We start from the raw sequence: 111,614 nt of genomic DNA on the forward strand, positions 1-111,614 counted from the left end.
GGCGGCGTCGGATGTGGATAGGAGACAGGTGCCCCACCGCGACCGTCGACGGCGCCGACCGTCCCGGGTGGCGCCAACACGACCGTGACGCCGGTGGCCCAGCCGGAGCCCAGTGTCGCATCCGAGTCGATCCGGTGGTGGTGGCCCACCCGAATTCCTGCGACATCGGTGATCGAACCCATGCCTGTCATCGTCGGGGCCTTCCCATCAGTGCGACCACCAGGAATTCCTGCAGCACGGTGAGCCACTGATACACGTTGAGCTGACCAGCCATGGGATCACCCGCCGGCACCTGAGCGGGACCGTCGGGACCAATCTTGAGCACGGTGCCCAGCGCGAGGCGAATGTCGTTGACCGCGGCAATCCAAGCGTTGGCCTGCTCCTCGGTCAACTCGAAACGACCACCCTGTTCGGGAACCGTAGCCAGCACCTGTTGCGCCGCACCACGTTTGGCATCGATAATCCCCGGTTCGTGCAGACTGCGCAGCGCTGCGTTCAGACCCTCTGCGTCAACCGCAGAGCCGTCCTCGCCACCTTCCGGGCGATAGAAGTCCGGCAGCAGCCGACGCGTCGTGGCGTCAGCGGGCGTCCGGGTGTTGCCGATGCGTATCCCGGTGAGCTGTTCAAGTTCGTCTGGCGGCGACGAGGACTCCCGCGCGTCGAGCATGCCGACGATCGACCCGACCAGATTCCGGAGCAGCGCGGCCTCGTGAAGGGCCAGCGCAGACCGGAAGCGGGGTCCGTCGTCGGTCTCTACCCGCTTCCACTTCTGCACGGTGAAGTCCTGGTTCCCTTCGGTTGAGCCTCAGCGGTCCTGCTGCATGGTCGCCCACAACCCGGCGGCATGCAGCTTGGACACGTCGACCTCCATCGACTCACGGCTTCCCGCCGACACCACGGCCTTGCCCTCGTGGTGCACCTGCAGCATCAGCTTGGTCGCGTGCTGCTCGCTGTAACCGAACAGTTTCTGGAAGATGTACGTCACATAGGTCATCAGGTTGATCGGGTCGTCCCAGACGATGGTCACCCAGGGGGAAGCCGTCTCCTCGACCGGGTCGGCGTGCCGCTGTCCGGTGCCCTGCGGTTTCACCGGGGCGGACGTCGGTGCTGACGTGGCCATACCGGTCAGGATACCGAGCCGAGGTGGGGTGCAGTCCAGTCGATACGGTTGGCGAGTGAACTCTCCGGCCCGGTGCGGCGGGCTACTCACCGACAAGTACGAGCTGACCATGCTCGCCGCGGCGCTGCGCGACGGCACGGCCCATAGACGGACCGGCTTCGAAATGTTCACCCGCCGCCTGCCCGAGGCGCGCCGCTATGGGGTGGTCGCGGGCACCGACCGGTTTCTGGAAGCCCTGATCGGGTTCACCTTCGACGACGCCGCGCTGCGTCTGCTCTCGGGGTTCCTGGATCGCCAAACCGTGAATTTCCTGGCGGATTACCGCTTCCGCGGCGACATCGACGGCTACCCCGAAGGCGAGCTGTATTTCGCCGGGTCGCCGGTGCTCAGCGTTCGGGGCAGCTTCGCCGAGTGCGTCGTGCTGGAGACACTGTTGCTGTCGATCTTCAATCACGACACCGCGATCGCCTCGGCAGCCGCACGCATGGTTAACGCGGCAGGCGGACGGCCCCTGATCGAGATGGGCTCACGCCGCACGCACGAGCAGGCCGCCGTGGCTGCGGCCCGGGCGGCCTACCTGGCGGGGTTCGCCGGAACCTCCAATCTGGAGGCGCACCGCAGGTTCGGTGTGCCAGCGCTGGGCACCAGTGCACACGCCTTCACGCTGCTGCATACCGGAGCCGACGGCGAGGTGGCGGCTTTCCGCGCCCAGGTCGCCGCGCAAGGGGTCGACACCACGCTGCTGGTGGACACCTATGACGTCACCACCGGGGTGGCCAACGCCGTCGCGGCCGCCGGACCCGGACTGGGCGCCGTGCGCATCGACTCCGGGGAGCTGGCGGTGTTGGCCCATCAGGTCCGCGACCAGCTGGACCGGCTGGGTGCCACCAAAACCAGGATCGTGGTCTCCGGCGACCTCGACGAATACGGCATCGCGGCGCTGCGGGCCGCGCCGGTGGACAGCTACGGTGTCGGCACCGCGCTGGTGACCGGCTCAGGAGTGCCCGCGGCCGGTTTCGTCTACAAACTGGTCGAGGTGGACGGCAATCCGGTGCACAAGCGCAGCACCGGCAAAGGATCGCAAGGCGGACTCAAACAGGCGCTGCGAGTCGCCCGGGAGAGCGGCATCGTCACCGAGGAGGTCGTCTACCCGGCCGGGCAGCCACCGGTGGTGGACCTGTGGACCCGGATATTGCCCGTTCCGCTGGTACGGAGCGGCGACGTGGTGACCGAGACTGGGCCGACCGCGCTGGCCGCGGCGCGCGAGCGCGTCATGGCCGGGCTGCACAGCCTGCCGTGGGAGGGGCTCAAACTCGCGCACGGCGAGCCGGCGATCCCGACCCGGCTGGTTTCTCGTAGTGATGAGCTATAGCAGGTCGACCCGACACCGTGGCCCGGGCGCATTCGCCAGCCGAGCGTCGGTGGTGAGCAGTGCCGTGGCGTCGACCAATTCGGCAAGCGCTACATAGGTGGCGTCGTAGGCGCTGAGGTTGTCCCGCAGCTCCCATATCCTCGGCCGCAGCCAATCAGCCGCGAACCTGGTCAGCGTCAACTGCATGAAGCCGTCCATCGCGAGATCGCCTTGTTCGGCACCGAGGACACCGCGCCGAACAAGTCCGCGGAGCACCTGAGTGACTTCGCTGTCGACCAGGTGTGGGGCTGCCAGTTCTTCGTGCCCGAGCCGCTGGGGATCAAGTCCGCCGACGAGCAGTTCCACGACTACTCCGGCGTCGACGATCTTCACTCACCGCGCCCCTCGTGCAGCACCGACAAGATCGTGTCGCGATCGGCCCGGTCCAGGACCGCGCGCTGCGTGCGACGAACCACCGCAGCGTTATGCCGCACTACCTGAGCACGCTTGGCAAGGTGCTCCAATTCGCGCTGGAGGTACCTGGTCAGCGAAAGTCCCTGCGCATCGGCGGCTTCGACCAGTGCAGCGTGGACCTCATCGGGAACGTCCCGGATGTGCATGACCTTCGACATATCTGGCAATCATACCGACCAATGGGTGCAGTCTGCACCCATTCGGTCAGCGTCCGGTGCGTTCCCGGTGTTTGCACCCTGGCCAGCAGCAGGGGCGCCGCTTGCCTTCCTCGAGTTCCTCGCGCGTGCGGCGGATCCGTCGCTCGCGGGTCGCCTGCTGCTTGGCATCTTCGACCCAGCAGATGAACTCGTTGCGCGCCAGGGGGGTAATGCTGTGCCATGCGTCCAGCGCCGTGGGGCTGACCAACAGTCCGTCCCGCAGATCTGCCGGTAGTCCGTGCACTGCGCCGCCTGGCAACCGCTGGCTGCTCATCGCCTCAGGGTAGCGACCGTTGACGGGAAAATGGGTGGGGCGCGGGCGCCGGTGTCGCTACCGTGAGCAACATGGACATCGATGCGGCGACGTTCAGCCAGGAGTGGGCGCAAGCCTGGAACAACCATGACGTAGACGCTGTTCTGGCGCACTTTCATGACGACGCCGCGTTCACCTCCCCGGTGGCCGCACAGTTGTATCCCGAAACGGCCGGAGTGATCCGCGGCAAGGCCGCGTTGCGCCAGTACTGGTCCGGCGCTCTGCAGCGCATCCCGAATCTGCATTTTGTCGTCGAAGACGTGTACCGAGGCATCGACACCCTCGTGATCAACTACCGCAACCAGAACGGCGGACTCGTCAACGAGGTCCTGCGATTCGGTAGTGACGGCTTGGTCATCGAGGGACACGGAACCTATCTGGTGTCCCGCTCCGCCGCCACGGCCTGACGAATGAGCATGCAGATCGGAAAGCGGGCTACCGTGTGCACACCATGGCTGACCCGTCCGTATCCGAGCTGCTCGCCGCCGCGGTAGCCGCACTGGGCGGCAGCGAACGCGAGGGCCAGGTTCGCATGGCCGAGGCGGTGGCGCGCTGCTTCGACACCGGCGAACATCTGGCGGTGCAGGCCGGCACCGGTACCGGCAAGTCGCTGGCCTACCTGGTTCCTGCGATCGCGCGGGCGTTGACCGACGAGAACCCGGTCGTGGTGTCGACCGCGACCATCGCACTGCAGCGCCAGCTCGTCGACCGTGACCTGCCGCGTCTGGCCGGCGCCCTGGAAAAAGTGCTGCCTCGGCGGCCTACCTTTGCTTTGCTCAAGGGCCGGCGAAATTACCTGTGTCTGAACAAGATCCACACCGGCATAGCCGAGGAATCCGACCACGAGCCGCAGGCCGAACTGTTCGATCCGTTCGCGGCCAGCGCCCTGGGCCGCGACGTGCAGCGACTGACCGCCTGGGCTGAAGACACCGACACTGGTGACCGCGACGACCTCAAACCCGGTGTACCGGAACGGTCCTGGTCCCAAGTCAGCGTCTCGGCGCGGGAATGCGTGGGCGCGGTGCGCTGCCAATACGGCACGGAATGCTTCGCCGAGCGGGCCCGCGCCGTCGCTGCCGAGGCCGACGTCGTCGTCACCAACCATGCCCTGTTGGCCATCGACGCCATCTCCGACACCACCGTGCTACCCGAGCATCACCTGCTGGTGATCGACGAGGCGCACGAGCTCGCCGACCGGGTGACCTCGGTGGCCACCGCCGAACTGAGCGCGACCCTGCTCAGCGTCGCGGTGCGCCGCGTCGGCCGGCTGGTCTCCCCCGAGCTGGTCCAGCGCCTCGATGCCGCCTCGCTGACGTTCGGCTCGGCGATCCACGACGGCACGCCCGGCCGGATGGATCACCTCGACGACGAGCTGGCCACCTATCTGGCCGCCCTGCGCGACGCCGCCGGTGCGGCCCGCGCCGCCATCGACACCGCACCGGCCGATCCCAAGGCCGCGGCCGCGCGCAAAGAGTCGGCCGCCGCACTGACCGAGATCGCCGACACCGCATCCCGGATCCTGACCTCGTTCGAGCCGGCCATCCCCGACCGCTACGACGTGGTCTGGCTGAGCCATGAAGACAACCGCGGCTCGGTGCGGGCCGTGCTGCGGGTGGCGCCGCTGTCGGTGGCGGGGCTACTGCGCGAGCGGCTGTTCGCCCGCGCGACGACGGTGCTGACCTCAGCGACCCTGACTGTCGGCGGATCCTTCGACGCCATGGCCGGCGACTGGGGTCTGCGGCGCGGTGAGGATCCCCAGGCGGCGCGCTGGCGCGGCCTTGATGTCGGCTCGCCGTTTGCGCACGCCAAGGCGGGCATCCTCTACGTCGCTGCGCACCTGCCGCCACCCGGGCGCGACGGCACCGGCACCGCCGAACAGCTCGACGAGATCACCGCGCTGATCACCGCGGCCGGCGGCCGGACCCTGGGCCTGTTCTCCTCGATGCGGGCGGCCCGAGCCGCGGCCGAAGCGATGCGCGAGCGCCTCGACACCCCGGTGCTGTGCCAGGGCGACGACACCACCGGCGCGCTGGTGCAGCAGTTCGCCGACGACGCCGAGACGTCGCTGTTCGGCACGCTGTCGCTGTGGCAGGGCGTCGATGTACCGGGGCCGTCACTGTCGCTGGTGCTCATCGACCGCATCCCGTTCCCGCGCCCGGACGATCCGCTGCTGACCGCCCGGCAGCGCGCCATCACCGCCCACGGGGGCAACGGTTTCATGGCGGTCGCCGCCAACCATGCGGCCCTGCTGCTGGCCCAGGGCGCCGGCCGGCTGCTGCGCGGGAACGACGACCGGGGCGTGGTGGCGGTACTCGACTCCCGGATGGCCACCGCCCGCTACGCCGGTTATCTGCGGGCCTCGCTGCCGCCGTTCTGGGGCACCACCGATGCCACGGTGGTCCGCGCCGCGTTGACCCGGCTCAACCAGCCCCGGGTTACCCAGCCCGGGTAGCGCGGGCGGACGTTCGGCCGCGAAACGCAATTTGGCGACGCCAGCCGTGCGTGTCGGGTCGGGTCGTCAGATTCCGACTCGGCGCCGTTTTCATGTCGCACCGCGTGCGCGCCGCACCGCTTATTCTGGGCAACGGCCCGGCACCAACGTCCGAGAGGTAGCACCCGATGCGTCGACGACAGGTGGGGTGTCTAGCTGTCGTGATCGCCTTGCTGCTGTCGGGCTGCGCCCACTGGCCTGCAGGCCGTCGACGGCCCCACCGGGCTGCGTCCGGACGCCCCGCCGCCGACCCGGGAAGTCGACGGCACCGACGGCGGGCGGATCGATCAGCTCGCCGCCCAGTCGGTCAGCGATCTCGAGGCGTTTTGGACCACGAGCTATCCCAACACCTTCGACGGCGAGTTCAAGCCGGCGAAATCACTGCTGTCCTGGGATCCGGGTCGACTACGTGGAACATTCTGTGACAGTAGGACTTTCCTGCTGGTCAACGCTGCCTACTGCTATCTGGACAACACCATCGGCTGGGACCGCCGGCTACTGCTGCCGGCGCTGCGCAGCGCCTACGGCGACATGGCCATCGCCATGGTGCTCGCCCACGAATACGGTCACGCGATCGCCCGCACTGCCGGCATCACCAAGCGGCGCCAGACCCCGACACTGGTGGCTGAGCAGCAGGCCGACTGCCTGGCGGGTGTCTACCTGCGCTGGGTGGCCCAGGGTGATTCCCCCCGCTTCACGCTGAGCACCGGCGACGGGCTCAACGGCGTGCTGGCCGCGATGCTGGCGCTGCGTGATCCATTACTCGGTCCCGACGAAACGATCGGCGGCAACGAGCACGGCTCGGCCTTCGAGCGGATCTCGGCGTTCCAGTTCGGGTTCACCGACGGTGCCGGGTCGTGTAAGGCGATCGATGCCAAGGAGATCGAGCAGCGACGCGGTGAACTGCCCGTTCAGCTACAACAGGACGAAACCGGCGAGGTGCCGGTCAGCGAGGAATCGGTGCGGCTGGTCGTCGACGCGATGAACATCGCCTTCACGCCGGCCCAACCGCCGACACTCACTTTCGACGCCGCGACCGCATCGTCGTGTGCGGACGCCCGGCCTAGTCCGCCAGCCTCGTATTGTCCGGCGACCAACACCATCGCGGTCGACCTGCCGGCCCTGCAGACCATGGGCACCCCGAGCAAGGACCAGAAGTTGGCGACACTGTCCGGCGACAACACCGCCTACTCGGCGCTGATCTCGCGGTACCTGCAGCGGGTGCAGATCGAACACGGCGGGTTGGTGCTCGACAACGCCGCCGCCGCACTGCGCACCGCGTGCCTCACCGGGGTGGCCACCACCCGACTGTCCCAGGGCGTCACCACCTCCAATGGCGGCAGGATCGCATTGACCGCAGGCGATCTGGACGAAGCAGTCGCAGGCCTGCTGACCAACGGTCTGGCCGCCGGCGACGTCAACGGCGAGTCGGTACCGGCCGGGTTCTCGCGCATCGATGCCTACCGCACCGGGGTGCTCGGCGATTTCGATCGCTGCCTGGCCCGCTTCCCCTGACGCCACCGTCTCCCAGGCGCAGCCTCAGGCCAGCGTGACCAGACCCAGTTCAGCATCGCCGGACAGCAACGGATGGCACGGCAGCACCCGCACGGTGTAGCCCACTGCCCCAGCCACCGGTAGCCGACTGGTCGTGGAGAACACTTCGGTTCCGTCGGCGTCGGTGTGGGCGTGCGACATCGCCACGGTGACCGGATCCAGCAGGGTGTCACCGGAATCCACCCGGCCCAGCACGGCCTGCACCACCACCTCGTCCGGCCGCAAACCGGCCAGGCGCACCGCGGCGGTCAGCGTCAGCTCCGATCCCAACCAGGGCGCATCGGGCAGGCCGGTGCTGTCGACGTCGGTGATCTGGATGTGCGGCCAGGCCGCCTCCGCTCGGCTCCGGTAGTCGGCCAGCTGACGTGCCGCCCCGTAAGGCACGCCGTCGATCGGCTCGCAGGTGCGCCGCAACGACTGCGCGGCCGGGGCATAACACTGCTCCACGTAGTCGTGCACCATCCGCGACGCCAGCACTTTGGGTCCCAGCGTCTGCAGCGTGTGGTGCACCATCTCCATCCAGCGCGGCGGCACGCCCCGGTCGTCACGTTCGTAGAACTTCGGCACCACCGACGACGCCAGCAGGTCGTAGAGCGCCGCGGCTTCCAGATCGTCACGCCGGTTCTCGTCGGCGACGCCGTCCGCGGTGGGAATCGCCCAGCCGTTCTGGCCGTCGAACCATTCGTCCCACCAGCCGTCGCGAATCGACAGGTTCAGCCCGCCGTTGAGCGCGCTCTTCATTCCCGAAGTACCGCAGGCCTCCAACGGGCGCAGCGGATTATTCAGCCAGACGTCGCATCCGGCGTAGAGGCGCCGCGCCATCGACATGTCGTAGTCCGGCAGGAACGCAATGCGGTGCCGCACCTCCGGGCGGTCGGCGAACCGCACCACCTGCTGGATCAGCGCCTTGCCGTCGTCGTCGGCCGGATGGGACTTGCCGGCGACGATCAGCTGGACGGGACGCTGCTCATCGAGCAGCAGCTGCTCCAGTCGGTCGGGATCACGCAGCATCAGCGTCAACCGCTTGTACGTCGGCACTCGTCGGGCGAAGCCGATGGTCAGCACGTCGGGGTCGAATGCGGTGGCGATCCAGCCCAACTCGGCTTCCGAGGAGCCGCGTTCCAGCCCGGACTGCAGCAGCCGCAACCGGACCTCGTCGACCAGCAGTGCCCGCAGCTCCGAGCGGATGGACCACAGCGTGACGGGGTCGACCTGTTGCAGGCGTTGCCAGGCTGCGGGCTCGCTAAACGAGTCGGCAGCGGCCACGTCGCGACTGAGCTGCAGCCACGGCGGTGCCGCCCAACTCGGCGCGTGCACGCCGTTGGTGATCGAGCCGATCGGCACCTCGTCGCCGTCGAATCCGGGCCACAGGTCGTTGAACATCGCCCGGCTGACCCGGCCGTGCAGCCGCGAGACACCGTTGGCGCGCTGCGCCAGCCGCAGACCCATGTGGGCCATGTTGAACATGCCGGGATCATGTTCCACACCCAGTTCCATGACCCGCTCAGTAGGCACCCCGGCGACCAGGGCATCACCACCGTCGCCGAAGTAGCGGCGCACCATGTCGGCGGGAAACCGGTCGATTCCGGCCGGGACCGGGGTGTGGGTGGTGAACACCGTCGCCGATCGGACCACGGCCAGCGCGGTGTCAAAATCCAGGCCCTGCTCGGCGATCAGCTCACGGATGCGTTCGACGCCGAGGAAGCCCGCATGTCCCTCGTTCATGTGAAAGACCTCGGGAGCAGGAATGCCCTGCAACCGGGTGAACTCGCGGATCGCCCGCACACCGCCGATCCCGGCCAGGATCTCCTGACGGATCCGGTGCTCCTGGTCGCCACCGTACAGCCGGTCGGTGATACCGCGCAGCTGGTGCGGGTTCTCGCCGATGTCGGAATCCAGCAGCAGCAACGGCACTCGGCCGACCTGCGCGACCCAGATCCGGGCCCGCAACCGGCCGGCCCCGGGCAACGCCACATCGATCAGCACCGGGCGGGCGTCGGTATCGACGAGCAGCCGCAACGGCAGCCCCTGCGGGTCCAGTGCCGGATAGGTTTCGCGTTGCCAGCCGTCGGAGGTCAACGCTTGACGGAAATAGCCGGACCGGTAGTACAACCCCACCGCAATCAAGGGCACGCCCAGATCCGACGCCGACTTCAGGTGGTCCCCGGCCAGGATCCCCAGGCCGCCTGAGTAGTTGGGCAGCGCTTCGGCGACACCGAATTCCATCGAGAAGTAGGCGACCGCCGTCGGCAGCGCCGCCCCGGCGTCCTGCTGGTGCTGGTACCACCGCGGCCTGGTCAGGTACGCCGTGAGGTCGGCAGACAGTGCGTCGAGCCGGGCGGTGAACTCCTGGTCGGCGGCCAGCTCCTCGAGCCGCCCGGGACTGACCGCCCCCAGCAGCGCTACCGGGTCACGCCCACACCCGTCCCACAATTCGGGGTCGATGGCGGCGAACAACTCCTGCGTCGGCTGCTCCCACGACCAGCGCAGGTTCATCGACAGCTGTTCGAGTGCCAGCAGCCTCTCGGGCAGGTGGGCGCGAACGGTGAACCGGCGGAGGGCCTTCACGCTTGCCCACACTACCGGCGACGCCAATCTGCGACTGCCCCCTAGACCTGACAGTTCGGTTGCGAACATGTTGCGTGATGCCAGGCCCCCGGACGACGGCTACCGTGGGCGCAGAGAGCCCAACGACGAACGGAGTGTGGTGGCTGGCCGAGTCGAGGTCGACGATGTCGAACCGGTCGTCTCGTGCGGCCGCTACCCGGCCAAGGCCGTGGTCGGTGAGACCGTGCCGGTCAAGGCCACGGTCTGGCGTGAAGGCCACGATGCCGTCGCAGCGACGTTGGTGGTGCGTTACGTCGGGCGCCGCTATCCGCTGCCGGGTGATCCGCTGCCGACGACCTCGACCGGTTCGGCATGGCATCTGCCGATGCACACCGGGTTCGACGCCTACGTTTTCCACGGCGCCTTCACCCCCGACGCCGTCGGCCTGTGGACTTTCCGCGTCGAGGGCTGGGGAGATCCGTTGCAGAGCTGGCGGCACGCGGTGACCGCCAAGCTGGACGCCGGCCAGGCCGCGGCCGAACTGTCCAATGACCTGTTGATCGGCGCGGACTTGTTCGACCGAGCCGCGGCCGGGGTGCCGAGGGCGCAGCGTAAACGCGTGCTGGCAGCGGCCGCCGCGTTGCGCGCCTCGGGCGACCCGGTGCAACGGGCCGCGCCGGCGTTGTCGGCCGAGCTGGAGGAGCTGTTGGCCCGCTACCCGCTGCGTGAGCTGGTCACCACCGGTGTCGAGCACCAGGTGTGGGTGGATCGCCCGTTGGCACGCCGCGGTGCGTGGTACGAGATGTTTCCGCGCTCGACCGGCGGCTGGGACGCCGAGGGCCGACCGGTGCACGGCACGTTCGCCACCGCAGCCGCAGCATTGCCCCGGATCGCGGCGATGGGTTTCGACGTGGTGTACCTGCCGCCGGTCCATCCCATCGGCCGGGTACACCGCAAGGGCCGCAACAACTCCGCGACCGCCGAACCCGGCGACGTGGGTTCGCCGTGGGCCATCGGCAGCGCCGAGGGCGGCCACGACGCGGTGCATCCGGAGCTGGGCGACATCGGCGACTTCGACGACTTCGTCGCCGCGGCCCACCGGCTCGACCTGGAGGTTGCCCTGGACCTGGCGTTGCAGTGCGCACCGGATCATCCCTGGGCCACCCAGCATCGGGAATGGTTCACCGAGCTGCCCGACGGCACCATCGCCTACGCGGAGAATCCGCCGAAGAAGTACCAGGACATCTACCCGCTGAACTTCGACAACGATCCGGCCGGCCTGTACGCCGAGGTACTGCGGGTGGTCCGGTTCTGGATGGACCACGGGGTGAAGATCTTTCGGGTCGACAACCCGCACACCAAGCCACCGGACTTCTGGCTGTGGTTGATCGCCGCCGTCAAGAACATCGACCCCGATGTGCTGTTTTTGTCCGAGGCGTTCACCCCACCGGCGCGCCAGTACGGCTTGGCCAAGCTGGGGTTCACCCAGTCCTATTCCTACTTCACTTGGCGGACAACGAAATCCGAGATCACCGAATTCGGTCGGGAGATCGCCGAATTCGCCGACTACCGCCGACCGAATCTGTTCGTCAACACCCCCGACATCCTGCACGCCAGCCTGCAGCACGGCGGTCCCGGGATGTTCGCCATCCGCGCGGTACTGGCGGCGACGCTGAGCCCGGCGTGGGGCGTGTACTCCGGTTTCGAGCTGTTCGAAGACCGCGCACTGCATGAAGGCAGCGAGGAGTACCTCGACTCGGAGAAGTACGAACTTCGGCCCCGCGACTTCGCCGGGGCCGTCGCCGAAGGCCGCTCCCTAGAGCCATTCATCGCCCGGCTCAACGAGATTCGCCGCCTGCACCCGGCGCTGCACCAGCTGCGCACGGTGCACTTCCATCATGTCGACAACGACGCACTGCTGGCCTACAGCAAGTTTGACCCGGCTACCGGCGACACCGTGCTGGTGGTCGTGACGCTGAATCCGTTCAGCGCCGAGCAGGCGACGCTGCACCTGGACATGTGGGCGCTGGGAATGCCTGATTATCAACGCTTCTGGGTACGTGACCAGATCAGCGGTGAGGACTACAACTGGGGTCAGGACAACTATGTGCGCTTGGACCCGGCACGCGCGGTTGCTCACATCGTCACCATGCCGCCGATCAATGCCGGTGCCCGCACCGAGATGCTGCGCCGCTGATGAGCACCATGACCCGACACCTGGCGCCCCATCCTGCCGACCTGACCCGGCTACTTGCCGGTGAACACCATGATCCGCACGCCATCCTGGGCGCTCACGAATACGGCAAGACAACGGTTATCCGGGCGCTGCGCCCGCGTGCCCGGCGCATAGTGCTGCTCGTCGGTACCGAACGCGTCACCATGCGCGACCTGGGCTCCGGATTGTTCGCGGCGGCCCTGCCGTTCACCGGCCTCATCGATTACCGACTGGAGGTGCACTATCCGGAAACGGGCGAATTCGCCGAGCCCACCGGCGTGCACACGGTCGCCGACGGATACCGATTTGCGCCGACGCTGGGCGAATTCGACCTGTACCTGTTCGCCGAGGGACGCCACGAACGTCTCTGGCAGGTGATGGGGGCTCAGCATCGGACCTTCACCACGCCCGACGGCGAGGTATCCGGCGTGTCCTTCGCGGTGTGGGCGCCCAACGCCACCGGGGTGAGTCTGATCGGTGATTTCAACGGCTGGGGCGGCGACGACGCCCCGCTGCGATCCTTGGGATCGTCCGGAATCTGGGAGCTGTTCTGGCCCGACTTCCCCACCGGCGGCCTCTACAAGTTCCGCATCCACGGGGCCGACGGCGCCGTCACCGAGCGCGCCGATCCGTTTGCCTACGCCACCGAGGTGCCGCCGCGCACCGCATCGATGGTGACGGTCAGCAACTACACCTGGAACGACGCCGACTGGATGGCACAGCGCTGCAAGCGCGACCCGGTCAGCGAGCCGATGAGCACCTACGAGGTCCACCTGGGTTCGTGGCGCCCGGGGCTGACCTACCGCCAGCTGGCGGTGGAACTGACCGAATACGTTGTCCAGCAGGGCTTCACCCATGTCGAACTGCTGCCGGTGGCGGAGCATCCGTTCGGCGGGTCTTGGGGATACCAGGTGACGTCGTACTACGCGCCGACGGCGCGATTCGGCACCCCCGACGACTTCCGGGCGTTGGTCGACGCACTGCATGCTGCGGGCATCGGCGTCATCGTGGACTGGGTGCCGGCGCATTTTCCCAAGGACGACTGGGCCCTGGGTCGATTCGACGGGACCCCGCTCTACGAGCACTCCGATCCGCGCCGCGGTGAGCAACTCGACTGGGGCACCTACGTGTTCGACTTCGGCCGCCCAGAGGTGCGCAACTTCCTGGTCGCCAATGCGCTGTACTGGCTGACCGAGTTTCATGTGGACGGGCTGCGGGTGGATGCCGTCGCATCGATGCTCTACCTGGACTATTCGCGCCCGCACGGTGGGTGGACCCCCAACATCCACGGCGGCCGAGAGAACCTGGAGGCGGTGCAGTTCCTGCAGGAGTTGAACGCGACCACCCACCGGGTCGCGCCGGGCATCGTGACCATCGCCGAGGAGTCCACCTCCTGGCCGGGAGTCACCCGGGACACCAGCCTGGGCGGACTGGGATTTTCGATGAAATGGAACATGGGCTGGATGCACGACACCCTGGCCTACCTCGGTCACGATCCGGTGCACCGCAGCTATCACCACCACAACATGACGTTCTCCATGCTGTACGCGTTCAGTGAGAACTACGTGCTGCCGATCAGCCACGACGAGGTGGTGCACGGCAAGGGCACGCTGTGGTCGCGGATGCCCGGAGACGACCACCACAAGGCTGCGGGCCTGCGCGCCCTGCTGGCCTACCAGTGGGCGCATCCCGGCAAGCAATTGCTGTTCATGGGCCAGGAATTCGGGCAGCGCGCCGAGTGGTGCAACGAGCGCGGAGTCGACTGGTTCCAGCTCGACCCCCAGATCGAGCCCGACGGCTACTCCCCCGGCATCCTGCGGCTGGTCAGCGACCTCAACGCCCGCTACCGCGCGCTGCCCGCCTTGTGGTCCCAGGACGCCGACCCGCGGGGTTACTCGTGGATCGATGCCAACGACTCGGCCAACAACGTGCTGAGCTTCCTGCGCTACGGCACCGACGGTTCGGTGCTGGCCTGCGTGTTCAATTTCGCCGGCGTCACCCACGCCGATTACCACCTAGGACTGCCCCGGGCGGGCCGCTGGCGTGAGGTGCTCAACACCGATGCGGTCGGCTACCGCGGTTGGGGCGCAGGCAACTTGGGCGGGGTCGAGGCCACCGACGAACCCTGGCACGGCCGGCCGGCCTCGGCGGTGCTGGTACTACCCGCGCTGTCCGCCGTGTGGCTGGCGCCCGAGTAATCCGAGCTGGTCAGTACAGCGCGTTGGCCAGGTTGCGCCGGCCGGCGACGACCTCCGGATCGGCGGCGTCGAACAGCTCGAACAGCTCCACCAGCCGGGTCCGCACTTCGGTCCGCTCGTCACCAGAAGTTCGTCGCACCAGTGCGATCAGCCGGTCGAACGCGGCGGTGACGTCCTGGTTGAGGATCTGCACGTCCGCCGCGGCGAAGGCAGCCTCGATGTTGGCCGGGTCGGCGTCGGCCTGGGCCGGTGCATCGGGTTGCCGGCCGGTCGCGCGTTCCAGGAAGGTGAGCTGGCGCAGCGCCCCCTTGGCTTCGACGTGATTGGGGTCGGTGTCCAGCAACGCCTGGTAAGAGGCGCGTGCCGCGGGGAAGTCGCCGGCGTCGAGTTGGTCACGGGCCTGTGCCAATACCGGGTCCACCTGTTCTGGAGGCTCGGCGTCGCCGCCGCCGGCAAGCTTGCCTGCGGTGGCCGACACCAGCGAGTCCACCCAGCGGCGCAGCTGGTCGGGCGGCTGGGGCCCCTGAAAACTGGTGATCGGTTGGCCGCCGGCCAGCGCTATCACCGTCGGCACGGCGTCCACACCGAAGACCTGCGCCACTCGTGGGGCGACGTCGACATTGATGGTGGCCAGCGACCACTTGGCCTCGCCGCCAGCGTTGTCGGCCTGGGCCAGCCCGGCCAGGTTGTCGGCGAGCTGGATGCAGGCTTCACTGCGCGGCGACCACAGCAGGACTACCACCGGCACCTGGTTGGACCGGACCAGCACCTCGTCTTCGAAGTTGGCCTCGGTGATCTCGGTAGCGCCCGGCGGGGCCGCGGAGTTACCGGCGGCACCGCCGGATGGTGCCGGCTGCTTGAGGCCGGACAAATCCACTGCTCCGGCCAACGCCGGGCCGATCGGGGGTCGAGGACGCGTCACGCCGTCAAGTCTGTCACGCCGCCCACGCGGCGCCTCCAACGGCCATTTCGGAGGCCTACCCCGCAACTATGACCAAGATCACACTTTGACGAGGTCCTGCGGACATTGGCAGCGCCAGCAACCTACGCAACCGTAGGGAGGCTGTTACCCGGCGCGCAGGATGAGCGCGTCGCCCTGACCACCGGCACCGCACAGCGCGGCCACCGCGTAGCCGGAACCGAGCCGCTTGAGCTCGAGGGCGGCATGCAGCGTGATCCGCGCCCCGGACATCCCGATCGGGTGCCCCACCGCGATCGCGCCACCGTGCACATTGACCACGTCAGGATTGAGCCCCAGCTCACGGGTCGAGGCCAGCGACACCGCCGCAAACGCCTCGTTGATCTCCACCACGTCGAGTTGGTCGATCGATATCCCCTCGCGGGCGATCGCCTTCTTGATGGCGTTGGCCGGCTGGGACTGCAGGGTCGAATCCGGTCCGGCCACGACGCCGTGCGCCCCGATCTCGCACAGCCAGTCCAGCCCCAGTTCCTGCGCCTTCGCCTTGCTCATCACGACCACGGCGGCGGCGCCGTCGGAGATCTGCGACGACGAACCGGCGGTGATGGTGCCATCGGAGCGGAATGCCGGCTTGAGCCCGCCCAGCGACTCTGCGGTGGTGTTGGCCCGGATGCCCTCGTCCTCGGTGAACTCCAGCGGATCCCCCTTACGCTGCGGGATCTTCACCGGCACCACCTCGTCGGCGAAAACGCCGTCCTTCCAGGCCGCGGCGGCCTTGCGGTGCGATTCGGCCGCGAACTCGTCCTGCTCTGCGCGGGTGAACTTGTCTTCGTCGTTGCGCTGCTCGGTGAGGGCCCCCATCGGCTGGTCGGTGAAGACGTCGTGCAGACCGTCGTAGGCGAGGTGATCACGCACCGTCACGTCGCCGTACTTGTAGCCCTCACGGCTTTTGATCAGCAGATGCGGCGCCTGGGTCATGGACTCCTGGCCGCCGGCCACCACCACATCGAATTCGCCGGCGCGAATCAGCTGGTCAGCCATGGCGATGGCGTTGATCCCCGACAGACACATCTTGTTGATGGTCAGCGTCGGCACATCCCAGCCGATACCCGCACCTACCGCCGCCTGCCGAGCCGGCATCTGACCGGCCCCCGCGGTGAGCACCTGGCCCATGATCACGTACTGCACCAGCGAGGCCGGTACCTGCGCCTTCTCCAGCGCCCCGGCGATGGCGACGGCCCCCAGGTCGCTGCCGGAGAAATCTTTCAGCGAACCCATCAACCGGCCGATCGGGGTCCGAGCCCCAGCAACGATCACCGATGTCGTCATGACTACCTCCCGGGCGGGTTTGAAGAGCCGATCTTTCCGGTCGGCGCAGCACGATGTTTCCGCTCAGGTTACCGTTACGTTATGACCACCGAATCCGTCACTGACCCTTGTGAGGTACGTCCCGCCCTGGCCTCGGCCTTGGTGACGGCGGTCGACCACGTCGGTATCGCAGTCCCGGACTTGGAAGTGGCCAAGAAGTGGTACCACGACAAGCTCGGGATGATCGTGCTGCACGAAGAGGTCAACGAGGAGCAGGGCATCGTCGAAGCGATGCTCGCGGTGCGCGGCGCCGCGGTCGGCAGCGCGCAGCTTCAGCTGATGGCCCCGATCGACGAGTCGTCGACGATCGCGAAGTTCCTGGACAAACGCGGCCCCGGCCTGCAGCAGCTGGCCTATCGGACCAGCGACATCGACACGCTCTCCGAGCGCCTGCGCGAGCAGGGTGTCCGGTTGCTCTATGACGCACCGCGGCGCGGCACGTCGAACTCGCGGATCAACTTCATCCACCCCAAGGACGCCGGCGGCGTGCTGGTCGAGCTGGTCGAGCCGGCCGCGAACACCGAAGCGCACTGAGCATTTAGGACCAGTTCCTGGTCGGGGCTACTAGGACCACTTTCGGGTCGGGCCCCGGTTGTTGCGGTTAGCCCAGCAGGGCGTATGCCAATGCCGCCGATCGTCACCCGCAGCGTCGCTTGCCCTATGCGGCCATACCACCACATGGGCTATGCCGCAACGGATTTCGTGATCGCACCCCGGGCACCGATAGACCTTCACGGCTCGCGAGCCCGCTACCGGCACGACAATGTATTCGTAGCCGTCGGGGCCGTCCTCCACGCGCTGTTGCAGCGGCGGTAGCGGCGGCGATCAGCCTAGTGACCCAACGATCAGGCCAGTTTGGATAGCGCGGCCGCCGCGTCGTAGCCGCGGAACCCGTCCAGCTCCCCGTCGCGTAGGCGATTCACCCATCCCGGGTCCGCGAGCAACGCGCGCCCGATGGCCACCACGTCGAACTCCCCGGCGTCGAACTGTTCGACCAGACGGTCGACCGGTGCCGGCTGGATCACCTCGCCACGCTTCTCGCTGCGGAACTGCGTCTCCAACCCGACCGATCCGACCGCGATGACTGGCACCCCGGTGACTTTCTTGGTCCACCCGGCGAGGCTCAATTCGCTGTCATAGTCGGGGCTGTCATGAGCGGGGAAGGCGGGGGCATAGTGCCTGCGTGTCGAGGGGTGTAGGGCATCTACGCCGGCGTCGACCAGTGGCGTGAGCAGTTCCTGCAACTGTGTCGGATCCTCGGCAATGGACGCCGCGTAATCAGTGCCCTTCCACTGCGAGAAGCGAAAAATGATCGGATAGTCCGGGCCGACCGCCGCGCGCACCGCCGCCACCACCTCGGCCGGGAAACGCGTGCGAGCCGCTAGCGATCCGCCGTAGCCGTCGGTACGGCGATTCGTGCGCTCCCAGAAGAATTCGTCGAGCAGGTAGCCGTGGGCGCCGTGAATCTCGACCGCGTCGAAGCCGAGGTCTCGCGCGGTGGCGGCGCTGGTCGCGTAGAGCTGCGCGGTCTCGGCGAGTTCGTCGGTTCGTAGCGCGCGGCCCCGCGGTTCCCCGTGTCCGTCGATGCCCGATGGGCCGACGGGTTCGACACCGTCCTCATCGCGGCGCTCAATCCCCTGGTGCCACAGCTGCGCGGCGATCGTCGCACCCTCGGCGTGGACGCTGTCCACGACACGGGTCCATCCGGCGAGTACCTCGTCGCCGGCGAGCGTCGGCACGCTGGCCGGGAATCCCGCTGCCGGGTCGGGCAACCGGATGCCCTCGGTGATGATCAGCCCTACCCCGCCCGCAGCACGGCGGCGGTAGTACTCGGCCACATCACGGCCCGGAATGCCGCCGGGCGAAGCCTGGCGGGTCATCGGCGCCATAGCGAACCGGTTGGGAACGGTCAGCGAACGGACCGTCAGCGGCTGGAAAAGATCATCGAGTGCCATGCGCTTCTCCAACGCACGACCGCGCGCCGCTATTCCGGCAGGCGATCAGAACAGCCGGAATTCGTCGCTGTCCATGCCGCGCATCGCGTCATAATCCAGTGTCAGGCAACGAATACCGCGGTCGGTGGCCAGCGTGCGGGCCTGCGGCTTGATCTGCTGAGCGGCGAATACCCCGCTGACCGGGGCCAGCAGACTGTCGCGGTTGAGCAGTTCGAGGTAGCGAGTGAGCTGTTCCACTCCGTCGATCTCGCCGCGCCGCTTGATCTCCACCGCGACCGCTCGCCCTTGTTCGTCGCGACACAACAGGTCAACCGGGCCGATCGCGGTCATGTATTCGCGGCGCACCAACGAGTAACCCTCGCCGAGCAGTTCGACATGCTCGGCGAGCAGCGCCTGCAGTTGTGCCTCGACGCCGTCTTTCACCAGACCGGGGTCGACACCCAGCTCATGGCTGGAGTCGTGCTCGATCTCCTCGATAGTGATCCGCAACTGGTCGCCGGTTTTCTTGTTAGCCACCACCCATACCGGCAACTCACCGCCGGTCTCCTCGGTGAAGCGGCACGGTGGGCTCATCCAGTTCAGCGGCTTATAGGCACGATCATCGGCATGCACGCTGACCGAACCGTCGGCCTTCAGCAGCAGCAGTCGCCGGGCAGAGGGCAGGTGCGCGGTAAGCCGGCCGACATAGTCCACGGTGCACTGGGCGATCACGAGTCGCATCCGATCCACCTTAAAGGCCCGCGCCGAGCAATTATTCTTACGCCACGATGAAGCAGCCAAAGACGACCGCGCAACGCCTGGGCCGCGCGCTGGAGATGCTCACGCGTCAGAGCGGTCGGCTGCCCGAGACACCCGAATACGGCTCCTGGCTGTTGGGCCAGGTGTCTGAAAGTCAGTATCTGCGCCGGATTCGGATTCAGTTCATCTTGACCATCGTGATGGTGGGGACGAACCTGACCGGTGTCGCCGTGGACGTCCTGCTGGTGGCGGTGGCTTTTCCGGTGCCCAATGTGTTCACCGACGCCCCAAGGTGGCTGACCTATGGGCTGGTGCCGGCCTATGTGGTGGTCGCGGTGATCGGCGGCACCTACGGGATTACCCGGCGCACCATCAAGAAATTGCGTTGGGCCATCAAGGAACAGACACCGACGCGCGACGACGAACGCAATGCCTTCCTGACCCCGTGGCGCGTTGCGCAGGTCGTGCTGGCACTCTGGGGCTTCGCGACGGTGCTGTTCACCGTGCTCTACGGCCTGTACGACAAGATCTTCATCCCGATCATCGGGTTCACGATGAGTGTCTGCGGCATACTGGTGGCCACTGCCTGCTATCTGTTCACCGAGTTCGCGTTGCGGCCGGTGGCCGCCCAGGCGCTGGCAGCTGGTCCGCCGCCGCGGCGAATCCTGTCGGGCATCATGGGCCGGACCATGATGGTCTGGCTGCTCACCTCGGGCGTCCCTATCCTGGGTATCGGCCTGACGGCACTGTTTGCGGTGGTGCTGAAGAACCTGTCGTTGACGCAGTTCGGCATCGCCGTGCTGATCGCATCGGTGACGACGCTGGTTTTCGGGTTCCTGCTGATGCTGATCCTGTCCTGGCTCACCGCAACGCCGGTGCGCGTGGTGCGGGCGGCGCTGAGGCGCGTCGAGCAGGGCAACCTACAAGGCGACCTGGTGGTGTTCGACGGAACCGAACTCGGTGAGCTGCAGAGCGGTTTCAACGCGATGGTGCATGGACTGCGCGAGCGTGAACGCGTACGCGATCTGTTCGGCCGCCACGTCGGACGTGAGGTGGCCGCCGCCGCGGAACGCGATCAGATCCAACTCGGCGGCGAAGAGCGTCATGTCGCAGTCGTTTTCGTCGATATCGTCGGCTCGACGCAGATCGTGACCACCAAGCCGGCGACCGAGGTCGTTACCCTGCTGAACCGGTTCTTCGCCGTCGTCGTCGACGAAGTCGACCGCCATCAAGGGATGATCAACAAGTTTGAGGGCGATGCCACCCTGGCGATCTTCGGCGCCCCGAACCACCTCGACCAGCCCGAGGAGGACGCGCTGGCCGCGGCCCGGGGCATCCTGTACCGGTTGGCCGCCGAGGTGCCGGAGATCCGGGCGGGAATCGGTGTGGCAGCCGGGCAGGTCGTGGCCGGGAACGTCGGCGCCAAAGAACGTTTCGAATACACCGTGATCGGTGAACCGGTCAACGAGGCCGCCCGGCTATGTGAGTTGGCGAAAACCCAACCGCTGTCGCTGTTGACGACGGCCAAGACCATGTACGCCGCCAGCATCAGCGAACAGGCCCATTGGGTCGTCGGCGATTCGATTGTGTTGCGCGGTTACGAAACGCCTACGGTGCTGGCCAGCCCGCTGTAACCCGGGCTACTCCCCCGCCCACGTCGCGGTGGCCGCGAGCGCGTCCTCGACCGTGCCGAACACCAGCCCGGCATAGGCGGCCGGGTCGGGCGTCACCGATCCGTTGGGGTCGACCAGCAGTCCCTGCTTGTCCAGTTCCCGCAACTCGTCGGACAGCCCGGCGAGCAGTGCCCGTGCCGGTTCGCTGATGGTGTGCAGCCGCGATACGTCGAGGATCGCGGTGTCGAACTCGCCACATTCGCGGGTCGCAGTGCGGGCCACCTGTTCGGCCCCGGCGAACAGCAGGTCACCGTGCACCTCGTAGACCCGAACACCCGGGCGTGGGGTGTACACCCCACGAATCGCCGCATGAGCTTCACTGCTCACCGTCAGGAAGTGCAGCCCGAGCTGTTGGGAAAGACTGCGGCACACCAGCATCCCGCGCACGCTGTTGCCCTTGTCGTCGATCCGCGGCGAGTAGACGCCAATGCCGAGCTGCCCGGGCAGCACCGCGACGATGCCACCGGCCACACCACTCTTGGCCGGCATTCCGACCGCACTGACCCACGCGCCGGCGGCGTCGTACATGCCGCAGGTCACCATGACCGACAGGGTGCGCCGCACCACCGCGGCGTCGGTCACCTGCCGCCCGGTCAAGGGGTTGAGGCCGCCGCGGGCCAGCGTGGCCGCCATCCGTGCCAGGTCGGTGCTGGTGACTTTCAGCGAACACTGGCGGATGTAGAGATCCAGGGCATCGTCGGGGTCGGCGCCCAATGCGCCGAAACTATCCAGCAGATAAGCGATCCCGCGATTGCGGCTGCCACTCGCCCGCTCGGACTGGTAGACCGCCTGGTCGAAGTCCAGGCTGCGTCCGGCGCAGGCGCTGAAGAACTCCCGGACGAGATCGAACCGGTCTTCGACGGTCTTGCCGGGGATCAAGGAGCACGCCACGATCGCACCGGCATTGATCATCGGGTTCTTCGGGACATTGGTGACCTGATCGACGCTGATCTTGTTGAAACCCTCACCGGAGGGTTCCACACCGATCCGCGCGTCGACGTCCGCCTGCCCCAGCTGATCGAGGGCAAGCGCGTAGGTGAACGGCTTGGAGATGGACTGCATGGTGAATTGCACGTCGGCGTCACCGGATTCATAGACGTAGCCGTCCGAGGACGACAATGCCAGGCCGAAACCCGTGGGATCGACCTCGGCCAGTTCCGGAATGTAGCTCGCCAAGGCCCCATGGTTCACCCCGGCGTGCTCGGCAAGAATCCCGTCCAAGTATCGCTGTACCAGTGCCGCCACGCACCGATGCTAGCCCGCGCCCACGCCAACGGCCCGGCACTGTCCTGTCGCTTTTCCGCTAGTGTCGCCGGCCGGAGCGTGTCATCGTTGAAGCGTGCATGACGACTTCGACCGCTGCTATCGCGCCGTGAAGTCCAAAGATGCCCGCTTCGACGGCTGGTTCATCACCGCGGTGCTCACCACAGGCATTTATTGCCGGCCCAGTTGCCCGGCGCGCACGCCGCTGCCGCCGAATGTGGAGTTCTATCCCACCGCCGCCGCGGCACAGCGAGCCGGTTTCCGCGCCTGCAAGCGTTGCCGCCCCGATGCCGCGCCGGGCTCTCCGGAATGGAACATCCGCGGCGACATCGTGGGGCGCGCGATGCGCCTGATCGCCGACGGCACGGTCGATCGGGAGGGCGTGATCGGGCTTGCCGGACACCTGGGCTACTCGACCCGCCAGTTGCAGCGGTTGCTGCAGGCCGAAGTCGGCGCCGGCCCGCTGGCCCTGGCTCGCGCACAGCGCACGCAGACCGCCCGCGTCCTGATCGAGACCACGGACCTGCCCTTGGGGGACGTCGCCTTCGCCGCCGGATTCGCCAGCATCCGGCAGTTCAACGACACCATCCGCTCCGTATGCGCCACAACGCCGACTACGTTGCGCAGCAACGCCGCCGCCCGCTCACCAGCCCGCTCCGACCGCGAAGCCCCCGGTCCGGGCGCCCTGTCGCTGCGCCTGCCGGTGCGCACCCCGTTCGCATTCGAGGGCGTGTTCGGCCACCTGGCGGCTTGCGCGGTGCCCGGTTGCGAAGAGGTACGCGACGGCGCCTACCGCCGCACCCTGCGTCTGCCGCACGGCAACGGCGTCGCCAGCCTGCGCCCGGCCCCCGACCATGTCCGATGCCGACTCGTGCTCGACGACTTCCGCGATCTCACCGCCGCGATCACCCGCTGCCGACGACTGCTCGACCTCGACGCTGACCCCGAAGCCGTCGTCGAGGCCCTTTCGGCCGACCCCGACTTGGCGCCGCTGGTGGCCAAGGCGCCGGGACAGCGGATTCCGCGGACCGTCGATGAAGCCGAGCTTGCGGTGCGCGCGGTGCTCAGCCAGCAGGTGTCAATCAAAGCGGCTCGCACCCATACGCAACGGCTGGTGGCGGCACACGGTCAACAACTCGACGATGCTGACGGCGGGCTCACTCGTGTCTTTCCCTCGGTGCAACACCTCGCCGACATCGATCCCGATCAGCTCGCCCTCCCCCACGCCCGCCGGCGAACGCTACTGGCCCTGGTCGCGCAACTGGCCGACGGCACTCTCGGCCTGAATGCGGGCTGCGATTGGGAACGCGCCCGCCACGAGCTGATGGAGTTGCCGGGTATCGGAGCCTGGACGGCCGAGGTCATCGCCATGCGCGGGCTCGGCGACCCCGACGCGTTTCCCGTCACCGACCTCGGGGTGCAGGTGGCCGCCCGCCGGCTCGGCCTACCCCAAGGACCGCAAGAACTGATCCGACACAGCGCTCGCTGGCGGCCGTGGCGCTCCTATGCCACCCAGCATCTCTGGGCCAGCCTCGATCACGCCGTGAACGACTGGCCCCCGGCATCCAAGGAGATCGCATGACCACTCAGCGCATCATCGACAGCCCGATCGGCCCACTCACCCTGGCGGGTACCGACGGCAAACTCAGTCATCTGTTGATGCTGGATCATTCGCACGCCCCCAGTCGAACGGGTTGGGCCCGCGACGACACCGCGTTCCCGGATGTGGTGGAGCAACTGGCGGCATACTTCGCCGGGGATCTCACCGAGTTCCATCTGGCCTACGAAATGGTCGGCACCGAATTCCAGAAACGGGTCTGGACCGCCCTGCTGACCATCCCCTATGGCGAGACCCGTTCCTATGGTGAACTCGCCGACCAGATCGAGGCACCCAAGGCATCACGCGCAGTCGGCTTGGCCAACGGCCGCAACCCGATCTCGATCATCGTGCCGTGCCACCGCGTGATCGGCAGCAACGGAAGCCTGACCGGCTACGGCGGCGGTATCGAGCGCAAGCGGGCTTTGCTGGACCTAGAACAGCAACACAGCCGTGCCACCCTATTCGACTGAATCGCTTTTAGCCCAGCAGTTCTACCGGGTCCGGCATGGGGTACACGGTTTGGTCGGTGAAGGCACCGAGGAAGTTCATCAGCCCTGTCAGGGCTTCATCCAAAGACGGGTGCGGCGAGTCGATGGCGCCGGCGAGGTAGCCCTCGTTCACGAGCCCGAGCAGCGACGGATTGTCCTGCAGCGAGTAGATGTGGTAGGTCTCCGGGTCGAACAAGCTCGCTATCGAGTTGCTGACCCCGTCCCACGCGGCCTTACCCAGGGCGGTCAGGAGGTCACCGAAGTCGATATTGGGCGGGAACAAGCCACCCGATCCGGGTGCCACATCGACGTCTCCGGGCGGCCAGCCGTGGTCGATGCTGCCGTAGCCCAGATTCACCAGGATCCGGGTGACCGGCTCCAGCAGTTCATAGAGCGGCATCCCGAGAATCGGGATCAACTGCAGCGGAGCCAACAGCGGCAGGATCTCGGAGGGCAGCATGTGGAAAGTGGTCAGCGAGTCGGGTTCCGAGGTCGGCAGGTCGATAGCGTTCGCGATCTGTTCTGGCGTCGCACTCAAGTACACCGAGTGCCCGTAGATGAAGCCCAACGCCGAGTTGAGCTGAGCCAGCGGATTGTCGTAGGTCGGCTTGAACGCGACCGGGTCATATTCGTAGCTGTAGACGTCGGTGTGATACAGATCGGTTGGAACGTTGCTGGCGCCCGTGGGTCCGATCAGCACGAACCGGACAAGATCGTTGGACACATCATTGTCGGCAAGCCAGTGCATCAATCCCACGGACATCCCCGCGCTCTGCGAGTAGCCGAACACCACGATCGGGTGGTCGGCGTCTACCTGACCACTGTTGAGCCGCTCAGCGACCGCGTTCTCCAGAATCTGCAGGCCTACCGCGCTCGATGTGGCGCTGACGTTCTCCGGGGTAGCAAGGGACACCAGCTCGCCGGTGAATCCGTGCGGCGCCAGGAACAGATCGTTGACGGCATCGACGTAAGTCTGCGGCGGATCCGGAATGCCGGTTCCGCCCATCAGGAACGCGACCCCGCCCCCGAGTGACGTGCCGTTGCCCGTCAGTGAGAAGGCCGTCGCCTGCGCTTGCGCTACCGGGGACGCCACCGGTGCGGCGGCGAAGAAGCTGGCAGCGGCGAGGCTCGCGGCCAAGGGAAGGCAACTATAAGTACGCACCGGCATACCCCTGTTAGTTAGCTGAGTTATTACTTAACGTTAAGGCTTCGAGGCTCCTCGTGCAACACCCGCAGCATCAGGGCGACGCCACTTGCCGGAGCACCGGCAGGACTCCTAGGCCCCGGTTTAGGGACCTTCTTGCCCACAGTGCGGATGTTCCCGCCCGCCACGGTTGCGGTGTACGGGCACTCAAGCGGCTCGGCCGATGCTCGGGCCGGCCAGAGCGAGGCAAACACAGTTGATAACTGGCTTGCGAAATGGAAACGCCCCCCGACTGAGTCGGGGGGCGTTTCACTATGTTGTGTTCGGCGGTGTCCTACTTTTCCACCCGTGTGGGCAGTATCATCGGCGCTGACAGGCTTAGCTTCCGGGTTCGGGATGGGACCGGGCGTTTCCCTGTCGCTATTTCCGCCGTAACTCTATTTTCTTTTTGTGGTGGACGCCGTGTCCCCGTGTAGGGGGTGGTCCACCTGGTGCCATCATGTTTGTGTTTGATGGTGGGGTGTGGTTATAAGTTTGTGGTGTGGTTGCGGGCAACACAATTGTTGTTTTTTTGTGTTGGTAAGTTTTCGGCCGGTTAGTGCCAGTTCCCTGCACACCTTGCGGTGCTTCTAGGTCTGGTCTATCAATCCCGTGGTCTGCGGGGGGCCTTATCCCTCTAAAAGGGTGAGAATCCTGGTCTTGGAGTAGGTTTCCCGCTTAGATGCTTTCAGCGGTTATCCTGTCCGAACGTAGCCATCCAGCCGTGCTCCTGGTGGAACAACTGGTATACCAGAGGTTCGTCCGTCCCGGTCCTCTCGTACTAGGGACAGGTTTCCTCAAGATTCTGACGCGCGCGGCGGATAGAGACCGAACTGTCTCACGACGTTCTAAACCCAGCTCGCGTGCCGCTTTAATGGGCGAACAGCCCAACCCTTGGGACCTGCTCCAGCCCCAGGATGCGACGAGCCGACATCGAGGTGCCAAACCATCCCGTCGATATGGACTCTTGGGGAAGATCAGCCTGTTATCCCCGGGGTACCTTTTATCCGTTGAGCGACACCCCTTCCACTCGGGGGTGCCGGATCACTAGTCCCGACTTTCGTCCCTGTTTGACGTGTCAGTCTTACAGTCAAGCTCCCTTGTGCACTTACACTCAACACCTGATTGCCGTCCAGGTTGAGGGAACCTTTGGGCGCCTCCGTTACATTTTAGGAGGCAACCGCCCCAGTTAAACTACCCACCAGGCACTGTCCCTGAACCAGCTTCATGGTTCGAAGTTAGAGGTCCAATACGATCAGAGTGGTATTTCAACAACGACTCCACCCACACTGGCGTGCGAGTTTCACAGTCTCCCACCTATCCTACACAAACCGCATCGAACATCAATACCAAGCTATAGTGAAGGTCCCGGGGTCTTTTCGTCCTGCCGCGCGTAACGAGCATCTTTACTCGTAATGCAATTTCGCCGAGTCTATGGTTGAGACAGTTGAGAAGTCGTTACGCCATTCGTGCAGGTCGGAACTTACCCGACAAGGAATTTCGCTACCTTAGGATGGTTATAGTTACCACCGCCGTTTACTGGGGCTTAAATTCTCAGCTTCACCCCGAAGGGTTAACCGGTCCTCTTAACCTTCCAGCACCGGGCAGGCGTCAGTCCGTATACATCGTCTTGCGACTTCGCACGGACCTGTGTTTTTAGTAAACAGTCGCTTCTCACTGGTTTCTGCGACCCCCTCCCGCTGCCGGCCGCAAAGGCCATGACGGTATGAGGGTCCCCCTTCTCCCGAAGTTACGGGGGTATTTTGCCGAGTTCCTTAACCATAGTTCACTCGTACGCCTTGGTATTCTCTACCTGACCACCTGTGTTGGTTTGGGGTACGGGCCGTGTGCGTGCTCGCTAGAGGCTTTTCTTGGCAGCATAGGATCACCGAATTCGCCGCAAACGGCTATGCATCACCTCTCGGACTCTATGCCAGACGGATTTGCCTATCTGACGTCCTACCGGCTTGCCCCAGTATTACCACTGACTGGTACGGCTACCTTCCTGCGTCACCCCATCGCTTGACTACTACCAGCGAAGGTCCCACGCAGCCAGTAGTCGTCGCTCCCCGAAAGGATTGATCGACCACCTTTTGGGTGGTTAGTACCACTGATTCATCATGGGCGCCCACACACGGGTACGGGAATATCAACCCGTTGTCCATCGACTACGCCTGTCGGCCTCGCCTTAGGTCCCGACTCACCCTGGGAGGACTGGCCTGGCCCAGGAACCCTTGGTCTTTCGGCGGGCAAGGTTCTCACTTGCCTCATCGCTACTCATGCCTGCATTCTCACTCCCACACCCTCCACCACTAGATCACTCTGTGGCTTCACCGGATGCAGGACGCTCCCCTACCCAATACTTACGTATTGCCGCGGCTTCGGCGGTGTGCTTGAGCCCCGCTACATTATCGGCGCACAATCACTTGACCAGTGAGCTATTACGCACTCTTTCAAGGGTGGCTGCTTCTAAGCCAACCTCCTGGTTGTCTAAGCGACTGCACATCCTTTTCCACTTAGCACACGCTTTGGGGCCTTAGCCGGCGATCTGGGCTGTTTCCCTCTCGACGCACGGAGCTTATCCCCCGCCGTCTCACTGCCACGCTTACACTCACCGGCATTCGGAGTTTGGCTGACGTCAGTAACCTAGTAGGGCCCATCGGCCATCCAGTAGCTCTACCTCCGGTGAGAAACACGCAACGCTGCACCTAAATGCATTTCGGGGAGAACCAGCTATCACGGAGTTTGATTGGCCTTTCACCCCTACCCACAACTCATCCCCTCAGTCTTCAACCTAAGTGGGTTCGGGCCTCCACGCGGTCTTACCCGCGCTTCACCCTGGCCATGGGTAGATCACTCCGCTTCGGGTCCACAACACGCCACTACACCAACCCCAACGGATTGGATACGCCCTATTCAGACTCGCTTTCGCTGCGGCTACCCCACACGGGTTAACCTCGCGACGTGCCGGTGACTCGCAGGCTCATTCTTCAAAAGGCACGCCATCACCCCACCACAAGGGAGGGCTCTGACGGATTGTAGGCACATGGTTTCAGGTACTATTTCACTCCCCTCCCGGGGTACTTTTCACCATTCCCTCACGGTACTAATCCGCTATCGGTCATCGAGTAGTATTCAGGCTTACCGGGTGGTCCCGGCAGATTCACAGCAGATTCCACGGGCCCGCTGCTACTCGGGAAAACATCACAAGACAGGTATCGGGTTTTCACGTACCGGGCTCTCACCGTCTACGGCAGGCCATCCCAAGCCACTTCCGCTAACCACAACACTTTCTCACTGTCCTCCGGCCAGGTAGAACCAGACATGACGCTCCCACAACCCCGCACACACAACCCCTACCCGGTATCACATGCATACGGTTTAGCCATCCTCCGCTTTCGCTCGCCACTACTCACGGAATCACATTTTGTTTTCTCTTCCTACGGGTACTGAGATGTTTCACTTCCCCGCGTTACCTCCCCACTGGCTATACATTCACCAGAAGGTGACACGACATCACTCGTGCCGGGTTTCCCCATTCGGACATCCTCGGATCCACGCTCGGTTGGCAGCTCCCCGAGGCATATCGCAGCCTCCTACGTCCTTCATCGGCTCTCGATGCCAAGGCATCCACCATGCGCCCTTAAACACTTACAAAACACAAAAACCAAAAAACAAAAATTGCAAAACAAACAAGACACAAGCCTTGCTTGCTAGATGCTCGCAACCACTATCCACAAAACAAACACCACACCCCACCACCAAGATGGAGCGACAACACACCCACCCCCACAAGGGAGCCAATACGGGCCTGTTGCCTCAGGACCCAACAGTGTGCCCAACCCAAGGTCGGCCACCAGAAGCACAAGACTTCTGGCGGTTGGTGATCAAAGCTGTTGTTGTTTCAAATTAATCTGCACCACCGGGCACCCACTACAGGCCCCGGCGAAAATATCCCAACCATCATGTATCCCGCACTCGTGACGGGGACGGGGGAAAAAATGGTGCTCCTTAGAAAGGAGGTGATCCAGCCGCACCTTCCGGTACGGCTACCTTGTTACGACTTCGTCCCAATCGCCGATCCCACCTTCGACGGCTCCCTCCACAAGGGTTAGGCCACCGGCTTCGGGTGTTACCGACTTTCATGACGTGACGGGCGGTGTGTACAAGGCCCGGGAACGTATTCACCGCAGCGTTGCTGATCTGCGATTACTAGCGACTCCGACTTCATGGGGTCGAGTTGCAGACCCCAATCCGAACTGAGACCGGCTTTAAAGGATTCGCTAACCCTCACGGGATCGCAGCCCTTTGTACCGGCCATTGTAGCATGTGTGAAGCCCTGGACATAAGGGGCATGATGACTTGACGTCATCCCCACCTTCCTCCGAGTTGACCCCGGCAGTCTCTCACGAGTCCCCACCATAACGTGCTGGCAACATGAGACAAGGGTTGCGCTCGTTGCGGGACTTAACCCAACATCTCACGACACGAGCTGACGACAGCCATGCACCACCTGCACACAGGCCACAAGGGAACCGATATCTCTACCGGCGTCCTGTGCATGTCAAACCCAGGTAAGGTTCTTCGCGTTGCATCGAATTAATCCACATGCTCCGCCGCTTGTGCGGGCCCCCGTCAATTCCTTTGAGTTTTAGCCTTGCGGCCGTACTCCCCAGGCGGGGTACTTAATGCGTTAGCTACGGCACGGATCCCTAAAGGAAGGAAACCCACACCTAGTACCCACCGTTTACGGCGTGGACTACCAGGGTATCTAATCCTGTTCGCTCCCCACGCTTTCGCTCCTCAGCGTCAGTTACTGCCCAGAGACCCGCCTTCGCCACCGGTGTTCCTCCTGATATCTGCGCATTCCACCGCTACACCAGGAATTCCAGTCTCCCCTACAGTACTCTAGTCTGCCCGTATCGCCCGCACGCCCACAGTTAAGCTGTGAGTTTTCACGGACAACGTGACAAACCACCTACGAGCTCTTTACGCCCAGTAATTCCGGACAACGCTCGCACCCTACGTATTACCGCGGCTGCTGGCACGTAGTTGGCCGGTGCTTCTTCTGTACCTACCGTCACCCCAAGAAGAATCTTGGAGCTTCGCCGATACTGAAAGAGGTTTACAACCCGAAGGCCGTCATCCCCCACGCGGCGTCGCTGCATCAGGCTTGCGCCCATTGTGCAATATTCCCCACTGCTGCCTCCCGTAGGAGTCTGGGCCGTATCTCAGTCCCAGTGTGGCCGGACACCCTCTCAGGCCGGCTACCCGTCGTCGCCTTGGTAGGCCATTACCCCACCAACAAGCTGATAGGCCGCGGGCCCATCCCACACCGCAAAAGCTTTCCACCACACACCATGAAGCGCGCGGTCCTATTCGGTATTAGACCCAGTTTCCCAGGCTTATCCCAAAGTGCAGGGCAGATCACCCACGTGTTACTCACCCGTTCGCCACTCGAGTACCCCCGAAAGGGCCTTTCCGTTCGACTTGCATGTGTTAAGCACGCCGCCAGCGTTCGTCCTGAGCCAGGATCAAACTCTCCAAACAAAAACCATTTGGAAACAATCCCAAAACATCAGTTCCGAAAAACCGACAAAAAAATGTTGTGTTCGGCGGTGTCCTACTTTTCCACCCGTGTGGGCAGTATCATCGGCGCTGACAGGCTTAGCTTCCGGGTTCGGGATGGGACCGGGCGTTTCCCTGTCGCTATTTCCGCCGTAACTCTATTTTCTTTTCCTGTGGTGGACTGTCCCCGTGTGGGGGTGGTCCACTCTGGTCACCAAAGTTTTGTGTTTGGTGGTGGGGTGTGGGTTTGAGATGTTTTGTGGTGTGGTTGCGGGCAACACAATTGTTGTTTTTTTGTGTTGGTAAGTTTTCGGCCGGTTAGTGCCAGTTCCCTGCACACCTTGCGGTGCTTCTAGGTCTGGTCTATCAATCCCGTGGTCTGCGGGGGGCCTTATCCCTCTAAAAGGGTGAGAATCCTGGTCTTGGAGTAGGTTTCCCGCTTAGATGCTTTCAGCGGTTATCCTGTCCGAACGTAGCCATCCAGCCGTGCTCCTGGTGGAACAACTGGTATACCAGAGGTTCGTCCGTCCCGGTCCTCTCGTACTAGGGACAGGTTTCCTCAAGATTCTGACGCGCGCGGCGGATAGAGACCGAACTGTCTCACGACGTTCTAAACCCAGCTCGCGTGCCGCTTTAATGGGCGAACAGCCCAACCCTTGGGACCTGCTCCAGCCCCAGGATGCGACGAGCCGACATCGAGGTGCCAAACCATCCCGTCGATATGGACTCTTGGGGAAGATCAGCCTGTTATCCCCGGGGTACCTTTTATCCGTTGAGCGACACCCCTTCCACTCGGGGGTGCCGGATCACTAGTCCCGACTTTCGTCCCTGTTTGACGTGTCAGTCTTACAGTCAAGCTCCCTTGTGCACTTACACTCAACACCTGATTGCCGTCCAGGTTGAGGGAACCTTTGGGCGCCTCCGTTACATTTTAGGAGGCAACCGCCCCAGTTAAACTACCCACCAGGCACTGTCCCTGAACCAGCTTCATGGTTCGAAGTTAGAGGTCCAATACGATCAGAGTGGTATTTCAACAACGACTCCACCCACACTGGCGTGCGAGTTTCACAGTCTCCCACCTATCCTACACAAACCGCATCGAACATCAATACCAAGCTATAGTGAAGGTCCCGGGGTCTTTTCGTCCTGCCGCGCGTAACGAGCATCTTTACTCGTAATGCAATTTCGCCGAGTCTATGGTTGAGACAGTTGAGAAGTCGTTACGCCATTCGTGCAGGTCGGAACTTACCCGACAAGGAATTTCGCTACCTTAGGATGGTTATAGTTACCACCGCCGTTTACTGGGGCTTAAATTCTCAGCTTCACCCCGAAGGGTTAACCGGTCCTCTTAACCTTCCAGCACCGGGCAGGCGTCAGTCCGTATACATCGTCTTGCGACTTCGCACGGACCTGTGTTTTTAGTAAACAGTCGCTTCTCACTGGTTTCTGCGACCCCCTCCCGCTGCCGGCCGCAAAGGCCATGACGGTATGAGGGTCCCCCTTCTCCCGAAGTTACGGGGGTATTTTGCCGAGTTCCTTAACCATAGTTCACTCGTACGCCTTGGTATTCTCTACCTGACCACCTGTGTTGGTTTGGGGTACGGGCCGTGTGCGTGCTCGCTAGAGGCTTTTCTTGGCAGCATAGGATCACCGAATTCGCCGCAAACGGCTATGCATCACCTCTCGGACTCTATGCCAGACGGATTTGCCTATCTGACGTCCTACCGGCTTGCCCCAGTATTACCACTGACTGGTACGGCTACCTTCCTGCGTCACCCCATCGCTTGACTACTACCAGCGAAGGTCCCACGCAGCCAGTAGTCGTCGCTCCCCGAAAGGATTGATCGACCACCTTTTGGGTGGTTAGTACCACTGATTCATCATGGGCGCCCACACACGGGTACGGGAATATCAACCCGTTGTCCATCGACTACGCCTGTCGGCCTCGCCTTAGGTCCCGACTCACCCTGGGAGGACTGGCCTGGCCCAGGAACCCTTGGTCTTTCGGCGGGCAAGGTTCTCACTTGCCTCATCGCTACTCATGCCTGCATTCTCACTCCCACACCCTCCACCACTAGATCACTCTGTGGCTTCACCGGATGCAGGACGCTCCCCTACCCAATACTTACGTATTGCCGCGGCTTCGGCGGTGTGCTTGAGCCCCGCTACATTATCGGCGCACAATCACTTGACCAGTGAGCTATTACGCACTCTTTCAAGGGTGGCTGCTTCTAAGCCAACCTCCTGGTTGTCTAAGCGACTGCACATCCTTTTCCACTTAGCACACGCTTTGGGGCCTTAGCCGGCGATCTGGGCTGTTTCCCTCTCGACGCACGGAGCTTATCCCCCGCCGTCTCACTGCCACGCTTACACTCACCGGCATTCGGAGTTTGGCTGACGTCAGTAACCTAGTAGGGCCCATCGGCCATCCAGTAGCTCTACCTCCGGTGAGAAACACGCAACGCTGCACCTAAATGCATTTCGGGGAGAACCAGCTATCACGGAGTTTGATTGGCCTTTCACCCCTACCCACAACTCATCCCCTCAGTCTTCAACCTAAGTGGGTTCGGGCCTCCACGCGGTCTTACCCGCGCTTCACCCTGGCCATGGGTAGATCACTCCGCTTCGGGTCCACAACACGCCACTACACCAACCCCAACGGATTGGATACGCCCTATTCAGACTCGCTTTCGCTGCGGCTACCCCACACGGGTTAACCTCGCGACGTGCCGGTGACTCGCAGGCTCATTCTTCAAAAGGCACGCCATCACCCCACCACAAGGGAGGGCTCTGACGGATTGTAGGCACATGGTTTCAGGTACTATTTCACTCCCCTCCCGGGGTACTTTTCACCATTCCCTCACGGTACTAATCCGCTATCGGTCATCGAGTAGTATTCAGGCTTACCGGGTGGTCCCGGCAGATTCACAGCAGATTCCACGGGCCCGCTGCTACTCGGGAAAACATCACAAGACAGGTATCGGGTTTTCACGTACCGGGCTCTCACCGTCTACGGCAGGCCATCCCAAGCCACTTCCGCTAACCACAACACTTTCTCACTGTCCTCCGGCCAGGTAGAACCAGACATGACGCTCCCACAACCCCGCACACACAACCCCTACCCGGTATCACATGCATACGGTTTAGCCATCCTCCGCTTTCGCTCGCCACTACTCACGGAATCACATTTTGTTTTCTCTTCCTACGGGTACTGAGATGTTTCACTTCCCCGCGTTACCTCCCCACTGGCTATACATTCACCAGAAGGTGACACGACATCACTCGTGCCGGGTTTCCCCATTCGGACATCCTCGGATCCACGCTCGGTTGGCAGCTCCCCGAGGCATATCGCAGCCTCCTACGTCCTTCATCGGCTCTCGATGCCAAGGCATCCACCATGCGCCCTTAAACACTTACAAAACACAAAAACCAAAAAACAAAAATTGCAAAACAAACAAGACACAAGCCTTGCTTGCTAGATGCTCGCAACCACTATCCACAAAACAAACACCACACCCCACCACCAAGATGGAGCGACAACACACCCACCCCCACAAGGGAGCCAATACGGGCCTGTTGCCTCAGGACCCAACAGTGTGCCCAACCCAAGGTCGGCCACCAGAAGCACAAGACTTCTGGCGGTTGGTGATCAAAGCTGTTGTTGTTTCAAATTAATCTGCACCACCGGGCACCCACTACAGGCCCCGGCGAAAATATCCCAACCATCATGTATCCCGCACTCGTGACGGGGACGGGGGAAAAAATGGTGCTCCTTAGAAAGGAGGTGATCCAGCCGCACCTTCCGGTACGGCTACCTTGTTACGACTTCGTCCCAATCGCCGATCCCACCTTCGACGGCTCCCTCCACAAGGGTTAGGCCACCGGCTTCGGGTGTTACCGACTTTCATGACGTGACGGGCGGTGTGTACAAGGCCCGGGAACGTATTCACCGCAGCGTTGCTGATCTGCGATTACTAGCGACTCCGACTTCATGGGGTCGAGTTGCAGACCCCAATCCGAACTGAGACCGGCTTTAAAGGATTCGCTAACCCTCACGGGATCGCAGCCCTTTGTACCGGCCATTGTAGCATGTGTGAAGCCCTGGACATAAGGGGCATGATGACTTGACGTCATCCCCACCTTCCTCCGAGTTGACCCCGGCAGTCTCTCACGAGTCCCCACCATAACGTGCTGGCAACATGAGACAAGGGTTGCGCTCGTTGCGGGACTTAACCCAACATCTCACGACACGAGCTGACGACAGCCATGCACCACCTGCACACAGGCCACAAGGGAACCGATATCTCTACCGGCGTCCTGTGCATGTCAAACCCAGGTAAGGTTCTTCGCGTTGCATCGAATTAATCCACATGCTCCGCCGCTTGTGCGGGCCCCCGTCAATTCCTTTGAGTTTTAGCCTTGCGGCCGTACTCCCCAGGCGGGGTACTTAATGCGTTAGCTACGGCACGGATCCCTAAAGGAAGGAAACCCACACCTAGTACCCACCGTTTACGGCGTGGACTACCAGGGTATCTAATCCTGTTCGCTCCCCACGCTTTCGCTCCTCAGCGTCAGTTACTGCCCAGAGACCCGCCTTCGCCACCGGTGTTCCTCCTGATATCTGCGCATTCCACCGCTACACCAGGAATTCCAGTCTCCCCTACAGTACTCTAGTCTGCCCGTATCGCCCGCACGCCCACAGTTAAGCTGTGAGTTTTCACGGACAACGTGACAAACCACCTACGAGCTCTTTACGCCCAGTAATTCCGGACAACGCTCGCACCCTACGTATTACCGCGGCTGCTGGCACGTAGTTGGCCGGTGCTTCTTCTGTACCTACCGTCACCCCAAAGAAAACCTTGGAGCTTCGCCGATACTGAAAGAGGTTTACAACCCGAAGGCCGTCATCCCCCACGCGGCGTCGCTGCATCAGGCTTGCGCCCATTGTGCAATATTCCCCACTGCTGCCTCCCGTAGGAGTCTGGGCCGTATCTCAGTCCCAGTGTGGCCGGACACCCTCTCAGGCCGGCTACCCGTCGTCGCCTTGGTAGGCCATTACCCCACCAACAAGCTGATAGGCCGCGGGCCCATCCCACACCGCAAAAGCTTTCCACCACACACCATGAAGCGCGCGGTCCTATTCGGTATTAGACCCAGTTTCCCAGGCTTATCCCAAAGTGCAGGGCAGATCACCCACGTGTTACTCACCCGTTCGCCACTCGAGTACCCCCGAAAGGGCCTTTCCGTTCGACTTGCATGTGTTAAGCACGCCGCCAGCGTTCGTCCTGAGCCAGGATCAAACTCTCCAAACAAAAACCATTTGGAAACAATCCCAAAACATCAGTTCCGAAAAACCGACAAAAAAACGCCACACCCCCAACACGGGGCGCCAAGAGCATGGCAAAAACAACAACAAACAAAAACCACCAAACACACTATTGAGTTCTCAAACAACACGCCGCCTGGCTTCAGGCAACCCCGCAACTATACTCCGTAGCCGGAGTTGAGTCAACTCCGAGTTTTTCGGGGTTTCCGGAAGGACTTCCAGACTGCCGGTAGTTCCGCGGTCCGCGTCCCTCCGGCTCGACCTATATTACACGTTCTATCTCAGCGCCCAAATCGCCTAGATACTCCACGAATAACGGGTAACCGCGATCGATGTGAAAGACGTCGTGGACCTCGGTCTCACCGTCTGCGACCAGGCCCGCTAGGACCAGACCCGCTCCGGCCCGGATGTCCGAGGCCCACACCGGGGCACTCGAGAGCTGCGGCAGGCCACGCACCACTGCGTGGTGTCCGTCGGTGCGCGCATCGGCGCCCAACCGGATCATCTCCTCGACGAACCGGAATCTGGCTTCGAAAACGTTCTCGGTAATCATCGACGTGCCGTCGGCGATCGCCGCCAGGCCGATCGCCATCGGCTGCAAGTCGGTCGGGAATCCCGGAAAAGGCAAGGTCGCGACGTTCACGGCCTTAGGCCGTTCGTATTGCACGACTCGGAACCCGTTATCGGACTGGGTGACGGTCGCCCCCGCGTCATGCAGCTTGTGCAGGACAAGCTGCAGATGCGCTGGGTCCACCCCGGTCACTGAGATATCGCCGCGGGTCATGACCGCGGCAATCGCCCAGGTCGCGGCTACGATCCGGTCGCCGATCACCTCGTGTTCGGTGGGGTGCAGACGCGGTACGCCGGTGATCTTCAGCGTTGGCGATCCCGCGCCTTCGATCTGCGCGCCCATCTGGTTGAGCATCGTGCAGAGATCAGCGACATCAGGTTCACGCGCCGCGTTGTGGATGGTCGTGACGCCCTCGGCCAGCACCGCGGCCATCAAGATGTTCTCGGTGGCTCCGACCGATGGAAACTCCAACTGGATCTCGGCGCCGCGCAGCTTTTCGGCGTGCGCGACCACGCAACCGTGCTCGATATTGCAGGTGGCGCCCAGCTGGCGCAGGCCGGCCTGGTGCATGTCGAGCGGGCGCGACCCGATTGCGTCGCCGCCCGGCAATGCGACCTTCGCCTGCAAACACCGGCCCACCAGGGGTCCCAGCACACAGACCGAAGCCCGGAACTGGCGTACCGCGGCGAAGTCCGCGTCGTACTTGGGTTCATCAGGCGAGGTGATGCGCACCGTGGTGCCGTCCAACTCGACGTTGGCACCCAGTCCGCGCAGCACCTCGGCCATCAGCGGCACGTCCAGGATGTCCGGGCAGTTGGTGATGGTGCTGGTGCCCTCGGCCAACAGGGCCGCCGCCATCAACTTGAGCACGCTGTTCTTAGCGCCACCAACGGCGACCTCACCGGACAAGCGATTGCCGCCGGTCACCACAAAACGCTCTCCCACTCGCGTCAGTGTAGTGACGGTGTGAGTCCGATCCCGACCAATCCGGGCACCTGTTGAAGTGGGGGATTACAACGGGCCGATCCCCCGGTACGGTTTGGCCTATGGCAGTGCACATCACCCGCGTTTACACCCGTACCGGCGACGACGGAACGACTGGTCTGAGCGATTTCTCCCGCGTTCCCAAGACTGATCCGCGGCTGGTGGCCTATGCCGATGTCGAGGAGGCCAACGCGGCGATCGGTGTCGCAATCGCGCTCGGCAACCCCACCGAATCGGTGCGCACCACACTGCTGCATATCCAGAACGACCTCTTCGACACGGGTGCGGACCTGGCCACGCCGGTGGCCGAGAATCCGGAATTCCCGCCGCTGCGGATCACCGCCGACTACATCGACCGGGTGGAAGCGTGGTGTGACGAATACAACGAACAGTTGCCCCCGCTGAACTCATTCATCCTGCCGGGCGGTTCCCCGCTCGCGGCGCTCCTGCACGTTGCCCGCACCGCGGCGCGCCGGGCCGAGCGCTCGGCCTGGGCCGCACTCGATGCCTACCCGGACGGAGTGTCGGTACTGCCGGCGAAGTATCTGAATCGGTTGTCGGACTTGATGTTTGTGTTGTGCCGTGTGGCGAACACCGACGGCGACGTGCTCTGGAAGCCAGGCGGCGACCGCACCGACGGTCCCGAAAAGTAGTCGGAGCCAACGGCTCCAACGACCTAGGCTTGTTCAGTAGCTCTGGCGCCGGGCCCGCGGGGACGGGCGCGCCTCCAGCCACGATAGGAATGCGGTCCGCGCGCCGCGGTCCAGCGCTATCTCGAAGCCGGCCCGACTGTCCTGGGTGACATCGCACAGTTCAAGCACCACGATCTCGTGGGTCATGATGTCGAATTCGTCGCCCCGGGGCGCGCGGCGGGCCACCACGTCCACGCCACGTCGGCTGAGCCGACGATCCGGCCACAACCGCACGCTGGAAAGACGGTAAAAAGCGGCTTCACCACCGCGATAACGGACCACGCCATGACGCCAGCCCTGGCCGCCAACGGCCGGAAGGTCGCGCATGATCGCGGCCGTCCCGCCCTGCCGCAGCTTCCACAGTCGATAGCTCAGCGCCACAACGGCGGCCAGGAGAACGGCGACGAGCACGACCATAAACATCATGGGCGTGCTCATCGGTTCACGCCTTTTAGTCGATCACACCCAGGGCGCGCAGCCTGGCCCGTCCCCGCGCAGCCATCTTGGGGTCGCTGGACTGGGCCTCGTGCCGTGCGGATGCCTCGTCGATCTCGGAGGTGAAGTCGACGGCCTCGGCCAGAATGCTGACGCCCTCTTCGGTGACCGACAGGAAGCCGCCGTGCACGGCGAGCCGCAGCTCGTCCTGGTCGACCCGGTCTACCCGCACCATGGCGTCGTCGACCAGCTCGGCAACCACCGGGATGTGTCCCGGCAGGATGCCGATCTCACCGACGGTGGTGCGGGTGAAGATGAACGTGGCCTTGCCCGACCACACCTTGCGATCGACCGCGACGATGTCGACGTCAAGCTCTGCCATTACCCACCACCTTTCGCCGCCACAAGATTCCGGGTCACAGCTTGGCGCCCAGGCTCTCGGCCTTCTTAGCCAGGTCGTCGAGGCCACCGATCAGGAAGAACGCCTGCTCGGGCAGGTGGTCGAAGTCACCCTTGGTGAGCCGGTCGAAGGCCTCGATGGTCTCCTTCAGCGGCACCGTGGAACCGGGCTGGCCGGTGAACTGCTCGGCCGCCATCATGTTCTGGCTCAGGAACCGCTCGATACGCCGCGCCCGGCCGACCAGCTGCTTGTCCTCTTCGGACAGCTCGTCGATACCGAGGATGGCGATGATGTCCTGCAGGTCCTTGTAACGCTGCAGGACCCGGATGACCTCCTGGGCGACGCGGTAGTGGTCGTCGCCGACGATGGCCGGGTCCAGGATGGTCGAGCTGGAGGCCAGCGGGTCCACCGCCGGGAAGATGCCCTTGGAGAACACCGCACGGGACAGCTCGGTGGTGGCGTCCAGGTGCGCGAACGTGGTCGCCGGCGCCGGGTCGGTGTAGTCGTCGGCGGGCACGTACACGGCCTGCATCGAGGTGATGGACCGACCGCGGGTCGAGGTGATCCGCTCCTGCAGCTCACCCATCTCGTCGGCCAGGGTGGGCTGGTAACCCACGGCCGAAGGCATCCGGCCCAGCAGGGTCGAAACCTCCGAGCCGGCCTGGGTGAACCGGAAGATGTTATCGATGAACAGCAGCACGTCCTGGCCCGCCTCGTCGCGGAACCACTCGGCCATGGTCAGGGCCGACAGCGCCACGCGCATACGAGTGCCCGGCGGCTCGTCCATCTGGCCGAACACCAGGGCGGTGTCCTTGAGCACGTTGGCGTCCTCGAGCTCGACCCACAGGTCGTTGCCCTCACGGGTGCGCTCCCCCACGCCGGCGAACACCGAGGTGCCACCGAAGTTGCGGGCGATACGGTTGATCATCTCCTGGATGAGCACGGTCTTACCCACGCCGGCACCGCCGAACAGGGCGATCTTGCCGCCACGCACGTACGGGGTAAGCAGGTCGACGACCTTCAGGCCGGTCTCGAGCATCTCGGTGCGCGGTTCCAGCTCGTTGAAGGCCGGGGGCTTGCGGTGGATGCCCCAGTGTTCGAAGTCTTCGCCGTAGCCCGGCTTGTCGAGGCAGTTCCCGAGGGCGTTGAACACGTGGCCCTTGACCTCGTGACCCACCGGCACCGAGATCGCGGCACCGGTGTCGGTAACCTCGGTGCCACGCACCAGGCCATCGGTGGGCTGCATCGAAATGGTGCGGACCAGGTTGTCACCCAAGTGCTGGGCGACCTCGAGGGTCAGCGTCTTGGCCAGCTCCGAGAAGGAGATCTCCGCGTGCAGAGCGTTGAACAGCTCAGGCACCGCGCCCCGGGGGAACTCGACGTCGACGACGGGGCCGGTTACGCGCACCACGCGGCCGGCGGTTGTCTTGTCAGCGGTAACAGTCATTATCTTCTTCGCTTCCTAGTGCTTACCGGGGGGCTTACCGAGAGGCGTCGGCGAGGGCATTCGCACCGCCAACGATTTCGCTGATTTCCTGGGTGATCTGAGCCTGGCGCTCGCGGTTGGCCTCAAGGGTCAACGCTTTGATCAAATCGTCGGCGTTGTCGGTCGCCGACTTCATCGCGCGCTGGCGCGAAGCCAGCTCCGAGGCCGCCGAGTCGAGCAGCGCGGCATACACGCGGGTAGTCAGATACCGCGGTAGCAGCGAGTCGAACAGCGTGGTGGCGTCCGGCTCGAAGGAGTACAGGGTCTTCGGACCGGTCTCCTCGCCCACGTACTCCACCAGCATCGGAGCGATCCGACGCGCTTCGGCCGACTGCGACAGCATCGAGCGGAAGTCGGTCGAGACGATGTGCAGTTCGTCGACGCCCTGGACCCCACCGGTGCCCGGGTAGTCGCCGTCGTCGACACCGGCCAGGAATGCCTCAACCAAGGTGGAGGCGATCGTGGCGGCGTTCTCGTACGTCGGCTGCTCGGAGAATCCGGTCCAGGAGTCGGTGACCGCCCAGTTCCGGAACGAGTAGTAGGCCAACGCTTTGCGGCCGACGACGTAGAGAACCGGATCCTTACCCTCCGAGCGCAGCAGAGCGAACAGTTCCTCTGCCCGGCGGAAGACGTTGGCGTTGTAGCCGCCACACAGACCACGGTCGGACGACACCACCAGGACACCCGCCCGCCTGGGCTCGCTGCGCTCGACCAGCAGCGGGTGGTCCAGGGCCGCCTCGGCGGCCAGCATGGTGAGCAACCGGGTGATCTCATCGGCGTACGGCCGTGCCATTTCCAGCCGAGTCTGTGCCCGGCCGATACGCGAGGTGGCGATCAGCTCCTGGGCCTTGGTGATCTTCTTGATCGACCCGGCTGAGCGGATTCGCCCGCGTAGTTCGCGAAGTGTGGCTGCCATAGCGGCGTTACTTCTTCTTCACCGGCGCGGCCTTGTGGACCTGCACCGCTTCCTTGCCGAGCTTGTCTTCGTCAAGCGCGTCGACGTGCGAGTCGGGGACCACCGAGCTGCCGTCCGTGGCGGCGAAGCCCTTCTTGAACTGGTTGATCACTGCGACCAGCTTTTCGTTGGCCTCGTCGGAGAGCTTCTTGGACTCGCGGATCCCGGTCAGGATGTCGTTCTCCGAAGCCCGGATGTGGTCCAGCAGCTCGGATTCGAAGCGGCCCACGTCTTCGACCGGCACCGAGTCCAGGTGACCCTCGGTACCCAGGAAGATCGAGACCACCTGCTCCTCGACCGGCAGCGGCGCGTACTGGGGCTGCTTGAGCAGCTCCACCAGGCGTGCGCCACGCTCCAGCTGAGCCTTCGACGTGGCGTCCAGGTCGGAGGCGAAAGCGGCGAAGGCCTCCAGCTCGCGGTACTGCGAGAGGTCCAGACGCAGCGAGCCGGCTACCTCTTTCATGGCCTTGATCTGGGCGGCGCCACCGACACGGGACACCGACACACCGACGTTGATGGCCGGACGGACGCCCTGGTTGAACAGGTCGCTCTCCAGGAAGCACTGGCCGTCGGTGATCGAGATGACGTTGGTCGGGATGTAGGCCGAGATGTCGTTGGCCTTGGTCTCGATGATCGGCAGACCGGTCAGCGAACCGCCACCCAGCTCGTCGGAGAGCTTCGCGCAACGCTCCAGCAGACGGGAGTGCAGGTAGAACACGTCACCCGGGTAGGCCTCGCGGCCCGGCGGGCGGCGCAGCAGCAGCGAGATGGCGCGGTAGGCCTCGGCCTGCTTGGTCAGGTCGTCGAAGACGATCAGCACGTGCTTGCCCGAGTACATCCAGTGCTGGGCGATCGCCGAGCCGGTGTAGGGGGCCAGCCACTTGAAGCCGGCGGAGTCCGACGCCGGCGCGGCGACGATCGTGGTGTAGTCCATGGCGCCGCCCTCTTCCAGCGCGCGACGCACGCTGGCGATGGTGGTGCCCTTCTGGCCGATCGCGACGTAGACGCAGCGAACCTGCTGGTTGGGGTCGCCGGTCTCCCAGTTCTGGCGCTGGTTGAGGATGGTGTCCACACAGAGCGCGGTCTTGCCGGTCTTGCGGTCGCCGATGACGAGCTGGCGCTGGCCGCGGCCGATCGGGGTCATGGCGTCGACGGCCTTGATACCGGTCTGCAGCGGCTCGCTGACGCTCTGACGCTGCACCACCGAGGGGGCCTGCATCTCCAGCGGACGGCGCGTTTCGGCCTCGATCTCGCCGCGCGCGTCGATGGGCTGTCCCAGCGGGTTGACGACCCGACCGAGGAAGCCGTCACCCACCGGCACCGAGAGCACCTCACCGGTGCGCTTGACCTGCTGGCCTTGCTCGATGTTCTCGAAGTTGCCCAGGATGACCGCACCGACGCTGTGCTCGTCGAGGTTCAGGGCTACGCCCAGCACCCCGCCGGGGAACTCGAGGAGCTCCTGGGTCATCACCGAAGGAAGGCCCTCGACGTGTGCGATGCCGTCGCCGGCGTCGATGACGGTGCCGACCTCCTCGCGCGCGGTGTCGGCGCTGAAGGAGCTCACGTACTCCTCGATCGCCCCCTGAATGTCGTCAGAGGAGATTGTCAACTCTGCCATGGCTTTTCGTCTTCCTGCCTTCGAATGGGTATTGGGCTCTGAGACCGGGTCGGTCCGGGTAGGTCTTGATCAGTCGGGCAACTGCGTCTTGGCTGCGGCGAGTCGCGACGAGAGCGTGCCGTCGATCACCTCGTCGCCGACCGAGATCGTCAGCCCGCCCAGCAGTGCCGGGTCGACGCCGACCTGCACCCGGACCGGGTGGCTGTAGATCCGGCTCAGGACGGTGTTCAACCGGGTGCGCTGGGCGTCGCTGAGCTGCGCGGCCGCACCGACGTCGGCTACCAGCTCGCCCCGACGTGCCACGGCGATCTGGGCAAGCTCGCTGATCGCCAGATGTGCAGACTGGCCACGCAGCAGCCGTACGGTCTGCTCGAGCAACGCCACCGTGATCGGATTGGCGCCACTGCCGATGACGCTGCGCAGCAACCCGACCCGACCAGCGGCCGGGGTCGCGGTGTCGCCGAGCAGGATGTCCAGCCGGGGCTGGGCGTCCAACACGCGGGAGAACCGGAACAGCTGATCCTCCACCTCGTCGACAGTGCCCGCGCTCTCGGCCGACAGCAGCAGTGCCTGCCGGGCGACATGCTCAACGGCGGTGACCAAGTCCCCGCCCTGGGACCACCGGGCCGAAGCACCGGGCCGAAGCGGAATCCGTCACCAGTGTCAGGGCGGCGGCACCGACCTTGTCGGCGAACAGTCGCTGCACCAGACGCACCTTCGGCGCGGTGTCGTCGCTCGGCGTGGTCAGGTGCCGGGTCACCACGCTCTCGCGCTCCAGCAGTTCGGCGACCGCAGTCAGGTCACCGGCCAGCGCGGTCAAGCCCTGCTGGTCCAGGCCACCGGCCACCTCGCCGAACTTGTCCTGCAGGCCGGCCAGCGCCACTCGGCTGGCCGAACGCATCCGGACCAGGATCGGCGATTCGACCTCGACGGACTTCGGCGCCATGGCGTCGAGCTCGTCGAGGAACCGGTCCACAGTGGCGGACTGCCGCTGGGGGTCGGAGACGTACTCGCGAACCAGTTCGCCCGCCCGCTGCACCGCCTCGGCACCCAAGCCGGACCGCAGCTCACGGATGAGTTGCGCCCGCATGAGACCGACCTGCTGTCCGCCGGTGGTCTTCACGCGCTCGGCTTCGACACCGGCCTGGCTGCGCAGTTGCTCGGCGATCCGCTCGGCGTCCGAGTGGGCCTCCGCGGTGACCCGCTGCGCTTCGGCCGAGGCGTTGGCCAGTGCCGTGGAGTGCGCCTGACCGGCTTCGGTCAGACGAGCGGCGGCGGCTGCCGCCTCTTCCAGCTGCTTACGCACCGACTCCTGCTGGTCGGCCATCAGCTTGCGTACCGGTGGCACGACGAACTTGACCAGCAGCCACACGATGATGGCAAAGCCGACCAGCTGCCCGATGAAAATCGACATCTTTGTTGCTACCGCCCCGTACTCGCCGCGGAAAGTGCCTCGGCCTCAACACCGAGGATCCGGCTGGCCAGGGCGGCAGACAGCGTCTCCACCCGGGCCTGCAGCTGCTCACTCACCGCATCGCCTTCTTGCTTGAGCTTGTCGGTGGCGGCCTGCAATGTCGAGGCCACCTCCGCCTCGGCCGCCGACCGCTGCTCGTCGATCGCCTTGCGGCCCTCGGCACGGGCTTCGTCCCGTGCCGTGCTGGCCTCAAGGCGCGCCGCCGCCATCTGCTTCTCGTAGTCGGCATCGGCGGCCGCGAACTGCTCGGCGGACTCCCGATTGTCGGCGAGAGTCTTGGTGACCATGTTCTCGCGCTCCCGCAGCACCTTCATGATCGGCGGCACCACGAAGGTACTGATCACGCCGAGCACGATCAGGAAGATCGCGAGCACGACGAAGAAGGTGCCGTCGGGAATGAGGAAGCTCTTCTTCGGGCCTTCCTCAGCCGCCTCGCTCAAGGCGAGGACAGCAACGCTCATGTCACCCATCTTGTGCGTTACTGCTGCGCGGCGATCGGGGTGGCGAAGACGAACAACGCCATGAAGGCCAGGTTGATGAAGTAGGCCGCCTCGACCAGACCAACCGTGATGAAGAACGGGGTGAACAGGCGACCCTGAGCTTCGGGCTGACGGGCGATACCGGCGATCAGCGCGTTACCGGCGATACCGTCACCGATACCGGCGCCGATGGCACCGCCGCCCATGATGAGACCGCCGCCGATGAGGGCACCAAGTCCGATCAGATTGGGATCTGCCATTTCATTCCTCCTTGCTAGCTGGTAGTGCTCTACCAGGTCTGATGTGGTCGTGCAGGTGGTACTAGTGGTGGTCTTCTTCGAGCTCCATGGCCTGGCTGAAGTACAAGATGGTCAGCAGCGCGAAAATAAACGCCTGAATCAGCCCGACGAACAGGTCGAAGGTCTTCCAGATCGCGTTCGGGGCAACCATGAAGACCGGCCCCAGCAGCGCGATCAGGCTGACCAGGATGCCGCCGGCGAAGATGTTGCCGAACAGACGCAAAGACAGCGAGACCGGCTTGGCGATCTCTTCGACCACGTTGATCGGGGCCAGGATCGCGACGTGGCCCTTGAGCACCCGCAGCGGGTGGCCGATGAAGCCGCGGCGCCAGAAGCCGGCCAGGTGGTAGCCGCAGAACACCAACAGGGCCAGCGCCAGCACGAAGTTGATGTCGGCGGCGGCAGAGGAAATCAACTCATGGACGCCGTGCTCGTCGGCGTACTGCACCGGCAGCACCGACAGCCAGTTACAGACCAGAATGAAGATGAAGATCGTCACCGCCAGCGGCAGCACGAACGGGGCGATCTTCATCCCGATGGCACCCTCGATCTGGTTGCGCATCTGAATAGTGATCGCCTCGAAGAACAGCTGCACCCCGCCGGGAACCCCGGTCGACGTCACCTTGGCGCGCAGGAAGAGCGCCAGGGCGATCACGATCACCGCCGCGATCGCGGTGGAGGTGATGGTGTCGATGTTGACCTCACCGACCAGCGGCCACACCGCGGTCTCGTGGTGGCCGACCTCGATGGCTCCCTCAGCCAGGATCGACTCAGTCATTTTCCGTCCCTTCAGCGCCCGACTCTGACGCTTGCGCGCGGAGCTTTTTTACCACTGGCAGCATGGTGGTCAGCACCAGCACTACCTCGAACAAGGCCAATCCGAACAGCGCACCGAGGCCCTCTGGACGGAACTGGTAGGCGATCGCCAAGCCAATCACGCTGATGACCAGCAGACGAGACGCCGAGTTCAGCGCCATCTTCTTCTTCAGCGGATGGTCGGAGGCGGTGATCTTGAGCGCCGACCGGCGAATCAGCAGTGCATTGCCCAGGCCGAGCGCCAGGCCCAGCCCGAAGAACACGCCGAACAGCGGTCGGCCAAATTGAGCGGCCGCAGCAATCGCGGCAGCGGTCAGAGCGACACAGATCAGTGACAGCCGAATCGGCTGGAATACCACCGACGGCAACACCAACGGCGCATCCTGCGCTGGTGTCGTCACCGCCTCACCCCAATCTGAATCTGCCCTGCGTCACTGTCGTGAAGTCGCCCGCCGAGCGTATCGGATGCCCGAACGCCCTGTGGAACCACCCAACATCATCTTAGACGGTGCTACTACCGCGTGTCGTAGGGGTCCTCTTCCGGGTCGCCGCCCCGGCGTAGCAACGGGATGAGCGTAACGACAATCGCGATGAGCATCGCACCCAACATCACCGCCCCGGTGTAGCGCGGGTCAAAGAAGATGGTGCCGGCCGCCCCGAAGGCGACGATCGCCGTCCACAAATAGATCAGCAACACCACCCGGCGATCGGAATGGCCGATCTGCAGCAACCGGTGGTGCAGGTGCATCTTGTCCGGACTGAAAGGACTGAGCCCGGCGCGGGTACGACGGATGATCGCCAACAGCACATCCAGCGCCGGCACACACATCACCGCCGCCACCAGCAGGAACGGCGACAGCAGCGCAAACACATCGCGCGCGCCGTAGGCGGTCTGCGAGATGGGCCCGGCCGCAGTGGTGGACGCCGCGGCCAACATCAGCCCGATCAGCATCGAGCCGGAGTCACCCATGAAGATCTTGGCGGGGCTGAAATTGTGTGGCAAGAAGCCCAAGCAAGCCCCGGCCAAGACCACCGAGATCAACGCCGGCGGATAGAACAGCACGTCGCCGCCGTGGTCCTGCAGCACGCCGACCGAGAACATGCAGATCGCCAGTGCGGTGATCAGTCCCAGGCCGGCAGCCAGTCCGTCGAGTCCGTCGACGAAGTTCATCGCGTTGACGATCGAGACCGTCAGCGCCAGCGTGAGCAGGATCGACGACACCTGATCGAGCACCACGGTGCCGACGCCGCCGATCGGGATGTAGAGCACGCTCCAGGCCACGCCCATAGTGACCAACACGCTGGCCGCGGTGATCTGGCCGGCGAATTTGGTCAGGGCGTCCAAGCCCCACTTGTCGTCGAGCAGGCCGATTCCCATGATGACGCCGCCGGCCAGCACCACCGCCGGCATGCCGGTGGAATAGACGAAGCCGCGGGTCAGCGCCGGCAGTTGCGAGGCCAGGAAGATCCCGGCGACGATGCCGACGTACATCGCCAGCCCACCCATTCGCGGTGTTGGCTGCACATGGACGTCGCGTTCGCGCGGGTAGGCAACCGCGCCGATCCGGGTGGCCATCCAGCGAACGGGTCCGGTGGTGAAGTAGGTGATGATCGCGGCGGTCAGTCCGACCAGCGCCAGCTCACGCAGCGGCACACCCGCGCCGCGGTCGGCCAGCGCCAGCAGACTGGTCACGGTGTCCCCGTCAGCGAGTCCGGATCCAGCCCCAGCACGGCGCCGATCTGTTCGGCGGAGACCGGTCCGGTCCGGACGATCCGCGGCGCGGGACCGGTCAGATCCACGATCGTCGAAGCGGTGCCCTGCTCGGCCGGGCCCGCGTCGAGGTAGACGTCGACGGACTCCCCTAGTTGACTTTGCGCTTCGGCGGCCTCGATCGCGGGCTGACCACCGGAGACGTTGGCGCTGGACACCGCCATCGGGCCCACCGCCTTGAGGACCTCCAGGGCCACCGGATGCAGCGGCATGCGCACCATGACGGTGCCGCGGGCTTCGCCTAGGTCCCACTGCAGCGACGGGGCCTGGGTGACGATCAGGCTGAGCGCACCCGGCCAAAACGCGCGGATCAGTTCACGGGCGGTGTCGGGCACCATCAGGGCCAACCCGTCGATGGAATTCCACGACCCGACCAGCACGCCCACCGGCATGTCGCGGCCGCGTCGCTTGGCAGCCAACAGCGCCGTCACCCCGGCGGCGTTGAAGGCATCGGCACCGATGCCGTAGACCGTGTCCGTCGGCAACACCACCAGGCGGCCGCCACGCACCGCGTCGATCGCCGCCGCGATTCCGGCCGCACGCCGGGCGGCGTCGGCGCAGTCGAAAACCTCTGTCATGGTTGACCGTTCCTGATCGCCGTCACGAACCGGAGCCGCCCAGTCAGGTCGGGCCGGGACACTACCTCATCGAAAAATCCAGTGCCACGAACAGTTTGGACGGTCGCCGTGGGCGTGGTGTCGTCGTGCTCGACCGCGAACCATCCGCCGGGGCGCAGCAGTCGTGCGGCGAGGTCGGCCAGCGGGGTGATCACCGACATGCCGTCGACTCCGCCGAACAGCGCGTGCTCGGGATCATGCTGGGCCACTTCAGGATCTAGGTCAGCACCTTCGGGGATGTAGGGCGGGTTGCTGACCATCAGGTCGACCCGACCGTCGAGCTCCGACAGCAGTTCCGGCGTGGTCACGTCGGCGTGGACGAGCTCCACCGACGTTCCCGCGCAGTTGCGTCGTGCGTAGTCCAATGCCGGCTCGGAGTCCTCGACTGCAAGGACCCGGGCGCCCGGGAAGCTCCGAGACAACGCGATCGCCAGTGCACCGGAACCGGTGCAGGCGTCGACGATCACCGGGTGCGCGCCGAGCGGTTGCACCACAGCTTGTTTCAGCACCCAGTCGAGCATGGCTTCGGTTTCCGGCCGCGGGATGAACACCCCCGGGCCGACCTGCAGTAGCACCGGGCCGAACGCCGCGGTGCCGATCAGGTGTTGCAGCGGGATGCGGGAGCTTCGTGCGGCGACCAATTCCCGGTAGCGCCCGAAGAACTCGTCGTCGGGTGAATCGAGCAGCGCCAGCCGGCCGCGTTCGGTGCCGGCCGCGTGGGCAGCGAGGGCTTCGGCGTCGTAGCGGGCGGAATCGATCCCGGCATCAGCGAAAAGCGCTGCAGCGGAGTCGATCGCGTCCCGGAGGCTCACGCCGTCCCCTGTAACCGGGTTTCCCTATCGGCGGCCGCCAACGCGTCGAACATCGGATCGAGGTCCCCGTCGAGAACCTGGTCGAGGTTGTGCGCCTTGTAGCCGATGCGGTGGTCGGTGATCCGGTTTTCCGGGAAGTTGTAGGTGCGGATGCGCTCACTGCGGTCCACGGTGCGGATCTGGCTGGCCCGATCGGCCGAGGCATCCGCCTGGGCCTGCTCCTCGGCAACCGCCTGCAGCCGGGCCGCCAAAACCTGTAGTGCACGGGCCTTGTTCTGCAGCTGGGACCGCTCGTTCTGGCAGGTGACGACGATCCCGGTCGGCAGGTGGGTGATACGCACCGCCGAGTCGGTGGTGTTGACGCCCTGGCCGCCCTTGCCGGAGGACCGGTAGACGTCGATGCGCAGGTCCGACTCGTCGATGGCCACCTCGGCGACCTCTTCGGGTTCGGGGTAGACCAGCACGCCGGCCGCCGAGGTGTGGACGCGGCCTTGAGATTCGGTGACCGGCACCCGCTGTACGCGGTGCACACCGCCCTCGAACTTCATCTTCGACCACACGCCGTCGGCGGTGTCGCCCTTGCTGGCGATGGTGAGCGTGGCGTCCTTGTAGCCGCCGAGGTCCGAGGTGGTCTCGTCGAGGACCGTCACCTTCCAGCCCTGGCGTTCGGCGTAGCGGATGTACATCCGGGCCAAGTCGGCGGCGAACAACGCCGACTCCTCGCCGCCTTCGCCGGATTTGACCTCCAGCACGATGTCGTCGGCGTCGTGCGGGTCGCGGGGCGCCAGCATGTCGGTGAGCGCGGTGTCCAGCTCGGCGACGCGCGCCTCCAGCTCCGGGATCTCGGTGGCGAACGAGGCGTCGTCGGCGGCCAGTTCCCGGGCGGCCTCGAGGTCACCGCGGGCCGACTCGAGCTTGCGGTGGGTGGCGATGATGGGCGCCAGCTGGGCGAAGCGCCGACCGGCGCGGCGTGCCTCGGCCGGATCGTTGTGCAGTTCGGGATCCGACAGCTGCGTTTCCAGGGCGGCGTGCTCGGCCAACAGGGCGTCGATCCCCTGAATGCTTTGGGTCATCTCACCTCCATCCCCGAACGCAAGCCGACGCCCGGATGACGTGCTGGCACGTTCCGGGCGTCGGTGAGGGAGCTACTTGTCGTCGGCTGCCGCTGCTGCGGCACCGGCGTTGCGCTTGCCGTAGCGCTTCTCGAAGCGCGCAACCCGGCCGCCGCTGTCGAGGATCTTCTGCTTGCCGGTGTAGAACGGGTGGCACTGCGAGCAGACCTCGACCACGATGTGGCCGCTCTCCTTGGTGCTACGGGTGGTGAAGGTGTTGCCACAACCGCAGACCACGGTGGTCTCGCCGTAGGCCGGGTGGATGCCAGTTTTCATGATGTCCTCTTCAATCGTGGGCCGCCGGGTCGCCCGCCTTCGAATTGGGGCGGACGTGAACCGGAACCTGAGGTGTTCGATTATGCCAGCTGCGCTGTCGCCTCCCAAAACGCCGGGAGGCTCGTTCGCATTCCGCGGGCAAGGTCAGTCGTTGTCCATTCCCGGCGTGGTCTTGGACACCTGCACCAGGAACTCGTAGTTGTTCTTGGTCTTGCGCAGCTGGCTCATCAACAGGTCGATGGCCTGATGCGAGTCCAGGCCGGACAGCAGCCGACGCAGCTTGTGCACGATCGCGAACTCGTCCGGCGAGAGCAGCAGCTCGTCCTTGCGGGTACCGGACGGGTTGACGTCGACGGCCGGGAACACCCGGCGCTCGGCGATCTTGCGGTCCAGCTTGAGCTCGGCGTTGCCGGTGCCCTTGAACTCTTCGAAGATCACCGTGTCACCGGTGGAGCCGGTCTCCACCATCGCGGTGGCGATGATGGTCAGCGAGCCGCCGTCCTCGATGTTGCGGGCCGCGCCCAGGAACCGCTTGGGCGGGTAGAGCGCGGTGGAGTCCACACCACCGGACAGGATGCGGCCCGACGCCGGGGAGGCGTTGTTGTAGGCACGACCGAGGCGGGTGATCGAGTCGAGAAGGACGACTACATCTTTGCCCTGCTCGACCAGGCGCTTGGCCCGCTCGATGGCCAGCTCGGCGGCCTGAGTGTGGTCTGACGGCGGCCGGTCGAAGGTCGAGGCGATGACCTCACCCTTGACCGAGCGCTGCATGTCGGTGACTTCTTCAGGACGCTCGTCGACCAGCACCACCATCAGGTGGCACTCCGGATTGTTGCGGGTGATCGCGTTGGCGATGTCCTGCATGATCGTGGTCTTACCGGCCTTGGGCGGCGAGACGATCAGCGCGCGCTGCCCCTTGCCGATCGGCATGATCAGGTCGATGACGCGGGTGGTCAGCTTCTCCCCCGACGTCTCCAACCGCAGCCGCTGGTTCGGGTACAGCGGGGTCAGCTTGGTGAAGTCCGGACGGTTCCGGGCCTCTTCAACCGGGCCGCCGTTGACCGAGTCCAACCGCACCAGCGGGTTGAACTTCTGCCGCGGATTCTTGTCGCCGCCATCTCCGTCCCGGGCCACCCGCACCGCGCCGGTCACCGCGTCGCCGCGGCGCAGCCCGTTCTTGCGGACCATGTTCATCGAGACGTAGACGTCGTTGGGTCCGGCCAGGTAGCCGGAGGTGCGCACGAACGCGTAGTTGTCCAGCACGTCGAGGATGCCGGCGACCGGCTGGACGACATCGTCTTCACGCAGCTCGGCGTCACCGCCGGCACCGCCGCCCTCGCCACCGCGCTCGCCGCGCCGACGCCGGTCGCGGAAGCGGCGGCCGCGCCGGCCACCGCGGTCGTCATCGTCGCCACCGCTGCGGTTGGGCTGCTCACCGCCCTGGTCGTCGCTCTTGGACTGCGCGGCTTCGTCAGTTTTGGGCTCGTTCTTGGCGCTCTCGCGCTCACGGCGTCCACCGGACTGCTCGGCCCTGTCGGACCTGCCGTCGGCCCGGCCCTGCTTGCGCGACTCGCCCTGGGTGTCCGCCTCGGCAGGCTTGTCCTGCTCTGCCGGCTTCTCGGCCTCGCCGCCATTGGCAGCGGGTGAGCCGGTCGCACGGCTGGCGCCACGGCGTTCGCGCCGCGGCGGTGCCGCAGGAGCGTCCGCCTCGGTGGCCGCGGCCGGCTCGGCACCGTTAGCCGCGCCGTTGGCGGGCTGCTCGGCGCCGGGCTGCGCATTGGCAACGTCGCCGCCGTTGGAAACGTCACCGCCGTTGCCCCCGTTGTCGGAGACCTCGCGGATCGCAGCGATCAATTCGCTCTTACGCATCCCGGACGAGCCCTTGACACCGACGCGGTTGGCCAGCGCCCGCAGTTCGGGCAGCACCATCGCCGACAGCGAGCTGTCGGCGGGTGCAGTGGCAGCACCGTTGTCGGGCGCCGAAGCGGGAGCCGCCTCGGTGATGGTCGGCGCCGAGGCGGTCTCCGGGACGGACGGCGCGGCGTCACTACCGCCGACGGCTACGTCCTGGCTGGTCTCGGAAGTACTCGGGGGGGTCGGCACCGACTCTTGGTCGGTGCTGCCTTCAGCCGTGAAGAGGTCCGTTTCGGTCACGGATTTCCTTTCTTCCCTCGTCGGTTTTCTCACGCGAGGGGCTTGGTTGCATTCAGCGGACTGCCGAGTGCGTGTCACCGTCGACTGTTTAACGGTGTAGCCCGTATCGACGGCGTCGTAACACGAACCGTCAGCTACGGGAAGAATTTGGTGGCATCCCGGTTGACATCGCAGTCTGATTCAGGTGCTGATGCCGCGAATGCGGGACGGGACCGAGGATAGCCCGCTTCTGTGCTGGACGCAATAGATGCTGCGCGGGCGCGTCTCAACCCGGTACCGCCACCCCGGAATTCCACTTGACTGCGTTGCCGACCGACATCTCTGTGACGTTGAACACTTGAGCCTCTGGGCAGTCGAGCACCGCGGCGGGCAGTTGGGCCGCCGTGGTCAGCGCGATCACCGCAGGTCCGGCACCGGAAAGCACGGCCGCTATGCCGTGTCGGCGCAGCAACTGCAGAAATGCCGCGGACTCGGGCTGCGCGGCGCCGCGCTGGGGCTGGTGCAGCACGTCCTCGGTGGCCGCCAGCAGTAGGTCAGGCCGCTCGGTCAGTGCCACCACCAGCAGCGCGGCCCGGCTGACGTTGAACCGGGCATCGCGGTGGCTGACCTGCTCGGGCAGCAAAGCCCGGGTCTCCGCGGTCGACGAACGCAGTTGCGGGATCGCCGGGAAGAGATGGATGTCGGGGTGCAGCCGCAGGGGCGCCGCTGAATAGGCCGTACCTTCGCCACTGCTCGCGGTCCAGGAAACCACCGCGCCACCCAGGACGGCGGCGGCGGCGTTGTCGGGATGGCCCTCGAATTCCGAGGCCAGCTGGACCAGTTGGGATTCGGATAAGCCGGGCCGATCAAGTTGCGCGACAAGGCCGTTGACCACGGCTAATCCCCCGACCACCGCGGCCGCCGACGAGCCCAGGCCACGCTGATGCGGAATCGCGTTGCGGCAGCGCACCACCATGCCAGGAGCCTCGACACCAGCCTCACGCATCCCGCGCAGGATGCCCTGCACCACAAGGTGATCCGAAGTGAGCGGAACCTGACCGGCGCCCTCCCCCTCGACCTGCACCAGCAGGCCGGAGTCGACTGTCTCGACGATCACCTCGTCGTAGAGGCCCAGCGCCAGACCCAGGCTGTCGAAGCCGGGGCCCAGGTTGGCGCTCGACGCCGCAACCGCGACGCTGGCCGTCAACCCGGTCGGCAACAACTGAACCACTAGGCCAGCCCCAATTCGGCGACCACGGTGGCCGCGTCGACGGGAACCGCGGTCACCTCGGGCATGCCCTTCAGCGCGGTGTCGGGGTCTTTGAGCCCGTTGCCGGTCACGGTGCACACCACGGTCGAACCGCGCGGCACCCAACCGTCTTCCACCGACTTGAGCAGCCCGGCGATGCTGGCCGCCGAGGCCGGCTCGACGAACACGCCCTCGGACTGCGCCACCAGGTGGTAGGCGGCCAAGATCTCCTCGTCGGTGGCGGCCAGGAACCGCCCACCCGAATCCACCTGCGCTTCAACGGCCTGCGTCCAGGACGCCGGCGAGCCGATGCGGATCGCGGTGGCGATGGTCTCCGGGTTCTTGACCGGCGCACCGTTCACCAGCGGCGCGGCGCCGGCGGCCTGGGTGCCCAGCATCTTCGGCAGCTTCTCGGTCAGGCCGTCGGCGTAGTACTCGCGGTAGCCCTTCCAGTACGCGGTGATGTTGCCGGCGTTGCCGACCGGCAGCGAGTGGATGTCGGGCGCGGTGCCCAGTGCGTCGACGATCTCGAAGGCCGCCGTCTTCTGACCTTCGATGCGCACCGGGTTCACCGAGTTCACCAGCGAGATGGACGGGAAGTCGGTGGCCATCTTGCGGGCCAGTTCCAGGCAGTCGTCGAAGTTGCCGTCGATCTGAATGATCTTGGCGCCGTGCATGACTGCCTGCGCGAGCTTGCCCATCGCGATCTTGCCCTGCGGGATCAGCACCGCACAGGTGATGCCGGCGCGGGCGGCGTAGGCCGCCGCCGAGGCCGAGGTGTTGCCGGTCGAGGCGCACAGCACCGCCCGCTGGCCGCGGGCGACTGCGTCGGTGACCGCCATCGTCATACCGCGGTCCTTGAACGAGCCGGTCGGGTTGAGCCCCTCGACCTTCAGGTGCACGGTGCAGCCGGTCTGCTCGGAGATCCGCTTGGCGTGGATCAGCGGGGTGCCGCCCTCGTGCAGCGTGATCGCCGTCCAGTCGTCGCCGATGGGAAGTCGATCGCGGTAGGCACCGATCAAGCCGGGCCAATTGTGATGGGTAGGACGGGGACTCGGGGTTCGGGTGGAGCTCACTGGTCTGTTCCTTCCAGTCGTAGCACGCTGGCAACCCGCTGGACCGCATCCAGATCAGCTAGCGCCGCAACGGTTTCCGACAGCGCCGCATCGGCAGCCCGGTGGGTGACCACCACGATCCGAGCGCCGATCAGCTGCCCGCCGTCGTCGGCCACACCCTCCTGGCGCACCTCGGCGATGCTCACCCCGTGGGCGGCGAATTCGGCTGCCACCGTAGACAGCACACCCGGCTTGTCGGCGACGTCCATGCTCACGTAGTAGCGGGTCGCGACATCGCCGATCGGCGCGATGGCCAGCTGGGCGTACTTGGACTCGCGCGGCCCGCGCCCACCCTGCACCCGGTTGCGGGCGGCCATCACCAGATCGCCGGTGACCGCCGAAGCGGTCGGCGCACCCCCGGCGCCCTGCCCGTAGAACATCAGCCGGCCGGCCGCCTCGGCCTCGACCACCACCGCGTTGAAGGCCCCGTTGACGGTGGCCAGCGGGTGGGTCAACGGCACCAGCGCCGGGTACACCCGGGCCGAAACCCGCTGCTGCCCATCGTTTGTGGTGATGCGTTCGCAGATCGCCAGCAGTTTGATGGTGCAACCCAGTGCCCGGGCCGTGGTGAAGTCCGCCGGGCTGATGCTGGTGATGCCCTCGCGGTAGACGTCGTCGGCGGTCACCCGGGTATGGAAGGCGATCGACGCCAGGATCGCGGCCTTGGCGGCTGCGTCGTAGCCCTCCACGTCGGCGGTGGGGTCGGCCTCGGCGTAGCCCAGCGCGCTCGCGTCCGCCAGCGCGTGCGAGTAATCGGCACCGGTGGAGTCCATTTCGGACAGGATGTAGTTGGTGGTGCCGTTGACGATGCCCGCGACCCGCAGCACGGTGTCACCGGCCAGCGACTGGATCAGCGGCCGGATGACCGGGATTGCGCCGGCCACACTGGCTTCGAAGTAGAGGTCCACGCGCGCGGTCTCGGCGGCCTCGGCCAGCTCGCCGGTGGATCGCGACAGCAGGGCCTTGTTGGCGGTGACGACGGACTTGCCGTGCGCGATCGCCGTCAGGATCGCCTTGCGGGCCGGCTCGACCGGGCCCATCAGCTCGACGACGATGTCGACGTCGCTGCGCGACACCAGGCTGTCGATGTCGTCGGTGAGCAACTCCACCGGCACACCCCGGTCAGGCGCCACCCGGCGCACCCCGACCCCGCGCAACACCAGCGGAGCACCGATCCGGGCGGCCAGATCATCAGCACTGGACTCGAGGATGCGGACGACTTCACTGCCGACGTTGCCCAGTCCGAGGACGGCCACGCCCACCGGACTCCCGGATACCTGCGAACCGGACACTTCTACCTCACCTCCAGGCTGATCAGGTCTTCGACGGTTTCCCGGCGCAGCATAAGACGAGCGTTTCCGTCGCGTACCGCCACCACCGCCGGGCGGGTGAGCAGGTTGTACCGGCTCGACATCGAGTAACAGTAGGCGCCGGTGGCGGCCACTGCGATCAGGTCACCGGGCACCATGCCGTGCGGCACCCAGGTGTCGCGGACGATGATGTCACCGCTCTCGCAGTGCTTGCCGACGATCCGCGCCAGCTCCGGCAGCGCGTCTGCCCCGTCCAGGGTGCGCGAGACCAGCCGCACGTCGTAGTGCGCGTCGTAGAGCGCCGGACGGATGTTGTCGCTCATGCCGCCGTCGACGCTGACGTAGCGGCGCTGGGCGGTGGCGCTGATGGCGACGTCTTTGACGGTGCCGACTTCATAGAGCGTGACGGTGCCCGGTCCGGCGATGGCCCGGCCGGGTTCGACGACCAGCTGCGGGGTGGGCAGTCCGACCGCCGCAGACTCGTCACGCACGATCGCGGCGAGCTTGCCGGCCAGCTCGGCCATCGGCGGCGGATCATCCTGCGGCAGATAGGAAATACCCAAGCCGCCACCCAGGTCGATGACCGAGAGCTGCGCGGTCTTGTCAACACCGAACTCGGCGACCACGTCGCGCAGCAATCCGATGACCCGGCGCGCGGCCAACTCGAAGCCGGCCACGTCGAAGATCTGCGACCCGATGTGGCTGTGCAGCCCGATCAGCCGCAGGTGCTCGGCGGCGAACACCCGCCGGATGGCGTCCATCGCCGCGCCGCTGGCCAGCGAAAGCCCGAACTTCTGGTCTTCGTGGGCGGTCGAGATGAACTCGTGGGTATGGGCTTCCACGCCGACGGTGACGCGCACCAGCACGTCCTGCACGACGCCGGCTGCGGCCGCGACGGCGTCGAGGCGGTCGATCTCGATGAGCGAGTCCAGCACGATGTGGCCGACCCCGGCGTTGACCGCGGTCTGCAGCTCCGCAACGGATTTGTTGTTGCCGTGCAAGGTGATTCGCTCCGGCGCGAAGCCGGCGTGCAACGCGACGGCCAGCTCACCTCCGGTGGCGACATCCAGGCACAGGCCCTCCTGGTCGATCCAGCGGGCAATCTCGCTGCACAGAAAGGCTTTGGCGGCGTAGTGCACGTTGGCGCCGCCGCCGAACGCCGCGGCGATCTCGCGGCAGCGGCCCCGGAAGTCGTCCTCGTCGATGACGAACAGCGGGGTGCCGTACTGCTCGGCCAGCTCGGTCACTTTGACTCCGGCGATGCTCGTCACGCCGTCGTCGTCGCGAACGGTGTTGCGCGGCCAGACGTTCGGCGCGAGTTGCAGCAACTGTTGCGGGGTCTGAGGCCGCGGCGGCAGACCGTCGTGGTGGAGTTCTTCGGCGTGCCGCGGCCCGGCGGGGTGGACGTTCACATTCGCTCCGGTGCGCTCACGCCGAGGATGCCCAGCCCGTTGGCGATCACCTGGCGGGTGGCCTGGCACAGCGCCAGCCGTGCACCGTGCAGGTCGCCCGGCTCTTCATCGCCTTGCGGCAGTACCCGGCAGCTGTCGTAGAACCGGTGGTAGTCCCCGGCAAGGTCTTCCAGGTAGCGGCAGACCCGGTGCGGTTCACGCAGTGCGGCAGCGGTTTCCAGCACCCGGGGGAACTCCCCCAGGCTGCGGATCAGCGCGCCCTCTTTGTCGTGGCTGAGCAGTCCCAGGTTGGCGGTGTCGGGGGCCAGGCCCAGTTCGGCGGCGTTGCGAGCCAGCGCGGACAGGCGTGCGTGCGCGTATTGCACGTAGTAGACCGGGTTTTCGTTGCTCGCCGAGGACCACAGCGCCAGATCGATGTCGATGGGAGTGTCCACCGAGGATCGGGTCAGGCTGTAGCGGGCGGCGTCGACGCCGATCGCCTCGACCAAGTCGTCGAGGGTGATGACGGTGCCGGCGCGCTTGCTCATCTTGACCGGCTGACCGTCGCGGACCAGGTTCACCATCTGGCCGATCAGTACTTCCACGGTGGCCGGGTCGTCACCGAAGGCCGCCGCAGCCGCCTTGAGCCGGGCGATGTAGCCGTGGTGGTCGGCGCCGAGCATGTAGATGCACAGGTTGAAGCCGCGCTCGCGCTTGTCCAGGTAGTAGGCCAAGTCGCCGGCGATGTAGGCGGGCTTGCCGTCGCTCTTGATGACGACGCGGTCCTTGTCGTCGCCGTAGGCGCTGGTGCGCAGCCAGGTGGCGCCATCCTTTTCGTAGATGTTGCCGTTGGCGCGCAGCCGCTCGATGGCCTGCTCCACGCGGCCGGAGGTGTGCATCGAGTCTTCGTGGGTGAAGACGTCGAAGTCGGTGCCGAACTCGTGCAGCGAGGCCTTGATGTGGGTGAACATCAGGTCGACGCCGATCTCGCGGAACGTCTCCTGCGCCTGCTCTTTGGGGGCACTCATCACGTCGGGGGCCTTGGCCTGGATCTGGGCCGCGATATCGGTGATGTACGCACCGGCGTAGCCGTCCTCGGGGGCCGGCTCGCCCTTGGCGGCGGCGATCAGCGAGTTGGCGAACCGGTCGATCTGGGCACCGTGGTCGTTGAAGTAGTACTCGCGGGTGACCGCCGCGCCCTGGGTGCTCAGCAGCCGGCCCAGGGCGTCGCCGACCGCCGCCCAGCGGGTACCACCGATGTGGATGGGCCCGGTGGGGTTGGCCGAGACGAACTCCAGGTTGACGTTGAGGCCGCCGAGGGCGTCGGTGTGGCCGTAGCCCGTGCCGGCACCGATGATGTTGGCAATGATGGCGCCCTGCGCCGAGGCGTCCAGGCGGATGTTGACGAACCCGGGCCCGGCTGTTTCGGCCGAGGCGACGCCGTCGGCTTTCGCCAGGGCTTCGGCCAGCCAGCCGGCCAGCTCACGGGGGTTGGCGCCCACCTTCTTGCCCAGCTGCAGGGCCAGGTTGGTGGCGTAATCACCGTGTTCGGGGTTGCGCGGCCGCTCAACTGTCACCGTCGCGGGCAGCGCGGCGGTGTCCAGGTCGTGCTCGGCCAGCACCGCGGCGGCGGTGGTCTTGAGCAATTCGGCCAGATCGGCGGGGGTCACGAGGCCCCATCCTATGGTCTTACGTGGTCAGGCCCCGAATCCGTCCGGTTCTTAAGTCCGGCCATTGATGCGCTAGTCTGTCAAAGCCCACATGGCGCCCGTTTGTACGTGCGCCCCCGTAGCTCAGGGGATAGAGCGTCTGCCTCCGGAGCAGAAGGCCGCAGGTTCGAATCCTGCCGGGGGCACCCATTCTGAAGTGCATGTTCTTGCCTGTCGGCGCCGCTCGCGATACTCATCCCCGTGACACGAATTCCGAGGCGCAGCGCGGTGGCCGCAAGGACCCTTGACAGTCGAATGCGGCGCAAGGAAACTTGACAGACGGGCACCACGCTCGGGCTCGTCGCGGTCCCTGCGGAAGACCCTGACCGCATCATCCACGCCGACGACCTGTACTCCGCGCACTATGAATATCTGAGATGAGGTGAGCACCATGACTGCGATTCACGACAACACCGGGCTAGATCAACTCAGTCCGGCCACCCACCCGGCGCGGGATGCCAAGGCTTTCCGCCGGATCGTCGCAGCGGTGGAATCAGTCCGGAACGCAGATGCCGAGCTGACCGCCGCGGTCCGTGAAGCCCGAAAACGCGGAGACTCCTGGACGGCCATCGCCGTTGCACTGGGCACCACTCGGCAGGCTGCGCAGCAACGGTTCGGCAAGCTAACCGACTAGCTAGTCGGCCACGGAATTCCCACTTCGCGCACAGCATAATCACTCCCCGTAGATGCTTAGGCCACCTAAGGTCGGCTAAGTGACGATTCGCCTTGGCTTCCAGATCCCCAACTTCTCTTACGGCACCGACGTTTCGGAGCTGTTCCCCACCGTCATCGCCCAAGCCCGCGAGGCCGAGGCGGCCGGTTTCGACGCGGTCTTCGTGATGGACCACTTCTATCAACTGCCCATGCTGGGCTCCCCCGATCAGCCGATGCTCGAGGCCTACACCGCCCTGGGTGCGTTGGCGACCGCGACGCAGCGGGTCCAGCTGGGCACCCTGGTCACCGGCAACACCTACCGCAACCCGGCCCTGCTGGCCAAGATCATCACCACCCTGGATGTGGTCAGTGCCGGCCGCGCCATCCTGGGCATCGGTACCGGGTGGTTCGAGCTCGAACACGACCAGTTGGGTTTCGAATTCGGCACCTTCACCGACCGGTTCAACCGGCTCGACGAGGCGCTAGAGATCATCTTGCCGATGATCAAGGGCGAGCGGCCGACCTTCGAGGGCAAGTGGTACCGCACCCGCGAAGCGATGGCCGAACCTCGCTTCCGCGACCATATTCCACTGCTGATCGGCGGCAGCGGCGAGAAGAAGACGATCCCGTTGGCGGCGCGTCACTTCGACCACCTCAACCTCATCACCGGTTTCGACGAGCTGCCCCAGAAGGTCGACGCCATCCGGCGCAGCTGCGACGAGGTCGGCCGCGACCCGGCGACCCTGGAGACCACCATGCTGCTCACCGCGCTGGCCGGCGAGAACCTGACCGCCGATCAGATTCCCGCCCAGATTGCTCAACGGGCGGTGGCCGGCAGCCCTGAGTCGATCGCCGAGCAGATCAAAACCAAGGTGCTCGATGCCGGTGTCGGCGGGGTCACCATGAACCTCCCCGGTTACACCCCCGGGGTGATCACCAAGGTGGGTGCGGCGTTGCGCGCGGTACTGGACGCCTAAGGCGATAAGTGAAGTCAACTATCAAATCTAACTTCACTTAGACCTTTAAGTGAAGTTAAGCTGTACGGGTGACTTCACTTCGTCCTGTCACCTACGAGGACGTGCGTTGGGAACCCCAGGGGGCGCGCTACGCCAGCACAAAGCTGCCGAAGTACGGCACATATCACCCCGCGGTACCGGCCGGCATCGCCGAGTTGACCCTGGATCTGCCGTCGTCTGTCATCGCCGAAGCGGAAGCCGCCAGCCATGCGATCACCCGCTTCGACGCTGAACTCGGAAGTGAAATCGCGCCGTTCGCCGCCGTGCTGCTGCGATCCGAATCGGCAGCCAGTTCGCAGATCGAGAACCTGACAGCGTCCTCGCGCGCGATCGCCGAAGCCGAACTGTCCGGTCACAGCTCAAAGCGCAACGCCGAGATGATTGTCGCCAACACTGCAGCCATGCAGGCGGCAATCGCGTTGTCCGAGAAGGTGGATACCGACGCCATTCTGGCGATGCACCGCGCACTGATGGACAAGGAACCCCGCCACACCCCTGGCGAATTCCGCACCGAGCCAGTCTGGATCGGCGGCGGTTCCACCCCTATCGGTGCCACATTCGTCGGCCCGCGCCACGAGTTGATCCCCGGTGCGATCACCGACCTGATCTCGTTCGCGCAGCGCGTCGACATGCCGGCGTTGCCGCAGATAGCGCTGGCCCATGCGCAGTTCGAGACCATTCACCCGTTCACCGACGGGAACGGACGTACGGGCCGCGCATTGGTGCAAGCCCTGTTGCGCAACAAAGGCATGACCCGCCAGGTGACGGTGCCGATCTCCGCCGGATTGCTCGCCGACACCGGCGCTTACTTCGCGGCGCTCACCTCCTACCGCGAGGGCAATGCGGCACCAATCGTCGAGCGTTTCGCGCAGGCCGCGGTCCTGTCCATTGCCAACGGGCGGGAGCTGATCGCTGAGCTTCGGGCGATCCGGGAGAACTGGAACGAAGCGATCACCGCACGGTCGGACTCGGCGGTGTGGAAAGTCGCCGACCTGTTGATCCGCCGCCCAGTCGTCAACGCAGCGCTACTGGCACAGGAGTTGGGAATCGAATCGACCAACGCCCACCGCTACCTCAATCCGCTGGCGGAGGCGGGAATCCTGATCGCGACCACCAGCGGCCCCCGCAACCGGGTGTGGCGTTCTCCTGAGGTACTGGCCGCGTTGGACGCGTTCGCCGAGCGCGCCGGGAGGCGGAACGGATCGTTCCACGGCTTCGCTCCGCTACCTCACCGCGGCGCCGCAGTCTCCAATGCCCTCATCGACCGACTTCGCGACGAAAAGGGCGTCTGAATCAGATGCGGTCATTGCTGGACGTCAATGTGCTGTCGGCGCTGGTCGACCGCGATCATGTCGACCATGAACGGGCCCGGACGTGGCTAGAAATCGAGATCGAACACGGCTGGGATCGTGCGCGATCACCCAGAACGGCTTTGTGCGCATCATCAGCCAACCCCGGTATCCGAATCCCGTCACGCCCAACTACGCCATCGGCATGCTGGCCCAGACCGCTGGGACCCGCTACCACCAGTTCTGGACCTGCACGGTGAGCGTTCTCGATGCCGACGTTGTCGATCCCGCCCGAGTGCACAGCTCCAAACAGGTCTACCCCAACACCGTGTGCATCAGCATCACGTCGTAGGCGTTCCACAGCGACAGCGTGAAGTACACGTCCTTGCCCGTCGACCAGGGGTGCATGTAGGGCGCGTAGATGCCGCCGGGAATCTGGCCGGTGGGGATCAGGGTCTGCTCGGCGCTCCACGGCCCCTGCGGCGTGGGCGCGGTGCGGGCCACCACGTCATTGCCGCCGTTGCCGTACAGCGCCAGATACTGCCGCAGATAGGTGTTGTACTGCACCGACATCTCGCCCACCGGGCCGGGAATCACCGGGGTGGCCGCCGCCGGATTGGCCGGCACCCAGGATCCACTGTCCCCGTTCCAGTACTGGTATTTCGTGAGGTCGGGAATGGCGCGCTCGGGCACCCGCGACAGGTAGGCCGAGCCGCCGCGGCCGGACGGCGTTCCGTAGGAGTACAGGTAGCCGTCGTTGCCGCGCAGGTACGCGCCCATCTGGAATTTCTCGTTGCCGGGGACGAAGCGCGCCCGCGGGACGTTCTCCGGCGACGTCGACCGCACCGTCCCGGGATAGACGCCCCACGTTTCGCCGTTGTCGTTGGAGACCGCGATCGCCGAATAGTTGGTGGACCAGTCGCCGTCGCGACCCCACTGCTTGATGGACATGAAGTTCATGTACTGGTTGCCGGCGATCCCGATGGCGGCGGTGGGGATCATGCCTTCCTGCTGCGGAGCCAGTTGCACCGCGGGCAGAATCTGCTTGGAGAAATTCGGCTGCCGCAGTGGCGATCCCGAGTACTTGTTGCCGACGGCTCCGGGGCCCACCGTGATCCCGTCGGCCAGGTTGTTGTCATTGCTGCGGAACAGCACATTCTGTCGCCACTGCTTGCCTTGGATGCGGCAGTAGCCGAAGGTGTCGCCGAACGCGTAGAGGACCTGGCGGTTGGCGGGATCGCCGTTGTCCCAAGGGATTCCGAGGTCGGTACCCGAGATGCCGAAGCGTTGCAGGGTTTGGTTGGGGCCGTTGGGCCCGGTCACCCACTCCACCAGCGACGTCTGGGAACCGGCGATAGCGCCGCCAGCGTCGGCGGTCGACAATCCCGGATCTGCGCCGGCGTTCGGCACGGGCTGGACCGGTTGGGCGACGTTCGGCACGGCTTCACCACCGGGAGCCGGGGCCGGCGGTACCACCGCGGCCTGCTGACGAATCGTGCCGTTCGGGTTGATCAGCGCGGCGATCAGCGGGCCCAGTTTGGGCAACGGCGCTTGATCGTTGGTGCCGCGGGGCCGGCGCCCGGTGGGCAGCTGGCCGGCTCCGGTGGTCGGGGAGCCCGGCGGCGGGTCGACGTTGGCTTCGGGGGCGTTGCAGGTGGCCGCGCTCGCCGGCGCGAGCTCGCTGGCGGCAACCATCCCCAGGACGACCACCGGCACCATTGCCGCCGAGACGATTCGACGTGTCGCCGACATGTCACACCTTTCCCAGGACCCGCCCCCGGGCCTCGCACCACTGTGACGATAGTGATTTCTGGGGCTCGTGTGGCTTCCAGGGGACGATAGAGACGCATCCGTGACGGTGTCGAAACCAGCGGATTGCCCGCTCAGCCCGCCCGGCTGACCTCGGCGACCACATCGGCGACCACATCGGCGACGCAGCGCAGTTGGCCCAGGTCAGAGCTGGTCGGAATCAGATGGACCTCACCGGTGCCCACCGCCGCAAACGCCCGCAGCACCTCGGCCAACTCGTCCTCGCTGCCGGCCCAGCCGGTGGTCGGGGCCATCGCCTCGACATACTCGGCGGGAATCCAGTTCATGTAGCGCAGCAGGTGCCGGCGCACCTGATCGCGGGCTTGCTCACGATCACCCAACGCGAACCAGAACGACGTCGCCAGATGCGGCTTGGCCCGGCCCGCCTGCTGCCAGGCGTCGCGGGCGACGTCGAACAGCTCGTTCTGCTTGGCGACGTCGAGGTCCATGGTGATGCCGGCCAGGCCCTCGGCCCAGCTCGCCGCGCTACGCACCGTCTTGGGGCCGATCGTGCCGACCAACAGCGGCGGCCCGCCGGGTTGGGTCGGCGCCGGCCCGACCGGCAGCACCGACTCGGTGAGCTTCTCCCCCGCGTCCTGCTCGCCAAAGCGCGGGCGAACGGGGACATGCTCAGCGGCGGTCGGCTGACCGTCGGGCTCGGTATAGGCGGCAGGGACGAGGACTACCGTGCGGTCGGCGCCGATCCGGCGAGGCAGAAGATGGGCGAGCCGGCCGCCGCTGAGCAGGTCGCCGGTCGCCAGCGCTTTGGCGAGCAGGACGGGGTCGTGCAGTTGCGGGACGATGACCGTGGTCACCAGCCGCACCCGCTCGGTCCACGCCGACAGCGCACCCAGCAGGGTCAGGCTGTCGGGGTTGGTGAAAGCGATCCGCTCGCCCCAACACAGCGACGAGAACGGCCCGTCGTCGATCGTGCGCGCCCAGTCCCGCAGCAGCGTTGCGTCCAGGTCCGGTTCCATCACCGGCATGGTCATTCCCACCTGCATGACCGCGATTGTGGCACGGTCGCCGTACGCGGCCGACACTTGAGCAATGGGCATTTCCTTCAACCACACCATCGTGGCCGCGCACGACAAACAGGCGTCGGCGGCGTTTCTGGCCGAGCTGTTCGGCCTGCCCGCGCCGCAATCGCTCGGTCACTTCGCGGTCGTCGCACTCGACCATCAGGCCAGCCTCGACTACGCCGACGTGCCCGCCGACGAACCGATTCGGCCGCAGCACTACGCGTTTCTGGTCTCCGAGTCCGACTTTGATGCGATCTACGCCAAGATCGCCGAACGCGGCCTGGAGCACTGGGCAGACCCGCGGGGTGAGCGCCCGGGCGAGATCAACCACAACCACGGCGGGCGCGGAGTGTATTTCCGCGATCCCGGCGGTCACTATCTGGAGATCCTCACTCGGCCGTACGGCTCAGGCAGCTAGCGAGGCTCGCCCAGTTAACGGGCTAGCCCGCCGAATGGCCGCGCTGGCGCTCCTGGGCGCGGTAGTCGGCGGCCAGGTCGGCGACGTGCGCGGGCAGATCGCCCGACGCCACGTCGGCCAGGCTGGTCTGCTCGAGTACCGAGCGCATGCTGGCCCGCAACGCCCGCCATACGTCGGTCAATGCGGCGGTCGGACCGGAATAGGGCAGATCACCCAGGCCGATGTCACGAACACTGGCCAGCGGGCCGTCGATGCAGCGCAACACGTCGGCGACGCTGATCGCCGTGGCTGCGCGGGCCAGCTCGTAGCCGCCGTCGCGGCCGCGCTGGCTGCGCACCAGCCGGTCGCAGCGCAGATCGGACAGGATGTCGACCAGGAACTGCGCCGGAATGCCCTGCGCGGCCGCTATCTCGTCGGTCTTGACCAGGGCGCCGGGCTCCGCGGTGGCCAGTTGGACCATCGCTCGCACCGCGTACTCCGCCTTGGCCGACATGCGCATTGCGAGCATTCTTCCATCTGGCGGGTCAACTGATCGCTGCGAGCACCGCTTGCGCGTATTCGGGGCGACACACCACTAGGTCGGGCAGCAGCGGGTCGGGCCGGTTGTAGACCAGCGGTGAGCCGTCGATGCGCGAGGTGTGCAGGCCCGCGGCCCGGGCCACCGCCACCGGGGCGGCCGAGTCCCACTCGTACTGCCCGCCGGCGTGTACATAGACATCGGCCGTGCCCTGCACGACGGCGGCGACCTTCACCCCCGCCGAGCCCATCGGCACCAGCACGCCGTCCAGTCGCTCACGGACCGCTTCGGCGACCGCGGGCGGGCGGCTGCGCGACACCGCGATGCGCGGCGCACCCTGGTAGGCGGGCGGCGCGGGAACCGATGGGGTGGCCAGCGTGATGCCCCGCGCCGGCAGGGCCACCGCTCCGGCAGATAACTCGCCGGATTGCCACAGCGCCACGTGCACGGCCCAGTCGTCGCGGCCGAGTTCGCTGAACTCCCGGGTGCCGTCCAGCGGGTCGACGATCCACACCCGCTCGGCACTGAGCCGGACCGGGTTGTCGGCGCCCTCCTCGGACAGCACCGCGTCGTCGGGCCGCTCGCTGGCCAGTGCGGCCATCAGGAAGTCGTGCGAACGCTGGTCGCCGGCGGCTTTGCGCTCCGCGTCGCCGGCGTCGGCCAGCTCCTCGCGGACGCGCAGCAGCAGCCGGCCCGCCTCGGCGGCGAGGTGCGCGGCCAGCTGGTGATCGTTCACGCTCGGGCGTCGATCGCTGCGATGACCTGACGGGCCTGCTCGTCGACGCTGTCCTGCGAGCTCAGTCGCACGTCGGGATTGCGCGGCCGCTGATACGGGCTATCGATACCGGTGAAGTGGGTGATCAGGCCCGCGCGGGCTTTCGCGTACAGCCCCTTGGGGTCTCGCTGCTCGCACTCCTCCAACGAGGTGTCGCAGAACACCTCGACGAAGTCGAACCCGGCGTCGGTGTGCACCTGACGGGCCAGCTGGCGATGCTCGATCAACGGGCTGATCGCCGGCACCAACACGATCTGACCGGAGTCGGCCAGCAAGGTCGCCACGTGTGCCAGCCGGCGCAGATTCTCGGCGCGGTCGGCCATCGAGAAACCCAGGTCGGCGTTGAGGCCGTGCCGCAGGTTGTCGCCGTCGAGAACGTAAGCCGGCGTGCCCCTTTCGAGCAGCAGTTGTTCGACCCGCATGGCCACCGATGACTTGCCCGCACCGGACAGGCCGGTAAGCCACACGGTGCGGCCCTTGGACAACCGGTCGGTCGCGGCCACCAGCGACTCGTGCCGCACCGTGTTGGGGCTCGCGACGCGCGGCGACACGTCGCGCAGCACCATGCCGGCGGCCACGGTTCCGTTGGTGGCCTGGTCGATCAGGATGAACGAACCGGTCGCGTCATTGCGGGTGAACTCGTCGAGCATCAGCGGCACCTGCGAGCGCAGCGAGACGCGCCCGAGCTCGTTGAGCTTCAACGTGTTTGCATCTTTGTCGCGGTGCAAGGTGTTGACGTCGAGGCGGTAGTCCAACGCCATCACCTTCACCCGAGTAGTCCGGGTGGTGTGCTTGATGATGTAGTCGTTGCCCGGTTGCAGCGTCGCACCGTCGGCCATCCAGCACACGGTGGCGTCGAAGTCCTGCACGACGCGCGGCTGGTTGTTGGTGCGGGCGATCATGTCTCCGCGGGAGATGTCGATGTCATCGGCCAGGCTCACCGAGACCGCCATCGGCGGAAACGCTTCGTCCACTGCGCCGTTGGGACCCTCGATCGCGGCGATCCGGCTCGGCTTGCCCGACGGCAGCACCACGACGTCGTCGCCGGGACGCAGCACACCGCTGGCCACCGTGCCGGCGTAGCTGCGGTGGTCGGCGTGCTCGTGGGTCTGGGGGCGGATCACGTATTGCACCGGGAACCGCACGTCGACCAGGTTGCGGTCACCGGCGATGTAGACGTCTTCGAGATGCGACAGCAGCGCCGGACCGTCGTAGTAGGGGGTCTTGTCGGACTTGGTCACCACGTTGTCGCCGAGCAGCGCCGAGATCGGGATGGTCGTGACGTCGTGCACGTCCAGGCGGGTGGCGAAGGAGTGGAAGTCGTCGCGGATCGCCTCGAATTTCCCGGCGTCCCAGTCGATCAGGTCCATCTTGTTGACGGCCAGCACGATGTGGCGGATCCCCAGCAGCGAGGCCAGGAAGGTGTGCCGGCGGGACTGCTCCTGCAGGCCGTGCCGCGCGTCGACCAGCACGATCGCCAGCTGGGCGGTGGAGGCGCCGGTCACCATGTTGCGGGTGTACTGGATGTGCCCCGGGGTGTCGGCGATGATGAATTTCCGCTTGGGCGTTGCGAAATAGCGGTAGGCGACATCGATGGTAATGCCCTGCTCGCGCTCGGCGCGCAGACCGTCGGTCACCAACGCCAGGTCGGTGTAGTCATTGCCGCGCTCGCGGGAGGTGCGCTCGACCGAGGCCAGCTGGTCTTCCATGACGGCTTTGGAATCGAACAGCAGCCGTCCGATCAGCGTGGACTTGCCGTCATCGACCGATCCGGCCGTGGCGATTCGAAGCAGCGTGGTTGCCGCACTCATCAGAAATACCCCTGCCTCTTGCGGTCTTCCATGCCTGCTTCAGAGATCCGGTCGTCGGCGCGCGTCGCCCCGCGCTCGGTCAGCCGCGAGACCGCGGTCTCGTCGATCACCTCTTCGACGGTGGACGCCGTGGACTCCACACAGCCCGTGCAGGTGACGTCACCGACGGTGCGAAACCGGACCGAGGCCTCGAACACCTCTTCGCCGTCGACGGGGCGCAGGAACTCGTGGTCGGCCAGCAGCATGCCGTCGCGCCGGAACACCTTGCGCTGATGCGCGAAATAGATTGACGGCAAGGCGATTTCCTCGGCGCCGATGTAGGACCAGATGTCGAACTCGGTCCAGTTCGACAACGGGAATGCCCGGATGTGTTCGCCGGCCCGATGCCGGCCGTTGTAGAGGTTCCACAGCTCGGGCCGTTGGGCCTTGGGTTCCCACTGGCCGAACTCGTCACGGAAGCTGAACACCCGCTCCTTGGCGCGGGCCTTCTCCTCGTCGCGGCGGGCGCCGCCGAACGCGGCGTCGAACTTGTTCTCGCGGATCGCCCGCAGCAGGGTGACGGTCTGCAGCGGGTTGCGCGACGGGCCGTCGTCGACCACCCGTCCGGCGTCGATGTCGTCTTGCACCGACGCGACCACCAGCCGGGCCCCCGTCGCAGCGACCAGCTCGTCGCGCGCGGCGATGACTTCGTCGAAGTTGTGGCCGGTGTCGACGTGCATGACCGGGAACGGCAGCCGGCCCGGCGCGAACGCCTTGACGGCCAGATGCAACATGACGATGGAGTCCTTGCCGCCGGAGAACAGCAGCACCGGACGCTCGAACTCCGCCGCCACCTCCCGGATGATGTGGATGGCCTCGGCCTCCAGGGTGCGCAGGTGCGTGAGCTGATAGCGCCCGGCCATGGCGGCTTCGGGGGGCGCAGTGACGTTACTGGTCATGACTTCCTTGCCAGGGATACCCGATAATCTTGGTGAGATTTACCATCTTTGTTGGTTATGACTGGTCATGCAACCAGCCGCACCGTGTCGCTGTCAATGTGATCTGTGCGCCCGCCCCTGGCGGGGCTGCCGTTACAGGCGGACTTCGTCGAGCTTGCCGGTGGCGACGTCGAAGACGAACCCGCGCAGCGACGTGGTCGCCGTGATAAATGGGCTGGCCTTGATCCGCCGCAGCGACTGGCGAACGTCCTCGACCGGGTCCGGGAACGCCTCGGCCGCCCAGGTCGGGCGGATGCCGGTCTCTTCCAGGATGGAGCGCTTGAAGTCGTCGTCGGTGAAGGTCAGCATCCCGCAGTCGGTGTGGTGGATCAGGATGATCTCGCGGGTGCCCAACAGTCGTTGGCTGATCGCCAGGGAACGGATCGCGTCGTCGGAGACCACGCCCCCGGCGTTGCGGATGGTGTGCGCTTCGCCCTCGTTGAGCCCCAGCACGCGGTAGACGTCCAGGCGCACGTCCATACAGGCGAGGACCGCGACGTGCTTGCTCGGCGGCATCGGCAGCGGACCCGTGAAGGTCTTCGCGTATTCGGCGTTGTTCGCCAGGTAGTCATCGGTGACGGTCACAGGTCTTCTCCTCTGTCGCGGTGCAGCGGAGCCTAGTGAACGGGCCCGCGGAGTTCACGGGTAAAAATCACGCAAAAGTCCTCCCCCGACGGCGCCTGACCCGGCGCAAACGTGCGTGGATGCACAGATTGCCCCGGTGTGTCGCGGGCAGACACGCGCGCTCGCGCCGGTGGGGGACCCTCTACCCTTTTGGCCATGACGCGGTTTCTGGCCGGCCGGGCGCTGAACTACCTGGTGCTGCTGGGCCTCGCCTCGTTCCTGACGTTCTGCCTGACCTCGTTGGCCTTCGCCCCGCTGGACAGCCTCATGCAGCGCAATCCGCGTCCGCCGCAGGCCGTGATCGACGCCAAGGCCACCGAACTGGGCCTGGACAAGCCCATTCCGCTGCGGTACGCGCACTGGGCCAGCCATGCGGTGCGCGGCGACTTCGGCGTCACCGTCACCGGCCAGCCGGTCTCCGGGGAACTGGGCCGGCGCGTCGGGGTCAGCCTGCGGCTGCTGATCGTCGGTTCACTGGCCGGCACCGCGATCGGCGTGGTGGCCGGGGCGTGGGGCGCGGTGCGCCAGTACCGGCTCTCCGATCGGGTCATCACCATGGCGGCGCTGCTGGTGCTCTCGGTGCCGACCTTCGTGCTGGCCAACCTGGTGATCCTGGGCGCGCTGCGGGTGAACTGGGCGCTGGGCGCCCAACTGTTCGACTACACCGGCGAGACCTCCCCCGGCCTGGTCACCGGCTTCTGGCCCGGGCTGGCCGATCGGCTGCAGCACCTGGTGTTGCCGTCGCTGACCCTGGCGTTGGGCGCGGCCGCCAGCTTCAGCCGCTACCAGCGCAACGCGATGCTCGACGTGCTCGGCCAAGACTTCATCCGCACCGCACGAGCCAAGGGGCTGACCCGCCAGCGTGCCCTGTTCAAACACGGGCTGCGCACCGCGCTGATCCCGATGGCGACGCTGTTCGCCTACGGGGTGGCCGGCCTGGTCACCGGCGCGGTGTTCGTCGAGAAGATCTTCGGCTGGCACGGCATGGGCGAATGGGTGGTGCAGGGCGTGGCGACCCAGGACACCAATATCGTCGCGGCCATCACGGTGTTCTCCGGTGCGGTAGTGCTGCTGGCCGGGCTGCTCTCCGACGTCATCTACGCGATGCTCGACCCGCGGGTGCGGGTGTCATGAGTCCCGAGATCGAGTTCGCCTCGCGGCGCACCCTAGTGCTGCGCCGCTTCCTGCGCAGCCGCAGCGCGGTCGGGGCGCTGGCGTTGCTGGCGGTGATGTTCGTCGGCTGCTACACGCTGCCGGCCCTGCTGCCCTACTCCTACACCGACCTGGACTACGACGCGCTGCTAGTGCCGCCGGGCGCTCGACACTGGTTGGGCACCAACGCCTTGGGCCAAGACCTGCTCGCCCAGATCCTGCGCGGCATGCAGAAATCGATGCTGATCGGGGTGTGCGTGGCGCTGATCTCCACGGTGATCGCCGCGACCGTCGGAGCCATCTCGGGGTATTTCGGCGGATGGCGCGACCGCGTGCTGATGTGGCTGGTCGACCTGCTGCTGGTGGTGCCGGCCTTCATCCTGATCGCGATCATCACCCCACGCACCAAGAACAGCGGCAACATCGCGCTGCTGGTGCTATTGCTGGCCGGGTTCAGCTGGATGATCAGCGCCCGCATGGTGCGCGGGCTGACCATGAGCCTGCGGGAACGTGAATTCATCCGTGCCGCAAGGTATATGGGCGTCTCGAGCCGACGCATCATCATCGACCACGTGGTGCCCAACGTGGCGTCCATCTTGATCATCGACACCGCACTGAACGTCGCGGTGGCAATCCTGGCCGAAACCGGTTTGAGTTACCTGGGTTTCGGCATCCAACCGCCCGACGTCTCGCTGGGCACCCTGATCGCCGACGGCACCGCCTCGGCCATCACCTTCCCGTGGGTCTTCCTGTTCCCCGCCGGGGTGCTGATCACGATCCTGGTCTGCGCCAACCTCGCCGGGGACGGCCTGCGTGACGCGCTGGACCCCGATGCCGCAACGCTGCGGGATCGCCGATGAGCACCCTGCTGGAAGTCGCCGACCTGGCTGTGACGTTCGGCTCCGGCCCCGACGCGGTGCGTGCGGTGCGCGGTATCAGCTATCACGTGGAAGCCGGCGAAGTGGTGGCGATGGTCGGCGAATCGGGCTCCGGGAAGTCCGCGGCGGCGATGGCCGTGATGGGGCTGCTGCCCGAGCATGCGCAGGTGTCCGGTTCAGTGCGACTGCAAGGCACGCAGCTGATCGGGCTGGGCGACACCGCGATGTCGAAGTTCCGCGGCGCCTCGATCGGGATGGTGTTTCAGGATCCGATGTCGGCGCTGACGCCGGTCTACACCGTGGGCGATCAGATCGCCGAGGCCATCGAGGTGCACCAGCCGAAGGTGGGCCGCGCCGCGGCGCGCCGGCGTGCGGTGGAGCTGCTGGAGCTGGTCGGGATCAGCCGGCCCGAGCAGCGGGCGCGGGCGTTTCCGCACGAGCTCTCCGGCGGGGAGCGGCAACGGGTGGTGATCGCCATCGCGATCGCCTGCGACCCGGACCTGATGATCTGCGACGAGCCCACCACCGCGCTGGACGTCACCGTGCAGGCCCAGATCCTCGACGTCCTCAAGACCGCGCGGGACGTGACCGGCGCCGGGGTGCTGATCATCACCCACGACCTCGGAGTGGTCGCCGAATTCGCCGACCGCGCACTGGTGATGTATGCCGGCCGGGTGGTCGAAGCCGCGCCCGTCGAGGTCCTCTACCGCGATCGGCGGATGCCCTACACGGTGGGACTGTTGGGTTCGGTGCCGCGTCTGGACGCCGAGCAGGGCACCCGGTTGGTGCCGATCCCGGGCGCACCACCGTCCTTGACGGCCGGGGTCGATACCGGGTGTCCGTTCGCCCCGCGCTGCCCGTTGGCCGCCGACGACTGCCTGGCCGCTGAGCCGGAGCTGCTGAGCGTCGGGGAGAACCATGCGGCGGCATGCATTCACACCGACCAGGTCAGCGGGCGCAGCGCCGCCGATATCTACGGCGTGCGCACCGAGGTGGTGACCGCGGTGCCCAGGGAATCCCGGGTCGTGCTGCGGGTCCGCGACCTGGTCAAGACCTACCCCCTGACCAAGGGTGTGCTGCGCCGGCGCGCCGGTGAGGTGCGCGCCGTCGACGGGGTGAGCTTCGAGTTGCAGCAGGGCCGCACGCTGGGGATCGTCGGCGAATCCGGTTCGGGCAAATCCACCACCTTGCACCAGATCCTGGAGCTGACCGCGCCGCAGTCCGGGTCGATCGAAGTGCTCGGCACCGACGTCGCGGCGTTGAAGCGTGATGGCCGTCGCGCCCTGCGGCGTGATCTGCAAGTGGTGTTCCAGGATCCGGTCGCCTCCCTGGACCCACGGCTGCCGGTTTTCGACCTGCTGGCGGAACCGTTGCGTGCCAATGGCTCCGGCAAGACCGCCATCCATACCCGGGTCGCCGAGCTGCTGGAGCTGGTGGGGCTGCGCCGCGGCGACGCGCTGCGCTATCCCTCGGAGTTCTCCGGCGGGCAGAAGCAGCGGATCGGCATCGCCCGGGCCTTGGCGTTGCAGCCGAAGATCCTGGCGCTGGATGAGCCGGTGTCCGCTCTCGATGTGTCGATTCAGGCCGGCATCATCAACCTGCTGCTGGATCTGCAGCAGCAACTCGGGCTGTCTTACCTGTTTGTGTCGCATGATCTTTCGGTGGTCAAACACCTGGCGCACCGGGTCGCGGTGATGTTCGCCGGGGCGATCGTCGAGCAGGGCGAGGCCGATCAGGTGTTCGGCGATCCGCAACACGACTACACCCGGCGGCTGCTGGCCGCGGTGCCACAACCGGTGGTGAACTCATGAACAGGCTCTTCGCGAGATCGCGTTCACGCAGGAAAAGTGCGAGTGGCTACCTGCGTCAGCGGAATCTCGCGGCGCTCGTGGCACTCGGCCTGGCGCTCAGCGGCTGCGCGGCAGTCGATATCACCGCGCCCGAGGGCACCGCCGCGGTCGGGACCGCCAGCGACATCAACCCGCAAGACCCGGCGAAGCTGCGCGACGGCGGCAACCTGCGGCTGTCGATGACGCAGTTCCCGCCGAATTTCAACCCGCTGCACATCGACGGAAACCTGGCCGAGAACGCCGCCATGCTCAAGGCCACCATGCCGCGGGCGTTCACCATCGGACCGGACGGCTCGGCCACGGTGGACACCGACTACTTCACCAGTGTGGAGCTGACCGGCACCAACCCCCAGGTGGTCACCTACACCATCAACCCGAAAGCGGTGTGGAGCGACGGGACACCGCTGAGCTGGAAAGACATCGCCAGCCAGATCCATGCCACCAGCGGGGCCGACAGCGGATACGCGATCGCGACCACCAATGGCGCCGAGCGCGTCGCCTCGGTGACCCGCGGTGTTGACGACCGGCAGGCCGTCATGCGCTTCGCCAAGCCCTACGCGGAGTGGCGGGGCATGTTCGCGGGCAACTCGATGTTGTTGCCGGCCAGCATGACTTCCGACCCGCAGACCTTCAACAAGGCTCAGCTGAGCAGGCCGGGCCCGTCGGCTGGGCCGTTCGTGCTGAAAACCCTGGATCGCACCAGCCAGCGAATCACCTTGGTCCGCAACCCGGATTGGTGGGGTCGCAAGCCGAAGCTGGACACCATCACCTACCTGGTGCTCGACGAGGCCGCCCGGATGCCGGCGCTGCAGAACCACACCATCGACGCCACCGGGGTGGCCACCCTGGATCAGTTGACGATCGCACGCCGCACCGAGGGCATCGCGATCCGGCGGGCGCCGACCCCGGCCTGGAACCACTTCACCTTCAACGGGGCGCCGGGGGCGATCTTGTCCGACAAGGCGCTGCGGCTGGCGGTCATGCGCGGTATCGACCGGTCCACCATCGCCAAGGTCACCCAGCGCGGCCTGACCGCCGACCCGGTGCCGCTGAACAACCACATCTACGTCGCCGGCCAGGAGGGCTACCAGGACAACAGTGCGGTGGTGGCCTACGACCCCGAGCGTGCCGCACGCGAACTCGACGAGCTCGGCTGGAAGCTGCACGGAAAGTTCCGGGAGAAGAACGGTCGCCCCCTGGTGATCCGCCACCTGTTCTACGACGCGTCGAGCACCCGGCAGTTCGCCCAAGTGGCCCAGCACAATCTGGCCCAGATCGGGGTCAAGCTGCAGTTGGACGCCAAGGCCGGTGGCGGCTTCTTCACCGACTACGTCAACGTCGGCGACTTCGACATCGCCCAATTCAGCTGGGTCGGTGACGCTTTCCCGCTGGCTGGGCTGAACCAGATCTCCGCGTCCTACGGGGAGGCCAACTTCGGCAAGATCGGCAGCCCGGCCATCGACGCCAAAATCGAGGAGACACTGGAGGCGCTCGACCCGGCGGTGGCGCGGGCGCGGGCCAACGAAGTCGACTCGCTGCTGTGGGCCGAGGGATTTAGCCTGCCGCTGATTCAGACCACCGGCAATGTGGCGGTGCGCAGTTCGCTGGCGAACTTCGGGGCGCCGGGGCTAGCGGATCTGGACTACACCGCGATCGGGTTCATGAAGGACCGATGACGCAGCATCAGGTGGTGATCGTCGGCGCCGGCCCGACCGGGTTGATGCTGGCCGGTGAGCTGGCATTGGCCGGGGTCGACGTGGTGATCGTCGAGCGACGCGACGGCCATGACCTGATCGGGTCGCGGGCGGGCGGCATCACCCCGCGCACCATCGAGGTCCTCGATCAACGGGGAATCGTCGACCGGTTCCTGGCGCAGGGGCGCATCGGCCAGATCTGCCACTTCGCGTGGATCATGTTGGACATCAGCGACTTGCCGACCCGGCACAACTACACCGTGGGGCTGCCGCAGTACCGCATCGAGCGCACGCTCGCGGAGTGGGTCAACGAGTTGGGTGTGCGGATCTATCACGGCCGCGAGGTGATCGGCTTCGCCCAGGACGACTCCGGCGTCGACGTCGAACTCTCCGACGGCACAGCGCTGTGCGCCGACTATCTGGTCGGGTGCGACGGCGGGCGCAGCCAGATCCGCAAGATGGCCGGAATCGCTTTTCCCGGTTGGGACCCGACGGCCATCTGCCTGATCACCGAGGCCGATCTGACCGACGAGCCGCCGTGGGGGCTGCACCGCGACGACGTCGGCATCCACTCGTTCTTTCGCCTCGAGGCCGACGGGCCGGTGCGGGTGATGGTGACCGCGCCGGAGCTGGAGTCCGGTGAAGAGCCGACCCAAGACGATGTCAGTCAGGCCCTGATCTCGCGGCGCGGTACCGATTACGGGTTGCACAATGTCCGCTGGGTCCGCCGGTTCACCGATGTGACCCGGCAGGCCGAACGCTACCGGGACCGGCGGGTGTTGCTGGCCGGCGATGCCGCACATGTGCATTCCCCGGCCGGCGGGCAGGGCCTCAACACCGGTGTCCAAGATGCGGTGAACCTCGGCTGGAAGCTGGCTCAGGTGCTCGCCGGGACCTCCCCCGAAGGCTTGCTGGACAGCTACCACGCCGAGCGTCATCCGGTCGGCGCCCGGGTACTGCAGAACACCATGGCCCAGAGCACGCTGCTGGAGCCCGGCCCGCGGGTGGACGCCTTGCGCGACACCATGGCCGAACTGTTGAGCCTCGACGAGCCGCGTCGGCGGACCGCGGCGATGATGTGCGGCTTGGACATTCACTATGACCTGGGCGGCGGTCATCCGCTGGTAGGCCGGCGGATGCCTGACCTGGAGGTGTCCACGCCGGCGGGCCCACTGCGGGTTTTCACGCTGCTGCACGACGGTCGCGGGGTCCTGCTGAACTTCGGCGCCGCGTGGGATTTCGATATCACCGTGTGGGCTGACCGGGTGACAGCGCTCGATGCCGATTACGACGGCCCGTGGGAGCTGCCGGTGCTGGGCGCGGTGGCGGCACCCGATGCGGTGCTGATCCGTCCGGACGGGCACGTCGCCTGGGTCGGCGACGGGTCAGCCGCCGGATTGAGCGATGCCCTGACCACCTGGTTCGGCGCCCACAGGTGATAGCACGATATCATTCTGGCATGGCCCAGATTCTGATCCGTCAGCTTGATGACGACGTCAAGCAAAAGCTGGTCCAGCGCGCCCGCCGACACGGCCGCAGTACCGAAGAGGAAGTGCGCGAAATCCTGCGCAACGCGGTCCGGGATGCCGACGAGGCACCGACCCGACTCGGCTCGCGGATCTCGGCTCGATTCGTCAAAGTCGGTCTCGACCACGAGATCGGTGAACTGCGCGGAAATCCCGTGCGCCCGGCGGAGTTCGGCGACCTGTGATCCTGCTCGACACCAACGTAATCTCCGCGCTGATGCAGCAGCGGCCGGCTGATCGAAAGTCTGCACTCGGCCATCAAGATCGTCGGCGAGCAGCTGGGTGAATGCCAGCTCAAGGTGTCGTCGACGGCGTCCTGGTTCGAGCCTCCAATTGCTCACGTTCATCATCGCTCAGCATCACGGGTACAGGAATCGGACTCGGCACACCCTAGTCTAACGTCTGAACTCGAATTAACGACTCACGACACTAGACAGCGCTATCCAGTCACTCCGTGAGCTCTACCCGAGCAAGCAAGCCGCCGCCGCCATAACCCAGCCATCTACTGACTCCATGAAAGTTCCCAAGCTTCCCGATGTCCCGCCGGGATCAAGCCGGCTTCTACCTTTCGTCACTCGTGGTGTCGGCACCGAAAAGGCAGGCCTCCAGTCGGCCCTAATGGTCGCGGCGGTGGTGGATGCGATAGCCGAACCGGTCTCTCGAGGCAGACTGCAGGAGGCCTTCTTCGACTACTTCGGCCGCGAGTTGCTTGCGGCTTATTGGCAACAGCCTGGAAAGGCGTTCCGCAGCGCTCTGCAACGTGCTGTCGAGCGTGACTTGATCAATGAAGTCCCCTACCCAGACGGCGACGGCGTTGTCTACATCGGAGGTTTCCGGGCCGGCGAAGCCGATAGCTCCGGAACATCGAGTCCCTAGGACGGTGATGCCTGAATTGACTTAGGGTTCGGCCCAAGAGCTGCCCGGGCGCGGGTGGCGCGAACCCTACCGGGGCGGAGCAGGAAGGTAGCTACCCGAACTGCTCGGTCCCGCAGCCTCCGTCGGGAGGCAATCGGATGCGCAATCCGAGGGATTTGATCCTTAAAGTGCGTTAGGTGACGGCCCGACACGCAAGCGACGCGACGGCACCCGGGCACATCGCCCCGGGTGCCGTTGTCGTTTTAGCTGCAAGGTATTACGCCTGCGTGGCCGCACTTGAGCCCAGCGCGGAACCCAAGCGCGCCGGCCCCGAGAAAGATGGAAACCCCGGCCGCATCATGGCTCAGGTCTAGAGAGGCGGAATCCGGGGACTTCGTGAACTCGCATCATCGACCGAGATCTAGCAGAGTGGATCGTGCTCAACACGCGGGTTACAGAACTGTTGGCCGCATGGCCGCAGTAGTCCCAGACCAATTCGGCAAGCCCGCCCCTACACCTCCGGCTCCTGGGCGTCCGAGGGCTAGGAAACACCCAGCGGCGCATCGTCTACCGCGCAATCGAACTCGACATCTGAGGTCGCGGCCGCGACGTAGTCCGACCACGCCATCGTCGTGTACTGCTCGAAGTAGGTGTTGACGCGCCGGACGAACAGGACCGTAATGGGCAGAACCACAAACGCTCCCAGCGTCGCGCACAATACCGGGACGATCAACGCCCATTGGACAGCTTCGCTGTTCGCCTGGGCAACGACCAGTCCGAGCGGCATGAAAGTCAAAGCCAGCAGCCAAGCGCCCAGCAGCGGCCACGAGAATCCCCTACGTGGGACGCTAACTCCTTGGCATGCAAGCGACCTATATCGGTCGAACGACTCAAGGAGCGCGTACACACCGCTGACGAGCCCGATAAGGAGAGCCACTGCTCCCACAACGACCATTCCTACGCGCATCAGTGGAGTTACCGTTCCGGCGATGACGATGCCGGCCATGGGAATCGACAGCGCCAGAAGAACCAGACTGGCCCCGAGAGCCTCCGTACGGTTGCTCATCAGCCGCGCAGCGTCCACGGCACCGCATGCCGTGATACCCGCCGTCCATAGGAAGGCCACCACGATGAGCGCGCCGAAGACGCGGACACTTGTTGGGTCATTCGAATCCCAGTGGTCCAGCCACGTCTGCTCAAGCGGTCTCAACTTTCTGGCCAGATACCCAACGCCCTCCGCCAAGCCAACACTCCCCCCCGCCCACAGGACGGTCTTGATCGCCGCTGCCCGTGGCCAGCACCTCGGAGGCCCGAAACGGGCGACGATCACCCGCAACAACAAGGTGCCCATCGCCCACACGGACAGGCCCGGCAAGACAAGCTTCGTTAGAAATCCGAGGATGTCGTCTGCTGCCGCCCCTGACCCACCTGGATCTCGGACAGAAAGCCAGTACGGCGCACTCAAAAAGACAGCCACTACGCCAAGTTTGGTCGAATAGGCACTGACAATGACCGTGATCTCGTCAAGAGTGCGTAGCAGCAGCCACCCGGCGCCTCGGACTGCGACCTCAATCCGGCTGAGTCGACTCTGTACGATCCAGACACGCGACGCCCAACGTATGGTGCGGATCCGTTCAACTCGCCGCCTCTGGCGTTCGAGCATTCGGCAGAGCAGCAACTCCCGCTGTCCAGTGATATGCGCGGCGATTGCCCTCAGATCGCGATATCCGCTCAGTACCAAGTACGCCTGTATCCAAATACCGTTCAACGGACTCGCGAGATCGCTCGCGCCCTCCGGCAGCGACCCCTTCATTAGATCGACGGCCCGCTGCTCCTCCGAAGTCAGCGTCCGGCTCGTTAACCCACGCCGCGCTACTTCCCTGCTGGCGAGCTCATAGAACTCCCGGTCCCAACGAGACGATTGGAACGCAGTCGCACCAAGCGCCACGACCGCGAGAAAGAACCACGTGAGGGCGGTTGTCGATGCAACCCAAACAGGTGTCATGCCTGGAAGATATTGCAGCACTGTGACAACTAGGACGCACTACAGGCGGCAGTGTCGCACGTCAAATGTTCTACACGCGCCATGATCCGAGTCGCAGTGTTGCCCATCGCTTCGTTCCGAAGCATCTTGTCGTCAGCAGGCGTCCAGCGCTGCCACTGTTGGGCGGAGCCTTGGCCATCACCAACTCCTGACCTCCCTATCGGACCTGGCCACTGTCTCACCACCCACCGAAACCTTGCTCCAACGCGCCTTGGGAGACAAGGGCTTCCAACTTCAACAGACCGCTGAAGGTGCGCCGCCGAGAAGCCCCAGACCCCAATCCAACTAGTTCCGCCACTGCTCGGCGAGCGCACCATCCTCCACCGTCGCCGAAATTAGACGTCGAGGTCGCGGCGTCCAGCCAGTCGTGGCCGCAGCGGCTGAAATCAAGTCTGAATCGCCGAGAGCCTCATCGCGCACTTCGTCGGTGCTAGCAGTTAACGTGAATACCCCTGTTGCGAAGATCGCCGTAAGCAAGAATCGGCGAGCAGTAGTGCTCGTACCCGCCCTGTTGTTGACCGCCGTTCGGCGCTAGAGAGGAACCAAGAGTCGAAGTGGTTGAGATTCGGAATGCGATCTTCGGTGGAAGAAGGAAAGTCGAGACGGAAATTGTCCTTCCGAACGACCTCATCCCTGATAACCGCCTGTTGGCCAGCGATGATGACCTCCTTGAGCATGAAGCCATCGCTAAAGGCGTTGCGGAGATTGCTCTCACAGCAACCACCCCTGTCAACATCGCGTTGTTTGGCGCCTGGGGCGCAGGCAAGTCCAGCACCTACGCCATGATCGTGAAGCATCTGGAAGTTATCACTTGCAGAAAGGTAAGAGTTGTTCGCTACGACGCCTGGAAATATGGGGGAAAGGAACTCAAGCGCAATTTTGTTGACAGCGTCGCGGTAGATTTGGAGTTAGACAAACATCCCGAACTTTCCACTGGGCTACAGCAATCTGTTCGCGATACCCGAGTCAAACTCCTATCGTGGTTCTGGAAAAACAAGGGTTCGCTTTTATTCGGTCTACTTCTCGCCGCAAGCGTTGCAGCCCTGTGGATAGCTGGCATCGCTTTAGCGACGAGACTGTTCACCGACGAGGGATTCCGTGAAACCGCAAGAGACCTTATCCCCAAAGTGGGAACGGTCTTCGGATTAGCGCTTGTTGCGGTAATGATGGGACCGAAAGTCCTTGAAGGTGCCGCCGTAACCACCGAGACACCGGCACCAGAAGGTGCGGACCAGTTCGCCAAGCGATTCCAGAAGCTTGTCAGGCTGGCTCGCGGGAATTCACCCCATCCACTAGTCGTCTTCATCGATGAACTCGATAGATGCGCCCCCGCAGACGTGGTCGCTACGCTGCGGGACCTCAAAACTTTCCTAGATCAGCCCGACTGCGCTTTCATCGTCGCCGCCGACCGCGAAGTCATCGTACGAGCGTTGGCCGAAGAGGTCCCCCAGGCTAAGCCTGTGCGCGAGGATGAGCCTTACTATGCAACACCGGGGGCTTTCCTGGACAAGATTTTCCAACACCAGATCGCCCTTCCTCCCCTTCGCGCTCGCGCTCTGACCGAATTTGCACGCGCCCTGGCCGATGCGCAAGACGGAGGAGTGTGGGCCGAGATGCGGGCGGAGGGTGACGATTGCTACGAGCGCGCGATATTTGCGCTAATTCCGGTTCACGTGCGAAGCCCAAGGCGCGTCAAGGTATTGATGAATAACTTCGCCACAAATGCACGAATTGCTCAAGGCCGTGGAGTCCTTTGGCTTGAGCGAGTACACGAAATCGCGGTTCTCACAGTACTGCAGACAGAATTTCCATCAGTGATCAGTGACCTTCGTAGAGTTCCGCGTCTTCTGACATATCTGCGTGGCGATGAGGAACCAGTGTCCGACGAGGTCCGTGAAATCGCCGGCAAGTATCGCGATATTGAGCGACACTCAAACGGAAATCAAACGCCAATCACCGCGAGCCAGAATGCAACGCGCGATGAAATAATGAGCGACGACCATACGTCTCAAGGCAAACATGCACGGCAAAACGCCAGTGAAACATTGCGCCGCCAGCTGGGTAACTACCTAAGCAAAGCTGCAGCCTCAGGGATCCAGGATCCCCGGCCGGACCTGCTCTATCTAAACCCAGCTGCCAACCGAGACCGACTCCCCGATCCCAAACTGGGCGACGCTATTGACTTTGCAAGTGATACCGCCCCCGAGGACGTGGTCAAGATTTTTGACGGACAAGCGTCATCAACCCTGGCCGTCGCCATACCGCTGCTGGTTACAGAGGGCGACAACGCATCGGGGCTAGGAAGAAAGTTCGCATACGAGGCTGCATGCCGCCTCATCGAGCAGCTCGAACCGGACGACCTCCGACAGGTTGCCGACCAAACTCAGCCTTCTCTGATCGCAGCAGTTCGTGTTGATGGGCTGAGCGATGACTCCCTGCCGGGTGCTCTCTTGGTCGCTGCCCTGGCAGGTGTCCCTGAAGTCATCCAAACGTTCTTTGGCAGTGGGCGCGTAAGGAAGCTGTCCGCGGATCTGCTGCGCAGGTTCACGGCACTTCTACCCCACGTCCCGAAGTCAGACGCGACCGAGATCGTACGGCTCCTAGCCGATCGATTCGGCACTGCACCTGAACCTCTCCTCACCGCTCTAGCTAGCACACCCGTCGATACCGCCCGCCACTTATGGTCCCAAGTCTCGGCATCAGTCGTCTCAACCATCAACGAACTAGAGTTGCCAGCTGCGGAGCCGGCAGAAGACGCACCGGCAGCCTCGACACAGCAGCCTGTCCGTGATCAAGGTTCGCAAGCGGAGGAAGCCACCGAACCCACCGGTGACGGTATCGCTCTGCTTGAGCGTCTCATGGATACAGTCCTCGGCTGCTCGGCGGGCGAGTCATTGGTGTCAGACATCTTCGCCTCCTTCCAAACTGAACCGACCTCCCCGATCCTCCAGTGGACACTGACGAGCGCTGACCGCGTCGTAGCACCAATGTCCTCGTCGAGGCTCAGAGCACGCCACGCGTTGCTCGGCATCAAAGCCTCCGAAATCAGTGAGTGGCGCCACTGGGCTGAATTGCTTCCGAGCCCGGAAGATCACCTTGCAGACGAAAGTCTCGACAGACTAGCTGCGAGCCTGGTCAAGCAGACGCTTCTTCCTGCCTTCGCGACATCGGGTTTGCCCTCTGCGGATCTCGCCTCACTCACGAAGCGGGTCGCTGAATGGTCGTCCATCGACGATGGCCAACTCGCCCAGACCGCCAAGTCAGTGCTGAGCAAGATGAAGTGGTCTGATCCCGAGGCAACGGAAGATCTGTGGACAACAAAGCAAGCCATCTACGAGGTGCTAATAGAACTCGCCGCCAACACAGGACTTGATGGCCCCATCGCACCAATTGTGGTTGAGGACCTAGCCACTGTTCTGCCTGCGTTCCAGATCGACCAAGAATTGATAAAACCGTTCGTTGCCATCTGTAACGCACTGCCCCCAGCACTGATCACAGCCGTCTCCGAGCGTCTGGACATCCACGAAGCAGCGGAGACCGAGCACGCCGCGATGTTGCTACTCCGACTTCAGGTCCGAGTCCGCTGTGATGGCCCCCCGGTCCCCGTGTCAGAGCTGCTCAACCTCGAAGCGCCAGAGCACACCACTGCGATGAGCAGCGCTTGGCTGAAACTCAAGCCGACTTCGGAAGATGTCGTACGACTACTGGCCACCACCTACCCGTTTACAGTCGCAGCACTTGAAGAATATGCGCGCCAGCTTGCTCCGAACCAAAGAACTGCCATGTGGATAGCGGCCGAGAAATCGGACCGGACAGAGAATCTCCTCGCCGCGATCGGAAGGTTTGGTATCGGCTCTGAGGCGGTGGACCACACACGCACGGTGGTCATGCGCCTCCCACGGGAGCCGGAGCGAGCCGCGAAGGTAAAGCGGTTACGGTGCGCCACGGCACTTCGCCCGTCAGATGACTCCGGATCGGTACAGCGTGCCGCCGTCGCGCTTGCACGGGACCTGCTGGACAGGGATGTTTCCGGCGATCTCCGTTCCGCCGCAGAGCTCATGTACTGGGCCGGTGGAGCCCCTTACGGCACCAAGACTGAGTTACGAGAGCTATTCAACCGTCAGGTGAAAGCCCACAAGAACAGCCTGACCCAGACGCTCTTCTCACAACTGGAGCAACTCGGATTGGTCAGCAAGAAGAAATCTGTGTTGGAGTCGATTTTTGGGACTCGGGACTGACGTTGGGGTCACTGGAGTCGTGGGATTTACCGAGCCGCTGAGCCCCCTCGCCGGATCATCAAAGTTCCGGAGCGGCTCCACGGATCACAACCCCAACCAGCCGAAGTCCGCTAGCAGACTCGACAAACCGAAGTCGTCACCTATCGCGGAGTCAACACCCTGGCCAAACCATGGCGGATCGGTGACGAACTGGCCGATTCCGTAGGCGTCGGCCAAGGCGGAATCACCGGACGCGATGGCGGCGTCATAGCTGCCACCGACATCCTCGACCCCCGTAGGCGTGACATTGAAGCCCGAGTAGGCAGTGCCACCATCGGTGGCGAGCGCCCACACGGAAACACCGTTGGCGATGGCGGTGCTGTCGGCGCCGTCGGCGAAGGCGAAGTCGTTGCTGCCAGAGATCAGCGGACCGGTGTCCAGGGAGTTCGTGCCGGCTTCGGCGTTGGCGCCCGCGCCATAAGCGATCGCTAGGTCGTTCGCCCCGCCTCCCACGAACGAGGTCGCGGTCGCATCGCCCATTTGGATCAGAGTTGTGCCGTCGTACGACACCGCGAGGTCGATACCTGGCCAGTCGGTATCCGTGGTTGAGAACGGCAGCGACGCTGCTGCATCCATCGCCGCCTGATCCAGCCAGGAGGTATCACTGGGGGCCGCGGTGGCCGACCAGGGAAGCGCGAGCAGCCACCACCCGCCCCCCAGCGCGACCGCAGGTCCACATGCCCGAACCACACACGTCAGCGGTTTCATCGAACTTCCTCCCCAGAGCGTCATTGCCGATTCCGGCCGGCGTCATTGGTCAACGTGGCGAAGAGTAGCCCGCTGGGGAAGCAGACGCATAGAACAGCCGCCGACCAGGCAAGTCGCATGAAATAAACTGTTGTATAAATACTTTCGTTGTGAAGCGACGAGCCGACGGACCTTCCTGCACTCGCAGGACACTTCACCATCCCCGGCGATTGTGCATCACCAGGTCGATGACGGACATCACCCTGGTGATGCGCCCAATAGGGCGCAAACGTTCTCGGAGTTCGGGTAGCTTCGGCCTAGCTAGCTCCAATTCCACTGCGGGCTAGGAATAATCGAGTCTTGTCATCCCGCGACCAGGACGGAAGCGTGAACGATCAGTCAAGTGACAATGTCCTCCGCACCCTTCGCCGGAGTAAGAATCTGACCCAGGCTGAGCTTGCCGACTTGCTCAACGTGACCCAGGAGCGAGTGAGCGCGTTCGAACGAGGCGGCGTGGCGCGCGCCCAAATCGGCACTCTATGCCGCTACTTGGAAGCACTCGGCGGCCAATTGCACATTGCGGTCGACCTCGACGGCGAGCGAATCGACCTGTCGGCAAGCTGAGCGTGATGGCCGGACATGTTGCAACCTCGCCGTAAGTCGACTTACCCGCTTCGCACGCAAGGCAACCCGCGAAGGAGCGTCAGTCGCCGAGAGCGCAGAACCCTGACAGAACTTCCACAGCAATCCCTGTGCTACTTGCCAATTCAGATGTTCGCCTACGGAAGAAGTGTTTCAAACTGTCGCTATTCATTGCGTGGGACTTGACCCCGTGTGTTGGACACGCTCAATCCCAGGAATGTCCTGGGGGAAGCGAGATGATCCAACCCGATGGCAAGGAAAAATTACCCCGATGAGTTCAAGCGTGACGCGGTCGCGCTGTACCGGGATACCGAGGGTGCGACGATTACGCAGATCGCTGCCGAGCTCGGTGTCAGCGAAGCCACGCTCTCAGCGTGGTGCAAGTCGGCCGGCGTGGCGATTCGGCACCGCCGCGGCAGCGTAGAGACCGAGCTTGCGCCAGGGGCCGAGAGCCCGGAGCAGGAACTGGTGCGGCTGCGCGCCGAGAACAAGACGCTGCGCGCCACCGAGGCTCGGCTATCCACCGAGCGGGACATTCTACGGTCGGCAGCCAAATATTTCGCCGGGGAGACGAACTGGTGAGCCGCTTCCAGTTCGTCGCCGACCACCTACACGCCTTCGAGGTGAAGTGGCTCTGCGCGGTCGTGGAGGTCGCGCGTTCATCGTTCTACGCCTGGCTCGCCGGCGCCGATTCCCGCGCCGCGAAGGCCGCCGCTGATGAGGCGCTGGCCGCCCGTATCCGGGTGGTGCACGGCGAGGACAACACCTACGGGGCGCCGCGGATCACCGCCGAGCTCAACGATGGTGCGCCCGACGGTGAGCGGGTCAACCACAAGCGGGTCGCTCGAGTGATGCGCGGCGCCGGGATCGTCGGTTATCGGCGCCGGCGGCGGGTCAAGACCACCGCGGCGGATCCGGCCAGCCAGAAAGTCCCTGATCTGCTGAAGCGGGATTTCACCGCCGCGCAGATCAACACCCGTTATGTCGGCGACATCACCTACCTGCCACTGGCCACCGGCGGCAACCTGTACCTGGCCACGGTGATCGACTGCTGCTCGCGGCGGGTAGCGGGGTGGGCGATCGCCGATCACATGCGCACCGAACTGGTCACCGACGCCCTCAACGCCGCTGCCGCGCTACGCGGCACGTTGGCCGGTGCAGTGTTCCACTCGGACCACGGAAGTCAGTACACCTCAAGGGATTTCGTGTCCCTCTGCCGCGAGTATGGGGTCATCCAGTCGATGGGAGCGGTGGGAACGAGCGCCGACAACGCCCTGGCCGAATCGTTCAACGCCGCCCTCAAACGCGAGATCCTGCCCGACCGTGCCTGCTGGCCGGACGCGGCGACCTGCCGCCGGGAGGTCTTCCGATGGCTGGCCCGCTACAACACCAAACGACGGCACTCCCACTGCCGTCAATCCAGCCCTGCCACCTACGAAAGGACCCTGACACCGGCTACGCTGCCCGAAGCTGCTTAACCACAAATCCCGTGTCCACTACATGGGGGCAAGGCCCCGTCCCTTGCCGCGTAGTATCGCCGCATGGACGGCTTCATTTCCGGCCCTATAGACGGTGCCGCAACGGAATTGAGCCTCGCCGAGCAGAAATCTTGGCAGAACTATTTGGCGGCGGTCCTGCACATGAACACGACGCTGAACCGGCAGCTGACCACTGCCCATCAGTTGTCCCTGGCCGATGTCCAGCTGCTGGACCTGCTCGCCAACGCGCCCAGTGGAAGCATTCAAATGGGCCAACTGGCAATCGCTTTGATGTCCCTACCGAGCAGGTTGACCAGGCAGGTACGACGCCTCGAAAGTGACGGCCTGGTGGAGCGCACAACGAGTCCGCATGACCGCCGTCGCGTCCTGGCCACTATCACTGGAACAGGGCGAACGTTGATGGAAGAGGCCATGGTCACCTACGCCAACGAGGTGCGGACCCACTTCCTAGGACCGTTGACCCGCCCGCAGGTTGCAGCAGTGGCGACAACGTGCCGCCAGATCAGAGATTCGCTCAATGGTGCAGAGCATCCAACTGTCCCCAAGCTCTAGGCCCACTGAGGGAACCGAGCGGTTCCCAGCCGGCAAGGTTGCGCTGGACTAGCGCTGGCCAGCCGAACTGCGTCACCGGCTGGTTTCATCAGAGGCAACTCTGCCCAAGGTATGCCTTCCGCCAGCGCGCCCTCAGGGTCAGTAACCGGCATTTCACTTCAAGAGCGCCAATTGCGTCTTAGCACGACTCAGTTCGTCTCGCCAATTCGTTGTTACCTACGGTGTATACGCCCACGTCGAGGCCGGGCGACCTGCCTTCCGAAAGCAATCCGCTACTGCCATCGAGAACCCGCCCGCAGTAGACGCGAGCATGGGCCCGGACACCGCCACCGGATCTCAAGGACTTGCGTGATCAGCTCGCCGGCGCCAGAGCCGGTCTACCTGACTGCCCGATATACGCCGATGACTTGCTGGCGGAGCTTCACATCCAACAAGGCCGTGCGCTCCACGGGCGCAAGCGATGCCGCCGGAACCGGCCACTAGTCCACCGAATTGCCATATTACTTACCCTGCAAGCCGCAGCTTTCATCCACTACGCTGACTCCAGTTGAGTGAGTTGTGAGCCAGATAGCCAGCGGCACTGGGCAATTTGTGCCAGGGCGCTGCGTTTATAGGAGTTCTCCTGTTGACCGAAGCGGGGTCGTCGGGTCCATGCTGGACCCGACGACCCCGGCTCGGCGATGTGGTGCGATCGGTATCAGGGGACTAGTTGTCCGGGTTGCCCGTTGACGCCGGTGGGACCGTTGTTGCCGGCCTGACCGGGTGGTGTCCCAGCCCCGGCCGTTCCGCCGGATGATGTGCTGCCGGTACCGCCGGCGCCTGGGTGGGTGGCGCTGTCGCCGCCGTTACCGCCGTTACCCCCATTACCCCCGTTACCCCCGTTACCGCCGGCGGCTTTGCCACTAACACGAATGGGGGTGGGAATGGTGGCACGGGTGTCCCCCCGATACCCATTACGATGCCGCTGGCGCCGCCGGCCCCACCGTCAGCACCAGCGCCGCCGTCACCGCCGGCCCCGCCGTCACCGATCCAGCCGATGGCGTTGCCACCGTTGCCGCCGTCCACGCCGGCATCTGAGCTGGCGTCATAGCCGGCCCCGCCGTCGCCGAACCACAGGCCTCCAGCACCACCATCGGGATTCTCGGCAGTCCCGGCCGCGCCGTCGCCGATCAAGTACACACCGGCCAACTGATTTATGGCCGCATCAACCTGTTCACCGAATGGGCTGTTGATCCATGCCTCGAGGACGTTGTGGGTTGGCTGATATATCCACTGATCGAAGAGCTCCGTCCAGTCGATGACAGCGGCGTCAGCCGACGACGCCGTCGCCGAGTCGAGCACGGCTGCCGTCGCGGCGCCGTTGTCCGCGAATGTGGGATCCCATGACGTCACCCACGCACTCAACTCCGTGCCCATGGTGGGGTCGAAGCTGGAGATCGCATTGACAAAAGGGTCGAGAATCAGGTCGAGTTCGTCGGCCTGAGCTGCCGGTGAGGCCGCCAGCGGCAGCAAACCGAAGGCCAGGAACGCGCCAACCGAACTACCGGCACCGATCATCGCCTGACCGCACCCCCTCCCGGGTTGGGGGCCACGTTCGCTGCGGGTGTGACGACGACTCATGGGATAAACACCTTTCGTGAAAACAGACAGAGTGGGAGTAGCTGAAGTAACGGGAATTTGAGTGGAAGAAATCGTTAGCTTGGGATCGACAACCCAAACCAGGACACGACATCCTGAAGGAAACCGGACAGATCATCGGCTGAGGTGGAGACCGCGGTACCGCCATCGGCCAACTCGTCAGGGACGGCCGGCAACACCACACCTGCCAGCGGGGAGTCCGTGCCGTCCCAGCCAATCAGGGTGGCGGCGATCTGGGCCCACGCCTCCCACGCCCCCAGGGGGCCGATCGCCTCGCTGGGAGCAGTCAGAAAACTGACGACCGGAACGCCGGCGAACTGAATGCCGACGCTGTTGAACAGCGAACCGCCCACTGCGGGGATGCTGTAGCCACCCACGTCGTAAGGGTCCGCCTGCACGCTGCCCGTGCTCAACAGCCCGCCGAACCCAATATCCAGGTTCTGCATGGTCATTCCCGGCGGGAACAGACCCAGACTATTGATCGCCGGCAGCAGGCTGTCGAGGTTCAGAGTGGCGCCGTTGAAGAAGGCGCCGACCATGTTGGCCAGGGTCGTATTCACGTCATCACCGTCGGTGAGGCTGTTGGCCAAGGCCACCCACGGGCTGATCCAGGGTCCGATAGCTCCCATGAAGATCGCGCTCGACGGCGATCCTAACCAGTTGATAATCGGCTCCGCCGCTGCCTGCTCATCCGCCGGGATATAACCAGGAATTTCTCCGAACAACACGGCGTGACCGTTGGAGATGGACCCTTCCAGGGTGTGATCCAAGACCGTTGACGTCGTGTCGGGGCTGGCGTTTTGGAGCCCGTACCCGGTCAGGACCGCCCCCAGATTGCTTTGGGTCTCGTTCATCCAGGTCGAGATGTTGCTCGGGTCGTTCAACACCTGCTGAATGAAGCCAATCTGGTTGGCTATGGACTGCTGGAGCCCGACGCCCGGGGCCAACATGAAGTTGTTGAGCAGGATCGACGCGTTCTCTGACGCGGTGTTGTATTGAGCGATCCAGGGGGCGAAGAGGTCCGACTCGCCCGCAGTCAGCGCCACAGCCCGGATCGTGTTGAGGTCGGGCACCGGCGCAGCCACCGGAGTGGCCGCGAACAAGCCGGCCCCCACCAGGGCGACGCCAACCGTGGCGTAGGGACGAAGGGTATGCCGCACGGCGGTCTCCTTTGTGTTAGTCGTGTTGTGGCGCTCGCTTTTCGCGGGCACCGGAACCTTGGGGACGGCGCACCGCCGAAGGTGAAAGCTGGCGCTATCGGAGCGCCTAATCCCGGTCGAGCGATGCTGACGAGCCATCCGTGTTCCCTTCTTGCGGACTGATTCCGGAGTGAAATCTGTTGTGCGGCCTGGATGTCCGGGACTTCGTTGTCCCGGGCTGCCCAAACTTCGAAGGCCGCACCGGCGCCGGGAAGACGGCGCCGGTGCGTACCACCGACCTCGCCGGTTCGGCAGAGACATCGAGGGTTGGGGTTTGTCTCCATGGCGCCTCCCGACGAGAGCGAGCCAAAATTTACCTGGCACAAACCTGAATCGGATATAGATTTCTGCCGCTTTTCAAAATTCACGTCGGCCGCGCCCATGATCGCAATCTGACCGACAGCTATATCCCCTGATCAGCCGCCACATCCACGAGCAATAGCAAACGAAAGTCCATGCCTCTGTGCTTCAATGCAAAATTACCGATGAGTAACTTTCACATTTTCGGCCAACATCTGTTATCCGTTAATAAAGCGCGTCCAAAACCGCACTTACGCTGCTGCTTTACGACGCGGCCGTTCGGCCATTGCCCTACTGAACAATCTTCAGAGCGTCAACAAGTTATCAACCATACGGTTACTATCAGGCAAATTGCGGGATGGTTTAATCATTTTCGTTCTGAAACAATTCCCGAGGGCAATATGGCAGCGAATCAGCTATACGCTGGACAAACGCGTCGTCGTCGATCAAACACCGCACGATTCGACTACCTAAGAAATGATGCAATCAATGGCAACCCGCCACACCGGCCGCAACCGGGCAACCATGCTCAGCCCCTGGACTGCCAACCCCTGCGCCGCTTCGACTTTGCAGATGCCTTGAGCGGCACACTGATTCGCCGGCAGCTGTCCCCCAGCGCGATCATCTGCGGGCGCGAGATGGGATCGAGGTAGAACGCACGCACGGACTGGACGTAGGTCCGCGCCGCCGGCCGCACCACCGCCCGGCCCTCGCGGGTGATGCTGGCGAGCACTCCGCGCCCGTCGGTGCGACTGCGGCTGCGCCGAACCAAGTCTTGCGACTCCAAGCGCCGCATCAACTCGGTCAGCCGGCTCGGTGACAGCACAAGGGCGTGGGCCAGATCGCCCATGCGCGCCGACCCGTCGGCAGAGCGGGCGAGCGACTGCAAGACCAGGAAATCGAACAGGCTCAGGCTGTGGCGCGCGAGCAGTTGGCGGTTCACCGTCGAGAGCAACAAGGCCGACGATTCCAGGAACGCCTGCCAACACTGTTGCTCGATCTCATCGAGGCCCGGCAGGTGTTGCGCTGGGGTCTCGGCACCGTCGTCTTCCACGGCGGGCGACGGTATCCAACGACGTGGCCGGATCTGCGGAGAAACTTCGGCAAACTCCGCGGCCGCGACGGATCCATCGGCGGAAAACGACGCTGGGCAATGTTTCGGTGCTGATAAGACACTGGTCATGAGCCACTTCGATCCCGGCCAGAAAACGGCCGAATTGAACTATCTAGTTCAAGGCGAAAGCTACTAGCGAGTAGGTTTTATAACGCGTTCTAGCGCAATCCCGAGATAGCCGCGCCCCGTGCCAGATAGCCTAAATCTCAGCTCATGCCAGGTAAAGACCCTGTTTCTGCATTTGCCGCATCTCCTAGCAATGCAACAGGTGCTAATTAGCTACCCGAAGGCGCGTAATTCACTCGGCAAACACCACACGACGAGGCGATGACACGCCCAAAACCTACGCGGCCCACCGCCGTACGGAGGCGAGGGCGTCGCCTCAGCGAGCGGCCTTGAGCGCCTTGCGGCGCCCATTCGTGCTCAGCGAGTCGTTGATCCGCCGGCAGCTGTCGACCAGATTGACCATTTGCTCGTGCTTGAGCTGGTTGAGGTAGTGCACGCGAATCCCGTGCGCGTAGGTCTCCATCACCGCGTGCAGACGGGTGTGTCCGGCGCTGGTGATCCGGGGCAGGATGCCACGTGGATCGCCTGGGCTGGGGCTACGGGTGATCCAACCATGGCCTTCGAGCCGGCGGATCTGGGTGGACAACTGCCCCTGCGTCACGCCAAGCGCCTCGGCCAGCACACACAGCCGGTGTTCCCGCCTCCTGGGCCTGCTCAACAGCTCCAGCAGCAGGACGTCACGTATCGAGAGATCGTGTGCGCCCTTGAGGCATACATTCACTGCGTCAACGACATTCAGCGAGCAGGCTAGAAACTGTTGCCAGCAGTGTTGCTCGATTCCATCGAGCCCCGGAAGCCAGGCTATTGCTTGGAGTTCATGCATCTCGTCCACGGGCCGCGATGTTATCGAAGGATGCGCCTCAGAAACGGGGAACGCGTGTCAGTTCGAGCATCTCATCACGAATTCGTGGCAGCAAGAATAGCGTTCGGCAAAGATCGAATCGGTGCGATATCCCAGGTCAGCCAGACATTCCGAGTGACCTGAGAAACCTGTCGACACGAACTAATTCGTTCAAACGGAAACTACTCGTTTTTGTTCGACCGGAAACTAATCGGTTCGATAGCGAAACAATCGGTTCGCCGGGACGCGCTAGTCAAGGGCGCGACACCATGTCGATCACGCCGCAGCTGAGCCCACACAGATCCCCCCGGCGTGCCGGCACCGGAGTCGCACGGAGGGTTGCGCATGTACCCCTGCATGCTCAAATACAGTTTCCAGAGATGTTGTTCGAATCCGTCCCGTCCGGCCACCCCGGGCGGGGGTTGGATTCCGAGAGTTTGGTCCACAAAGTTGGAATCTAGCCAACCGTGGGGCGACCGCACAGTAAGAAACGCGGGATACACAGCATGTCGCATGAATACATTCGGACCCCTTCGACACTCGGCAAAGTGCCAAACTATCCGCTTTCACTGGTCAACGGGGTGTTCTGGAGCGTGACAGCAACTAGTTGCTTCGAACTATGTGGTTCAAAATGAGACCGTCGGACTCTCGCCGTTGACCCCGTCGGCGATAGGCACCTGGCTGTCCAGCACCACGCGCAGCCGTGCGTGGCCCTCGCTGGTGATCCGGGGCAGGATGCCGCGCCGGTCGCGCTGGCACGGGCTCCGGGTGACCAGACCGCGCTCCTCCAACCGCCGGACCTGACCGGCCAGCGCACCCGGTGACACCCCCAACGTCTGCGCCAGCACGCCGATGCGATGTGCCCGCCGGTCCGGCCTGCTCAGCAGCTCCAGCAGCAGGACGTCGCGAAGGGTGACGCCGTACGCACCGCGCAGGCGCACATCCAGTGCCGCCATCAGATTGGCCGAGCCGCTGAGAAGCTGTCTCCAGCGCCGTTGCTCGAACGCGTCCACGGCGCGGGACGCTAGCGAACGGCCGAGCGCCCGCGCACGCAAAACCACATGCCGCACAGCTTGTCTCGTGAATCCAGGCGGCGGTCAAGGGCATTGGGCAACGCGCCATCTGGTCAGACCTCGCAGGTCAGCGAGATGTTTTGGCCCGCAACAGAAAACCACCACCTTGAATCACTTGGTTCAAAGTGAAACCACCAGACTCGCCGAAGCGGCAGGCTGCGTTACGAGTTCGTCGCGAGCGTCAGTTCCATCAGCTTCAAGGCCTGCTCGCACGCGTCGATCCCGGGCGCCTGCGGGTTGACCCACCAGCCGACCACCCCGGCGGCGTCGCTGGCGACCCCGCAGGAGCCGTTCGGGTCGGCCGGACGCATCACGATCGAGGGCACGCCCACGATGGTCTTGTTCTCGATCTGGTACTTCAAGAACTCGGCGACCTTGCGCTCGTTGTCCAGGCTGCCCTGCTCGAACCAGAACCGGGTGATGTCGATCAGCCCGGCCGGGTTGGCCGCCTGCCAACGGCAGATGGCGCCCACGAAGGTGCTCTGGATGTCCAGCGGGTCCGCACCGACGGTCTTGGCCAAGATGTCGGTGGTCAGTACCTCACATTCCTTGAGCAGGTTCGGGTACTGCCGCTCGGAGTTGTTGTTGCGCTTGGTGTCGCCCGCGCCGGCCTTGACCGCGGTGCCGCCCACCTCACGTGAGCAACCCGTCAAGCTGGTCAACACCGCCAACACCGCGACCGCGCTGGCCACTACGCGCCGGCTCATTTCGAGTTCGCAATCGACTGGCGGGTCAGCTCTTTGGCGACGTCGCACGGTTCCGGGAACGGCTTCTGAGCGAAGCTCACCGACCACTCGATGAAGTCATCTTTGAATTGGATGCCGACCTCACACAGGTTGTCGCCCATGGTCGGGGCGGTGCCGATCGCGATGAAACCGCTGTGGCCGTCGATGTTGATGTCCTCCACGGAAGTCCGCGACACCTCTTCGGTCTTGCGCTCGCGACCGATGGGGCTCCCGCGGTACCAGGAGAAGGAGAAGTGCGGGCCCATGATCCCGCCGCGCAGCAGCCACTGGCAGCCCACCGAGTTCTGTGCGGTGCCGACCACCCCCGCCACCCTGGTCAGGTTCGCGATGGCCTCGTCGCTGATCCCGCCGCACTGCGGAAACGACGGTCCGTGATTGCTCTGCTCGGCCGTCGGCGACGCGGACTGGCTGCCGCCCTGAGCTTCAGGCGAGTTGGAGTCGGAACATCCGCCGACCATCGGGATCACCGCAGCGGCCGCCAGGGCCGGGACCGTCAGTTTGAGCCGCACACGATGCACTGTAGCGGCACCACCGCCCGTCAACCACGACACAGCGGTGACCAGTCGGTTTGTGTCGCCGCGTATCGCCGCAGCAACGCCACCACGGCACGGGTATGCGACAGTAACCCCATGCTTCTGGCGCTGCTGCGCCGCTACCTGCGGCCCTACCGCCGGCCGGTCGCGGCGGTGATGGCACTGCAACTGATCAGCACGCTGGCTTCGCTGTACCTGCCGACCGTCAACGCCACGATCATCGACGAAGGCGTGGTCCGCGGTGACACCGCGATCATCGTCCGGCTGGGCGCGGTGATGCTCGGCGTCACCGGCCTGCAGATGCTGTGCGCCATCGCCGCGGTGTACTTCGGCGCGCGCACCGGAACCGGCTTCGGACGCGATCTACGCCGGACGGTGTTCGCCCAGGTGATCCGGTTCTCCGAACGCGAAACCACCCGGTTCGGGGCGCCGACCCTGTTGACCCGCACCACCAACGACGTCCGCCAGATCCAGTTGATCGTGCAGCTGGGCGCCAGCACGCTGGTCGCCGCGCCGATCATGAGCATCGGTGGGGTGCTGATGGCGGTGCACCAGGACAAAGGACTGGCCTGGCTGCTGGCGGTCAGCGTGCCGGTGCTGGCCCTGGCCAACTACCTGATCGTGTCGCGGATGCTGCCGCTGTTCCGGCGCATGCAGATGCTGATCGACAACATCAACCGCGTGCTGCGCGACCAGCTCACCGGCATCCGCGTGATCCGCGCCTTCGCCCGCGAGCCTTTCGAGAAAGACCGGTTCGCCCAGGCCAACACGGCCCTGTCGGACGCCTCGCTGAACGTGGGGAACCTGCAGGTGCTGATGCTGCCGACCACCACGCTGATTATCAATGCCTCCAGCGTCGCGCTGATCTGGTTCGGCGCGCTGCGCATCGACGCCGGTCAGATGCAGATCGGGTCGCTGATCGCGTTCCTGTCCTACTTCATGCAGATCCTGATGGCCGTGCTGATGGCCACCATGGTGCTGGCGATCCTGCCGCGCGCTGCGGTCTGCGCCGAGCGGATCACAGCGGTGCTGTCCACCGAGCCCACCATCAGCGCCCCGGCTCGGCCGGTGTCGCCGTCCTCGCCGACCGGCGAGGTCCGGCTGCGCGGTGTCGGGTTCCGCTACCCCGGCGCCGACCGCTCGGTGCTCTCCGACGTGTCCCTGACCGCACTGCCCGGCACCACCACCGCGGTGGTCGGCTCCACCGGATCGGGCAAATCCACCCTGGTGTCGCTGATCTCCCGATTGCGCGACGCGACCGACGGCACGGTGCTCATCGACGGCGTGGACGTGCGCGACCGCGACCCCGAGGAGCTGTGGTCGGGCATCGGCCTGGTGCCCCAGCGCGGCTATCTGTTCTCCGGCACCGTCGCCGACAACCTGCGCTACGGCGCCCCGGCGGGAGCCACCGTCAGCGACGAGCAGATGTGGGAGGCGCTGCGGGTGGCCGCCGCCGACGACTTCGTGGCGGCCCACCCCGACGGGCTGGCGATGCTGGTGGCCCAGGGCGGCATCAACCTGTCCGGCGGGCAGCGGCAACGGCTCGCGATCGCCCGGGCGGTGATCCGGCGGCCCTCGATCTATCTGTTCGACGACGCGTTCTCGGCCCTGGACACCCGCACCGATGCCCGGGTCCGCGCCGCCCTGCGCGAGGTGGCCGCCGACGCGACGGTGATCATCGTGGCGCAGCGGATCTCCACTGTCACCCAGGCCGATCAGGTGCTCGTCCTCGACGACGGACGGGTGGTCGGCACCGGAACCCACCGCGAGCTGCTGGCCGACTGCCCCACCTACGCCGAGTTCGCCGAATCCCAGTCGGTGACCGCCGAGGTCGGTGGCCTGTGAGCGCACCGGTGGCGACTCCGACGGTAAAGCCCGCGAACTTCTGGCCGACCGCGCTGCGCCTGGCCCGCCGGATGGGCCCGCAGCGCCGGCTGATCGCGGCGGTCATCAGCCTGTCGCTGGGCGGTATCGCGCTCGGAGTGGCCGGGCCGCGAATTCTCGGCCACGCCACCGATCTGGTGTTCAACGGCATCATCGGCCGCGGTCTGCCGGCGGGAATCACCAAGCAGCAAGCCATCGAGGACGCCCGCGCCGCCGGCCACGGCACCTACGCCGAGATGCTGTCGCGCATGGACGTGATCCCGGGCGCCGGCGTCGACTTCGCCGCGGTGGCGCGCACGCTGGCGCTGGCGATGGGCCTGTATCTGATTGCGGCGCTGATGGTCTGGACGCAGGCACGGTTGCTCAACGTGATCCTGCAACGCACCATGCGGGCGCTGCGCCGCGACGTCGAGGACAAGCTGCACCGGCTACCCCTGCGGTATTTCGACACCCAGCGGCGCGGGGAACTCTTGAGCCGGGTCACCAACGATGTCGACAACACCGCGACCTCGGTGTCGATGACGGTCAGTCACCTGTTCTCCTCGGTGCTGACCGTGCTGGTGGTGCTGGCCATGATGCTGTCCATCTCGCCGCTGCTGGCCGTGATCACCGTGGCCGGAGTGCCGGTGACGCTGCTGGCGGTACGGTCGATCACCCGGCGCTCGCAACGGCTGTTCGCCGCGCAGTGGGCTGCCACCGGGCAGCTCAACGCCCACCTGGAGGAGACCTACAGCGGTTTCACCCTGGTGCGGACCTTCGGCCACCGCGACTTGGCGCAGCAGCGGTTCGATGACTGCAACGACGAGTTGTACCGGGCCGGCTTCGGCGCCCAGTTCTTCTCCGGGCTGATCTCCCCGGCGACCGGGCTGATCGCCAACCTCGGCTACGTCGCGGTCGCGGTGATCGGCGGATTCCAGGTGGCCACCGGCCAGATCACGCTGGGCAGCATTCAGGCGTTCATCGCCTACGTCCGTCAGTTCAACCAGCCGCTGGGGAATCTGGCGTCGATGTTCAACTCATTGCAGTCCGGTGCCGCCAGCGCCGAGCGGGTGTTCGCCTTCCTCGATGAGCCCGAAGAACCCCCTGCCCCGGCTGAGCCGCTGTGGGGCGACCACGGCGGCCCGCGCGGCCGGGTGGAGTTCCGCGACGTCAGCTTCGGCTACCGGCCCGGCGTGCCGGTGATCGAGGACCTGTCGCTGAGCGTGGCGGCCGGCGCCGTGGTGGCCATCGTCGGCCCGACAGGGGCCGGCAAGACCACCCTGGTCAACCTGCTGATGCGGTTCTACGACGTGGACCGCGGGCAGATCCTGATCGACGGCGTGGACATCACCGGCGTGGACCGCTGCGCACTGCGGTCGTCGATCGGCATGGTGCTGCAGGACACCTGGCTGTTCACCGGGACAATCGCCGAGAACATCGGCTACGGCCGACCCGGCGCCACCGAGGACGAGATCATCGAGGCGGCCCGCGCCGCACATGTCGACCCCTTCGTGCGGACCCTGCCGGAGGGCTATGGCACCCGGGTCAACGACGACGGCGGGGCCATCAGCGCCGGCGAGAAGCAGCTGATCACCATCGCCCGGGCATTCCTGGCCCAGCCGCAGCTGCTGATCCTCGACGAGGCCACCAGTTCGGTGGACACCCGCACCGAACTGCTGATCCAGCGGGCGATGCGCGAGTTGCGCCGGGGTCGCACCAGTTTCATTATCGCCCACCGACTTTCGACGATCCGCGACGCCGACCTCATTCTGGTGATGCAGGCCGGCCGGATTGTCGAGCAGGGCACCCATGTTGAACTACTGGCCCGCCGCGGGGCCTATTGGGCGATGGCCGAGGGCAGCTGAAATCGGCTGAGGATTCAGGCGAGATCAACCATTGCCGAGCGATGATCGTCGGCGTAGATTCGACTGCGAAGCAGGCTCGGACATGACCGTAATCCGAAGAGCTGGACAAGAGGGTGAAAGCCAGCCGCGCTGGAAGTGTAGACGCTCCCCAGTCAGTCCGAGCCTGCCCTAATTTTCCGGTAGCGGCCTGATTGTGGTGGCGGCCAAATTTCGGGACCATATGGGCAGTTGCCCGGCTTTGAGCGACTAATCGCAACGCGGGGCTCTTTTCACGCCCGCGTGTGTCGCTCAAAGGCGGGCAACTTTCTTATCCCCCCGAGCCGCCGCCACCAGTAACGTACAAATTGCAAGTCCGATGTTGTACTCTTTCGTTATGGATGTCGCAGTGAGTACGTTGCGGGCCCAGCTTGCGGACTGGATCGAACGGGTCCGCGCCGGCGAGGAGGTCGTCGTCACCGATCGGGGCACGCCGGTAGTTCGTCTGGTGCCGGTGCACACCGCACCGTTGCTGGAGCGTTTAACCCAACAAGGCGTGCTGAGCCGACCGCGTACCGCTTCCCGCCCCAACGCCAGCCGGGCGCCGCGGGTGCATGCCCGAGGATCGGTGTCTGATTTGGTGACTGAGCAACGTCGCTGACGCATGGCGATCGTGTATTTCGATAGCAGCGCGTTCGTCAAGCTCCTGATCGAGGAGGATGGCAGCGACATCGCGGCGGCACTATGGGATGGCTGCGATGCCGCGGCCTCGTCCCGGTTGGCATACCCGGAGGTACTGGCGGCCCTGGCAGCCGCCGGCCGTGCGCACCGTATACGCGCCGACGAGCAACTCCAGGCTCAGGCGATGTGGGAAGAGTTCTGGGCAGCCACCCGAGCGGTGGAGCTGACCGAGGACATTGCCCACCACGCCGGTCAGTTGGCTGCGACACACGCGCTGCGTGGCGCCGATGCGGTCCACCTCGCCAGCGCTCTCGCTATCGACGGTGCCGTGTTCGCCGTGTGGGACCAGGGGCTGCGCACCGCCGGACACGAGGCCGCCATAAGGCTGGCGCCGAGCCATTAACCCGATCAGAGCTTCAGGTGCAGCACATCGGCCAGCGGCCGCCGCGGCGTCGGCACCGGGGGCTTCTCCAGTGCCGGCGCGCCACCGACGCGAACCAGCACCTGGGGTAGATCGTCGCCGCCGACCAGTCCCGCCAGCAGCGCCCGGGCTGCGGGCACCTCGGTCAAATGCGTTACCGGGCAGGTCGCCAAGCCCGCCATCGTGCATTCCAGCAGCACCGTCGAGAGCGCCTCACCGCAGGCCAGTGCGTCGCCCGGTTCGTCGCTGGCGGTCGACAGCAGCACGATCTTCGAATGGTCGTCGCCGACCTCAAGGCGTCGTTCCCGGTGGTGGGTGACTGGGAATGTCCGCCCGATGTCCACCCGGTCGCTTTCAGCGGCCGAGACCAACGCGCTCTCCGGAATCCCGTCGGAAACCTCGAACGGCGCTGTCCACCAGCCGAGTTCAGCGTGATACGACGAGTCATACAGGCGCAGTGCCTCGGTGAGCTCGGAGGCCTCGGCAAGCTTGGCGCGCAGCTCGTCGGCGAGCACGCACAGCCGCACCGGGCCGCGCACCGTGTCATTCAGCACCGTCTCGAAGGGGCCCCAGTTGCTCGGCGCCATGAACGGCAGTCGATCGGTGTGGCGCGTCAGGATCGCGCCGGCGCGATAACGATCCAGATCGGTGACCCGCTCTGCGGCGACGAAGCCGATCGACGCCAGATGCTCCGGCTGCGCATCGTCAGGGAACCGCTCAATCTCGGCCGTCCAGCCGGCGGCGGCCATCGCGACCCGCAGGTGATCCAGCACGGCGCCGCAGCTGATCAGCGCCTCTCGCGCCGACCGGTCGCCGTGCACGGCACGGGTCGGATCCAGATACAGGTCCAGCCGGCCGCCTTCGGCCACCCACCGCCACGGCTGGCTGTTGTGCAGCGACGGCGCACGGCAGGCCAGCCGCACCGCTTCGGTGAGAACCTCGTAATCCACGGTCGTGTCCAACATCAGCCACCTCCAACGGTCTGTCGCCTTCAGGCTCCCAGCCTGCACACAGGTGCAACAGGGGTCGTTAGTCACTGGCCTGTCGGCGTTGGACCTCGCGTCAGTCGTCGGCGCGGTGCCGGACGCGGAACAGATTCACCTCGCTCTTGATGCCCTTGAGATGGCGTCCGCCGGCGAACGACCACCCGAAGGCGTCGGACTCGGTCAACGCCACTCGTACCGGCTCAGCGGCCAGTACCGTGCCTGGCCGGGCGACCCCGGTGATTCGGCTGGCGGTGTTCACCGGGCTGCCGAACCAGTCCCCGACCCGACTCACCGCCTCCCCCGAGGCGATGCCGGCACGAAGCCGAGGCAGGGTGTCGTCGGCCTGGGCCGCCTCGACCAGCCGCAGCACGGCATCGACCAGCGGCGCCGGCTGCGGGCAGACGAACATCACCGCGTCGCCGATGGTCTTGATGAATCGCACCGGCGGAACGGCGATCTCGCGCCCCAGCACGGTCAAGCGCTCGGCGAGCTGCACCAGCTCTTCGGGCGGCACCATCTCCCCGAGCCGGGTGAAGCCGACCAAGTCGGCGAACGCGACGGTGATCTGCCGCGCGCCGGGCAGCGGTGCGCCCGCCGCGCGCTCGCCGGCGGTGATGGCGTCGACGTCGAGCTGATGACGCAGTTGCAGCATCAGCATGTCTTCGACGAACGAGCCCAGCATCGGCGCGAGCCGTTCCACCAAATCCCGCGACCGCTGCGCGATCTGCAGCTCGGTGATACCCGGTTCGCCGATGGCCGACAACACCGTGAAGCGCATGAATTCCGCGGTGTGCGCCAGCCCGTCGGCCAACAGCCGAGCGGTTTGCAGGGCCTGCTCGGCATCGATACCGGCCTCGACGAAGCGGCGCGCATGCATGGCGATGCTGGCGTCGGCGCGCATCTGCACCGGTGCGTCCGGATCGTCCATCCAGGCCAGCCCGACCGCGCGCTGCAGGCGCTGCAACTGTTCGAGGTCGACACCGGTGGACTCACTGATCTCACGAGCGGAGACGTAGGTGCCGTCGTCACCGACCAGCCGTCGCGACGCCAGCAGCATCGGCGAGACGTTCCCGCGGATCTCCTCGGCGGTGATGCCCTGTCCCAGCAACCATTCGATCAGTTCGGCGCGCTCGGCACGCGCGGTGCCCTCCAGCCCGGCCAGCAGGTCCTCGATTTCGGGGTCAGCCACGCCGCAAACGTATCTCGCGGCAGACTGACGAGGTGGCTGAAGTCTTCGATGCACTGACCCCCGAACAACTCCGCGCCCGCAACACCATCAAATGGAATCGCTTCGCCCCCGATGTGCTGGCGCTGTGGATCGCCGAGATGGACTTCCCCACCGCACCCGCGGTGCTCGACGGGATTCGCGCCTGCGTCGCCAACGAGGAATTCGGTTATCCGGCGCTGGGCTCCGATGCGTTGCCCACCGCACTCGCGCGGTGGTGCCTGCACCGCTACGCCTGGCCCGTTCAGCCCGAATGGGTGCGGGTGGTGCCCGACGTCCTCAAGGGCATGGAGGTGGTAATCGAGTTCCTCACCCGCCCGGAGAGCCCGGTGGTGCTACCGGTGCCGGCCTACATGCCGTTCTTCGACCTGCTCACCGTCACCGGCCGCCAGCGTGTAGAAATCCCGATGACACAGCAGGATTCGGGACGCTACCTGATGGACCTGGATGCCCTGGACGCCGCGTTCGCCGCCGGGGCGGGTTCGCTGATCTTGTGCAACCCGAACAACCCGCTGGGCACCGCCTTCACCGCCCAGGAGCTCAGCGCGATCGTCGACATCGCCGCGCGCCACGGCGCCCGGGTGATCGCCGACGAGATCCACGCTCCGCTGGTCTACGACCGGCCCCACGTCGCTGCCGCCGCGGTGTCGCCCGCCGCCGCCGACACCGTCATCACCTTGATGTCGGCCTCCAAAGGCTGGAACCTGCCCGGGCTGATGTGCGCCCAGGTGATCCTGTCCAATCCGCGCGACGCCGCCAATTGGGATCGGATGAACATGCTGCACACCATGGGCGCCGCCACCGTCGGCATCAGCGCCAACCTCGCGGCCTACACCCGCGGCGGCCAGTGGCTGGACGCCCTGCTGCCCTACCTGCGGGCCAACCGCGACCACCTCAGCCGAGCCCTGCCCGCCGCGGTGCCGGGGCTGCGGATCAGCCACCCCGAGGCCACCTATCTGGCCTGGGTCGATTTCCGGGAGCTGAGACTGGCGGCCGAACCGGCCGAGATTCTGTTGACCAAGGCGCGGGTGGCACTGAGCCCGGGCATCCCGTTCGGCGGCGGCCGCGGATTCGCGCGGCTGAACTTCGCGACCAGCCGGGCCATCCTGGACCGGGCGATCGAGGCGATGGCCGGTGCGCTGACGGGCTAGGCCCCGTAACGGGCCGCGTATTCACCCGGCGTGCAACCGAGCATCGTGCGGAAGTCGTTGATGAAGTGTGCCTGGTCGTACCAGCCCAACCGCACCGCCAAGTCGGCAAAATCGCGGGCCGGATGCGTCTCGATGTCCAGCGCGGCCTGCTGCAGCCGGTAGCGGCAGAGCACCCACTTGACCGGGACCCCCACGTAGTGGCGAAAGATCCGCTGCGTGGTGCGGGTGCTCCATGGCGAGACGGCCATCACGTGCGCTACGCAGCGCAGCCGGTCGTCATCGCGAATCCGGTCCACCAGGGTGCGCAACGTCCGGTAGGTGCGGTCCGGCTCGGGCGCGCCGGCGGCGATCACGGCCTCAAGCGCGGTCGATGCGCCAGCCACGTCGTCGTCCAGGTCGTCGAGAAGTAAGGGTTCGCCCGGCAATTCGGTGCGCACCGGAACTACGTTGCCGGTGAGCGCCGCGGCGTCGCGACCGAACCGCGCGGTGTAGCCGCCGGGCCAGAACCGGGCGCCGACTACCGCGCCCCGGCCGCTGATTTGGGTGCGAAATACCCGCGCGACGACACCGTGCACCAGGGTCGCCGGCAGCTGATGGCCGTGCCGCATCTGATCGGAGCCCCACTCGTGGGTCAGGTGCACCGCAGGGAACGTGATGACCGTGCTGTCGTGCGGATCACGGCCACGCAGATCCCAACGGACCGACCAGAAATGCTCGACAAACTCAGCTGCCTCCGGTGACGGAGCCCAGCGGGTCAGATCGAACACCGATGCCGACCCGGCCCGGCCGACCACGCCGCGCTGCGGAGCGGTTGGCGCGTTTTTCCAAGCCGTCACCGGACGACCCTACGAAACTTTTCTCCCATGAGTATCGATCCGATTCCGCCCGGCTACACCAGCCTGACCCCGTTCCTGTGCGTCAACGGCGCCGCCGGCGCGATCGACTTCTACACCTCGGTGTTCGGCGCCGAGTTAGTCGAGCGCATGAATGGTGCGGACGGCATCGTCGCGCACGCCGAACTCGACTTCGGCAACGGCAGGCTGCAGCTGTCCGACCCCCAGCCCGCCTACCAGCTAGCCGCGCCGCCAGACGGCCCGGCCAACCATTCGATCGCGCTGTACTGCGCGGACGTGGACGCCGTCGTGGAGCGGGCGGAGCGGGCGGGCGCCGTCATCCGGGAGCCCGCGCAGACCTTCGTCACCGGCGACCGGTTCGCGTCGATCCTCGACCCGTTCGGCCAGCGCTGGACGGTGATGACTCGCGTCGAAGACGTCTCGATCGAGGAGCGGAACCGGCGGATGGGTGCGTGGGCGGCGGACAACGTGAACTGACGCCGCTACGGTGGCGGAATGTCCTGCGTGTTCTGTGCCGTGGTCGCCGGTGACGCACCGGCGGTGCGGGTTTTCGAAGACGACGAGTACCTGGCGTTTCTCGACATCCGGCCATTCACCCGCGGCCACACCCTGGTGATCCCCAAACAGCACTTCGTGGACCTGACCGACACCCCGGCGGCCACCCTGGCCGGCATGATCACCGTCGGGCAGCGGATCGCCCAGGCCGCCCGCACCTCCGGACTGCACGCCGACGGCACCAACCTAGTGATCAACGACGGCCGGGCCGCTTTTCAGAGCGTGTTCCACATCCATCTGCACGTGGTCCCGCGCCGTGCCGGGGACCGGCTGTCCTTCGCCAAAGGTCTGCTGGTGCGCCGCGACCCGGACCGCGAGGGCACCGGGACGATCCTGCGGGCAGCGCTGGCGAGCAGCGAGAGCTAGCGGGCAGACTCGAGGGTATGGATCATCTATCCCCGATCGAAAAGGTGGGCGTGCGAGCGCTCAGCCTGCACAACCTGATCTACCAACAGACCCACGGCTGGATCGGCCACAAGATCCCGGGCCTGCCCCCCAGCCTGTTGTTACACACCGTGGGCGCCAAGACCGGCCAGGCGCGTACCTCGTCGCTGACCTACGCCCGCGACGGCGACACGTACTTGATCGTCGCGTCCATGGGCGGCGCGCCCCGCTCCCCCGGCTGGTACCACAACCTCAAAGCCAACCCGGAGGTGCAGATCAACGTCGGGCCCAAACGGCTGCGGGCCACCGCGCGACCGGTGCTGCCCGACGACCCGGACTACGCCCGGTTGTGGCGCCTGGTCAACGCCAACAATGCCCATCGGTACGAGGCTTACCAGCGCCGGACATCCCGACCGATCCCGGTCGTGGCATTGACCCCGTTGCCGTCCGCCTGAGGCCCCCTTCAGTTAGCTGTCTCTAACTTTTGCTCAGGTAGCACTCAGCTAGTACTTTGGGACGATGAGTCGTCAGGGCGGGCCGGGTAAGTCGAAGTCAGCGCGCCGGCGCCTGGCAGGAGCCGGAGCCGCGGTCGGCACGTTCCTCGCCGTCGGGCTCACACCCGCGACCCCGTCGGCGCAGGCCGATGGGCTGGACTTCGACTGGCTGATCGACATGTTCACGCCGGTCGCCGGGATGGCCGCGGAGACCACCGCCTCCGACTCCGCGGCGTGGTTTGACCAGCTCTTCTACGACCCGTTCCACACGTCCATAGAGAACTGGATCAACAGTGACTTCGGGACGATGGTCGACGGCTGGATCAACACCGCGGCCGGGCAGATCCTGATCGGTGACGGTGCTGACGGCACTGAGCTCAACCCCAACGGCGGGGCCGGCGGCCTGTGGTTCGGCGACGGCGGGGCCGAATACGACCAGAGCGTTCGGGAGCGGCCGGCAACGGGGCAGCGGGTGGTCCCGACGGCCCGGCGAACGTCAGCATCCCGCTGTACCTGCATAGCGGTGGGATCAGCCCGATCGTCTACATCTCGATCAACGGCGGTCCGCCGGTGCCGGTCCAGATCGACACCGGCTCCACCGGCCTGACGATCCTGGGCAGCGGCACGGGCCTGGGCAACTCGGTGTACTCCGGCAGCGCCAGCTACGCCGGCCTGAACGGCCAGAACTACAGCTACCACACCTACGACACCACGGTGGGCTTCTGCGACAAGACCGCCTGCACGTCAGGCCTGGTTACCGATCCCACCGCTGTCAACATCGTCGACCCGTCGTCCAACACCCTCATGACGAACTACTTCAACCAGTACGGCATCGTCGGGGTGTTGGGCATTGGTCCCAATAACGGTTACGCCGGCACGTCGACGATCGTCTCGGCGCTACCCGGTGCGCTCAACCAGGGCGTGCTCATCGACGAGCAGACCGGTCAGCTGACCTTCGGACCGAACCCGCTGACACCCGAGATCTCCGTGCCCGGGTCGCCGTTCGTCGACACGATGGTGTCGATCAACGGCGCTCCCCCGGTGGCGGTGTCCACCTCGCTGGACTCGGGCGGCATGTACGGCAGCATTCCGCAGTCGCTGTTCCCGCAGCTCGGGGTCGGTTCGCAGGTGCCGGCCGGAACGGTGATCTCGGTGTACAACGCCGACGGCAGCACCCTGCTGTACTCCTACACCACCACGAACAACGGTCCCTATGTGACGTCGGGCGGCGCGGCCAACAGCGGCTACTACCCGTTCTCGGTGAACCCGGTCTACATCGACTACCGGCCCAGCGGTTTCGGGGCGACCATCATCGACCGCTAAGTCCCTTACAACAGCTCTTTGGCCAGCAACTCGCAAGTGCGTTCCCGTCCGGGGGCGGTGGCCGGGTCGGTGCCGCGATACGCCGAGGCGACCGGGTTGATCATCACCTCGTCGACGGCGAAGTGCTCCGCGAGCGCGGTGAGCTGCTCGGCCGCTTCGGCCGGTGTGCCCACGACCGCGCGCCGCAATCCGCTGTCGATGATGCGCTGTTCAGAATCGGAGACCGCCGCGGCCTGCGCGTCCTCGACCAGATCAACCGCCCCCAGCGGCCGCCCGGTCCGCAGCCGGGCCATCATCTGCAGGTTGGGCAGCATCAACGCCGTTGCCTCGTCACGGGTTTCGGCAACGGAGGCGTTGACGGTCAGAAACGTCGTCGGCGCCGCACACACGTCGCTCGGCGTGAAATTCTCCCGGTAGTAGGCCAGTGCCTCCTCGGTGCCCTGACCGGAGAAGTGATGGGCGAACACGTACGGCAGCCCCTTGGCCGCGGCCAGCCGCGCCGAATACATGCTCGACCCCAGCAGCCACAGCCGCGGCTCGCCGGCGGCGGCCGGAGTGGCCTTGAGCAGGTAGTCGCCGTCACGCAACTGGACCTGCACACCGCGGCTGCTCATCATGGCCCGCACGTGATCGAGATAGTCGGGGAAGTTCTCGATGTCTTCCTCGCCACGCCCGGAACGCAGCATGACCGAGGTAACCGGGTCGGAGCCGGGCGCCCGCCCAATGCCTAAGTCGATGCGCCCGGGTGCGGCGGCCTCCAACAACGCGAACTGCTCGGCGACCGCCAGCGGGGCATGGTTGGGCAGCATCACCCCGCCCGAACCGAGCCGCACCCGCGACGTCTGCGCGGCGAGGTACGCCAGCAGTACCGGCGGGCTGGTGGCCCCCACCGACGGCATGTTGTGGTGCTCGGCCACCCAATATCTGGTGAATCCGAGCCGGTCAGCGGTCTGGACCAGCCGCACCGTCGCCGCCAGCGCGTCGGCAGTGGTCCGGTCGGTACGGACCGGGACGAGATCAAGAACGGAAAGCTGCACGCTGGGTTACAACACGGACAGCCGGCTGAACCTTCCCGGGCCGGCGGTGCAGGCGTTATCACCGCCGCTCGGGACCGAAACCTCATCGGTCACAGGCGTCACCGGTTCGGGATTACGTGGCCAGTGCCCGCCTCTGAGCGACAACCTGCATGATTTGTCGCTCGGAGCCGGACAACGCTGTACATGGTCGCGCGGCGGTGGCTGGTGGGGCGGATGTTGCTACCGGTTGGCAGCCTTCTCACCCAACGCGTACGACGTTTCCGTGTTACGTTAGCGTGTATGGCGGAGACGTTGACCATTCGGCTGGATGCCGACGATCGTGCGGCACTCGAAGCGGCAGCCCAGAGGCAAGGCAAGGGGCTGAGCGCGTTCGTTCGAGAGGTCGCCGAGGCCAAGGCGCGGCAGCTGCGACGCGAGGCGATTCGGGCAGACGGCGAGCGGGTGGTGGCCCACCTGGCCGAGCACCCCGAGGCGCGGGGCGAACTCGATGAGTTCGGGACTCCGCTGACCGACCTGCCGTGAGCCGGCCCGCGGCCGGCAGCATCGTGGTCGTTGATTGGCGCGGCGGTGCACTGCCGCAAGAGCCCGGGCGATCGCGCCCCGCTATCGTCGTCGAAGACCACGAGTTGTTTCCGGACGACTACCCCAACATTCTGGTGGTTCCGTTGACTCGCGACGAGGGACTGGCGCACAGGTCGTTCGCGGAACGCATCGAGCCAACACCGGAAAATGGAGCCGATGCGACGAGTTGGGCCTTAGCCCATCACGTCACCAGCGTGTCGTTGCGCCGCGTCACACCCACAGCGTCGCGGGTCAGCGCGGTGCAGTTGGCGAGCATTCGCAAGCGCATTGCAGTATCTATCGGCGCCATCTGATGCTGCCCACCATCAGTCCCCCAGGCCCGCCAGCGCCGTAGCCCGGCTGAAGACGTCGTCCAGCATCGCCGGGGTCAGCCGACCGGTGAACATATTCTGTTGACTGGGGTGATAGCAGCCCAGCAGCCGCAACGTCGGACCGAGTTCGGCGACCGCGCCGTGGCCGAACTTCGGCTTGGGTTTGGGCACCTGCTCGGCGGCGATCCGCAGCGCGATCTGCCAGGCGAAGCCGCCCAGCGCAATCATCACCCGCACCTGTGGAGCGATCAGCTGCCATTCGGCGTCGATCCACGGTGCACAGGTGTTGCGCTCGACCGTCGTCGGAGCGTTGTCCGGCGGGGCGCAGCGCACCGGGGCGATGATCCGGATGTCGTTGGCGTGCAACCCATCCGCGGAATCGACACTGGTGGGCTGGTTGACCAGGCCGGCTCGGTAGAGCGCGGCGTACAACTGGTCGCCCGATCGGTCGCCGGTGAACATCCGGCCGGTGCGGTTGGCGCCATTGGCGGCAGGGGCCAATCCGACGATCACGATCTTGGGCTTCGGTGCGCCCCAACCGGGCACCGGCCGCCCCCAATAGGGCTGGTCGGCGAAGGACTTTCGCTTGGTCACCGCCACCTGTTCGCGCCAGGTCACCAATCGCGGGCAGGCCCGGCAGACGCTGATCAGGGCGTCGAGTTCGTCGATCGACTCGACTTGGTCGGCCAGCTGCGCCACCTGCGCGGAGTCGACAGCCGGCGGCGTGTCCGGGGTTGCCGGGTCCCCGGGCCAGCCGGAGCCGGGCGGCACCGGAGAGTCGAACGGCTGACCGGTGCGGGGGTGCGGGTGCATCACATCATCCTGCCGTCGGGGTGCGGGCGATGAGCGACGACTACGAAGAAAGCCGCTCCGCCGTCGCCCGGATCTCGCGGATGTACCGGTCCCGCTCGGCTGCGCTCACCTGCCGGCGCAGCGGCCCCAACTGCAATTCATAGGTCGCCACACCCTTCTCGAATACCGGGGCAGCCAGGTAGCTCACCGACAACGCCTGTGGGCTGGCGAGTTGCTCTGCGGTATAAGGGTTTCCGTTCACGCCGGTCAGCAGTTCGAAGACCCGCTGCCGCAGCGCGGTGCGGCGGGGATGCTCGGCCAGCAGCTCGACCACCTCGGCGAGTACATCGAGCGCCTCCAAACCCGGCCCGCCAAGGCCGAATACCACGACGCCGTTCTGACGTACCTGGTCCAAGGCGTCGTCCAGCACGTCGCGACCGACGTCCTGTGCCGATTCCAACCACTGCTGCCGGGCTTGCGCATCGCGGTGCGCGACCACGCTGACGCCGACCGGCGCCAACAGCGGTAACCGAACCCCGACACCGACGCCGGCGGGGATGCGCCCGCGGCCACGGACCAGGGTCAAGAAGCTCAACTCCGTCGGCCCCACCAAAGCCAGACCGGCTCCGCAGCCGGCCCGCTCGGCCATCTGCTCGATCAGGTGTGCGCCCTCGGTCGACAGCGGCCACAGCCGCCGTACCGTCTCGGCGACGCCGATCAGCCCGGGCCCCAGGGTGTACTTGCGATCGGCCCGGCGCGCTGCCCATCCCGCCTGCTCCAATGCCAGCAGG

Annotated in this window: 93 protein-coding genes, 1 tRNA gene, 6 rRNA genes and 4 pseudogenes (1 of these 104 cut by a window edge); 41 read left to right on the forward strand and 63 right to left on the reverse strand. The window is 65.4% G+C overall.

Annotation, left to right across the window (positions count from 1 at the left end; translation table 11 throughout):
* From BN4346_RS40645 to clpS, 3 genes are all read right to left on the reverse strand, one after another.
* A partial coding sequence (locus BN4346_RS40645; protein ID WP_167666232.1) for a P1 family peptidase occupies positions 1-182 on the reverse strand: 182 nt, incomplete at its 3' end.
* Positions 183-187: 5 nt separating this feature from the next.
* Positions 188-775, reverse strand: a complete 588-nt coding sequence (gene aosR, locus BN4346_RS40650; RefSeq protein WP_067975083.1) for an oxidative stress transcriptional regulator AosR — start codon at positions 773-775, stop codon at positions 188-190.
* A gap of 30 nt (positions 776-805) precedes the next feature.
* Positions 806-1,120, reverse strand: a complete 315-nt coding sequence (gene clpS / locus BN4346_RS40655) for an ATP-dependent Clp protease adapter ClpS (RefSeq protein WP_067975090.1) — start codon at positions 1,118-1,120, stop codon at positions 806-808.
* Between the two features lie 55 nt (positions 1,121-1,175).
* Here clpS and BN4346_RS40660 point away from each other — a divergent pair, with 55 nt between their 5' ends.
* Positions 1,176-2,492 carry a nicotinate phosphoribosyltransferase gene (locus tag BN4346_RS40660; RefSeq protein ID WP_096867568.1) on the forward strand — a complete coding sequence of 439 codons (1,317 nt, stop codon included), beginning with the start codon at positions 1,176-1,178 and terminating at the stop codon, positions 2,490-2,492.
* Here the strand turns inward: BN4346_RS40660 and BN4346_RS48215 are convergent.
* From BN4346_RS48215 to BN4346_RS40675, 3 genes are read right to left on the reverse strand one after another with little or no spacing between them, the layout of a single operon-like run.
* Positions 2,487-2,864 (reverse strand): type II toxin-antitoxin system VapC family toxin, encoded by a 378-nt coding sequence (locus BN4346_RS48215; protein WP_067975091.1) that lies wholly within the window; start codon positions 2,862-2,864, stop codon positions 2,487-2,489. The two genes, BN4346_RS40660 and BN4346_RS48215, sit on opposite strands and share 6 nt — an antisense overlap.
* Positions 2,861-3,103, reverse strand: a complete 243-nt coding sequence (locus tag BN4346_RS40670) for a hypothetical protein (RefSeq protein WP_067975094.1) — start codon at positions 3,101-3,103, stop codon at positions 2,861-2,863. Before BN4346_RS40670 ends, BN4346_RS48215 begins: the two co-directional genes overlap by 4 nt.
* A 46-nt stretch (positions 3,104-3,149) precedes the next feature.
* Positions 3,150-3,416 carry a YdeI/OmpD-associated family protein gene (locus tag BN4346_RS40675; protein ID WP_067975097.1) on the reverse strand — a complete coding sequence of 89 codons (267 nt, stop codon included), beginning with the start codon at positions 3,414-3,416 and terminating at the stop codon, positions 3,150-3,152.
* A 71-nt stretch (positions 3,417-3,487) separates the two neighbouring features.
* Between BN4346_RS40675 and BN4346_RS40680 the strand changes: the two genes are divergently transcribed.
* The 3 genes and pseudogenes from BN4346_RS40680 to BN4346_RS40690 form a co-directional block, all read left to right on the forward strand.
* Positions 3,488-3,862 (forward strand): nuclear transport factor 2 family protein, encoded by a 375-nt coding sequence (locus BN4346_RS40680; RefSeq protein WP_067975098.1) that lies wholly within the window; start codon positions 3,488-3,490, stop codon positions 3,860-3,862.
* Positions 3,863-3,906: 44 nt separating this feature from the next.
* Positions 3,907-5,907 (forward strand): ATP-dependent DNA helicase, encoded by a 2,001-nt coding sequence (locus BN4346_RS40685; RefSeq protein ID WP_067975348.1) that lies wholly within the window; start codon positions 3,907-3,909, stop codon positions 5,905-5,907.
* Positions 5,908-6,141: 234 nt separating this feature from the next.
* Positions 6,142-7,461 (forward strand): annotated as a pseudogene (locus tag BN4346_RS40690) (neutral zinc metallopeptidase); the annotation flags it as partial.
* 24 nt (positions 7,462-7,485) lie between these two features.
* On the opposite strand, the gene glgP reads toward BN4346_RS40690, so the two are convergent.
* Positions 7,486-10,068 (reverse strand): alpha-glucan family phosphorylase, encoded by a 2,583-nt coding sequence (gene glgP, locus BN4346_RS40695; protein WP_067975100.1) that lies wholly within the window; start codon positions 10,066-10,068, stop codon positions 7,486-7,488.
* Between the two features lie 139 nt (positions 10,069-10,207).
* Between glgP and BN4346_RS40700 the strand changes: the two genes are divergently transcribed.
* Positions 10,208-12,244 (forward strand): maltotransferase domain-containing protein, encoded by a 2,037-nt coding sequence (locus BN4346_RS40700; protein ID WP_067975352.1) that lies wholly within the window; start codon positions 10,208-10,210, stop codon positions 12,242-12,244.
* A complete protein-coding gene (gene glgB, locus BN4346_RS40705; protein ID WP_067975102.1) occupies positions 12,244-14,460 on the forward strand; it encodes a 1,4-alpha-glucan branching protein GlgB in 2,217 nt (738 codons plus the stop codon). Before BN4346_RS40700 ends, glgB begins: the two co-directional genes overlap by 1 nt.
* A 10-nt stretch (positions 14,461-14,470) precedes the next feature.
* Here the strand turns inward: glgB and BN4346_RS40710 are convergent, their stop codons facing one another.
* Entirely contained in the window at positions 14,471-15,382 is a 912-nt protein-coding gene (locus BN4346_RS40710) for a tetratricopeptide repeat protein (RefSeq protein WP_067975105.1), read from the reverse strand.
* 144 nt (positions 15,383-15,526) lie between these two features.
* Positions 15,527-16,708: an acetyl-CoA C-acetyltransferase gene (locus BN4346_RS40715; RefSeq protein ID WP_067975109.1), complete on the reverse strand. Its 1,182-nt coding sequence runs from the start codon at positions 16,706-16,708 to the stop codon at positions 15,527-15,529.
* Between the two features lie 81 nt (positions 16,709-16,789).
* Here BN4346_RS40715 and mce point away from each other — a divergent pair, with 81 nt between their 5' ends.
* The gene (gene mce / locus BN4346_RS40720; protein ID WP_067975112.1) at positions 16,790-17,281 is read left to right on the forward strand and encodes a methylmalonyl-CoA epimerase; all 492 of its coding nucleotides are present in this window, start codon (positions 16,790-16,792) and stop codon (positions 17,279-17,281) included.
* Between the two features lie 30 nt (positions 17,282-17,311).
* Here the strand turns inward: mce and BN4346_RS49165 are convergent, their stop codons facing one another.
* The 3 genes from BN4346_RS49165 to nucS are packed head-to-tail and all read right to left on the reverse strand — an operon-like array spanning position 17,312 to position 19,422.
* Entirely contained in the window at positions 17,312-17,554 is a 243-nt protein-coding gene (locus BN4346_RS49165; protein WP_078058758.1) for a hypothetical protein, read from the reverse strand.
* Positions 17,555-17,592: 38 nt separating this feature from the next.
* Entirely contained in the window at positions 17,593-18,702 is a 1,110-nt protein-coding gene (locus tag BN4346_RS40730; RefSeq protein WP_067975354.1) for an NADH:flavin oxidoreductase, read from the reverse strand.
* A gap of 45 nt (positions 18,703-18,747) precedes the next feature.
* Positions 18,748-19,422: an endonuclease NucS gene (gene nucS / locus BN4346_RS40735; RefSeq protein ID WP_067975358.1), complete on the reverse strand. Its 675-nt coding sequence runs from the start codon at positions 19,420-19,422 to the stop codon at positions 18,748-18,750.
* A gap of 47 nt (positions 19,423-19,469) precedes the next feature.
* Between nucS and BN4346_RS40740 the strand changes: the two genes are divergently transcribed.
* Complete coding sequence (locus BN4346_RS40740; protein WP_067975115.1) at positions 19,470-21,074, forward strand: adenylate/guanylate cyclase domain-containing protein; 1,605 nt, start codon at positions 19,470-19,472, stop codon at positions 21,072-21,074.
* Between the two features lie 6 nt (positions 21,075-21,080).
* On the opposite strand, the gene glsA is transcribed toward BN4346_RS40740, so the two are convergent.
* Positions 21,081-22,358 carry a glutaminase A gene (glsA, locus tag BN4346_RS40745; protein ID WP_067975118.1) on the reverse strand — a complete coding sequence of 426 codons (1,278 nt, stop codon included), beginning with the start codon at positions 22,356-22,358 and terminating at the stop codon, positions 21,081-21,083.
* Between the two features lie 94 nt (positions 22,359-22,452).
* Between glsA and BN4346_RS40750 the strand changes: the two genes are divergently transcribed.
* Both BN4346_RS40750 and BN4346_RS40755 read left to right on the forward strand, forming a co-directional pair.
* Positions 22,453-23,958: a DNA-3-methyladenine glycosylase 2 family protein gene (locus BN4346_RS40750; protein WP_067975120.1), complete on the forward strand. Its 1,506-nt coding sequence runs from the start codon at positions 22,453-22,455 to the stop codon at positions 23,956-23,958.
* Positions 23,955-24,446, forward strand: coding sequence for a methylated-DNA--[protein]-cysteine S-methyltransferase (locus BN4346_RS40755; RefSeq protein ID WP_067975121.1), 492 nt, complete (start codon positions 23,955-23,957; stop codon positions 24,444-24,446). The genes BN4346_RS40750 and BN4346_RS40755 overlap by 4 nt, the downstream gene beginning before the upstream one ends.
* Positions 24,447-24,453: 7 nt before the next feature.
* On the opposite strand, the gene BN4346_RS40760 is transcribed toward BN4346_RS40755, so the two are convergent.
* The 8 genes from BN4346_RS40760 to murA form a co-directional block, all read right to left on the reverse strand.
* Complete coding sequence (locus BN4346_RS40760) at positions 24,454-25,602, reverse strand: PE-PPE domain-containing protein (protein ID WP_235653682.1); 1,149 nt, start codon at positions 25,600-25,602, stop codon at positions 24,454-24,456.
* 327 nt (positions 25,603-25,929) lie between these two features.
* A 5S ribosomal RNA gene (rrf, locus tag BN4346_RS40765) occupies positions 25,930-26,042 on the reverse strand.
* 141 nt (positions 26,043-26,183) lie between these two features.
* Positions 26,184-29,304 (reverse strand): 23S ribosomal RNA (locus BN4346_RS40770).
* 358 nt (positions 29,305-29,662) lie between these two features.
* A 16S ribosomal RNA gene (locus BN4346_RS40775) occupies positions 29,663-31,197 on the reverse strand.
* 60 nt (positions 31,198-31,257) lie between these two features.
* Positions 31,258-31,370: ribosomal RNA gene (gene rrf, locus BN4346_RS40780) — 5S ribosomal RNA — on the reverse strand.
* Positions 31,371-31,513: 143 nt separating this feature from the next.
* Positions 31,514-34,634 (reverse strand): 23S ribosomal RNA (locus BN4346_RS40785).
* A gap of 358 nt (positions 34,635-34,992) precedes the next feature.
* Positions 34,993-36,527, reverse strand: a 16S ribosomal RNA gene (locus tag BN4346_RS40790).
* Together the 16S, 23S and 5S rRNA genes form the textbook arrangement of a ribosomal RNA operon.
* Before the next feature lie 276 nt (positions 36,528-36,803).
* On the reverse strand, positions 36,804-38,057 hold the full coding sequence (murA, locus tag BN4346_RS40795; RefSeq protein WP_067975122.1) for a UDP-N-acetylglucosamine 1-carboxyvinyltransferase: 1,254 nt from the start codon (positions 38,055-38,057) through the stop codon (positions 36,804-36,806).
* A gap of 101 nt (positions 38,058-38,158) precedes the next feature.
* Between murA and BN4346_RS40800 the strand changes: the two genes are divergently transcribed.
* Entirely contained in the window at positions 38,159-38,749 is a 591-nt protein-coding gene (locus BN4346_RS40800) for a cob(I)yrinic acid a,c-diamide adenosyltransferase (protein ID WP_067975123.1), read from the forward strand.
* Between the two features lie 33 nt (positions 38,750-38,782).
* Here the strand turns inward: BN4346_RS40800 and BN4346_RS40805 are convergent, their stop codons facing one another.
* The 21 genes and pseudogenes from BN4346_RS40805 to argS form a co-directional block, all read right to left on the reverse strand.
* The gene (locus BN4346_RS40805; protein ID WP_067975125.1) at positions 38,783-39,226 is read right to left on the reverse strand and encodes a DUF2550 domain-containing protein; all 444 of its coding nucleotides are present in this window, start codon (positions 39,224-39,226) and stop codon (positions 38,783-38,785) included.
* 13 nt (positions 39,227-39,239) lie between these two features.
* Positions 39,240-39,605, reverse strand: a complete 366-nt coding sequence (locus BN4346_RS40810; protein WP_067975128.1) for a F0F1 ATP synthase subunit epsilon — start codon at positions 39,603-39,605, stop codon at positions 39,240-39,242.
* A 34-nt stretch (positions 39,606-39,639) separates the two neighbouring features.
* On the reverse strand, positions 39,640-41,070 hold the full coding sequence (gene atpD / locus BN4346_RS40815) for a F0F1 ATP synthase subunit beta (RefSeq protein ID WP_067975131.1): 1,431 nt from the start codon (positions 41,068-41,070) through the stop codon (positions 39,640-39,642).
* 34 nt (positions 41,071-41,104) lie between these two features.
* A complete protein-coding gene (locus tag BN4346_RS40820) occupies positions 41,105-42,025 on the reverse strand; it encodes a F0F1 ATP synthase subunit gamma (protein ID WP_067975134.1) in 921 nt (306 codons plus the stop codon).
* 7 nt (positions 42,026-42,032) lie between these two features.
* The gene (gene atpA, locus BN4346_RS40825; RefSeq protein ID WP_067975138.1) at positions 42,033-43,682 is read right to left on the reverse strand and encodes a F0F1 ATP synthase subunit alpha; all 1,650 of its coding nucleotides are present in this window, start codon (positions 43,680-43,682) and stop codon (positions 42,033-42,035) included.
* Between the two features lie 69 nt (positions 43,683-43,751).
* Positions 43,752-45,096, reverse strand: a pseudogene (locus BN4346_RS40830) (F0F1 ATP synthase subunit B/delta).
* An 8-nt stretch (positions 45,097-45,104) separates the two neighbouring features.
* Positions 45,105-45,626, reverse strand: a complete 522-nt coding sequence (locus BN4346_RS40835; protein ID WP_067975141.1) for a F0F1 ATP synthase subunit B — start codon at positions 45,624-45,626, stop codon at positions 45,105-45,107.
* Positions 45,627-45,634: 8 nt separating this feature from the next.
* Positions 45,635-45,895 (reverse strand): F0F1 ATP synthase subunit C, encoded by a 261-nt coding sequence (locus BN4346_RS40840; protein ID WP_019735417.1) that lies wholly within the window; start codon positions 45,893-45,895, stop codon positions 45,635-45,637.
* Positions 45,896-45,956: 61 nt separating this feature from the next.
* The gene (gene atpB, locus BN4346_RS40845; protein ID WP_067975143.1) at positions 45,957-46,712 is read right to left on the reverse strand and encodes a F0F1 ATP synthase subunit A; all 756 of its coding nucleotides are present in this window, start codon (positions 46,710-46,712) and stop codon (positions 45,957-45,959) included.
* On the reverse strand, positions 46,705-47,151 hold the full coding sequence (locus BN4346_RS40850; protein WP_067975150.1) for a hypothetical protein: 447 nt from the start codon (positions 47,149-47,151) through the stop codon (positions 46,705-46,707). The genes atpB and BN4346_RS40850 overlap by 8 nt, the downstream gene beginning before the upstream one ends.
* Before the next feature lie 113 nt (positions 47,152-47,264).
* Entirely contained in the window at positions 47,265-48,443 is a 1,179-nt protein-coding gene (locus tag BN4346_RS40855; RefSeq protein ID WP_208863257.1) for a glycosyltransferase family 4 protein, read from the reverse strand.
* Positions 48,440-49,099 (reverse strand): L-threonylcarbamoyladenylate synthase, encoded by a 660-nt coding sequence (locus tag BN4346_RS40860; RefSeq protein ID WP_067975152.1) that lies wholly within the window; start codon positions 49,097-49,099, stop codon positions 48,440-48,442. Before BN4346_RS40860 ends, BN4346_RS40855 begins: the two co-directional genes overlap by 4 nt.
* Positions 49,096-49,950, reverse strand: coding sequence for a peptide chain release factor N(5)-glutamine methyltransferase (prmC, locus tag BN4346_RS40865; RefSeq protein ID WP_067975155.1), 855 nt, complete (start codon positions 49,948-49,950; stop codon positions 49,096-49,098). The genes BN4346_RS40860 and prmC overlap by 4 nt, the downstream gene beginning before the upstream one ends.
* Entirely contained in the window at positions 49,947-51,023 is a 1,077-nt protein-coding gene (prfA, locus tag BN4346_RS40870; RefSeq protein WP_067975159.1) for a peptide chain release factor 1, read from the reverse strand. The genes prmC and prfA overlap by 4 nt, the downstream gene beginning before the upstream one ends.
* Before the next feature lie 72 nt (positions 51,024-51,095).
* Complete coding sequence (gene rpmE, locus BN4346_RS40875; RefSeq protein WP_024442333.1) at positions 51,096-51,338, reverse strand: 50S ribosomal protein L31; 243 nt, start codon at positions 51,336-51,338, stop codon at positions 51,096-51,098.
* A 144-nt stretch (positions 51,339-51,482) separates the two neighbouring features.
* Positions 51,483-53,492 carry a transcription termination factor Rho gene (rho, locus tag BN4346_RS40880; RefSeq protein ID WP_067975163.1) on the reverse strand — a complete coding sequence of 670 codons (2,010 nt, stop codon included), beginning with the start codon at positions 53,490-53,492 and terminating at the stop codon, positions 51,483-51,485.
* Between the two features lie 265 nt (positions 53,493-53,757).
* Positions 53,758-54,702, reverse strand: a complete 945-nt coding sequence (gene thrB, locus BN4346_RS40885) for a homoserine kinase (RefSeq protein WP_067975165.1) — start codon at positions 54,700-54,702, stop codon at positions 53,758-53,760.
* The gene (gene thrC / locus BN4346_RS40890; protein WP_067975166.1) at positions 54,702-55,796 is read right to left on the reverse strand and encodes a threonine synthase; all 1,095 of its coding nucleotides are present in this window, start codon (positions 55,794-55,796) and stop codon (positions 54,702-54,704) included. The genes thrB and thrC overlap by 1 nt, the downstream gene beginning before the upstream one ends.
* Positions 55,793-57,127 (reverse strand): homoserine dehydrogenase, encoded by a 1,335-nt coding sequence (locus BN4346_RS40895; RefSeq protein WP_067975168.1) that lies wholly within the window; start codon positions 57,125-57,127, stop codon positions 55,793-55,795. Before BN4346_RS40895 ends, thrC begins: the two co-directional genes overlap by 4 nt.
* 2 nt (positions 57,128-57,129) lie before the next feature.
* Positions 57,130-58,557, reverse strand: coding sequence for a diaminopimelate decarboxylase (gene lysA / locus BN4346_RS40900; RefSeq protein ID WP_067975169.1), 1,428 nt, complete (start codon positions 58,555-58,557; stop codon positions 57,130-57,132).
* Positions 58,554-60,206, reverse strand: coding sequence for an arginine--tRNA ligase (gene argS, locus BN4346_RS40905; RefSeq protein WP_067975172.1), 1,653 nt, complete (start codon positions 60,204-60,206; stop codon positions 58,554-58,556). The genes lysA and argS overlap by 4 nt, the downstream gene beginning before the upstream one ends.
* 112 nt (positions 60,207-60,318) lie before the next feature.
* Between argS and BN4346_RS40910 the strand changes: the two genes are divergently transcribed.
* From BN4346_RS40910 to BN4346_RS49765, 5 genes and pseudogenes are all read left to right on the forward strand, one after another.
* Positions 60,319-60,391: transfer RNA gene (locus BN4346_RS40910), tRNA-Arg, on the forward strand.
* 245 nt (positions 60,392-60,636) lie between these two features.
* The gene (locus BN4346_RS40915) at positions 60,637-60,879 is read left to right on the forward strand and encodes a hypothetical protein (RefSeq protein ID WP_067975366.1); all 243 of its coding nucleotides are present in this window, start codon (positions 60,637-60,639) and stop codon (positions 60,877-60,879) included.
* A gap of 79 nt (positions 60,880-60,958) precedes the next feature.
* Positions 60,959-61,876: an LLM class F420-dependent oxidoreductase gene (locus BN4346_RS40920; RefSeq protein WP_067975174.1), complete on the forward strand. Its 918-nt coding sequence runs from the start codon at positions 60,959-60,961 to the stop codon at positions 61,874-61,876.
* A 68-nt stretch (positions 61,877-61,944) separates the two neighbouring features.
* A complete protein-coding gene (locus tag BN4346_RS40925) occupies positions 61,945-63,207 on the forward strand; it encodes a Fic family protein (protein ID WP_078058760.1) in 1,263 nt (420 codons plus the stop codon).
* A gap of 5 nt (positions 63,208-63,212) precedes the next feature.
* A pseudogene (locus BN4346_RS49765) lies at positions 63,213-63,520 on the forward strand (TA system VapC family ribonuclease toxin); the annotation flags it as partial.
* Here BN4346_RS49765 and BN4346_RS40935 read toward each other — a convergent pair.
* Both BN4346_RS40935 and BN4346_RS40940 read right to left on the reverse strand, forming a co-directional pair.
* Positions 63,520-64,956 (reverse strand): DUF4185 domain-containing protein, encoded by a 1,437-nt coding sequence (locus tag BN4346_RS40935; protein ID WP_067975179.1) that lies wholly within the window; start codon positions 64,954-64,956, stop codon positions 63,520-63,522. The pseudogene BN4346_RS49765 and the gene BN4346_RS40935 sit on opposite strands and share 1 nt — an antisense overlap.
* Before the next feature lie 131 nt (positions 64,957-65,087).
* Positions 65,088-66,005, reverse strand: a complete 918-nt coding sequence (locus BN4346_RS40940; protein WP_067975369.1) for an LLM class flavin-dependent oxidoreductase — start codon at positions 66,003-66,005, stop codon at positions 65,088-65,090.
* 58 nt (positions 66,006-66,063) lie between these two features.
* Here BN4346_RS40940 and BN4346_RS40945 point away from each other — a divergent pair, with 58 nt between their 5' ends.
* Positions 66,064-66,453 carry a VOC family protein gene (locus BN4346_RS40945; protein ID WP_067975181.1) on the forward strand — a complete coding sequence of 130 codons (390 nt, stop codon included), beginning with the start codon at positions 66,064-66,066 and terminating at the stop codon, positions 66,451-66,453.
* A gap of 22 nt (positions 66,454-66,475) precedes the next feature.
* On the opposite strand, the gene BN4346_RS40950 is transcribed toward BN4346_RS40945, so the two are convergent.
* From BN4346_RS40950 to BN4346_RS40970, 5 genes are all read right to left on the reverse strand, one after another.
* Complete coding sequence (locus BN4346_RS40950) at positions 66,476-66,952, reverse strand: Rrf2 family transcriptional regulator (protein WP_067975184.1); 477 nt, start codon at positions 66,950-66,952, stop codon at positions 66,476-66,478.
* A 25-nt stretch (positions 66,953-66,977) separates the two neighbouring features.
* Positions 66,978-67,706 carry a 3'(2'),5'-bisphosphate nucleotidase CysQ gene (locus BN4346_RS40955; protein ID WP_067975187.1) on the reverse strand — a complete coding sequence of 243 codons (729 nt, stop codon included), beginning with the start codon at positions 67,704-67,706 and terminating at the stop codon, positions 66,978-66,980.
* The gene (gene cysC / locus BN4346_RS40960; protein WP_067975195.1) at positions 67,703-69,556 is read right to left on the reverse strand and encodes an adenylyl-sulfate kinase; all 1,854 of its coding nucleotides are present in this window, start codon (positions 69,554-69,556) and stop codon (positions 67,703-67,705) included. Before cysC ends, BN4346_RS40955 begins: the two co-directional genes overlap by 4 nt.
* The gene (gene cysD / locus BN4346_RS40965; protein ID WP_067975198.1) at positions 69,556-70,494 is read right to left on the reverse strand and encodes a sulfate adenylyltransferase subunit CysD; all 939 of its coding nucleotides are present in this window, start codon (positions 70,492-70,494) and stop codon (positions 69,556-69,558) included. Before cysD ends, cysC begins: the two co-directional genes overlap by 1 nt.
* Before the next feature lie 132 nt (positions 70,495-70,626).
* Positions 70,627-71,118 (reverse strand): beta-class carbonic anhydrase, encoded by a 492-nt coding sequence (locus BN4346_RS40970; RefSeq protein WP_067975200.1) that lies wholly within the window; start codon positions 71,116-71,118, stop codon positions 70,627-70,629.
* A gap of 195 nt (positions 71,119-71,313) precedes the next feature.
* Between BN4346_RS40970 and BN4346_RS40975 the strand changes: the two genes are divergently transcribed.
* The 7 genes from BN4346_RS40975 to BN4346_RS41005 all read left to right on the forward strand — a co-directional run bounded on the left by BN4346_RS40975 (position 71,314) and on the right by BN4346_RS41005 (position 79,133).
* Positions 71,314-72,291 carry an ABC transporter permease gene (locus tag BN4346_RS40975; RefSeq protein WP_067975203.1) on the forward strand — a complete coding sequence of 326 codons (978 nt, stop codon included), beginning with the start codon at positions 71,314-71,316 and terminating at the stop codon, positions 72,289-72,291.
* Positions 72,288-73,169, forward strand: a complete 882-nt coding sequence (locus BN4346_RS40980; RefSeq protein WP_067975205.1) for an ABC transporter permease — start codon at positions 72,288-72,290, stop codon at positions 73,167-73,169. The genes BN4346_RS40975 and BN4346_RS40980 overlap by 4 nt, the downstream gene beginning before the upstream one ends.
* A complete protein-coding gene (locus BN4346_RS40985) occupies positions 73,166-74,998 on the forward strand; it encodes a dipeptide ABC transporter ATP-binding protein (RefSeq protein ID WP_067975207.1) in 1,833 nt (610 codons plus the stop codon). Before BN4346_RS40980 ends, BN4346_RS40985 begins: the two co-directional genes overlap by 4 nt.
* A gap of 77 nt (positions 74,999-75,075) precedes the next feature.
* Positions 75,076-76,713, forward strand: coding sequence for an ABC transporter family substrate-binding protein (locus tag BN4346_RS40990; RefSeq protein ID WP_327344767.1), 1,638 nt, complete (start codon positions 75,076-75,078; stop codon positions 76,711-76,713).
* Positions 76,710-78,170, forward strand: a complete 1,461-nt coding sequence (locus BN4346_RS40995) for an FAD-dependent monooxygenase (protein WP_067975209.1) — start codon at positions 76,710-76,712, stop codon at positions 78,168-78,170. The genes BN4346_RS40990 and BN4346_RS40995 overlap by 4 nt, the downstream gene beginning before the upstream one ends.
* A gap of 20 nt (positions 78,171-78,190) precedes the next feature.
* Positions 78,191-78,442: a FitA-like ribbon-helix-helix domain-containing protein gene (locus tag BN4346_RS41000; RefSeq protein ID WP_067975212.1), complete on the forward strand. Its 252-nt coding sequence runs from the start codon at positions 78,191-78,193 to the stop codon at positions 78,440-78,442.
* 328 nt (positions 78,443-78,770) lie between these two features.
* The gene (locus BN4346_RS41005) at positions 78,771-79,133 is read left to right on the forward strand and encodes a hypothetical protein (RefSeq protein WP_154677641.1); all 363 of its coding nucleotides are present in this window, start codon (positions 78,771-78,773) and stop codon (positions 79,131-79,133) included.
* 520 nt (positions 79,134-79,653) lie between these two features.
* On the opposite strand, the gene BN4346_RS41010 is transcribed toward BN4346_RS41005, so the two are convergent.
* Positions 79,654-81,117 carry a hypothetical protein gene (locus BN4346_RS41010; RefSeq protein WP_154677642.1) on the reverse strand — a complete coding sequence of 488 codons (1,464 nt, stop codon included), beginning with the start codon at positions 81,115-81,117 and terminating at the stop codon, positions 79,654-79,656.
* A gap of 593 nt (positions 81,118-81,710) precedes the next feature.
* Between BN4346_RS41010 and BN4346_RS41015 the strand changes: the two genes are divergently transcribed.
* A complete protein-coding gene (locus tag BN4346_RS41015; RefSeq protein WP_078058761.1) occupies positions 81,711-85,394 on the forward strand; it encodes a KAP family P-loop NTPase fold protein in 3,684 nt (1,227 codons plus the stop codon).
* A gap of 84 nt (positions 85,395-85,478) precedes the next feature.
* On the opposite strand, the gene BN4346_RS41020 is transcribed toward BN4346_RS41015, so the two are convergent.
* Positions 85,479-86,141 (reverse strand): hypothetical protein, encoded by a 663-nt coding sequence (locus BN4346_RS41020; RefSeq protein WP_067975224.1) that lies wholly within the window; start codon positions 86,139-86,141, stop codon positions 85,479-85,481.
* Between the two features lie 366 nt (positions 86,142-86,507).
* On the opposite strand from BN4346_RS41020, the gene BN4346_RS41025 reads away from it, so the two are divergent.
* From BN4346_RS41025 to BN4346_RS41035, 3 genes are all read left to right on the forward strand, one after another.
* Positions 86,508-86,744 (forward strand): XRE family transcriptional regulator, encoded by a 237-nt coding sequence (locus BN4346_RS41025; protein ID WP_067975226.1) that lies wholly within the window; start codon positions 86,508-86,510, stop codon positions 86,742-86,744.
* Between the two features lie 267 nt (positions 86,745-87,011).
* A protein-coding gene (locus BN4346_RS41030; protein WP_096867571.1) for an IS3 family transposase occupies positions 87,012-88,240 on the forward strand; the annotation gives its coding sequence in 2 pieces (ribosomal slippage) (positions 87,012-87,324 and positions 87,324-88,240; 1,230 coding nt in all).
* Between the two features lie 63 nt (positions 88,241-88,303).
* Entirely contained in the window at positions 88,304-88,813 is a 510-nt protein-coding gene (locus tag BN4346_RS41035; protein ID WP_067975231.1) for a MarR family winged helix-turn-helix transcriptional regulator, read from the forward strand.
* A 705-nt stretch (positions 88,814-89,518) separates the two neighbouring features.
* Here the strand turns inward: BN4346_RS41035 and BN4346_RS41040 are convergent.
* The 7 genes from BN4346_RS41040 to BN4346_RS41070 form a co-directional block, all read right to left on the reverse strand.
* Positions 89,519-90,433, reverse strand: coding sequence for a PGRS repeat-containing protein (locus tag BN4346_RS41040; RefSeq protein ID WP_154677643.1), 915 nt, complete (start codon positions 90,431-90,433; stop codon positions 89,519-89,521).
* A 74-nt stretch (positions 90,434-90,507) separates the two neighbouring features.
* On the reverse strand, positions 90,508-91,662 hold the full coding sequence (gjpA, locus tag BN4346_RS41045) for an outer membrane porin GjpA (protein WP_078058763.1): 1,155 nt from the start codon (positions 91,660-91,662) through the stop codon (positions 90,508-90,510).
* An 817-nt stretch (positions 91,663-92,479) separates the two neighbouring features.
* Positions 92,480-93,004, reverse strand: coding sequence for a MarR family winged helix-turn-helix transcriptional regulator (locus BN4346_RS41050; protein WP_067975240.1), 525 nt, complete (start codon positions 93,002-93,004; stop codon positions 92,480-92,482).
* A 442-nt stretch (positions 93,005-93,446) separates the two neighbouring features.
* Entirely contained in the window at positions 93,447-93,953 is a 507-nt protein-coding gene (locus BN4346_RS41055) for a MarR family winged helix-turn-helix transcriptional regulator (RefSeq protein WP_067975374.1), read from the reverse strand.
* Positions 93,954-94,597: 644 nt separating this feature from the next.
* A complete protein-coding gene (locus tag BN4346_RS41060) occupies positions 94,598-94,984 on the reverse strand; it encodes a MarR family transcriptional regulator (RefSeq protein ID WP_067975243.1) in 387 nt (128 codons plus the stop codon).
* 221 nt (positions 94,985-95,205) lie between these two features.
* Positions 95,206-95,751, reverse strand: coding sequence for a DUF3558 domain-containing protein (locus tag BN4346_RS41065; RefSeq protein WP_067975246.1), 546 nt, complete (start codon positions 95,749-95,751; stop codon positions 95,206-95,208).
* Complete coding sequence (locus BN4346_RS41070) at positions 95,748-96,248, reverse strand: DUF3558 domain-containing protein (protein ID WP_067975377.1); 501 nt, start codon at positions 96,246-96,248, stop codon at positions 95,748-95,750. Before BN4346_RS41070 ends, BN4346_RS41065 begins: the two co-directional genes overlap by 4 nt.
* Before the next feature lie 171 nt (positions 96,249-96,419).
* Between BN4346_RS41070 and BN4346_RS41075 the strand changes: the two genes are divergently transcribed.
* The 4 genes from BN4346_RS41075 (at position 96,420) to BN4346_RS41090 (ending at position 101,111) form a co-directional block, all read left to right on the forward strand.
* Complete coding sequence (locus tag BN4346_RS41075) at positions 96,420-98,168, forward strand: ABC transporter ATP-binding protein (RefSeq protein WP_067975249.1); 1,749 nt, start codon at positions 96,420-96,422, stop codon at positions 98,166-98,168.
* Positions 98,165-100,051, forward strand: coding sequence for an ABC transporter ATP-binding protein (locus BN4346_RS41080; protein WP_067975252.1), 1,887 nt, complete (start codon positions 98,165-98,167; stop codon positions 100,049-100,051). The genes BN4346_RS41075 and BN4346_RS41080 overlap by 4 nt, the downstream gene beginning before the upstream one ends.
* Positions 100,052-100,424: 373 nt before the next feature.
* Positions 100,425-100,688, forward strand: a complete 264-nt coding sequence (locus tag BN4346_RS41085) for a type II toxin-antitoxin system Phd/YefM family antitoxin (RefSeq protein ID WP_235653683.1) — start codon at positions 100,425-100,427, stop codon at positions 100,686-100,688.
* 3 nt (positions 100,689-100,691) lie between these two features.
* A complete protein-coding gene (locus tag BN4346_RS41090) occupies positions 100,692-101,111 on the forward strand; it encodes a type II toxin-antitoxin system VapC family toxin (RefSeq protein ID WP_067975255.1) in 420 nt (139 codons plus the stop codon).
* A gap of 5 nt (positions 101,112-101,116) precedes the next feature.
* Here BN4346_RS41090 and BN4346_RS41095 read toward each other — a convergent pair whose 3' ends face one another.
* Together BN4346_RS41095 and BN4346_RS41100 are read right to left on the reverse strand one after the other, a co-directional pair.
* A complete protein-coding gene (locus BN4346_RS41095) occupies positions 101,117-102,094 on the reverse strand; it encodes an Acg family FMN-binding oxidoreductase (protein ID WP_067975258.1) in 978 nt (325 codons plus the stop codon).
* A gap of 97 nt (positions 102,095-102,191) precedes the next feature.
* Entirely contained in the window at positions 102,192-103,304 is a 1,113-nt protein-coding gene (locus BN4346_RS41100; RefSeq protein ID WP_067975261.1) for an adenylate/guanylate cyclase domain-containing protein, read from the reverse strand.
* Positions 103,305-103,336: 32 nt separating this feature from the next.
* Between BN4346_RS41100 and BN4346_RS41105 the strand changes: the two genes are divergently transcribed.
* The gene (locus BN4346_RS41105) at positions 103,337-104,491 is read left to right on the forward strand and encodes a MalY/PatB family protein (RefSeq protein WP_067975264.1); all 1,155 of its coding nucleotides are present in this window, start codon (positions 103,337-103,339) and stop codon (positions 104,489-104,491) included.
* Here BN4346_RS41105 and BN4346_RS41110 read toward each other — a convergent pair.
* A complete protein-coding gene (locus BN4346_RS41110; protein WP_067975267.1) occupies positions 104,488-105,327 on the reverse strand; it encodes an AraC family transcriptional regulator in 840 nt (279 codons plus the stop codon). The genes BN4346_RS41105 and BN4346_RS41110 overlap by 4 nt on opposite strands.
* 27 nt (positions 105,328-105,354) lie before the next feature.
* Here BN4346_RS41110 and BN4346_RS41115 point away from each other — a divergent pair, with 27 nt between their 5' ends.
* The 5 genes from BN4346_RS41115 (at position 105,355) to BN4346_RS41135 (ending at position 108,101) form a co-directional block, all read left to right on the forward strand.
* Positions 105,355-105,822 carry a VOC family protein gene (locus BN4346_RS41115; protein ID WP_067975270.1) on the forward strand — a complete coding sequence of 156 codons (468 nt, stop codon included), beginning with the start codon at positions 105,355-105,357 and terminating at the stop codon, positions 105,820-105,822.
* Between the two features lie 18 nt (positions 105,823-105,840).
* A complete protein-coding gene (locus BN4346_RS41120; protein WP_067975272.1) occupies positions 105,841-106,266 on the forward strand; it encodes an HIT family protein in 426 nt (141 codons plus the stop codon).
* A 17-nt stretch (positions 106,267-106,283) separates the two neighbouring features.
* On the forward strand, positions 106,284-106,739 hold the full coding sequence (locus tag BN4346_RS41125) for a nitroreductase family deazaflavin-dependent oxidoreductase (protein ID WP_067975275.1): 456 nt from the start codon (positions 106,284-106,286) through the stop codon (positions 106,737-106,739).
* A gap of 64 nt (positions 106,740-106,803) precedes the next feature.
* Positions 106,804-107,385, forward strand: coding sequence for a hypothetical protein (locus BN4346_RS49170; protein WP_078058765.1), 582 nt, complete (start codon positions 106,804-106,806; stop codon positions 107,383-107,385).
* Complete coding sequence (locus tag BN4346_RS41135) at positions 107,331-108,101, forward strand: PecA family PE domain-processing aspartic protease (RefSeq protein ID WP_235653761.1); 771 nt, start codon at positions 107,331-107,333, stop codon at positions 108,099-108,101. The genes BN4346_RS49170 and BN4346_RS41135 overlap by 55 nt, the downstream gene beginning before the upstream one ends.
* A 5-nt stretch (positions 108,102-108,106) precedes the next feature.
* Here the strand turns inward: BN4346_RS41135 and BN4346_RS41140 are convergent, their stop codons facing one another.
* Positions 108,107-109,138 carry an LLM class flavin-dependent oxidoreductase gene (locus BN4346_RS41140; RefSeq protein WP_067975278.1) on the reverse strand — a complete coding sequence of 344 codons (1,032 nt, stop codon included), beginning with the start codon at positions 109,136-109,138 and terminating at the stop codon, positions 108,107-108,109.
* 279 nt (positions 109,139-109,417) lie between these two features.
* On the opposite strand from BN4346_RS41140, the gene BN4346_RS41145 reads away from it, so the two are divergent.
* Both BN4346_RS41145 and BN4346_RS41150 read left to right on the forward strand, forming a co-directional pair.
* Complete coding sequence (locus tag BN4346_RS41145) at positions 109,418-109,660, forward strand: type II toxin -antitoxin system TacA 1-like antitoxin (RefSeq protein WP_067975281.1); 243 nt, start codon at positions 109,418-109,420, stop codon at positions 109,658-109,660.
* Positions 109,657-110,013 (forward strand): type II toxin-antitoxin system PemK/MazF family toxin, encoded by a 357-nt coding sequence (locus BN4346_RS41150; protein WP_067975282.1) that lies wholly within the window; start codon positions 109,657-109,659, stop codon positions 110,011-110,013. Before BN4346_RS41145 ends, BN4346_RS41150 begins: the two co-directional genes overlap by 4 nt.
* A 12-nt stretch (positions 110,014-110,025) precedes the next feature.
* Here BN4346_RS41150 and BN4346_RS41155 read toward each other — a convergent pair whose 3' ends face one another.
* Positions 110,026-110,844: a uracil-DNA glycosylase gene (locus BN4346_RS41155; protein WP_067975387.1), complete on the reverse strand. Its 819-nt coding sequence runs from the start codon at positions 110,842-110,844 to the stop codon at positions 110,026-110,028.
* Between the two features lie 640 nt (positions 110,845-111,484).
* On the opposite strand from BN4346_RS41155, the pseudogene BN4346_RS49175 reads away from it, so the two are divergent.
* Positions 111,485-111,614: pseudogene (locus BN4346_RS49175) on the forward strand (3-hydroxyacyl-CoA dehydrogenase NAD-binding domain-containing protein) (its annotated part continues 104 nt past the right edge of the window); the annotation flags it as partial.

It is taken from the genome of Mycolicibacter icosiumassiliensis, from assembly GCF_900078685.2.
In the GTDB taxonomy this organism is placed as follows: domain Bacteria; phylum Actinomycetota; class Actinomycetes; order Mycobacteriales; family Mycobacteriaceae; genus Mycobacterium; species Mycobacterium icosiumassiliensis.

Bases quoted from the DNA above. Each gene is read 5' to 3' on its own strand.
- clpS (WP_067975090.1), bottom strand. From the start codon at position 1,120: ATGGCCACGTCAGCACCGACGTCCGCCCCGGTGAAACCGCAGGGCACC.
- BN4346_RS40670 (WP_067975094.1), bottom strand. From the start codon at position 3,103: ATGTCGAAGGTCATGCACATCCGGGACGTTCCCGATGAGGTCCACGCT.
- BN4346_RS40675 (WP_067975097.1), bottom strand. From the start codon at position 3,416: ATGAGCAGCCAGCGGTTGCCAGGCGGCGCAGTGCACGGACTACCGGCA.
- BN4346_RS40680 (WP_067975098.1), top strand. From the start codon at position 3,488: ATGGACATCGATGCGGCGACGTTCAGCCAGGAGTGGGCGCAAGCCTGG.
- BN4346_RS40685 (WP_067975348.1), top strand. From the start codon at position 3,907: ATGGCTGACCCGTCCGTATCCGAGCTGCTCGCCGCCGCGGTAGCCGCA.
- glgB (WP_067975102.1), top strand. From the start codon at position 12,244: ATGAGCACCATGACCCGACACCTGGCGCCCCATCCTGCCGACCTGACC.
- BN4346_RS40715 (WP_067975109.1), bottom strand. From the start codon at position 16,708: ATGACGACATCGGTGATCGTTGCTGGGGCTCGGACCCCGATCGGCCGG.
- mce (WP_067975112.1), top strand. From the start codon at position 16,790: ATGACCACCGAATCCGTCACTGACCCTTGTGAGGTACGTCCCGCCCTG.
- BN4346_RS40730 (WP_067975354.1), bottom strand. From the start codon at position 18,702: ATGGCACTCGATGATCTTTTCCAGCCGCTGACGGTCCGTTCGCTGACC.
- nucS (WP_067975358.1), bottom strand. From the start codon at position 19,422: ATGCGACTCGTGATCGCCCAGTGCACCGTGGACTATGTCGGCCGGCTT.
- BN4346_RS40740 (WP_067975115.1), top strand. From the start codon at position 19,470: ATGAAGCAGCCAAAGACGACCGCGCAACGCCTGGGCCGCGCGCTGGAG.
- BN4346_RS40755 (WP_067975121.1), top strand. From the start codon at position 23,955: ATGACCACTCAGCGCATCATCGACAGCCCGATCGGCCCACTCACCCTG.
- BN4346_RS40800 (WP_067975123.1), top strand. From the start codon at position 38,159: ATGGCAGTGCACATCACCCGCGTTTACACCCGTACCGGCGACGACGGA.
- BN4346_RS40805 (WP_067975125.1), bottom strand. From the start codon at position 39,226: ATGAGCACGCCCATGATGTTTATGGTCGTGCTCGTCGCCGTTCTCCTG.
- BN4346_RS40810 (WP_067975128.1), bottom strand. From the start codon at position 39,605: ATGGCAGAGCTTGACGTCGACATCGTCGCGGTCGATCGCAAGGTGTGG.
- atpD (WP_067975131.1), bottom strand. From the start codon at position 41,070: ATGACTGTTACCGCTGACAAGACAACCGCCGGCCGCGTGGTGCGCGTA.
- BN4346_RS40820 (WP_067975134.1), bottom strand. From the start codon at position 42,025: ATGGCAGCCACACTTCGCGAACTACGCGGGCGAATCCGCTCAGCCGGG.
- atpA (WP_067975138.1), bottom strand. From the start codon at position 43,682: ATGGCAGAGTTGACAATCTCCTCTGACGACATTCAGGGGGCGATCGAG.
- BN4346_RS40835 (WP_067975141.1), bottom strand. From the start codon at position 45,626: ATGGGTGACATGAGCGTTGCTGTCCTCGCCTTGAGCGAGGCGGCTGAG.
- BN4346_RS40840 (WP_019735417.1), bottom strand. From the start codon at position 45,895: ATGGCAGATCCCAATCTGATCGGACTTGGTGCCCTCATCGGCGGCGGT.
- atpB (WP_067975143.1), bottom strand. From the start codon at position 46,712: ATGACTGAGTCGATCCTGGCTGAGGGAGCCATCGAGGTCGGCCACCAC.
- BN4346_RS40860 (WP_067975152.1), bottom strand. From the start codon at position 49,099: ATGACAGAGGTTTTCGACTGCGCCGACGCCGCCCGGCGTGCGGCCGGA.
- prfA (WP_067975159.1), bottom strand. From the start codon at position 51,023: ATGACCCAAAGCATTCAGGGGATCGACGCCCTGTTGGCCGAGCACGCC.
- rpmE (WP_024442333.1), bottom strand. From the start codon at position 51,338: ATGAAAACTGGCATCCACCCGGCCTACGGCGAGACCACCGTGGTCTGC.
- BN4346_RS40915 (WP_067975366.1), top strand. From the start codon at position 60,637: ATGACTGCGATTCACGACAACACCGGGCTAGATCAACTCAGTCCGGCC.
- BN4346_RS40935 (WP_067975179.1), bottom strand. From the start codon at position 64,956: ATGTCGGCGACACGTCGAATCGTCTCGGCGGCAATGGTGCCGGTGGTC.
- BN4346_RS40940 (WP_067975369.1), bottom strand. From the start codon at position 66,005: ATGACCATGCCGGTGATGGAACCGGACCTGGACGCAACGCTGCTGCGG.
- BN4346_RS40945 (WP_067975181.1), top strand. From the start codon at position 66,064: ATGGGCATTTCCTTCAACCACACCATCGTGGCCGCGCACGACAAACAG.
- BN4346_RS40950 (WP_067975184.1), bottom strand. From the start codon at position 66,952: ATGCGCATGTCGGCCAAGGCGGAGTACGCGGTGCGAGCGATGGTCCAA.
- cysC (WP_067975195.1), bottom strand. From the start codon at position 69,556: ATGAGTGCGGCAACCACGCTGCTTCGAATCGCCACGGCCGGATCGGTC.
- cysD (WP_067975198.1), bottom strand. From the start codon at position 70,494: ATGACCAGTAACGTCACTGCGCCCCCCGAAGCCGCCATGGCCGGGCGC.
- BN4346_RS40975 (WP_067975203.1), top strand. From the start codon at position 71,314: ATGACGCGGTTTCTGGCCGGCCGGGCGCTGAACTACCTGGTGCTGCTG.
- BN4346_RS40980 (WP_067975205.1), top strand. From the start codon at position 72,288: ATGAGTCCCGAGATCGAGTTCGCCTCGCGGCGCACCCTAGTGCTGCGC.
- BN4346_RS40985 (WP_067975207.1), top strand. From the start codon at position 73,166: ATGAGCACCCTGCTGGAAGTCGCCGACCTGGCTGTGACGTTCGGCTCC.
- BN4346_RS40995 (WP_067975209.1), top strand. From the start codon at position 76,710: ATGACGCAGCATCAGGTGGTGATCGTCGGCGCCGGCCCGACCGGGTTG.
- BN4346_RS41000 (WP_067975212.1), top strand. From the start codon at position 78,191: ATGGCCCAGATTCTGATCCGTCAGCTTGATGACGACGTCAAGCAAAAG.
- BN4346_RS41005 (WP_154677641.1), top strand. From the start codon at position 78,771: ATGAAAGTTCCCAAGCTTCCCGATGTCCCGCCGGGATCAAGCCGGCTT.
- BN4346_RS41010 (WP_154677642.1), bottom strand. From the start codon at position 81,117: ATGACACCTGTTTGGGTTGCATCGACAACCGCCCTCACGTGGTTCTTT.
- BN4346_RS41020 (WP_067975224.1), bottom strand. From the start codon at position 86,141: ATGAAACCGCTGACGTGTGTGGTTCGGGCATGTGGACCTGCGGTCGCG.
- BN4346_RS41035 (WP_067975231.1), top strand. From the start codon at position 88,304: ATGGACGGCTTCATTTCCGGCCCTATAGACGGTGCCGCAACGGAATTG.
- BN4346_RS41040 (WP_154677643.1), bottom strand. From the start codon at position 90,433: ATGAGTCGTCGTCACACCCGCAGCGAACGTGGCCCCCAACCCGGGAGG.
- BN4346_RS41055 (WP_067975374.1), bottom strand. From the start codon at position 93,953: ATGCATGAACTCCAAGCAATAGCCTGGCTTCCGGGGCTCGATGGAATC.
- BN4346_RS41065 (WP_067975246.1), bottom strand. From the start codon at position 95,751: ATGAGCCGGCGCGTAGTGGCCAGCGCGGTCGCGGTGTTGGCGGTGTTG.
- BN4346_RS41070 (WP_067975377.1), bottom strand. From the start codon at position 96,248: ATGGTCGGCGGATGTTCCGACTCCAACTCGCCTGAAGCTCAGGGCGGC.
- BN4346_RS41075 (WP_067975249.1), top strand. From the start codon at position 96,420: ATGCTTCTGGCGCTGCTGCGCCGCTACCTGCGGCCCTACCGCCGGCCG.
- BN4346_RS41085 (WP_235653683.1), top strand. From the start codon at position 100,425: ATGGATGTCGCAGTGAGTACGTTGCGGGCCCAGCTTGCGGACTGGATC.
- BN4346_RS41090 (WP_067975255.1), top strand. From the start codon at position 100,692: ATGGCGATCGTGTATTTCGATAGCAGCGCGTTCGTCAAGCTCCTGATC.
- BN4346_RS41095 (WP_067975258.1), bottom strand. From the start codon at position 102,094: ATGTTGGACACGACCGTGGATTACGAGGTTCTCACCGAAGCGGTGCGG.
- BN4346_RS41115 (WP_067975270.1), top strand. From the start codon at position 105,355: ATGAGTATCGATCCGATTCCGCCCGGCTACACCAGCCTGACCCCGTTC.
- BN4346_RS41120 (WP_067975272.1), top strand. From the start codon at position 105,841: ATGTCCTGCGTGTTCTGTGCCGTGGTCGCCGGTGACGCACCGGCGGTG.
- BN4346_RS41125 (WP_067975275.1), top strand. From the start codon at position 106,284: ATGGATCATCTATCCCCGATCGAAAAGGTGGGCGTGCGAGCGCTCAGC.
- BN4346_RS49170 (WP_078058765.1), top strand. From the start codon at position 106,804: ATGAGTCGTCAGGGCGGGCCGGGTAAGTCGAAGTCAGCGCGCCGGCGC.
- BN4346_RS41145 (WP_067975281.1), top strand. From the start codon at position 109,418: ATGGCGGAGACGTTGACCATTCGGCTGGATGCCGACGATCGTGCGGCA.
- BN4346_RS41155 (WP_067975387.1), bottom strand. From the start codon at position 110,844: ATGCACCCGCACCCCCGCACCGGTCAGCCGTTCGACTCTCCGGTGCCG.